Source organism: Sphingobacterium sp. UBA5670 (assembly GCF_002420705.1).
Classification (GTDB): Bacteria; Bacteroidota; Bacteroidia; order Sphingobacteriales; family Sphingobacteriaceae; genus Sphingobacterium.
Genome location: NZ_DIIM01000016.1, coordinates 48,740 through 158,437, shown reverse-complemented (window position 1 = coordinate 158,437; position 109,698 = coordinate 48,740). Strand labels below are relative to the sequence as shown.

Genomic DNA, 109,698 nt, shown 5'->3' with positions numbered 1-109,698 from the left:
AGGCTTTTTTTATTCCTTTATGATAATATCAATTAAATATCAATTTTAGCATAACGTGCATTTTTCTCAATAAATTCACGACGTGGAGCAACTTCGTCTCCCATTAGCATAGAGAAAATACGGTCACATTCTGCAGCGTTTTCGATCGTTACTTGTCTTAATGTACGCGTTTCAGGATTCATGGTTGTATCCCATAACTGTTCTGCGTTCATTTCTCCAAGTCCTTTGTAACGTTGTACGTGCACACTGTCCTCTTTACCGGATCCTTTCAAACGCTGAATAGCATTGATACGTTGGTCTTCATTCCAAGCATACTCATGTTCTTTTCCTTTTTTCACCAGGTATAGCGGGGGTGTAGCAATATATACATATCCTCTTTCAATCAATTCTTTCATATATCTGAAATAGAATGTCAAGATCAATGTTGTAATGTGGGAACCATCCACATCGGCATCGGTCATGATGATGATACGGTGATAGCGCAATTTCTCAAGATTCAATGCTTTAGCATCTTCGGCCGTACCTACACTCACCCCCAAAGCTGTAAACATGTTTTTGATCTCTTCATTTTCGTAGATCTTATGTTCCATCGCTTTCTCAACGTTAAGGATCTTACCACGTAAAGGCATGATCGCCTGATGCTTTCTATCACGACCAGACTTAGCAGTACCACCCGCAGAATCTCCCTCGACAAAATAGATTTCACATTTTGTAGGATCATTATCTTGACAATCGGCCAATTTACCTGGAAGTCCGGAACCGCCCATGACGGTTTTACGCTGCACCAAATCACGGGCTTTACGTGCAGCAGCACGCGCCTGAGCTGCGATTACAACCTTTTGAACGATAGATTTTGCTTCGCGAGGATTCTCTTCCAGATAAACGCCCAAGATCTCGCCTACGGCAACATCCACTGCACCCATTACCTCAGAGTTTCCTAATTTTGTTTTCGTTTGACCTTCAAACTGAGGTTCTGCGACTTTTACCGAAATAACAGCAGTCAATCCCTCACGGAAGTCATCACCCGTAATTTCTACTTTTAAGTTTTTAAGCAAACCTGACTTATCCGCATAAGCTTTCAATGTACGGGTCAAACCACGACGGAAACCCGCCACATGTGAACCACCTTCAATCGTATTGATGTTGTTCACATACGAATGAACATTTTCTGAATAAGTATCGTTATATTGTAAAGCCAGTTCGACAGGAATACCCTGTTTTACACCTTCAACATAAATAGGCTCAGGAATCAACGACTGACGGTTACCATCTAAAAATTTCACAAACTCTTTAAGACCACCTTCAGAATAGAACGTTTCTTTCTTTTCAGAGCCATCTTCATTGGTTTCGCGCTCATCATTCAAAGTCAAGCTCACACCTTTATTTAAAAACGCAAGCTCACGAAGACGATTTGCTAAGGTATCGTAATTATAGACAGTAGTCTGCGTAAAAATCGTTGCATCCGGATGGAATGTTACAATAGTACCAGTCTTATCCGAAACACCAACTTCTTTCACATCATACAAGGGCTTACCAATCTGGTACTCTTGTTGAAATATCTTTCCATCGCGATGAACTTCAGCTTTCAAAAGGGTAGACAAGGCGTTCACACAGGAAACCCCAACACCATGCAGACCGCCAGAAACCTTATAGGTATCTTTATCAAATTTACCCCCGGCATGCAATACAGTCATTACAAGTTCCAAGGCTGATTTATTTTCCTTTTTGTTGATTCCTGTAGGAATACCCCGACCGTTATCGCGGACAGAAATCGAATTATCTTTATGGATAGTAACAAAGATATCGGTACAATATCCTGCTACAGCTTCATCGATTGAATTGTCAACTACCTCGTATACCAAGTGGTGTAATCCTTTTACACCGGTGTCACCGATATACATGGATGGACGCTTACGAACCGCCTCTAAACCCTCTAATACCTGAATATTATCGGCCGAATAGGTGGATGCATTTTTATTTTCTTCGCTCATTGAAAACCTCTTAAATGTAATATTCAAAAATACGAAATTTTGGCCGATTTATCAAGTCCGTGAACAAGTATTGAACCGATATTCTGAATTGACAACTGGTCCTGTAATTTTACTTTTTTATTACTAAAAACTAGAATTTCGATTTTTTTATGTTAGGTTTGTTTTCAGTAATAATTTGCAAATAACAAAAAAATGAACACTATATTTTCAATTGTATCGAAAGTTTCCTTTGGCCTTTTATTGGTTGGAACAATTGCATCATGTAACCAAGGTGCGAAAACATCAAGCGAACCTGCTAAAAATGATTCCAATGCAGTAAGCAAAGAGAGTCAGGGAAGTAGCAAAGATAAAATCGTCTATTTAAACTCGGATTCACTATCAGAAAAATACCAATATTTTAAGGATATTAAATCAAAGCTTGAAAACAAGGTTAAAAAAGCACAAGCAGATCTGCAATCAAAAAGCACGGCTTTCCAACGTGAAGTTGCCGAATATCAAAAAAATGCAGCCACTATGTCTGCTGCAGATAGACAAGCTACTGAACAGAAGCTAGCACGTAAACAAGATGAGCTTGCGCGTTTAGACCAGACAGCTTCTTCCTCAATTGCAAAAGATGAGTCCGAAGAATTCAACAATGTTTATAATAAAATTACTGAATTCCTGAAAAAACATGCCGCAGAAAATGGTTACAAGTTGGTATTGACTTATTCAAAAACCAACCCTACCGTATTATATGCTGATCCTTCTTTGGAAATTACCAACGAGGTAATCAAACAACTAAATGAAGAATATAAAACTTCAAACAAATAGAAGATCATAAAAATTCAGAAAAGCCATCAACGGAGTTGATGGCTTTTTTTATTTTCTTTCTTATCTTGTCCTTGGAAAAATTAGATTTATGGTCAGAACGATTGTTGAAAAAGAAATCGCAAACTACGAATGGATAGATATCTCTGAACCGACCTCAGAAGATTTCACCTTCATCAAAGAGCGCTACAATTTAAATGAAGCTTCTATCAAGGACTCCAAAGAACCTGAGCATCTACCTAAAATCGAAGAATTTGAGAACTATACATTCGTTATCCTTCGTGTCATGTCAGACAATTTCAAAGAAAATTCAGATAGCATCGGCGAGATTACTGACCGCTTGACCATCTTCTATGGAAACGATTTTGTCATTACAGTGCACAAACGTAGAATCGAATTCTTAGAAAAGCTTAAGAACATTGAATTCACATCCATCAAAACAAAAAATAGCCGTAAACTAGCTGTATTTATCACGACAGCGGCAGTATTCACCTTCAGTCAAACCTTGGAACAACTTTCAACACGGATCGATGCATACGAGGAATTGATATTTCTGAAACGGATGAAGCAGCAGCCAGTATTGAAAAACCTCTATTTTATCAAAAGACAGATTGATGTTGCACGAAAGGTGATCTTTCTCTACAGAGAGGTTGTCGAGCATTTTCATTCATCGTCGAAAAAGGATGTATACACACGGGATTTAAAAGATCTTCAGGTCCGTACATCGACCTTATACGAAAACTTATCAGAGAATGTAGCGCAACTGCTCAATGTATACTTTAATATTTCGTCTAATCACACGAATGAGATCATGCGCATCCTCACAATTTTCTCGGTATTTTTTATGCCAATCACTTTTGTTGCGGGAATTTATGGCATGAACTTTAAGAATATGCCCGAACTCGAATGGTATTATGGATATCCGGTTGCCATGGGGATCATGGTAGCGATATCCCTGGCCATTTATTTGTGGTTCAAAAGAAAAGGTTGGCTATAATAAGCCAACCTTTTTCTTTGCTGTGGTAACCACAAAATCCTTGAGATAGAATGGCTCGAAATAAGCAACATCCTCAAACTGTTTTTTCTGAAATTTATCAAATGCCAGCTGCGACAAAAAGGCAGCGGAAACCTGAAAGCTCCTCAGGATATCCACACGATCTGTTGAGCTAAACAAATCTTCAAATTTATCGGCTCCCGAACCAAATAGATGAACACGGTTATAGCTTGACAACAATTCATTGAAATAATCCACATCGATTATTTCTGCTGAGGTTGCTTTCACTAGGGCAGCATTATGGTCATAAACAGCCGTATATACCTCCATACGACGGGCGTCAAGCATGGGTAAATAAGCTTCCTGCTCATTTAAACCAAACTGCTCTTTATACCCTAAAAATAACGCTTCCAACGTGTTGATAGCAATCAAAGGTATATCCAACGCATAACAAAGACCTTTAGCCGTCGACACCCCTATACGTAAACCTGTATAAGAGCCCGGCCCCATACTCACCGCCACCGCACTTAAATCCTGCATCGCCCGATTTGTCTGTTTAAGGATTTCCGCAATCAAAATGGTCAATTTAGCGGCATGGGCATTGGGTTCATCGAAATCGATAACCGCTAGCGTTTCACCATTTTCACTTAGGGCAACCGAGCAAATCGTGGTTGAAGTATCAATTTGTAAAATTAAATTATTCATCGTCATTATTGAAATCATGGCACAGGATCATGTCCATGCCCACCCCAGGGGTTGCAGCGTGCAATTCGTTTTAAAGCCATCCAGCCACCTTTAAAAGGTCCATATTTCAGAATAGCCTCCCTCCCATATTGAGAACAGGTCGGCGTGTATCTACAATTAGCACCCAAAAATGGTGAAATGAAAACTTGGTAAAACCGAATAATAGCCAAGAAAATAAAACTAAACAGGGGTTGAATCCCCTTTTTCCAAATAAGCTTCAGCACATTCATCCTGCAATTTTTTCAGCATTTTATTCATTGCGGCATTAAACACATCATACGTTAAGATCTGCTTACCTACATATTGAATAGCCAAATACAAAGTTACATTATGTTTCAACAAAAATGGAATCAAATCATTCGATTTTTGCGTACGGTAACTCTCGCGCATCATTCGCTTAATTGAATTGCGGTCAACTGCTCTTTTAAACCTACGTTTGGATACGGAAATGATAGACTGACTGGCGGGAATATCGTCAGCTATATGGTTGTTCTCGAAAATAAAAACAACTCTAAACGGATACAAAACAAAAGAAGAACCGCTTTTAAAGAGCGCATCAATACGCCTTTTCGCACATAACCGTTCTTCTTTTGTAAATGTATTTTTCATACGATGACTTTATCTTATTAGAAAAAGTTCTTATAAGCGGCCACCGATCCTTGTCAAAGATTAACCTTTGTGACGGTATTCGTCAGACACTGTAAGACGTTTTCTACCTTTAGCTCTACGTGAAGCTAATACTCTTCTACCGTTTGCAGAGCTCATACGCTCTCTAAAACCGTGTTTGTTTCTTCTTTTTCTTTGCGATGGCTGAAATGTTCTTTTCATGACGCTATTATGCTAATTTGTTCTTACTTCAATTAATACAAAACTCCCCAAGAGGAATGCAAAAGTAAAGTTTATTTTAGACAAAAACAAACAATATTACGAACATTTAAAGTTAATGTGAAACGAGCAAGCTAATTTATTCAGCTACAGCTTTAAAAAACAATTTTCTATTGACTACAAAATAAAAAACAGAGCAGTTTGGCTACTCTGTTTTTTATAAATGAAGGATATACTTTACACTATTTATTTTTCAGAATATCTCTGATTTCAGTCAACAGCGTTTCTTCTTTTGTTGGTGCCGGAGGTGCTGCCGGAGCTGCTTCCTCCTTACGTTTTAATGAATTTAAAGCTTTGATAACACAAAAAATACAGAATGCCACAATTAGAAATTGGATAACTACATTGATAAAGTTACCATAATTAATAGATACCTCAGCCTGCTTTGCTGCTTCATCGGCTGCTTTCAAGATTAATTTTTTGGATGAAAAATCAACTCCACCTGTTAAATAACCAATAGGAGGCATGATAATATCGTCCACCAAAGAGGTAACAATTTTACCAAAAGCACCACCGATAACAACACCGACAGCCAGATCTACCACGCTGCCGCGCATTGCAAACTCTTTAAACTCTTTTAAAAATCCCATATTTAAATTTTTTAGTCCATAAATTATGACAAAACTAGTAATTGTCACATAAATCTAATTAAAATATGCTAATTTTTTATCGTTAAACTCATATTGTCCTATATTTTTTAGTTTATGTCCTAGTTATAAAAAACTCGTGCAGCCTGCAGTCAGCTAATTTTTATTAACTTAATTTCTTATATTTGCGCGTTAACTAGTAAAATATCAAGATATATTGTATATTGTTAGTACTTTATTTCATACGGTAATTAAAGCCCAGCATCAGATAGCATATCTATGAAAAAGATTCTTATAGCAGACGACCACGGCATTGTACGACTAGGAGCCTCCGTTATTATTAAAGAAACTCTTCAAAAAGCAGAAATATTCCAAGCTGAAACCTTCGACGAGGTTCTTGAAAAAATAAAGGTAGAGGATTTCGACCTATTATTATTGGACATTAACATGCCGGGAGGAAATAATATACGCGTTGTTGAGGAAATCCTCCAAATTCGACCAAGCATCAAAATTTTGATTTTCTCGTCTTACGACGAGTCCCTCTATGCTTTACGTTATATCGAAGCCGGAGCAGTTGGCTATCTAAACAAAACAACAGCAATGGCTGAACTTTCCAATGCTATTTTGGCTATTCAGGATAGAGGAAAGTATATGTCCAGCAACGTACAGGATCTATATATTCAGAAATTGACGCAGAGCAAGTCTGAACTGACGAAACTGAACCCCTTGGCACGTTTGTCAAATAGAGAGGTGGATGTTGCGAAGCAATTGATAAAGGGACTTGGCATTATTGAAGTATCTAGCTTATTGGAATTAAGTCCTTCAACAGTGAGTACCTATAAAAGTAGAATCTTCGAAAAGCTCAATGTTTCTAATATTCCTGAACTGATCGAACTTTTCAGAATACACTCCAACAATTAACAATTTTGTTGGAGTGTTTTTTTTATACGATTAACTTAAGTCAGCCATCGTAACGACTGGAATATCTTTTACATTCAAGTCTTTTAAAGGTTGAGATTTCTTATAAGAGTAGCCCACTTCTGCTTCTAGATCCCATAGCATTGGTGCTAAAAAGTTGAGGCAGGTAGTAAAGCCTTGAACCGTTGCAGAAAAATCGCCTGTATCTTTCGAATTCTTAGCTTCATTTTCAATTTCAAAAGGCCCGCTGAAACCACGTTCTTGCAATAAGTCAACAAAGCCTCGCCAATCCATACTGTCAGATCCACCAAAACCCGGCAACATGGCTTCGTAATGATGTCTATCCCAGTCGTGGCCTGGTATACTTACATTGGCTTTTTCAGCCAATTGGGCATCAACATGCTGCATTGGATACATCCCGCCCCAATCAATACGTGCAGCAGTCTGTAGATTACGCGTAGTCTTCACATGTATACGTTGTAGTCGTGCAATATCCGTATTGCGGATTACCTCAATAGGATTTGTATTTTGCCAGACATCATGTGAAGGATCATAGATTTCGCCATGAGCTTTGCTTGGTATCATCGCATACATTAATTTACGAGCAGCTAGCACGGCAGGAAGATTGTTATACGTAGAGCTATAACGTGATGAACGCCAGCCTTCCATTGGGCAGTTCTCGTAAAGGATAGTTACACCTAAACTCTCTGCATAATTCACGATAGGGGCAAATACACGTTTGTATTCTTCAAGGTTTTTCTGAAATCCATCAATTTGATTGCCCAATTCATGGTTGTACCCCACAAATGTCCCTACCTTAACGTTATTTGCATCACCACCAAGCAAATGTGCTATACGGATCAGTTTTAATAAATGATTTTGATTCTTTACGCGTTGTTCGGGATCTCCACCAATCATATTTTCAAAAGCACCAAGCGAAAGTTTTAAGTCAGCCTGATTGAATAGCTCAATTATTTCGGTTGCTTTTGCAGGAGTAAAATCATCATAATCCAAATGTGTTGCGGTGTGATCTTCACGGGTACCATCTTTTCTAAAGACACAGAGGTCTATACCACCGGCTCCAATTCTCTTGGTTGTCTGAATCAACTCTGGTAAGGATAATTTATCAAATGCAGAACTCATCACCCATACAGGGTTATTTAATTTTGTAGTCATAGCTTATATAGTTGTCTTATATCGGTATTTAAAGATACTAAAAAAGCCATCCGATCGGATGGCTTTTTGTTATTTTATAGCGAATCTACTAATCTACATTATCATGTAGAAAAGAATTGTTCGGTCTGATTTCAGTATTTCCATCTTCAAAAGAAAGTGTAAAACGCGATACCTGAGACTGCGAAGAATGTGGTGTATCTTCCAATGACATTTGTTTTCTCTTATAAGCGGGCTCATTCTCTAACTCATGTAGACCATTAGAAGATTTTAGTTTCATACTCAATTCCTTAAGACGTAAGATGCGTTCTTTAGTACGGACCAGCTGATCTTCAAATGAAACCTGTTCTTCTTCCACCTGAGGAACCTCTACCTGTTCATTTGTTGTACTTGACGAAAAGGTAGGTTTCTCTTCATATGCCGATGCAGAAGGAGCTGTGTAAGAATCAAAAACTGTTGGCATCTGGAATTGAAACACTGATGGTGAAGTTTTCAATTGAAAATCACTATCTCCAAATGAAGTTTCTTCTTCATAACCACCATCAAAACCTAAATCATGACGTATCACTTGAGGTTCCTCAACAGCTACTTGTTGTTGTACCGCATTTCTTGGTGAAGTGAACAAGTCAGATTGCAAATTATTTGGAGTTGAAGTATTTGTAGAAGGTGCTGGTGTATCCACACGTTGAACCGGAGTTACGAAACTATTCGTAGCTGGAACTTCTCTAGGTGCTACCTGAGAAACAGGTTTGATAAAAGAATTAGCCGGTTCAGCGGTTAAGGGCATAGACACCTTTGTATTTTCACGTTCTTTATCACGTTCTTCAGATGTTTGAAAACCAGTGGCAATAATTGTTACTGACAATTCGTCTTCAAAGTTCTCATCAATACAGTTACCCCAGATTAAATCAGCTGACAAACCAGCTTTTTCCTGAATGTAATCCGTAATGATCGCAACCTCATCCATAGTTACTTCTTTCGTTCCAGAAGTAATGTTCAATAAAATATAGCGAGCACCTTCAATCTCATTGTCTTTCAGCAATGGCGAAGCTAAGGCACCTTCCACTGCACGTAATGCACGATCTTCACCTTCGGCAACAGCATTCCCCATGATGGCCACACCACTATCATTCATAACCGTGCGAACATCTTTAAAATCGACGTTTACATAACCAGGGATAGTTATAATTTCGGCGATACCTTTTGCCGCGGTAGTCAATATATCATCTGCTTTTGCAAAAGCCGCAGTCATCGTCAAATTACCAAAGATCTCACGAAGGCGGTCGTTTGAAATCACAAGATAAGAATCTACATATTTACGTAACTCAGATAAACCTTCTTCCGCCTGTGAACGACGGCGTTTACCTTCAAACGTAAAGGGCGTAGTTACAATCGCAACAGTTAAAATTCCCAATTCTTTGGCAGCTTTCGCCAATACCGGGCTAGCACCAGTACCAGTACCACCGCCCATACCAGCTGTAATAAACAACATCTTAGTATTGGTACCCAACATACGTTTAATATCTTCAATACTTTCGATAGCTGAATTTTCACCTACATCAGGATCTGCTCCTGCTCCCATACCTTCGGTCAGACTTATCCCCAATTGAACTTTATTTGGGATCGGGCTCAATTCCAATGCCTGCGCATCAGTATTACACACGATAAAATCTACCCCACTAATTCCTTGTTTATACATGTGGTTTACGGCATTGCCGCCACCACCACCAACCCCAATAACCTTGATTATTGAAGATTGTTCTTTTAACATTTCAAACTGTATTGACATAACTTATCCCTATTTAACTTACAATGAAGATGATATCAAAACGAATCAAACCCACCATATGTAATGTAATAATAATATAATTTCAACAAAAGTTTTCCACATTTGTGAAATTGTGGAAAACTTCAACTATTGTGGAAAACTTACTTCTTATCTAAAAAACTTGCATCATCGATTTCATTACCGTCTTTAATAAAACGCTTGAACCATGACAACAATCCTTGCTCTTTCTGTTGTTGTTCGGAAACCTCTTTTGTCGTTACCGTAGTTGCATGCACTTTTTTAGATGGGGCGTGCATTTCTCTACGGCTATCCTCCTCTTCCTCATGGGATTGAATTCCTTTAATCAACAAACCAATACTTGTTGCGTACAATGGACTTTTCAATTCTTCAAATAACGGCTTTGGTAAAACCTCATTCTTAGAAAGGTATTCGTTCGGAAATCCGATACGACAATCAATTCCAGTAATATATTCAACAAGTTGTACCAGATGTTTCAATTGAGCGCCACCGCCGGTAATAACAATACCACCGATCAGTTTATTTTCATATCCAGAAGATTTGATTTCATAATACACATGCTCAATAATTTCTTCCATTCTAGCTTGAATAATATAAGCTAAGTTTTTAACGGAAATTTCTTTTGGCTCGCGACCTTTTAATCCTGGCACACAAATCACCTCATTTTCTTTGTTTTCATCAGCTAACGCTGATCCAAAGCGAGTTTTCAACAATTCGGCCTGGGAACGCAAAACAGAACAGCCTTGACGGATATCTTCTGTTACGATATTACCGCCTAAAGGAATCACAGCCGTGTGACGAATAATCCCTTCATGGAAGATGGCAACATCAGTGGTTCCACCACCGATATCGACTAATACAACACCAGCATTTTTTTCGTCTTCATCCAATACAGCTTCGGAAGACGCTAAAGGTTCGAGAATCAATTCAGCAACTTCCAAATTGGAATTATCAATACATTTTTTGATGTTCTTAATATCTGTTACACGTCCCGATATAATGTGGAAATTTGCTTCAATACGACGCCCTGCCATACCGATTGGTTCGCGAATACCCGGTTCGTTATCTACCGTAAATTCCTGTGGTAAAACATGTATAATTTCTTCTCCTGGAGGCAGTACCAGTTTATACATATCCGAAATCAATCGTTCGATATCGCGTCGAATGATTTCATCATCACCATCAGTTTTGGTAAATATTCCACGGTGTTGAATACTTTTGATGTGTTGGCCAGCAATTCCCACATTCACCACTTTAATATCCACATTGGACTGTGCTTCGGCTATCTCAACAGCCTCTAAAATACTTCCCACAGTTTTCTGGATATTAGCAACTACTCCACGGCTTACACCGGCAGAGTCAGCTTTCCCCACACCTAATAATTCAATTTTGTTTCCTGAGCTACGTCTCCCAACCGTAACACAAATTTTGGTAGTACCAATATCGAGTCCCACGATAATTGGGTTTTCTCTTTCAATTTCTGCTGCCTTTGAGTTCATAATTTCCTGTATTGTTGCTGTATTACTATAATGTATTATTTGCTACTTTTTTTGTTTGATCATCCGAAAAACTCCAGTTTCCACGTTTTTCGCAGATGATCTGACCTCCATATTTCACGTTGACAACACCATAAGCATTTATACCTACCTTTGGCATGATCTGCGTATAAAAGGTCTTTAATAATTCAAATTTTTGTTCCAATGAATCTGCAGATCCAACAATCAATTGCTGTGTCCCTATACGAGGCACAAGTTCAATATCCTTATCCGAATTCACATATATCTGCACCACCTGATTACTCCATAATTCGTCGTTTTTGATAAACTCCACAACCTTCACCAAATCCTTAACTAAAGGTGTTGATATGGTATCCAGTGCTTCATTATATCCTTCCGCGATGTTACCTGTAGCGACCATAATGTGAGGTATATACTTCAATGTTGTCGGTATTTTCAATCCTTTGGGATCCACATAAAATTCCTTTCCATTTTTGTTGATGACCCGCATGACAGCCTCGCGCTGACTAATGTTAATTCTGATCGTACCATCCATATCTGCATGTATACTGGCATCCGCAACATAGGGTAATTTACGCAAGGTCTTTTCAACCTTCTGAAAGGGGATTCCATTGACTTTCTTCCCCACGAAACTACCATAGTTTTGTTCTATTAACTTAGAGATATCGCCTTGATCAATAAAGGCTTCTGTACCTTCTATGACAATCTTAATATCTTTACAAAGCTGCTGCTCATCACGTTTTCCCACAATAGTCATAATCACGACGACAACAATTACACCGATAAAAAATAGTGTAAAGTAGAGGACACGATTCCATTGTATGTTACGTAATTTTTTAAGCATGCTCTAAAATTGCCTGTAACGGTTTAACCAATTTATCAATATCACCTGCCCCAACTGTTACGATCAGCTCTGGCTTATCATTGCGTGCAAATTCCAAGACCTCTTCTGGTGTCACAATCTGCTTTTCCGCTGCTGTAATTTTATCCAATAACCAACTCGAATTTATCCCTTCAATTGGAAGCTCCCGAGCCGGATAGATTTCCATTAACAGCAGATTGTCTGCCATGGACAACACCTCTGCAAAACCGTCTACAAAATCCCGCGTACGCGTGAATAAGTGCGGTTGAAAGACCACATTTAACTTTTTCGTAGGATACAATTTCCGCATGGAAGTCAAAAACGCGCGCAGCTCTTCTGGATGGTGTGCATAGTCATCAATATACACCGCTCCAGGCCGACGGACAATATATTCAAACCTTCTTTTCACGCCTTTAAATGTCGTCAATGCTTTCTTGATAGCTTCGTCTGCAATCCCAAGTAAGCGTGCTACCGCAATCGCTGCTACCGCGTTTTCAACATTGTGGATACCAGGAATCCCCAGATGGATATCTTCTATCCGTCCATTGGTATCTTGGTAATCAAAAAAGAACTCTCCATCACGTACATGCACATTGGAAGCATATGCATCAGCGATTTCATGGCCCGAATAACTGATTTGCCCCTTAAACTCGAGGCCTTTTTTTATAATACGTGTACCTCCTTCAACAACTTTATCCAAGAACAATTGGAACGATTCAAGCAAATGGCTCCGATCGCCATAAATGTCCAGATGATCAGCATCAGAAGAAGTTACTATTGCTATATTGGGGTGAAGCGTCAAAAATGAACGATCAAATTCATCTGCCTCAACCACAACTGTATTATTATTACCATAAAGCACATTAGTACCATAGTTAGAGCTGATTCCACCCAAAAAGGCCGAGCAGTCATAACCCGAATCTTTCAATACATGTGCCACCATTGTAGAAGTTGTCGTTTTACCGTGTGTACCGGCAACCGCCACTGTAAATCTACTCTCACTAATGATCCCTAAAACTTGAGATCTCTTATAAAGTATGTGTCCCTGAGATTCAAAAAAAGCTTTAATCTTTGAATCTTTAGGAATTGCCGGAGTAAAAATGACTAATGTCTCGGCTGTAGGAGCATGGAAAATAGCATCAATCGTATTGACATCATCTTGATATGAAATAGCAATACCTTCATTGACTAAGGTTTTAGTCAATTCAGTTTCTGTACGATCATATCCATTCACTTCACAGCCCAAATGCTTAAAATAGCGCGCAAGACCGCTCATGCCTATTCCCCCTATTCCGATCAAGTAAACTTGTTTTATTGCATCTAGATTCATACGCTTCGTCTATTTTTTATTTACCAATTTATATACCTCTTCAGCAATCTGCACATCAGCATTCAACCTACCGAGTTTTTTAATGTTTTCACTTAATTGCGCGACATGATTGGCTTCATTTAATAAATTTAAAGCAGCAGGTATCAAGTCCTTTTTTGCCTCACTGTCTTTAACCAGGAGTGCAGCTTCTTTATTGACCAATGCCATCGCATTCTTTGTCTGATGATCTTCAGCAACGTTGGGTGAAGGCACAAGAATTACTGGTTTCCCAACAACACACAGCTCAGAAATCGTCCCTGCTCCCGCCCTACTAATAATTAAATCAGCAGCGGCGTATGCATAATCCATATGCTGCAAAAAGGCCATCATCTTCACATTTTCCGGAAGTTTCCCTGCCAGCTCCTCCCTTAACTTTTCAACATAGAAACTACCGCATTGCCAAATCACCTGCACTCCTTCGTTCTTTAGATCATTCAAGTAAGCAACCACGCTTTCATTTAATGTTTTAGCTCCAAGACTACCTCCGAGTACCAAAATTGTTTTTTTGTGTGGATCCAACTCAAAGAAGGCCAATGCCTCATCTCTTTTGCCCCCTATCGCAATAGACTCGCGTCTTATCGGATTCCCAGTGAGCAATACTTTCTCAGCAGGAAAAAACTGCTCCATCCCCTCATAAGCGACACAGATCTTGGCAGCTTTTGCGCCAACCTTTTTATTGGTCACCCCTGCATATGAATTTTGTTCCTGCACGACTGTTGGTATCCCCAATTTATTGGCCATCATCAACAATGGACCGGAAGCAAAACCTCCCACGCCCACAGCTACATCAGGTCTAAAATCTTTAATTACGCTTTTTGCCTTATTCAAACTTTTCATAAGCTTAAACGGCAAAAAGATATTTTTCCACAGCTGTTTACGATTGATTCCTTGTATATCAAGTCCCACAATCTTATATCCCGCAGCCGGCACTTTATCCATTTCCATCCGGCCATTGGCACCAACAAATAGAATTTCATTTGCAGGATCCATTGCCTTCAACGCATTGGCAATCGAAATTGCCGGAAAGATATGTCCTCCGGTCCCACCACCACTGATAATTACGCGAATTGCCATGCTTAATTTATTATTATGCCGGAATAGATCCTATCACCACTTTTTTGGGTTTAGGCTTTTCATCTAATTCCTCTTTACCTTTTAATTCTTCTATATTTCTACTCACGCTCAGGATAATTCCCAAGGCGACACTCGTAAATAAAATCGAGGTTCCTCCCATACTTACCAAAGGCAACGGAACCCCCGTAACTGGACCTAAGCCTACAGCAACAGCCATATTTGCTAATGCCTGAATCGTTAAACTAAATCCCAGACCCGCAGCCAAAAAAGTACCAAAAGCTTTGGGACTCATCGTGACAATACGTATACATCGATACATAAAGGCCAGATACAGAAATAACAGAATTACCCCACCGACTGTTCCATACTCCTCGATGATGATCGCATAAATAAAATCGGAATAGGGATGCGGCAACACGTTACGCTGCACACTGTTTCCCGGTCCTTTTCCAAAAAGTCCTCCGGTCGCTATGGCAATTTTCGCATTATTTGCCTGATAGTTTTTATCATCCTGGAAGGACACGGTTTTATCTACTTTTTCAGTATGAAAAAAAGATTTTACCCGACTGATATAGGTCGCCCTACGTGGACCGAAGAAAATAACCATCATTAGCAGCACTCCACCGCCACAACAAACAATGGCAATCTGCTTAAAACTGATCCGACCGATCAAGAGCAATAAAACACTCACACCAAACAGCATCAATGCTGTAGATAGATTGGCCAAGGCAATCAGGATAAATACACCACATACCGACCCCATAATGGGTAGGAACGATTTTTTCACATCTTTAATCTCTTCCTGTTTCCGGGATAACATCCGCGCAAGAAAGACGATAAGTGACAACTTGGCTAAATCTGACGTTTGAAAGGTCAAACCTATACCTGGGATAGTCAACCAACGACTAGCCTCATTCACTTTACTACCAAATAAGAGAGTAAACAACAACAAAGGGATTGTAATACCCATCATTATTTTAGATATGCCCGCATAATACCGATAATCCAGCTTATGGGAAAGATACATCAGGATAAACCCTATGGCAATAATAGAAAAGTGCTTTAACAGATACATTTCAGTCCCTTTCCCCTCTTTATAAGCCAACGTACCTACCGAACTGTATACAGCCAAAAGCGACCATCCCGATAAGATAATCACAATGATCCATATCCATCGATCACCCTTCAATTTAGACATTATATTCTGTAGCATATCCTTCCTCCTCTTATTGGGTTACACCATTTATAATTCCATGACTGCAGCTTTAAATTTGTCGCCACGATCTTCATAGTTCTTGAACCAATCAAAACTAGCACATGCTGGCGATAGCAATACCGTATCCCCTTTTTGCGCCAAATGCGAAGACAATACTACGGCATCTTGCATGGAGGTACTGTTGACAATAATCTCCACATCTTGTTCAAATGCTTTATGAATTGCAGCTGTATCTTTTCCCAAACAAACGATAGCACGCACTTTGTCTTTGACCAAATCAGCGAGCATACTGTAATCATTTCCCTTATCTACACCACCTAATAACAATACAATTGGCGTAGAGAAACTTTCCAAAGCATACCATACCGAATTTACATTCGTTGCCTTTGAATCGTTAATGTAATTTACACCGCCGATACAGGCTACATGTTCAAGGCGATGTGGAATATTCACATACGAACCCATGCTCTCTTTCATCACTTGATTTCTCAATTCCTGCACTTTCGCAATTAACCCAGAAGCCATGCTATTATAAATATTATGCTTCCCCTGCAATGACAATTCCTCAGCTCTCATAGTGAATGTATCGTTATTTGGTGTATTAATAATTATTGTTTTATTGGCATTTAAATAAGCGCCCAATTCAACAAGTTGTTCCTGTGTAAAAGGCAAATAGGTCCCTTTACTATGATGTCTTTCCAATCCTTTAATTGTTTCTGGATCGTCGAGGCAGTATATAAAATAATCGTTCTCCGTTTGATTCTGAATCATCCTGAATTTTGAATCCACATAATTTTCCATTTTATGGTCATAGCGATCCAAATGATCAGGCGTAATATTCAATATAACAGCAACATCTGCTCTAAAATGGTACATATCATCCAGCATAAAGCTTGATATTTCCAAGACATAGCAGTCAAACTGTTCTTTAGCTACCTGAAGCGCAAAGCTCTTTCCGATATTGCCTGCCAGTCCGACATTTAAGCCTCCGTGTTTGAGCATCTCGTAGGTCAGCATGGTTGTCGTAGACTTCCCGTTTGACCCTGTGATACAGATTAATTTTGCATCTGTATACTGCGCTGCAAATTCAATTTCCGCAATCACAGGTATATTTTTTGCTTTCAGAGCGACCACCAAAGGCACCGTCTCTGGAATACCGGGACTTTTCACAACCAGCGCCGCATTCAAGATGCGCCCCTCATCATGTTGACCTTCCTCAAAAGGTATTCCTTCTGCTTTCAACCGCTCCTTATAATGATCCGCTATAAGCCCTTTATCTGATACAAATACATCGAATCCCTTTTCTTTCCCAAGGATCGCCGTTCCAACGCCACTTTCGCCTGCGCCTAAAATGACCAAACTTCCAGATTGAGGATAATATGTTGTTGCGATATTTGACATCATTATCTAATTTTCAATGTTACAATAGTAAGAATAGCCAATATGATTCCTACAATGACAAAACGTGTTACAATCTTCGCTTCGTGATAGCCCTTCTTCTGAAAGTGGTGATGTAATGGCGACATCAGGAAGATTCTTCTACCCTCACCGTATTTCTTTTTTGTGTATTTGAAATACGACACCTGAAGAATAACCGAAAGGTTCTCCAAAAGAAATACCCCACATAAAATCGGAATCAGCAATTCTTTCCGGATCAGGATAGCAAAAGCAGCAATAATACCACCGATCGCCAAACTTCCTGTGTCACCCATAAAAACCTGAGCCGGGTACGTATTATACCACAAGAATCCAACACACGCCCCAACAAATGCGCCGGCGAAAATCACGAGTTCTCCGGAATTGGGGATATACATAATATTGAGGTAATCTGAAAAGATTACGTTACCCGACACGTACGCTAAAATGGCTAAAGTAATACCAATGATAGCGGATGTACTCGTGGCTAAACCATCAATACCATCTGTAATATTTGCGCCGTTTGAAACTGCCGTAACGATAAAAATAACGACAACTAAGAAGACGACGAAAGTCAGATAATCGCTCTGTAGTCCGAATATTTTAAACACCTTAGCATAATCAAACTCGTTATTTTTATAAAACGGAATATTTGTCTTAGATGATTTCACGTTTTCAGCATAGGTCTTCTCACCTGTACCTTCATTGATAACCACTTCAACAGGCTTGGTAGACGTCGGTTTATCTACTCCTTTTCGAACAACGATATCAGGATGAAAATACATTGTACAAGCAATGATTGCTCCCAATCCAACTTGCCCAACAACTTTAAACTTACCTGCTAAACCTTCTTTATTATGTCTAAAAACCTTAATGTAATCGTCCAAAAATCCAATTGCACCCATCCACAGCGTTGTCACAATCATGATAATCACATAGATATTCGTCAATTTGGCGAACAATAACGTCGGAATAAGGATACCAGCAATAATGATAATTCCACCCATTGTCGGTGTACCAGCTTTCTTCTTTTCTCCCTCAAGCCCCAAATCACGAATTGTCTCTCCGACTTGCTTATTGTGCAAGAATTGAATCAATTTTCCCCCAAAAACCGTGGTAATAATCAATGAAGCAATTACAGCCATAGATGTCCGGAAGGAGATGTATTGAAATAAGCCTCCCCCTGGTATATGAATGTATTCACTGAGCCACGTAAAAAGATGGTATAACATATTTCTATTTTTCGTTAAATGTATTCTCTAAAACTACTTTGTCATCAAAATGATGTTTCACACCATTTATATCCTGATACTTTTCATGTCCTTTTCCTGCCACAAGGATAATATCACCTGGACTGGCCAATTGATAGGCCACCCGTATGGCTTCCTTCCGATCAGCTATGGAAAGCGTCTTTACCTTTTGATCCATTGCCACACCAGCTTCAATATCTTTAATAATCTGATAGGGATCTTCTGTACGTGGATTGTCGGAGGTAATCAAAAAACGATCGCTATAACGCAAGGCAGCTTCAGCCATTTCAGGCCGTTTGGTCTTATCCCGATCGCCTCCACATCCCAATACAGTAATGATTTTTTGTTCTGGACGTCTCAATGAACTAATGGTCTTCAACACATTTTCCACGGCATCAGGCGTATGGGCATAATCTACGATTCCAAAAACACCCGAAGCCGACTTCATCGTTTCAAATCTTCCTTCAGCACCCTTTAGTGTGCTTAGTGCAGTCAACACTTTTACCGTTTCCTGCTCAAGCAATATCGCCGCAGCATAAACCGCCAAAAGGTTATAGGCATTGAAGTCACCGATTAATTTCACCCACACCTCTTGTCCGTCAACACTCATCAGCATGCCATCGAAATGACTTTCGATAACCTTTGCTTTAAAATCTGCACCAGAACGCAAGCCATAGCTTTTCCGATGTGACACTGTATTTTGGAGCATGACCTGACCATTTCTATCGTCAGCATTCGTCAAAGCAAAAGCATTCGCATCCAAATCATCAAAAAACTTCTTTTTCGCTTTGATATAGTTATCAAAGGTTTTATGAAAATCAAGGTGATCATGTGTAATATTCGTGAATATCGCCCCCGCAAATAACAGTCCCGCGATACGCTCCTGAACCACAGCATGTGAACTAACCTCCATAAAAGCATAGTCACAACCATCATCAACCATATCCCGCAACAATTTATTCAATTGAATAGGGTCTGGCGTTGTATGAGTAGCCGGTATAATCTTCGTTCCAATCTGGTTCTGTACTGTAGATAATAAACCTACATGGTAGCCCAATTCGGTAAACAATTGAAACAACAAGGTAGCTACTGTCGTTTTACCATTTGTGCCGGTCACGCCTACAAGTTTCAGCTGCTCAGCAGGATTTCCGTAGAAATTAGCAGCAGCCACACCCAAAGCATAAGCAGAATCAGCCACTAAAATATAGACCACAGAATCCAGTGTTTCTTCTGGCAGTTCCTCCACTATAACTGCTCTAGCTCCAGAAGTAATTGCTTTATCGACAAACAAGTGACCATCTGTTTGAACACCCCGCACTGCGATAAACAAACTTCCCAACTCCACTTTTCTGGAATCAAAGCACAAAGAGTGCACATCAACCTCTTCAAGGTTCCCTACAACCTGCTGTACAGGGATAGCATGCAATACTTTTTTTAAATCCATCATTACTTAAGTTCTAAATTTATCGCCGTTCCAAAAGCCAGTTTCTGTCCTGCAGCTAACGACTGTATTCCCACTCTTCCTTTTCCTGTCACATGTGCTTTAAATCCTGCATTCTCCACAACATATAAAGCATCCATCAATCCCATTCCGACAACATTCGGAACAATTCCTTCTTTATATTTTAAATCCATGAACGGTACGCCTCTTGTAGAGGTATCCACCTCTCCCCGTGCAATTGTATCCCAATTCACTGTATTAATTCCCAACCTGTCGTATACTTTTTTACTAGCTTCCTTCGACCCTTGTAAAGTCAATGGCATTCTTCCACCCACATTGACCGCCTTAAACGTCTTTTTCCCTTCCATCTCCATATCGTTGGCATAAACCATATCGGCAAGCTCTTTAAATACAGGTCCAGCCACTGATCCCCCATAATATCCGTTTCTCGGATTACGAATCACCACAATAATGGAATATTTTGGATCTTCAGCTGGAAAATACCCCGCGAATGAAGATTGATATCGTCTAGCACCGTACCCTCTCGAGCCATCAGCCATCTGTGCAGTACCTGTTTTACCACCAGAGCTATACAACGGACTGGCAACACTTCTACCTGTTCCTTCAGTCATAACACCTTCCATCATTCCCCGCACCTCTGCTAAAGCATGATCCGAGGCGATCTTTTCGTTAATCACTTTCGCTTGAAACGTTTGAATTGTATTTCCTAAATGCCGAATTTCTTTAACAAATAGTGGCGCTATCAATTTACCGTTATTGGCGACAGCATTATAAAATGTCAACGTTTGCAATGGCGTTATTTTCATTTCATAACCATAAGCCATCTGCACAAGCGACAATCCACTCCAGCTCTTGCTTTTCGATGATTTTACCAAGGGTACACCTTCCCCTGGAATCTGCAGTCCCAAAGTCTTACCAAAACCGAAAGAATGCAGTTTCGATGTAAACTGGTCTGGATTATCTTTATATGCTTGGTAAACAAACTTAGTAACCCCCACATTCGATGATTCCTCAAAAGCCCGTTTAGCCGAAATTATCGACTTCTTAGGTGCATGTGAATCACGAATAGTATGCTTGTAAATTGGCCAATTACCATTACCAATATTTACGGTTGTACTCGAGTCTATTTTTTTATCATCAATCAAGGCTAAATAAGAAGCCAACTTAAATGTTGAACCCGGGTCTGCACTTTGCGCAATTGCAAGATTGAACTTTTCACGATAGACACCATCTTTATCTCGCATAAAATTGGCCACCGCACGCACTTCGCCTGTTTTCACCTCCATCATCACAACACAGCCCTCGTCCGCATTACTCGTAATCATCTGCTTCTCCAAAGCCCTTTGCGCCATATCCTGCATATTCACATCAATGGTAGAGATAATGTCAGACCCATCAACTGGAGCAACCTCGATATCTTTGTTAACAGGAATCCAAACTCCACCAGCAATCCGTTGCATCAACCTCTTCCCGCTTTTTCCATCGATATATTCACCATACGCACCCTCCAGTCCAACATGAATATTCTCTTTCACATTTTTATAACCAATGGTTCTCGCAGCGAGATTAACAAAAGGTAAAATACGCTTATTCTGCCGATCTGTAATCAAACAACTCGGATAACGTTCCTTGTTGACACGGGCAGATTTAAGTAAAGGAAATTGCTTGATCCTTTTTAAATCCTGATGCGACACATTGCGTTTCAGCAACAAGTAACGCTGTTTTTTATTCCGTGCCTGTTTTAATAATGTCAAATATTGCCGAGACGATTTATCCTTGAAAAAATCAGCAAGTTTAATAGCCAAAGAGTCAACTTTCAAATTGAAATACTCTTCACCTTCCTCCGGAATCGCCATTGCATCAAAACGAAGCTCATATTCAGGGACCGAAGTAGCCAATAAACTCCCGTCATTTGAATAGATATTACCACGGGCAGCTTCCACCTCCCGTTCCTGAATAGAAAGGCTATCTGCCAAAGCTTTCCAATGCTGCCCATCGACATATTGCAATTTGGTCATTTTTCCAAATACCAAAAACGCAAGCAGTACAATAAGCCCGAAAGCAAAGTAGACGCGAACAAGAATCGTATTTCTGATACTCATAACTCTTCCTATTTATCTTCTTTATTCTCTATAACTTCGACTTTGATCGGCGGTTCCACACGCTCTTTCAACCCCAAAGAATCCACACGTTTTGCAATTTCTGTCTGCGTAGACATCTTCATCAGTTCGGCAGAAAGAGACTTATGATCCCAACCTAATTCCTTCACCTCTTTACTTACTTTATCGATACTCCGAATAGTTCGCTCTGCAAAATGACGATTGGAAATATACAACAACATCAAAAAGGCAATGAAAGCTCCAAAAGGCAAGTACTGCAATATTTTATTTAACGAAAGGTCTCCAACGGTAAAAAGCGTTTTAATAAACGCTTCTGTTTGTTCCGCCTTTTCCTCGACAGTTTCTTGTAGTTCCTCCTGAACTTCTTCACTCAGCTCTTTCTGTCTTATTGTATTTCTGCTCATCCTCTCGCTCCATTTTTAAGACAAATCCAACTTTTCAGCAATACGCAGTTTCGCACTGCGTGATCTATTATTTACCGACAATTCCTGCGCAGATGCCGTAATCGCTTTACGGCTCAACACATGAAATGGCTTAATTTCATTTCCAAAAAAATCCTTCTCAACCTCACCTTTAAACTTACCTTTGGCCATAAAATTTTTGACCAAACGGTCCTCCAAAGAGTGGTAAGACATAACAGCCAATCGACCTTCAGCACCTAACACGTCAACTGTCTGCAATAAAAATTCCTGTAAGGCTTCCAACTCACGGTTCACTTCTATACGAAGCGCCTGAAATACCTGCGCATGATATTTATGCTCTTTACTTTTCGGTACCATACGCTGAATCACCTCCTTCAATTCAGCAACAGTTTGGATTGGCTGCGCCAAACGCGCCGTAACAATAGTTTTTGCAAGCGATTTCGCATTCATGATTTCACCATACATACCAAAAATACGATGAAGATCTTCCTCCGAATAGGTCGCCAAAAGCGATTTCGCATCCAAATCGCCGACCTGATCCATACGCATATCCAGATCTGCATCAAAACGAATGGAAAACCCGCGATCTGCTGCATCAAATTGATGCGAAGAAACACCTAGATCCGCCAAAATACCATCTACAGAACGCACACCTTCCAAACGAAGGCTATTTTTTAAAAATCTAAAGTTTTGATGGATCAATGTAAAACGAGGATCATCAATTGCATTTTCCAATGCATCCGGATCTTGATCAAAAGCAAACAGCTTGCCCTTCGGCCCTAATCTCTTCAGAATCTCCCGAGAATGACCACCACCACCAAAAGTCACATCCACGTAGATGCCATCCGGCTTTATAGCCAAAGCATCCATGCATTCTTGTAACATTACCGGAACATGATATACATTCTCCATACGCTTATATTCCAAAATTAATATCTCCCATTACCTCTGCCGCCAAAGATGATATATCTTCCACACCACCATCACCCATCAAATCCTCATAACCTTCTTTTGACCAAACCTCAATTTTATTAAATTGACACGCCAACACCAACTCTGTGTTTATACCTGCGAATTCCAACAAACTTTTCGGCAATAAAACACGACCCGCAGCATCCAATGTCAATTCTGTAGCGCCACGTGTAAAAGCACGGACAAACGCACGAACTTTAGGGTCGAATTGATTCAATTTCGCCAGCTTAGCCGTCATCAAATCCCACTCCTCCCGCGGATAAAACACGAGATGTTTCTCAAAACCGCGATTCACCACAAGACCATCCCGCTCTACATGAGGCATTTGCCTCTTGAGCGCAGCTGGCAACACCATCCTTCCTTTGGCGTCTAACTTGCATTCGAATTCTCCGATCAACTGAGTCATGTCGTCAATTATCCTATTCTAATTTAAATGTAAAAGTATACACTTTCTCCCACTTTCCCCCACTTTATCACATAAAAAAGTTTTCCACATCGAAAAATAGCTACAACAAACAGAAGTCGACTTAAGAAGAAACATGTATAAAACCTTATTTACAAGCAGTTAAACAGCTATCTCCTACTAAAAATAAGATCTAGAATAGACGCTAATTTTTCAGGCTTTTTTTCCAAAAACCGGAAATGAATTGTAAAAATTTCCTCTTTAGAAATTTAATTTTACGCAATTCCTCCTAAAGAGGGAGCAAAGTGGGAGATCTCAAAATCAGAAGCAAAACATGTGGAAGAAAGTGGGAGGAGGTTGCTCAAATAAGCTTAACAGAATTCGTTATTGTCGAGTAAAACCAATAATTTTGCGTAAAATATAATTTTAATAACAATATGCACAGAACACACACTTGTGGAGAATTAACACTAGCTGACTTAGGGAAAACGGTTACCCTAAGTGGATGGGTTCAGAAATCGCGCGATTTGGGCGGTATGACTTTCATCGATGTTAGAGACCGATATGGTATCACACAATTAACGTTCAATGCAGATGATGATGCTTCCTTGCGCGCAAGTGCCCGTGAGCTCGGAAGAGAATATGTCATCAAGGTAACCGGAGAAGTTATCGAACGTTCCAATAAAAATGCTAAAATCTCTACAGGAGATATTGAAATCAAGGTTTCAAATCTTGAAATATTAAATGCCGCTAAATTACCTCCTTTTACAATAGAAGATGAAACAGATGGCGGTGATGACATCAGAATGAAGTTCAGATACCTAGATTTGCGTCGTAATCCCGTACGTGAAAATCTTATTTTACGTCATAAGACCTCACAAGAGGTACGCCGTTATCTTGACTCCCAAAACTTCCTGGAAGTAGAAACCCCATACCTGATTAAATCAACTCCAGAGGGAGCACGCGACTTTGTCGTACCTTCCCGTATGAATCCTGGAGAATTTTATGCGTTACCTCAATCCCCACAGACCTTCAAACAATTATTGATGGTTTCAGGATTTGATCGCTATTTTCAAATTGTCAAATGTTTTCGTGATGAAGATTTGCGTGCAGACCGCCAACCAGAATTCACGCAAATAGACTGTGAAATGTCTTTTGTAGAACAGGAAGATGTATTAAATATCTTTGAAGGACTTGCAAAACATATCTTCAAAACAATCAAAGGTATCGACTTAGGCAATGTTCCGCGTATGACTTACGCAGACGCGATGCGCCTTTACGGATCAGACAAACCGGATATCCGTTTCGGAATGCAGTTTGTTGAACTAAACGAGGTTGCCAAAGGAAAAGGTTTCCCTGTATTTGATGCAGCAGAGTTAGTGGTTGGTATCAATGCGGAAAATTGTGCGCATTATACCAGAAAACAACTGGATGCATTGACAGATTTTATCAAACGTCCACAGATTGGTGCAACGGGCTTGGTATATGCGCGTGTGAATGAAGACGGTTCAGTCAAGTCGTCCGTTGATAAATTTTTCACGCCAGAACAACTGTCGGCAATTGCAGAAGCGTTCCACGCGAAACCTGGCGACTTATTGTTAATTATGGCTGGTGGAACAGACAAAGTTCGCAAACAACTTAATGAACTACGTCTAGAAGTAGCAGCACAACTTGGTTTCCGCAACAAAGAAACCTTTGCTCCATTATGGGTCGTTGATTTCCCACTATTGGAATGGGACGAAGAAAGTGGCCGTTTCCACGCCATGCACCACCCATTCACTTCACCAAAACCGGAAGATATTCCACTTTTAGATACCAATCCCGGAGAAGTAAGAGCAAATGCCTATGACTTTGTTTTAAACGGTGTAGAAGTCGGTGGTGGATCAATCCGTATCCATGACAGAGAGCTTCAATCGCTCATGTTCAAACATTTAGGATTCAGTCCTGAAGAAGCAAAAAAACAATTTGGATTCCTTATGGAGGCCTTTACCTTCGGTGCTCCTCCACATGGTGGATTGGCCTTTGGTTTTGATCGACTAGTATCCTTATTGGCAGGTTTAGATTCCATCCGCGACGTGATTGCCTTCCCAAAAAACAACTCGGGAAGAGATGTTATGATTGACGCACCGTCAACCATCCACCAAGAGCAGCTGGACGAGCTAAGCTTAAATATTGCGATAAAAGCATAAATTATTTAACTCGATTTTCGAGAAACAATTTATTAACAGTATATTTAAAAGTTGGTAATTTTTACCAACTTTTTTTGTGAAAAATTAGCAGATTAGATGGCAGAGAGTACCGCTAATACGTTTATTAAGGAAAGTGCGCAAAAAGCATTTGACACCAAACACCGCGATATTATCAATTACAATATCGACAAATACAGCATGGCTTTCGAAAAAGGCAAGAGCAAATTTGCGGACCTTGAAAATAGCAAGATAAAAGCGAACCTGATCAAATGGAAGGTCATGGAAAATCTCGATCGTTATTTGTTGCAATTTGAAGCAAACTTCACGGCTCGAGGCGGAAAAGTAATCTGGGCCAACGATGCTACGGAAGCCTTGGACGAAATCTATTCGATCATTGCACGTAAAAAAGCAAAATCTGTCGTAAAGTCAAAATCGATGGCGACAGAAGAGATCGAGCTTAATCATTTTCTGGCCTCCAAAAATATTGAAGCCATAGAAACTGATCTTGGCGAGTATATCATTCAGCTACTGGACCAAAAACCCTATCATTTTGTTACGCCGGCCATGCATCTGAGCCTGGAAGATATTGCCAAGCTTTTTCACGAGAAATTTGACACACCGCTAGATGCATCTGCGGAACAACTTACAATGAAGGCCCGAGAATTACTTCGAGATCGTTACCTATCGGCAGAAATTGGGATTACAGGAGCCAATTTCTTAATTGCAGAAACTGGAAGTATAGCAATTACCGAAAATGAAGGAAACGCCCGATTGACATCGACCTTCCCCAAAACACATATCGCCGTCGTTGGAATAGAAAAAATCATTCCCAGCGTACAAGATTTGGAAGTCTTTTGGCCACTCCTATCCACACATGGAACGGGTCAAAATCTAACGGTATACAATACGCTACTCACTGGGCCAAAACAACCTTATGAATCGGATGGTCCCGAAGAAATGTATGTTATACTGCTTGACAATGGCCGCAGCAAACTCTTAGCGCAAAAGGAACAACGCCAGGGCTTATATTGCATCCGCTGTGGTGCTTGTCTAAATGTATGTCCAATCTACCAGAATATCGGTGGACATACCTATGAAACGACTTATCAGGGTCCAATTGGATCGCTCATATCGCCACATTTAAATGGCATGAAAGAATTCAAACACCTAAGCTACGCTTCCACACTCTGTGGAAAATGTACAGAGGTCTGTCCTGTCGGTATTGACATTCAACGCATGCTTCTCGTCAACAGAAAAGATTCTGTTGATCAAGGCTTAGCAGCAAAAACAGAACAAAAAGTCTGGCAATGGTTTACCTATGGTATCATGCGTAGAAAACTGATCGATTTCTTCGGCGGGAAATTTAAAAATTTCTTTCTCAAAAAACTCTTTCAGAAAACCTGGGGAGATCAACGGGAACTACCCAAATTGGCCGACAAATCCTTCTCCAAACAATGGAAAGAACATCAAAAAAATAAAGAATAACAAAAAAGTGGCATTAGACGATCAAGCTAATGCCACTTTTTTTGTTAGCTTCGATCCCAAACCTCATTACAAATGACTTCCGAAAACACAAAAACTTATCTTCCTTGGATTGATTTCTTGCGCATTCTCGCCTGCTTCATGGTACTCATATCCCATAGCTGCGACGCCTTTGTCGGAACATTTGACAACAGCAGCACCTTTCATCAAGGTGTATTCTGGGGAAGCATCGTCCGCGCCTGTGTGCCCTTATTTGCGATGATGTCAGGTATACTCCTTTTTCCCGTTAAAACCGATCTGGCCACCTTTTATAGAAAGAGAATTGGAAGAATAATTGTCCCACTTATCTTTTGGTCAATTGTATTGCCAATCGCTTTTTTTGTATACCTGAATTTCATTAAGAGTAGCCCCAGTGCGTTGATCGATATGACTAATTTTACGATGCAAGCAACAATTACAAAAATTTATACCGCAATATTTAATTTTAACTACGATACTACCCCCCTATGGTATATGTATATGTTAATTGGTCTATACCTCATCATACCTATCATCGGCAGCTGGTTGAATCAGGCAACAAAAAAAGACATTCAATATTTTCTTGCATTCTGGATAGTCACACTTCTCATTCCATACATCAAAATGATTGCTCCAACATTGGGATATACGGGAAATTATGAACAGATGGGGATCTGGGGAGTCTGTAACTGGAATGAATTTGGCACCTTCTATTATTTTTCAGGTTTCCTTGGCTACATTGTATTAGCTTATTATCTGGTCAACTATCCATTTCAATGGTCTATCACCAAGACCATAGCGATTGCCTTACCTTTATTTATTGTTGGATTTTTAGCCACATTTTTTGGCTTCTTGGCGACTCAAAAATACTATCCCGGAAATTATGCCAACCTCGAGGTGATCTGGTATTTCTGTAATATCAACGTCGCGCTGATGACCATAGCCATTTTCCTTGTTGTACAAAAACTAAAGATACCTGAATCTACATGGATAAAACGTATCTCTTCAGCCACCTTCGGCATCTATTTATCGCATTTTATTATTGTTCAGGCGCTGACGGATACCTTCTTAAACATTCCTAATCTTCCAGCAACATTGAAAATCCTCTCCATAGCGGTACTTGGCTTTAGTCTTAGCTATCTGATCACTAAACTAATGGATAGTAATTCAATAACAAGAAGGTTTATCAAATAAGCGCATCCTGATGGGAATACCGAAGCATTTTGCAATCGTGTAACCTTTGAGCTAGACAAAACACATCGAACAAATGATGAGCTTAGGTATTAAGCATGAGCTTACATAATAAGAAAGAGGGAACCAACGGTTCCCTCCTCTACTAACACTCACCAATATTTAATATGAAAACTATCCTTGTTTAATTTTTATGATGCTTTTACGTCGGCATCATTTGTTTTAGTTACTTCACCTTTTTTAAAGTCTTTTCTTTTTAGCTGTCTGTCTTTTTTCCAATGTTCTTTGTGCATTTTACGATTTTCAGCGTAGGAATCCTTTAACGTTTTTTGTTGCTCTGGAGTTAACATTCCCATCATTTTTTCATGTTCTGCCACACGTTGTTTTTTCATTTTTGCGCGATGTTCTTTATGCTCAGCAGCTAATTTCTGATGGTCTTTTGCTTGCTTCAAATTAAAGGCATAGATATCTTTACGCTGTTTATCTGTAAATTTCAACTTTTGATCCATGCGATCAGTTTTCATCTTAGCAACTTCCTCTGGAGTTTTATTTTTAAAACCATCATGCATTCTTCCGCCTTTGTGTTTATGCATAGAAGTTTGCATTTCTTTCATTTCTGGTTTAACATCTTTTTTTTCTTGAGCGAAACCGGCTAACATCAATCCAGATAACGCCAAACTTAACATCAACTTTTTCATTTCTTTATTTTTTATAAAACCAACAATCATTCTTTTAATAAGTACTCTTTTTCAACTTATTTATTAGTAAGAGTCGCCTCAGCTATCGAAAGTTTAATTGATGATCTGTTAAATAAAGTTAAGAAGCATTTATTGTGAAACAGCACTTAAACGGATCGGTAGAGTATACGCTACACGTACTTTAAGTCCATTTTGCACTCCTGGTTTCCATTTTTTCGCTTTCTTCAATAAGTTTATAGCAGCATCTCCCGTACCAAATTTCATATCACGTTTAACCGCAATGTCTGTTAGTGTTCCATCTTTTTCAACGACAAAAGAAACCTCTATAACACCCGATACTCCCTGATCCAAAGCCTGTTGTGGAAAGTTATAGTTCTCAGCAATCCATTTCATAAAGGCAGGGAGTCCGCCTACAGGTGTTGGCATAATTTCTACAGATGTAAATGGATTGTTTGAATTATCATCAGTTCCACCTCCGGATATAGATCCCACCCCTTTGCCCGTAATATCACCATCTCTTTTTGAAGAACCAAATTCACCGCGCGCAATATATGTACCTGATGGACTTGCTTTTAATGTGATCCTTGAGGTCATTGTATTGGGATTTTTCAATTCATCCTGGCTCACAAGTTCTTCCGTAACTTGATTTGCTTTGGCCACTTTTATATCAGGCATTCTCACCAGATCAAATTTGGATACATCTTGCGCAACCTGCTGCGGGGCTTTCTCTTTCATCATGACAGGTTCTTCAGGAACCTCCTCTTTCTCCTCTACCTTCTTTTGAATTTCTTCCAATACCTCAGGTCCCAGATCGCGGACGGTATATGTCACAACAGGAACAGTTTTCCTAAAATATTTATTATACCCATAGGAACCTACGATCAGTAAAACTGCAAAAGAAACAACAATTCCCAAACCTATATTTGTTGCTTTATTAGACAGATTGCGCAACTCATAGGCGCCATACATTTTGTTGCGACCAGCAAAAATAACATCCAGCCATTCTTTGCGGTAGATATTCAATTTAGAGTTCATCATAACATTAAAGTTTAAATCTTTTCATTATGATGCGCGAAAGCCTTATATTTCACAAAAAATTTAAAGATGCTTATGAAATCACTTTTTTCAGCTATTTTTCTACTTACATTATACGCTTGCGGAAACAATCAAACTCAATCCAAAACTGCAATTAAGAATGAAAATAAGGAAAAGACAATTTCGCCATATTTTGGTTTTCTAAACCAACAAAAGGATTCACTGATTGCACTTCCCATGGATCAAGCAATGGAAGGTCCTGAGAAATACAATTACGTCATTGTGGAGAATCAAATCAGTCCGCTTGAGTTTGTACAGAATAAAACAGATAACAAAGAGAATAACGGCAGACAGACGGCGCAGAACTTTGCGAATAGTGAAGGTTCGTTATTTAAAATTAGTGAAGCAATTAAATCCGGCGAATTTGGCATGCTTGTCAACAAGGCTTTTTTAGACCAGTACAAAATTGAGAAGTTTACAAAAGTTCAAAAAGAAACCTCACCCGAAATTAAGGAGCAACTTGAAAAAAAGTACAACAGGAAGATTAACAAAAGTACCACTGTGGCAGTCCTCGACGATCAATCCGAGTTTAATCTTACCGTGTTTGAAAACCAGCAAGATTCTGCCTTAGCTGTATTTTCTTACGCGAAGGATGAACAATTGATCAATTTGGATTTTCCGGCTTTATATGATGATATCAGTACCTGGCGTGTTGATGACGGTGGCCAATTTGAAAATGAAGCTTTTCAGATATTAACTGTATTGCGTTCTGAGCAAGGGATTAGTTTTATCAGTATCTTTTGGGGAGCTGAAGGCTATGAACTGAATTTCTACCAGCCAAATAAAAACGTATTTACCTCGGCAGCACAAGCCTATGGATATAGTTCCCCTTTATAAAATATAACTATTTTAAGTTTCCCTTGCACAATGAAATTGCCAAGGGAAACTTAAAATGCCTACTTAACTAAATATGCATTCTAGCCATAGGAGCAACATCTTGGCCTACAAAATCTTTCTTTAAAAATTTATGATAACCGGCGATAGCAATCATTGCAGCATTATCGGTGCAATATTCAAATTTAGGAATGAAAACCCGCCAGTTGTATTTCTCCCCCATCTCAATTAAGCTTTGTCTCAAGCCCGAATTGGCCGAAACTCCACCCGCTATCGCAATATCTTTTACACCTGTTTCCTTCGCCGCCTTTTTTAATTTATTCAGCAAGATCGAAACAATACGGGATTGTACACTTGCACATAGATCGGCCATATTTTCAGTCAAAAAATCCGGATTCTGCTTCAATTGATCTTGAACTAAATACAGTATCGCCGTTTTCAATCCTGAAAAACTAAAGTTAAGGCCTGGGATTTGAGGTTCAGGTAACTTATAAGCAGCCGCGTTACCTTCTTTTGAAAATTTATCGATAAGTGGTCCACCAGGATAAGGAAGATTTAAAATTTTAGCTGTTTTGTCAAAAGCCTCTCCCGCGGCGTCATCCAATGTCTCTCCTAAAAGTTCCATTTCAAAATAATCTTTAACCAATACAATCTGTGTGTGCCCACCAGAAACCGTAAGACATAAAAATGGAAAACTAGGCTTCGGATCGTCAATAAAATGCGCCAAAATATGCGCCTGCATGTGGTTTATATCAATTAAAGGGATATTCTGCGCAAGTGCAAATGATTTAGCGAAGGATGTTCCTACCAAAAGTGCACCTAATAATCCCGGTCCTCGCGTAAAACTCACTGCATCTATTTGATTTTTGCTTACTTTTGCTTGGCGAATGGCTTCTTCCACCGTTGGAATAATATTTTGTTGATGAGCACGTGAAGCGAGCTCGGGAATCACTCCACCATATTTTGCGTGGATTGCCTGAGTTGCAATAACATTTGAACGAATTTCACCGTTAATACAGATAGAAGCGGAGGTTTCATCACAAGAGGATTCAATTCCTAAAATAATAGCCATAGCTGGAGGTAATAAATTTTAATACAAAAGTATCAAAAAAATAATTAAAATAGTGTCAATAGTCCTGGGTAGTATATTCGTTATACTGCTTGCATTGACGTTATCTCTACAGTTGAAACCGGTACAAAACTATGTTGCTCAAAAAGTTGTCGACTATCTATCCAACGAACTAAACACGAAAATAAGCCTCAAAAGCATCTATTTCAAACCCTTTAGATCAATTGTCGTAGAAGATTTTCAGCTTTACAGCCCACAGGGAAAAGAAATATTAAAATCAGGAAAACTAGAAGCCAATGTCAATCTATCTCAGTTCTTTGAGCTGAACAAAATTGTGATCAACAAACTAACAATCGAAGATACCGAAGCCTCCTTTGAACAATTTCAAGACAGCTCAAACATTTCATTCTTGATTCGTTATTTTAACCCACCTAAGAAAGAAAAAAAGAAAAGTTCAAAAAAAATCATTTTTGATATAAAGGAACTTGTTATCAAAAATAATGCGTTCAATTACGTTAATCATAAACGCAAGCATTACAATAAAGTGGTCGATTTTGGGGATTTGGGGATATCAAAACTTAATGCCCATTTTGATAAAATAAAAATTGACTCTAATCAAATTTCAGCAGATATCAAGACATTCAACCTGCATGAAAAAAAAGGTTTGGTGATCAAAGGTCTACTTGCCCGCACAACGATAAGCAATACAGGTATCGAACTTAGTGAACTTATGCTGGCCACCAATCATTCTACATTCAAAAATTACATTAAACTAAGCTACAAAAGCTTTGATGACTTTTCAGACTTCATCAATAAAGTCCATGTCAAACTCCGTGCACGGGATTCACGCATTCACTCCGAAGATATTGCTTTCTTCTCCTCACCTATGCATCAGGTCAAATTCGATGTCAGTATAAAGAGAGCAAATTTGGAGGGCACGGTATCTTCGATAAACGCATCACAGGTCGATTTAACTATTGGAAAGGAAACAAGTTTAGCGGGTGATTTGCAGATTATCGGTCTACCGGATATTGATAAAACTAAATTTATTGTTCCCGAGGTAGAAATTTCATCCGAGCACAAAGATTTAAATGCGGTTATTAGCGGCCTTGGAAATCTAAAGAATTTTAAACTCCCTGAAATTATTCAGGTCTTTGACAAATTTTCATTCAAGGGTAGCCTAAATGGCCTATACAATAAATTTAAAACAAAGGGAGTTTTCACGACTGCGATCGGTAATGTTGAGGCTGATGCCTTATTGGATATCCAGAAGGAAATAAAATATGCGGGCAATTTTCAATCTAAAAAGTTCGATGTAGGTAAGATAACAAAATTAAAAGATCTGGGAGCAACAGGCTTCAATTTACAGGTTGACGGAACAGGTACCGATCCTAAGAAAATGAGCTTAAAGATAAAAGGAGATCTTAGTAATTTTAATTTCAAGAATTACAGCTATCAACATATACAAATTGAAGGAAATACGGATAAACAGTTAATTCTTGCTTCAGGGCAAATATATGATCCAAATTTAAAACTACAGTTTACCACAGATATCGATTGGTCTGTCAAGCCCAACTATCATCTGGATGCAGATATCAAGCAAGCTAATCTAAAAAAGCTCAACTTCTTTCAGGGGGATTCCATCAACATTATTAACACAAAATTTCACACCAGTTTAATTGGGGACAACATCAATAATATTACCGGCGAATTTAAATCAGACAGCCTCAATTTCACTTCCTCTAAGGGACAATTTGTTATCCGAAACATTAATTTCCTAGCCGAAGGAGATGAAAATGCACGTTCCCTAAGCTTACAATCCGCTATCGGACATATTGATCTTAAAGGTAGGATAGATCTCAATACGATAGTTCCTTATTTTAAAGCGTTAGCTATGCGTTACGCTCCAGCGATAGGGTTTGAAAACAACAGCTTTAACCGTCAGGACTTTGATCTGAATGTTAATATAACTTCCTTCAAACCTATTGCCACATTCTTTAGAAAGGACATTGCTTTAGACAGTGGCGCAACTTTGAATGCAAAATTTGAAAGTGAAAAGCAAACAGCTAGCTTTAATTTTTACGCACCAGAATTCAAATACAATGGCATCAGACTGACTCACCTTATTGTCGATCAAAATGCCAATTTGAAGAATATGGAACTACAAACCTCCATAGACCGGATTAATTTTACTGACAGCACCTATATTAAAAATGTCAATATTTCAAACACTTTAGCAAACGACAGTTTACAATTCAATATCAAAATGTCGGAACTGGAGGCAAGTAACAGCCTGGATCTTAATGGCGTCATTCGCTTTGCCCATGCCCAACCTGCCTATATCAATTTCTATCCATCGAATATCTTAATCAATAAAGAACGATGGCTTGTCAATAATGATGCACAGTTGAAAATATCAAAAGGAAAATGGTACTTTGAAAAACTGACACTGAGTCACGATGAACAAAAAGTTCATATCGACGGGATCTTGTCCAACGAAGTCAGCGATCAGATCAATCTCAAATTTCAGGACTTTAATCTTACGTCCTTAAATGGGGTCACCAAGCCACATGGCATCAATCTATCCGGCAACTTAAACGGAAACATTGAAGTTAACTCAGTCTTTAAATCCCCTTTTATAGTTGCCAACATAAAAACTTCACCTATCCTATACAACAATATTCCAATCGGATCATTAGCGCTGGATGCTAATTATGACCCCGAAAATCAATTGGTCAAACTGGATAGCAAGATAGAGGAAGGCAATAAATTGATTCAATTGCAGGGCTCCTATAACCATCTGAGCGAAACCAATAAGCTTAATCTAAAAGCTAAACTCGCAAACACGGATGTATTCGTCTTCCAGCCATTTTTACGAAGCCTGGTATCCAATATTCAGGGCAAGGTCAATGCAGACCTCGATATCGAAGGCGATATCCTGAATCCTAAAATTACGGGTTCTGGAAAATTGGATAACGCTTCAATGGTCATCAATTACCTCAAAACACCCTACCGACTTTCTGACGAAATTGCTGTTACCAATAATCGAATCTTTCTAACAGGACTAAAAGTATACGATCCTAAAAACAATGTCGCGACCATTGATGGTGTTGTGGACCTCAATAAATTAAGTGATCCCGATATCGATGTGACTGCGGAAACCAAGAATTTCATGATATTGAATACCACGATAAAAGACAATAATGTATATTATGGAACTGCCTACGCCTCGGGAACCTTCCAATTCAAAGGATTAACTTCTGCCATGAACATTAATATCCGTGCTAAATCTGAAGAAAATACGGTTATCAATATCCCTTTCAATAGCGCCAGTACAATTTCAGACACTGACTTCATCTATTTTATCGAGAAAGACTCTACTAAAACAAAGAAAAACACGAAAAAACGGGATTTCAATGGCCTGACGATGAATATGGACCTCTTGATCAATCCAAATGCAGAAATAAATCTATTTTCCAGTATGGGCGAGTTATCGGGAAGGGGAAATAGTAATCTCAACATGCGCATATCTTCTTTAGGTGATTTTGAAATGTTTGGGGATTTTATCATCAACAGCGGAAAATTCAATTTCACAGCACAGGATTATATCAACAAAATTTTTGACCTCAAAGAAGGTGGAACAGTACGCTGGGCTGGAAATCCAACTGAAGCAAATATCAATATCAACGCCATCTACCAACAGCGAACAAGCTTGGCCCCTTTGTATAATGCAGCTGGGCGGGAAGAGAACCCAGAGCGTGTATTGGCGCAGGCCGACATGATTCTAAAAGGACAATTAGGTCAACCTGAGATTACATTCGATATCAACTTTCCACAGAACCCCGGAGTTAAAGATGAATTGCAAGGATACTTTTCGGATGCTAACAATGTGAATCAACAAGCGCTTAGCTTGATCGTAAGACGAAGTTTTACCCCTGGTACACAGACAGACTTCGGTAAAGAAGTAAATAATACCTTGTTATCTGCAGGAACTGAGATAGCTTTCAACCAGATCAACAACATCATCGCGCAGTCGCTCAACATCAACTTCTTTGATATTAATATCAAATCTTTAAACGACGCATCAGCCTCGCTTCGTTTGTTTAACGACAGACTTGTTTTGACTGGAGGTATTTCCGACCGAAGAAGTCAGGCCCTAACGGATTTAAATGTGTTTTCAGATCGGGTCTCAACGGATGCCGAGGCCATGTTTTATTTACGAAAGGATGGTCGCTTAGTCTTACGGGCTTCCAATCGACTCAATACCCGTAACTTTCTACTCAGCCCCAACGATGGCGAATATATCAGCGCTTTTGGATTACTCTATCGGCAGGAATTCAATACGTTCTCGGAGTTCTTAAAAAGATTATTCCCATTTGGTAAGAAAAGTATCCCTACTACCCCCACCGATACAAAGAAAATCAAGGCGAACTAATCCCTATATTCGATTCGCATTTTGTATGCGTTAGTAATAAAAGCTCACTCACTCCTCCTTTGCTATTTTTACAGCTCATAGACCAAGCTATATTCGATTTACGCCTAAACCAAGTAACAAAAGAACGGTAAGAATGAAGATTTAAGGTGCACTTATCAAAAACTTAAGGAGAAACCCCTCTTGAAATCATCAGCATCAACAGGAGCAAATGTGAACAAAAAGGTCTTTTCAGTAAGACAAAATACCATCGAAAAAAAAGTCCCTCCAAATAGATTGAAGGGACTCTCTTTTTATCCAAAAATAGCTTATGCTAATTTCTCGAATTCTTTGTATTCAATATCGCTAGCGTTCAATTTCACCAAACCTTTCAAGTGATCAAATACTTTTAAAGCTTTAGCTTCTTCGAACAAACGATTACCTTGTTCTCTGTCTTGTAACAATTGAATTGCAAATTGATTCAATTGCTCATCAGAAGGTTCTTCGTTAATGTTGTACATTTTGATTTGAGCGTAGATACGTTCTTTTGCTAAATTGATAACTTCATCATATTTAACTTCAAGACCATTTTCAGTAACAACGCGGTTTTCGATGATCGTCCATTTCAAGTTGTTCAAGAAATCAGCAAAACCTTCGTTCAATTCTTCTTCAGAAATACTTGGGTTAGTTGCTTTCAACCATCTTTTCAAGAATTCTTCCGGGAAAGATACATCAACCTTCTCCATACCAAAAGTATACATATCATTACGTAATCTTTGATCTGAATTTTGTTTGAATAAGTTCTCCACTTCTTCCTTCACTTTTTCTGTGAATTGAGCTTCTTCTGTTACTTCACCTTCTGTGAATAATTTATCGAAAAATTCTTGATTAAGATCAGCTTCCTCTAAACGGTTGATGTTCTTAACAGTCAATTCAAATTTAGTTACGTCTAACGCTGTCGCTTCTTCTTCAGTGATACCTAAGATACGTGCTAAATCTTCAGTTTTGAAAGCTTTCTTAACATCAATCTTAACAACATCATCCTTTTTAAGACCAACCAATGATTTTTTGATCTTTGCATCTTCTACGATATCTGTACGAATAGAAGTTGTTTTCTCAAGACCTTCTTCTTTATCTTGTTTCAACGTTGCGTACAATACATCACCCTCTTCAGATACTTCTGGATTAGTCATTTTTCCATAGCTACGACGCAAGTTTTTGATACGATCTGCTAATGTCTCTTCATCAGCTTTGATTTCGTAAGAAGTAAATTCTGTCTCAGCAGTAAAAGGTAATTCAAAAGCCGGTGCAAGACCAATTTCATATTTGAAGTTGAAATTGTCTTTAAAATCCCAGCTGTATTGTGCATCATCTTCCAAAGGAAGTGGTTGGCCCAAAACTTCTAATTTATTTTCAGCAATATAATTGGTGATTTTTTCATTCACTAATTTATTGATCTCATCAAATAAAATAGATTTACCATAAGTACGTCTGATATGCCCTACAGGAACTTGACCTGGACGGAAACCTGGCAATTTTGCTTTTTTAGCTTGCGCTTTAATCTCTTTGTCGACTTGAGGATTATAATCTTCAGGTGCTAATGCGACGTTAACTACCGCATTGATTGCATCTACATTCTCGTGTGAAATATTCATACTCTTTTTAGCTATATCGCATTCATAAAAAAATCCTCCCGAGGTTTTAAGTTCGGGAGGACATCAAGTGCGGAAGAAGGGACTCGAACCCCCACGCCTTGCGGCGCCAGATCCTAAGTCTGGTGCGGCTACCAATTACGCCACTTCCGCATTAGGATTTCTTTTGATGCCACAAAGATAGAAACCAAACCTATATCCTGCAAGTATTTTTTACTCTTTTTTTTACTTTTTTTCAATATTTTTTTTTGCTCTTGTATAATTCATTATTATTCATTTACTTTGAATATCAAAGTACTTTTATGGAACAGAAAGATTTATTTAGAGAACTTGGGCAGATCAGATCATTAATGGAGAAATCGTCCAAATTTGTTTCTATAAGCGGATTATCGGGTGTACTCATGGGCTGCTACGCTTTAGTAGGAACGCTATTGGGATACTATATTATACACCAACCCGAAAGTACCGCTCTACTATTGGGCCAAAATCTGAATAGGCCCCTACTGTTTTTAATGATTGCGCTCATGGTCCTCTTATCATCCCTAGTAACCGGCTGGCTAATGGCACGTAAAAAGGCGAGAAAAAATAAGCAGTCAATTTGGAACATTACCAGCAAATCTCTTTTATTTGCAGTTTCAATCCCCTTACTAACGGGTGGCATGATATCCTTGTTGTTTTTTGTCCAAGGCTACTACCAGCTGGTTGCTGCTATGCTGCTGATCTTTTATGGACTGGCACTGACTGCGGGTAGTATCTATACCTTTGCCGAAGCAAAAGGCCTGGGTATACTGGAAATCTGCCTGGGTTTGATTGCTCTATGTTTCCCGGACAACGGGTTATTATTATGGGGATTAGGATTTGGTGTGCTACACATCATTTATGGTTTTATCGTTTACAAAAAGTACGAATCGTGAAATTAGATCTTTCTTTATATGACAAGATATTTGAAAACAGAGTACGGCTCCAGATTATGAGTGTTCTCGCCGCAAATGAAGAATATGATTTCAATTCATTGAAAGAATTGTTGGATGTAACTGATGGCAATCTTGCTTCCAATCTAAAAACGCTGGAAAAGGAAGAATATATTATAGTCGAAAAAAGCTTTGTCGATCGCAAGCCGAACACTAGGTACAAGAGGACAACAAAAGGGCTAAAAGCATTTGAAAACCATCTTATTGCACTTGAAAATTTAATAAAACAGCAATACAAATAATTTTTTTACTCATTTACTTTGAAAATCAAAGTACTTTTAAAACACAATTAAATGAAAGAAATTAGACTGAGACTGATGCTGCACCTCTATAATTGGTCTTCCAAAGTGTATGCAGACATCTTTAAATGGAACAAAAAAGCATGGGGTATCTCCAAAATAGATTTTATGACCTACCCCATTGGAAGCATTGGCCACAACCTGGGACTTTTTTATGAAAGTAAAGGTTTTGATGTGATGCCAAAATTGGAAAACCATGATGTTTTTCATATCCTGACTGAAACAGGAACGGAGATACAGGATGAAATCGCTATGCAGTTTCTGTTGTTAGGCAATGGAAAGATCAGTCTCTATCTCATGGCCATGATTTTTATTGGTAGCATCTTATTTCCGGAACACATCGGCTATTACAAAAAGCATTTTCAGAAAGGCCGATCGCTTCAAAGTTTTCACCAGTTAGAATTTAAAGACATCTTGCATTGGCAGCTAACAGAGCTTCAAATTGCATTATACAGTAAAAATATTCAAATAAACTTAAACAGCTAAAATCATGGACAACAACAATTCATCACCAATAGAACAATCAACGCTATTTGAGAAAATCAGCAATTCTACTGTCTTAAAGCTATTTGTCATCTTCTTTCTTTCCCTGATATTACTCATTCCGCTTTCGCTAATAAGTGACTTAATCGCAGAACGGAAAAATAGGGAACAGGAAGTATCTACAGGAATTGCTTTAAACTGGGGGAAGGATCAGGTTATCTCCAGTCCTCTGCTAGCTATCCCCTATCGCGAGACTATCCCACTTTCTGCCGAAAAAGCGGAAAAATCTAACCTTAGAGAAGAGCTAAAATGGATATTTGTCTTACCCAAAACGTCCAATATCGCAACCGATATAATGCCACAACATCTTTCAAGAGGTATTTATAATTCCGTAGTTTACAACAGCAACATGACATTAGAAGGTTCCTTCGATCGAGTCTCACTCGAAAAACTTGAGATCCCCAAGGAGGATATTGACTGGAAAGGCAGCAAGCTTATTTTTGGCATTCAGGATTTTAAAGGCCTGGGTAAAAGGCCTTCATTGAATTGGGATGGAGAAGAGCTGACTTTCGGTCCAGACTTCAATAATCTCAAATTATTTAATCAAAATTTAGTCTGTACTGTCCCGCTGGATCCGCAGAAAACGAACAATATTTACAAAATAAAACTAAACCTCAAAGGGTCCAAATCATTGAACTTTCTTCCGCTTGGTGATCAGACAAATATCCAGGCTAGGGGCAACTGGGCTAACCCAAGCTTCAGCGGGGCATTTCTGCCCAGTAAAAGGAACACCGAAACATCAAATTTCTCAGCATCTTGGGAAATACCTTCTTTCAACCGAAAACTGTCGCAGCAATGGACAGGCGACGCCCGCCCCCTCTATCAATTTGATACCAACCTCGAAAACACCAGCGATAGCAATGAGCAGAAGACGGCCCAAAATTCCGGTTCAACCGTCACCACAGTAAATAGTCTGTTGGATAATACCGATATGATCACCATTAACTTCCTACCAGAAATCAACAACTATCAGAAAACGACAAGAGTTGCCAAATATGGTATTTTAGTTATCATCCTGACCTTTACTTCCCTCCTATTCACCGAGGTGATCAAGAAGAAACGGATCCATATCATTCAATATATCCTGATTGGAGCTGCAATGGTTCTTTTTTACACACTCCTGCTTGCATTATCCGAGCATATTGGGTTCAATCTAGCCTACCTGACAGCTTCCATAGCAACGGTGATGCTGATTGGCAGTTTTATTAAATCAATTACCAAAGATCAAAAATCTGCTGTCTTGCTAAGTTCCATTCTTGGTTTATTTTATTTATTTATCTATATCCTGATGCAACTTCGAGATTATTCACTTATCGCAGGAACAATTGGAATTTTCATCATCCTTGCAATTTTGATGCGCGTTTCAACAAAAATAAATTGGTATCAATTTGATAATAGCCATGCAGATCAATAGACAACATCTTAGAATTTATTGGGTATTGATTCAAATATTAATCAAAAAATAACGTTTTTTTTTCTTCTCGTCGCATTTACTGCCAAATTCTGTAACTTGCCAAAGATTTTTTTCAACGGAATAGCGATGCAACCGTCATCTTTATTCAAACACGCATGAATAAAGATGACAGCTTCATCGGCAATGAAAAAACAAACCGAGTGAAACGAGCTCATTTATACCGATGAGATAACACACGTGTAAATAAGTTAAACAGATGAAAAAACTTACAATACTTACATTAGCGATTATGGCATGCAACCTAAGCAATGCTCAAGAAATCAAGAGTGGAAAAAGCAATTTTAAATTAGTGACAGAATCCCCGCAGCCGATTAACCCAAGTACACTTTGGGATCTTGGTCGAGTCTCGGCGGAGGGGCTCTCTGCTGATGGCACAACATTGATATATGGCGTTTCTAATTATAATCTAGAAACCAATTCGAGTGAAAAAAATTTGTATACTGTTTCATTGACTAATGGAGCTAACCAACAGTTCACCGATCAAAAAGGTGGTGAGTCGGTCGTTCAGATCCAGCAGAATGACGATGTGATTTATCTGTTAAAGGGACAGTTATGGAAGAAAAATCTAGCAAAAGGTGAAACCGTCCAATTGACCAATAGCGATATCTCCTTAGAAAACGTCAAATTTTCTCCCGATGGAAAACAAATACTCTTCAGCCAATCCGTCCTCGTAAAAAAATATCACAGTACTGACAAATATCCCGAATTACCTAAATCAGACGCTTATATCTATGATAACTTAGACTACAGGCATTGGGATACCTTCAATGATGGGAAGTTTAATCACCCTTTTGTGGCAAGTTTCATCGACGGGAAAATGGGTGAACCGATCGATCTATTGAAAGACCAACCTTACTATAGCCCACAGGCTCCTTTTGGTGGTGCAGAAGATTTCGCTTGGTCTCCAGACAGCAAAGCGGTACTCTATGTCTGTAAAAAGAAATTCGGAACCGATTATGCGGTCAGTACCAATACTGATATTTATCGTTATGATCTGGCTACCAAAACAACATCCAATCTGACAGAGGGAATGAACGGATATGATACTGCACCAGCTTATTCTCCGGATGGTAAAAACCTCACTTGGCTCAGCATGAAGACCGATGGGTATGAATCGGACAAAAATGACATCATCTTATTTGACAAAAATAGTTCAATCCGTCTCAACCTAACAGCACATTGGGATGGTACTGTCAATAGCTTTATCTGGAGCAGTGACAATCGAAAAATTTACTTTACAGCAGCGGTCAAAGGTACCGTTCAACTATTTGAACTAGAAGTCCCGGCAAACACCAAATTGAAAAGTCTCCCTAAAATCCGTCAAATTTCGGAAGGCGACTTTGATATTACAGGCATTATTGGTCAGGTAAATGATAAATTGATCGTCAGTTCAACAAAATTTACCCGCGCAACCGAAATCTTTAGTTTTGACCTAAAAAGCAAATCTTTGACTCCGGTTACCCGCGTTAATGACGCAAAATACGCAGCTATCAGCGAAAATAAAATTGAGAAGCGTATCACAAAGGCATCTGATGGCGCAGATCTTTTCTCCTGGGTTATCTATCCACCAAATTTTGATCCCGCAAAGAAATATCCCACTATACTCTATTGCGAAGGCGGGCCTCAATCTGCCCTTACTCAGTTTTATTCTTTCCGCTGGAACCTACAATTAATTGCATCGCAAGGTTATATTGTGATCGCGCCAAATCGTAGAGGGATGCCTGGCTGGGGAGTAAAGTGGAATGAGGCTATTTCTCAAGACTGGGGCGGACAGCCAATCCGGGATTATTTAGCAGCGATTGACGATATCTCCAAAGAATCTTATGTGGACACAACCCGTCGCGCAGCGATTGGAGCAAGTTATGGCGGATACTCCGTTTACCAATTAGCAGGCGTGCACGAAAACCGTTTCAAAACGTTCATTGCACATAACGGTTTATTCGATATGAGAAGCTGGTATGGTACTACCGAAGAGCTCTTTTTTGCCAACCATGAACTGGGTGGTGCATACTGGGATAGCAATAATCAAAAATCCTATACAGACTTCAATCCGATTGAAAAGGCAAATAATTGGCATACCCCGATTTTAATCTTCCAAGGTGGAAAAGATTACCGCGTCCCAATAGGGCAAGGCCTTGCGGCATTCCAATTGGCTCAGCTTAAAAAGATTAAAAGCCGCCTTGTCTACCTCCCAGATGAGAATCACTGGGTTCTGTCTGGACAAAATGCGCAGGTCTGGCAAAGAGAATTCTTTACCTGGCTTAAAGAAACCTTATAAATTCTCCTGTAAAATTGGATTATAAAATTATCTACTTTCACTGTTGATAAAATCGTTTGTAAAGTTTTTAGATTTCCAAATAGAAACGCCACTCTTGAAGTGGCGTTTCTATTTATCCCATTGGCTGAACCTTTCATATTATATTAACTACTGACCAACATCAGCGCCTAAATTAATAGCGGTATTACAGGGGGTTAACAGGGGTATTACAGGGGGACATCAGGGGTATATCCCTGTTAACCCCTTGTAAACACCCTGTAAAAAGAGTCTTGTAACGGTTTTAATTTAAAAGATGATATATACTGGTAATAATGCAAACGGAAGCTATAGGCTACAGAAAGAAAGCCAGGCGTGGGGATTTGACAAAAGAAGCCTGCAGTTTGCAGGCTTCTTTTATAAATTATTGGATCTAAATTCTAAAATTTATTTTTCTCCCTTTTTTCCGAAGATAGAAAGCTTGATATATTTCCCAGGTTTCTCTTTGACGTCTTTCATCAGATTATCCATTTCCTTTGAAGCGTTATTAAGATTATTATATAAGGCTTCATCATTTAACAATAAGCCGATAGAACCTTTACCGCTATTGATTTTTCCAGTAATTTCCTGAAAGTCATTGACTGCAGCATTCACTTTGTTCATCGTTTTTTCAAAATCCAGTCGGGCGGCCTTATCTGTTACATTATTTAAATTGGACATAATCGCATTGATCTTCTCGCCATTTTGTGAAAAATTAGAAGTAATCGATTCCATATTGGCCATGATTCTATTTAATCTTCCTTTTTCATTTCCAACCAGACCTTCGACATCCTTGGTAATCCCCTCTACATTTTTTAATGACGTGGAGATACTATGGATACTCTTTTTAAAGTCATCCTGAAACTGTTTGTCCAATACATTGTTGACAACTGACAAGGTTGAATCCAGTTTAATGGTAATTGTTTCGATCCGTTTTTGAATAGGTTCAACCTTATCCATAATATTCGGCTGAACACCGGAAGCTAAAAAATCGCCATCCTTAGCCAGCTCCTTACTGCTGCCCATTTCAAAGACAATCGCTTTACTCCCCAATAAATCCGTACTTGAAATTCTTGCTATTGTATTTTTGGGTATATCATAATGGGAGTGTATCTTAAACTCGGTCTTAATTTTACCATCCGGCTGCAGAATCATTTTTGATACCCGCCCGATTTGATAGCCATTCACTAAAACAGGTTTGGATGGTGTTAGGCCATCTACAGTCTCATAAGTTGTATAAAAGGTATTATCGCTGCTAAAAACATCATTTCCTTTTAGAAAGCTATAACCAATAAATAATAAAACTATTGCAACTGTTGCTAATATGCCGACTTTTGTCTCGTTTGATATTTTCACAAATAATCTATTTAGTAATGATCATTAATATAACTTTAAAACAGCATAAAAGCAAATCTGTTTAACGTTCTACAGAATTTTTATAAATTTTCAGAGCGGAAACCAAATTATCAACGATCTCCTGCTGTCCTTCGTCGGACAATAAATAACTTTCTTCTTCTCGATTACTGATAAAACCAATTTCTGTCAGTACAGCAGGCATCCCCGCTTCCGCTAGTACAGCTAATCCTTTTTCCCAGAAACCCCGGCTGTATCGCCCTGCTTTTACATACTCCCCTTCGATCATCTGTGCCAGACGGATACTTTTTTCACGGAATCGGTTTTTCATCAAGGAGAAGATAATGGCGCTTTCGGGATCTTTTGGATCAAATCCCTGGTAATTTTCTTTATAATTTGACTCAAGTAACAAAGATGCATTTTCACGAACAGCGGCATCCTGCTGCCCCAAACGATGCGAACCGGAAACCAAGGTTTCGGTCCCATGCGCACTAGCACCACTTGAATTACAGTGTATCGAAATAAAAAGATCCGCTTTATTAGCATTTGCTAAACGGATACGCTTATAAAGCTCCACAAATTCATCGGTTGTTCGCGTATAGATGATTTTAATACCGGGAATATCTTTCTGAATTTGCTTTCCTAATTTTAAAGCGACATCCAGTGCTACATTTTTTTCCAAAGATCGTCTTCCCTGTGCTCCGGTATCTTTACCGCCGTGACCAGCGTCAATAACAATTGTTTTAATTTGGTAGTCAGGAGGCGCTGGTTGCCCATTGTTTAATTTGAAAGAATTCAACAAAAAAAATCCCAAAGTAGCAAACACGATGCTACACCATTTTCTAATTCTTAAATCTGATTTCATTGAATAATTATTTGCTCTACTATAAACGAATCAAAATGAGTCATTATTATTTCTTTAATAGATAACGATATTTAACATATTTTCTATTGCTTTTTTGACTAATTTTGTCTCTCGAAGTTTAACATTATTTCACAAAAATAACATTTGTCTTTAATTTTGAAGTCGTTAATCAACATTTTAACACTATTTATCATTCTTGCAATGAGCAATTCTAGCGTTGCTCAAAGCAATATTCCATTAAAACAGAACGGACTTCAAGGTAAGGATCCTATTTCGGCGACCAATAAATCGCAAGATACCAGTAAAACCAAAACTGCGGATACGGTCAAATCTGTTACAGACACCACCAAGAAAAAAGGAAGTGGCTTGCAGGCAGAAGTGAGTATCATTGCTGTCGACTCGCAGAAATCTGAAGTTGCAAAAAATATCAGTCACCTTTATCGCGGAGCAAAAGTAAAATATCAGGATTTTGAACTCTCTGCCGATTATATCCGTCTTGACCGAAACAAGAAAAAGATTTTTGCTTCGGGAATCTACGACAAAACGGGTAAGTATGTAGGCCGTCCTATCGTTATTATGGGAAATGGTGAGTCGCCTAAAACGGTCGATTCCCTCTACTATGATTACGAGAAACAGGAGGGAAATACCTATGGTATTATGACCGAGGTCGACGGTGGATACATTCAAGCCAATATCGTACGAAAGAATATCTACGACGAAATGTCAATTTACAAAGGGCTTTACAGTACTTGTAATCTCCCCTACCCGCATACCCACTTTGGTATCCATATCACCAAGGGGATTGTCACCAAAAACCAGATTATTTCGGGTCCGGCCTATCTTGTCGTGATGGGCGTACCTATGCCAGTAGCTTTTCCTTTTGCTTTCTTTCCAAAACCAGATAAAAGAGCATCCGGATTTCTTTTCCCTTCTTTCGGAGAAGACTATACACGTGGCTTCTCGATGCGGGATATAGGTTGGTATTTAGCCTTTAATGATTATTGGGACAGCGAGATCCGCGGTTCACTATATTCTAAAGGTTCATGGGAAGCTTCCATCAATACACGCTATACCGTCAATTATAAATTTAACGGTGGTTTTAATATCCGTTATGCCAATACAAAGACAGGTATAGAAGGGACATCCAATTATGGCTCCAACAAAGATTTCAATGTGACCTGGAACCATACCCAGCGACAGGAAGCCAATCCGGGGACTTCTTTCTCCGCTAGTGTTAATTTTGGTACGACCTCATTCTTCCAGAATACAGGTACAGGAAGTACACAAAACACTTATGAAAATCTTGCGCGTAACCGCATGGGATCGTCCATCAGTTACGGGAAAGTATTCGCTGATGGTAAAGTAAATCTAACCGCCAGTTTAACACACAATCAGGATATGGCAACAAGGAGTATACAGATGAGCTTACCAAATGTCAGCTTGAACGTATCTTCTTTCAATCCATTTGACAGCAAAGACCGTGTTGGTGAGCAAAAATGGTATCAACGCATCAATGTCGGTTATAGCTTCCAAGCACAGAACTCGGTAAGTACCATTGATACACTATTATTTAAACCTGGGGGATTTAAAAAATTCCAAAATGGTTTCCAGCACAATATTCCAATCAGTTTATCCCTTAACGCTTTTAAATATTTTCAGTTCAATACCAGTGTCAATTATACGGAGCGTTGGTACCTACAAAGCACCAGACAAAGCATCGATAACACAGCGGCAGGTTACAAACAACGCATTGATACCGTTCAAGGTTTCAACCGCGCTTACGATTACTCGGTATCAACAGGACTTTCGACTAAGGTTTATGGACATTACTATCCGAAAATCGGTAAGCTTCAGGAGCTCAGACACGTGGTTACGCCATCGATCAACCTAAACTATAGACCTGACTTTTCGGATCCTAAATATGGTTTCTATCAGCATTATAACGATCAATATGGAAACCAAAATGTATACTCGATCTTTAGTCAGGGTGTCTACGGATCTCCTTCTGCAGGAAAATCTGCAGGTATAGGTTTTTCCATCGACAATAATATCGAAGCAAAAGTCAAGAGTAAATCCGATACCACTGATGGTGGCTTAAAGAAAATCCCTATTCTTCAAGGTTTGACGTTCAGCGGAAATTACAACTTTGTTGCCGACTCCCTGAAGTTGTCCCCAATTACTTTCTCTGGCCGTACCGCTTTTTTCGACCAAAAGATGAATGTAAACTTCAACGGTACATTTGATCCCTATTCGGTGAATGAAAATGGGGTCCGAGTCAATCGTTATGCCATAAAGGATGGTAGCTTGGCCCGCCTGACAAACTTTGGTCTGTCCTTTGACTATAGTTTAAATCCTAAGGCTGCGAAATCACGCAATAACAATATCGATTCTTTAAGAAAAGAAATGTCTGGCGGGGGATTGACTCCAGAGCAGGCACAGGCTTTAGCGAGAATCAGCTCAGATCCGAATGCTTTTGTGGACTTTAATATTCCTTGGAACCTAGCAGCATCGTTTAGTTTCAACATGTCAAAGTTCTTTAATTCCAGTACACGGAGAATGGATAATCAAATTACGAGTACATTGAATTTACACGGTGATTTCAGTGTGACACCAAAATGGAAAGTAACCTTTCAATCGGGATATGATTTCAAACAGAAACAAGTTGTCATGACTTCCTTCAATATTTATAGAGATCTGCATTGCTGGGATATGTCATTCGGCTGGTTGCCCTTTGGCCAATATCGAAGCTATAATGTCACCATTCGTGCCAAGGCATCGATCTTACAAGATCTTAAGCTTACAAAAAGAGCAAGTTCAGGAGGCAGTTATTTTTAAAATAACTGCTTTTTTTGAAAATAATATAACCCTATTCGCCAGAAAAAACTTTCTCGCTTTCTCAGCTGCGATGCTTTCAATATCATGCAATATCATGAAGGTCGTATTTTATTCCCTAGCTTTTACCTTTTGCGGTAGCACACAACTTCCCATATCAAATGCATGTTAAACATTTTGTTGAGCCGTAATTTTACGTAAGTTTATATCCTGAATCGTCCAATACTAGGAATTTATGTTTACAGCTAATTGCGCTGAAACTTTAATAACTGCAAGGGACTAACATAATTATTTTTCAGATGAAAGCAGAGATTATTACCATAGGCGATGAGATCCTCATCGGTCAGATTATTGATACCAATTCGGGATGGATTGCTAAACAGCTTCTCCGGTTTGAAATCGATATCGTTCAGATGACATCGATCCCAGATACGGAAGAAGCTATTTTAACGACACTCAAGGATGCGTCTGCTCGTGCAGATCTTATTTTAATCACAGGAGGCCTAGGCCCAACGAAAGATGATGTAACAAAAAAAACGGCAGCAAAATATTTTGGTACCACATTGACCCGCGATGAAAACGTACTCCGTCATGTGACCAATATTTTTGAATCGCGCAATCTGAAGATGCTCGACATCAATCTTCAGCAGGCCGATGTCCTGGCAAATTGTGAAGTCTTATTTAACGATTATGGCACCGCCCCCGGCATGCTGGTCAACCAGGATCAAAAACAGTTTATTTTTATGCCCGGAGTGCCTTTTGAGATGAAATTCCTCATGGAAAAACATGTGCTACCCTTACTAGCTAAACAAGATCCGGACCTATTTATCTGTCACGAAACAATCTTGGTTGGTGGTATCGGAGAATCTTATCTAGCAGAAGAGATAAAAGATATCGAGGCAGAACTTCCCCCAAGCATAAAATTGGCCTATTTGCCAACATTGGCATTTATTCGCTTAAGACTCTCCGGAAAGAGCAGAAACAAATCCGACATTATGCTCCAGGTTGCCCTTTTTAAAACAAAACTTCTTCATCGTTTACGGCAATACGTCATTGCAGATTACGATACGAGTATCGAGCCCTTCTTGATTAAAGAGCTTAGCCGTAAAGGTGCTACATTGACGACTGCAGAAAGTTGTACTGGAGGTAATGTTGCCGCCTCAATAACCGCAGTAGCTGGAAGCAGCGCTGTATTTCTTGGCGGTACCGTCCCCTACTCCAATACGTTAAAACAACAATTGCTGCAGGTCAATGAAGAGACATTGATCCAATATGGGGCAGTGAGCGAACAAACAGCCGTGGAAATGGCTGCGGGTTCAAAGAAGATATTTTCTTCAGATTATGCCATTGCAACTACGGGAATAGCAGGTCCAGGAGGTGGAACAGCTGAAAAGCCGGTTGGAACGATTTGGGTAGCTGTAGCGGGAAAAAAAGAAGTGATTACCAAAAAGTTTAAATTTGATAACGACAGGCTGATTAACATCGAGCGTACTCGTATGAATGCTTTATTGCTTCTATGGAAGTTGCTGGTAAAAGAAAAAGAACAAGATACACAATAATGTAAAATAATATTTCTAAAAAAACGTTATTTAAGGAATAATATTTTAAATTGTTGAAAGTAAACCACAATTTAATTAACTTCGTTTTTCTATAACGAGATTGCTAAAAAATATGGCTTTATATAAACTCTTGCTCCCAAAAATGGGAGAAAGTGTATCCGAGGCAACAATCACAAAATGGTTAAAACAACCTGGTGACCTGATTGATGAAGATGACACCTTATTGGAAATCGCAACTGACAAAGTTGATTCAGAGGTACCTTCTCCTGTAAAAGGTATTTTAAAAGAGCAGCGCTATACCGTAGACCAAACCGTCCAAGTAGGAGAAGTTGTTGCAATTATAGAAATTGAAGGTCAAAATGAAGAACCTGTGATTCAACAGGAAGAAAATACAGCCCCTGAAGTGACCGTTGCCGAAGAGCATATAGATTTGAACATACCGGGTGTAGACCAGCTGCCCAACACAGCGGCTGAAACTGCATCCTCACCATACGAAAATGCACTACGTTTCTATTCTCCTTTGGTAAAGAATATCGCACGTCATGAAGGCTTATCGCAAGATGAACTTGACCGTATCCAAGGCACTGGTGCCGAGGGAAGAGTAACCAAAGAAGATATTTTAGCTTATGTAGCGCAAAGAGATTCATCGTCAATGCCTCACAAGTCAATTCAGGCAAGCACAGGCACAGAGGCTCCAAAAATAACTCCTGCTGCTCCGTCTCAGGTACACACCGTTGCCAATGGCAGTGATGAAATCATTGAAATGGACCGCATGCGCAGATTGATCGCAGATCATATGGTTAAAAGTGTCCAAACCTCTCCCCATGTATGTTCCTTTGTTGAGGCAGATGTAACCAACTTAGTTTTATGGCGCAATAAGGTTAAGGATGCCTATAAAAAACGCGAGGGAGAAAATATCACCTTCACCCCCTTGTTTATTGAAGCTATCAGCAAGGCGCTTAAAGATTTTCCATTGGTCAATATCTCCATCGACGGTTACAATATCATAAAGAAGAAAAATATTAATATTGGTATGGCGGCGGCATTGCCTAACGGCAATCTTATCGTCCCGGTAATCAAAAACGCGGATCAGCTAAGCTTGGTAGGATTAAGTAAAAGTGTCAACGACCTTGCACAGCGATCACGAGCCAACAAATTGAAACCCGACGATACACAAGATGGGACCTTTACATTCACCAATATTGGCGCTTTTGGCAATATTATGGGCACTCCGATCATTAACCAACCACAAGCGGCAATCTTGGCTGTAGGTACGATAACGAAAAAGCCGGCGGTGATAGAAACGGAGTATGGCGATATGATTGGTATTAGACATATGATGTATCTATCACTTTCTTACGACCACCGTGCAATTGATGGAGCACTTGGAGGTACTTTCTTAAAACGCGTAGCAGATTATCTCGAAAATTGGGATAGCAATCGCGTCATATAGATTGCCTTTCATGGCCAAACAGAACCTTCATGGCTTCGCGGATAAGGACAGCAATGAAAACGAACTGAAGATCTTTCTGGCCAGTAACATTAGACACTTTCAACAACAAAGGCTCTTAACAGAGCCTTTGTTGTTGTTTTGGGTATACTTTTGTTACTTAAACATACTTTGTTCGAACTGTATTTTCTTCTTCTTGATCACCAATTGGAACCGCAGATAAAGTAAAAGCGAAGAAGTCAACAAGCCTAATGTTAGCCCATACCAAATTCCTTTGATCCCCCAGTTGAACACGACTCCCATAAGATATCCACTTGGCAAACCAATAATCCAATAAGCGATAAATGTAATAATAGTTGGAATATTGACATCTCCCATCCCACGCAATACACCCAAACCGACCACTTGCGTACCGTCAAACAATTGAAACAGTCCCGCGATGATCAAGAGTTGCGAAGCAATAATCACCACAGCATGATCTGATGTAAAAATATAGGGCAAATAATTGTTCAGCAACGCGAACAAAGACGCCGTAATCAACATGAAGATTAGCACCAACTGATAAGAAGTTATCGCAAATCTTTCGAGACGGAAGAGATTTCTATTTCCATAACTGTTGCCCACCTTGATCGTTGCAGCAGCAGCTATACCGCTTGCCATCATATAGGTCATTGCGGCCAGCTGAATCGCAACTTGATGGGAAGCTTGTGCTGTAGCACTTATGGTACCTGCTAACAGTGATGCTCCGGCAAAGGCTCCAATTTCAAATACATATTGCATAGCCACTGGCGCCCCTATCCGCAATATTTTGAGCAATCGTTCCCGGTCAATCAGCGTCACTTTAAAATACTGGATATATCCCCTAAATTTCTGGGATCGCAATACATAAGTCATCATCACGGACATCATTAACACACGGTCGATCAGCGTACTGTATCCGACCCCTTTTACCCCCATGGGACTTATGCCAAACATCCCTTTAACAAAGACGATCGCCAATATAATATTCAGCACATTCCCCCAAATCGTCACGTTCATGGCTTGCTTTGTAAATCCCAGACCTTCTGCAAACTGCTTGAATGTGCTAAAGACCATCAGTGGCAACATCGATAAACTTAAAATAAGCAAATATGGTTTTGCCTCCTTTACCACAGCCGGATCTTGGTTGAGATGATCGATAGCCAACATAGAACCAAAGTAAACCAAACAGAACAACAATAGTCCGGCTATAATATTTAACCAAAAACTATTGGACAACAGAATGGCACATTCTTTCTTATTATCACGGCCATTCTCCTGCGCAATCAATGGCGTTATACCATAAGCTATTCCCAGTCCTACGACCATCACAATCATAAAAACAGCATGTACCAACGAAACTGCCGCCAATGGAATAGTTCCTGCAAAATGCCCAACAATCACACTATCTGCGGTATGCACCAATGTATGTCCCAATTGTGAGATCACTACCGGCCCTGCCAATACCATCGTACTTTTGTAATACGGCTTGAATGTTTTAAATTTTCCCAACATAATCGATTTCTCCAAAAAAATAGCCACAAAAATACAAAGATATTTCTGCCCTATCGTCATATTATAAAATATTTAGCAAAAATATAACAAATTACACTTGCCAAATAACCGCACTTTGTTAAGTAATTTTTATGTTTCAAATACCTTAAAATTATCTTAAATTTACTTTTGAGGCTAAGAACTATAGAAATATAAATGTAACTTAGCATCTAGTTAGTAATCAAAAGAAGAGGAAAAAGAGTATGTACAATCCAGTAATAGCATTTCTAAACATCGGAACACAGGAGATGATCCTAATTGTGTTTGCTATCTTGTTACTTTTTGGAGGCAAAAAACTTCCTGAATTGGCGAGAGGTTTAGGAAGAGGAATACGTGAATTTAAAGATGCGTCAGAAGGTATCAAACGTGAAATTTCAGATCAAATTAATAATTTCGAGAAAGACGTAGACGTTAAACCGGAAGTAAAAGAAGAAGCTGTTCCTAGTGATGTACGTTTAGCTGAAGAAAAAGCTCAAGCAGCACACGAAGAGGAAACAAAACCACAGGAGACAGCGGAAGGTTCTGAAACAGAACAGCCAAAGAAAAAATATGAGTTCTCAACACCAGCAGGTGTCGTTGAACATAATCCACACAAACAATTGGATTATGGAGAAGAACCATCTCACATCTCCTATGGGTATAACGATCATTTTGCCGAAACTAAAAACAACGAAGTAGAAGAAAAAAAAGTTCCTGAGCAGGACAACACCAATAAACCCGCTTAATTTTACTACTTTAGTTTATAATTAGATATACTTAGAGCTGTTGAATCACCATTCAACAGCTCTACTTTTTAAGATTAAACCACCAATGAGCTTATCAACACACGAAATTATTATTGCTAATGAGCTTTCTATTAGCGAAAAACAGGTTCGCACGACTATAGCATTATTAGATGAAGGCGCGACGGTTCCATTTATCTCACGTTACCGTAAGGAAATGACCGGCAGTCTGGACGAAGTTCAAATCACCAATATTAGAGATCGCTCCCAGCAGTTGCGGGATTTAGATAAACGTAAGGAAACTGTTCTGAAATCCATCAATGATCAAGGAAAATTAACGCAAGAGCTCGAGCAGCAGATACAGGGGGCCGAAACCATGGCCAGCCTGGAAGATATCTACTTGCCATACAAACCGAAGCGTAAAACCCGTGCCAGTGTCGCACGTGAAAAGGGTCTACAACCCTTGGCTGATCTGATTTTGGCACAAGAATCAGGAGATTTCCTTGCCCTTGCCGACAGTTTGGTCGATGAAGAAAAAGGTGTAAAAAATACAGAGGAAGCACTAGCGGGTGCCCGGGATATAATTGCCGAAGTCATAGCAGAAGATGCAGCTGTGAGAGCCAAGTCGAGAGCAATATTCCTGGAAAAAGGTTCATTTGTTTCAAGGGTAGTTCCCGGAAAAGAAGAAGCTGCAATAAAGTATAAAGATTATTACGAATGGTCGGAATCATTGAAAGATGCGCCTTCCCACCGAGTGCTAGCAATGCGCCGTGGAGAAAAAGAAGAATTGCTCTTTTTAGATATAGATATCAATGAAGAAGAAATTCTACCTCGTATTGAATCCATTTATATTAAGGGCGCCAATGCTGCCGCTGCTCAGGTAAAACTCGCTTTGACAGATAGCTACAAACGTCTGTTAAAACCTTCTATGGAAACGGAAATCCGTGTCCTGACACGTCAAAAAGCAGATGAAGAAGCCATCAAAGTTTTTGCCGACAATGTTCGCCAGTTGCTTTTAGCAGCTCCTCTGGGACAAAAAAGATTGCTCGCAATCGATCCTGGATTTCGTACGGGTTGTAAAACAGTTGTATTGGATGAACAAGGACAGCTCAAAGAAAATACAGCTATCTTTCCGCACAATGGCGCAAATGGATTAGCGGAAGCACAGAAAACGGTCCGGTATCTCGTATCAAAATATGATATTCAGGCGATAGCCATTGGAAACGGGACTGCTGGACGTGAAACCGAAGAATTTGTTAGAAAACTGGGGTTAAATAATGTTACCATCGTCATGGTCAATGAAAGTGGTGCCTCTATTTATTCCGCTTCAGAGACTGCACGGGAAGAATTTCCAGACTACGATATTACGGTCCGGGGAGCTGTTTCCATTGGTAGAAGATTAATGGACCCGTTAGCTGAACTCGTTAAAATTGATCCAAAATCGATCGGTGTTGGACAATATCAGCATGATGTGGATCAAAACAAACTTCAGACCTCTTTGGATGATACTGTCATCAGCTGTGTGAATGCTGTAGGTGTTGAACTGAATACAGCTTCCAAACAAATTTTAGCCTATGTATCTGGTTTAGGCCCTTCCCTAGCACAACAGATTATAAAGTATAGAAATGAGAATGGTCCATTCGCTTCCAGACGTGAACTAAAAAAAGTCCCTCGTCTTGGCGACAAGGCATTTGAACAGGCTGCGGGCTTTCTCCGTATCCGACATGCAGCCAATCCACTAGATTCATCCGCTGTGCATCCCGAGCGATATGCGTTAGTTGAACAAATGGCTAAAGATCTCGGAAAAAAAGTCGAAGACCTATTGACCGACGCGGACCTGAGAAAATCTATCCCCTTGAAAAATTATATTTCAGATGAAGTTGGACTACCGACGCTAAATGATATTTTGAATGAATTGGCGAAACCGGGATTAGACCCAAGGGAAAAATTTGAAGCTTTCTCCTTCACGGAGGGCGTCAATAGTATTGGTGATTTACGGGTCGGCATGAAGCTACCGGGCATAGTGACCAACATTACAAATTTTGGAGCCTTTGTTGATATTGGTGTACATCAAGATGGATTGGTACATTTAAGTCAGTTATCGAATCGCTTTATATCAGATCCCCATGAAATCGTCAAAGTTCAGCAACACGTCATGGTGACAGTAACAGAAGTTGATGAAAAACGTAGTCGTATCGCTCTGTCAATGAAAACAGATGAAAAATCTGCGCTACCCAAAAGCAGGAAAAATGATCCTAAAAGACAGGCGGAACCTGAAACTGATATGGCAAGCAAGCTGGCTGCATTAGCCAGTAAGTTCAAATAGTTTCTGGTTACTTCACGATAAAAACTTCCTGATTTCAAAGCTATTGTTGCTCATGAAATCAGGATTTTTTTTGACTATTAAACCGAACTTAACGAGATTATTGTTAACGTAATTATTTCGTATCTTTAGGGGAGAACAAGTTTTAATTTATCATGAGAAATTATATTCTAATCCTCTTCCTTTTTTTAGGAACGATTTTTTCCAAAGTTTATGCACAGCTCCCTGACGGCGCATATATGTATCATGATGGTTTATGTAAAAATTTGATTCTGATCAAAGGTCAATATATCTCATTTATATGTTTTGATGATAGCAATAAACGTTTTCACTACACCTGGGGCGGACCGATTGAAGGGCAAAATCAGACCGTCAATGTCTTGGTAGAATACAATTCACAGGATTCAACCGCTATTGGTAAAAACGTTCTTTTACCCTATCGGATCCAAAAAGACTCCCTTCAATTAAAAACAGCAGATACTTATCATTTATATGTCAAACAAAAAAGCCGACCTCAAGAGTTAGATGCCTTATGGAGAATAACAAGTCGTCAACAGGAGGGAAAAATGAATGATATACCCAAAACTAATCGCAAAACAATTAAAATACTAGTGGATGGATATTTTCAATGGATAGCGATCAATCCTGCACAAAAAGGATTCTACGGTACAGGTGGCGGATATTATCAATATGATAACAATCGATATATGGAAAAGATACAGTTTTTTTCAAGAGACAATAATCGTGTGGGACAAGTACTCAACTTTGAAGGTGCAATTGTGGATGGCGTATGGCACCATAAAGGAAAAAGTTCCAAAGGAGACGATATTTATGAAATCTGGAGTAAAGAAATAACAAAATAATATATGACAATCGAAGAATTTCAATCCATTGAAAGTCCACATCAACACTGGACAGCAGTACAAAAGTCACTCTGGTATGATCTAAAAGGAAATTGGAAAAGCGCACACGACCTAATTGATCAGCTGGAAGGAACTGCAGCAGCACATGTGCATGCCTATTTACACCGTAAAGAAGGAGATCAATGGAATGCTGAATACTGGTATCGCCGTGCCAAACAAAACGTATATAAGGGTAGTTTAGACGATGAGTGGAAAGATTTGTTCAAACGTTATGTCGAATAACATGGATAGTCCTGTTTTGTGATACGAACTGTTTGTTTTTTCATACAGAGCAAGTAACGCAGCAACCGATCACATCAAGAAGCTATATAAAATTAACTGAATACTACTCAAAAGCCTGTCATATTTATAAAATATTACCAATTAGGAGAGAAAACCAAAAGAAAATAATCTATTTTACGTAACAAACATATCACAAAGAAAAATATTATAAAACCAACAATTAGAATGGCACAGATATTGATTATAGTATACTATACTTGAGAAAGTATACTTTTCATAAATTTAGGTTAATAATTGGTTAGGTTAAACACTTGAAGTTCCCCGCTTCAAGTGTTTTTTTTATTAATGTCACTTGAAACCTGACAAAACCAGCTGTCCGTACTACTTCTTAATATTCTTCCTTCCCAACAACACGTTATATCAAAAGGGAAAATTAAAAAACAAATACATTGTATTACTATGTATTTTGTTATATATTTACGTATATGAATGGAGAATTTATTGATAAATGGGTCTCACAGTTAAAAAAAGGAAGTCTTTCTTTTGTTGTGCTCGGTATTTTGATCTCTGAACAGGAATACTACGGCTACGACCTTATCCAAGAAGTCAAGAGAAAAACAGCGATCGATATTGCTGAAGGAACTTTGTATCCGCTATTGATCCGCTTGAAAAATGAAGGATTAGTAGAATCAAACTGGGTACCACAGGCTACAGGAATTCCACGAAAATATTACAAAATAACAGCTGAAGGCCAAAGTACTTTTTTAGAAATGAAAAATTATTGGACCAGCCTAAATCAGCACTTAACCACCCTGACTCATGCATTATAACCAAATAAACTTTACAAATAAATATGCGGCTCAACTTTATCAGAGTTATATGTCCGCTGCAGCGGCTCTTGTCAAAAAATTACCGTTAGAACAACAACAAGATATTTTATGTGAAATCAATAGCCATATATTCGAAGCATTGCAATATCAGATTCCCGCTCAGTCAATACGTGATATCAAGCCAAATCAGCTCGAAGATATCTTAGATAAGCTCGGGTTACCGGAAACTTTTATTCAGGAAATGATTCATTCAACATCCATAGCATTGCCAATAAAATCTTTACCTAATTTCACAACCTTATTGCGCATACCCATCATATTCACACAGGGCGTGATCAACCTGATCTATTACGTAATCTATACGCTCATGCTTATCGCGATATTTCTAGTAGTTGCCAAATTTATTGATCCTCAGGGAGTCGGTTTGTTCTATTCGCCCAACAAGTTTTTCATATTCGGGAAACTTCTACTGCAGCACGAAGATCCTATACGTTATGAACAATTGGGCCATTATTTTATTCCCGCTTTTCTATTGATCATCACTCTACTATATTATTCATCAGCTTTGCTTTTAAAACTAAAAAAATCTATTCAGCATAAATTATGAAAAGAACCGCAACCATCTTATTCCTATTAGGAACATTATCCAGCCCCATTCTCAAAGCACAAGAATTTAACCTTAACCGTATAGATAGCCTCTTTTCTGTCATGGATAAAAATCATGCTTGGATGGGGAGTATTGCAATTGCCAAAGGAGACCACTTACTCTATCAAAAAGCGATCGGATATACAGATCTTGCTCAAAAAAAGAAAGCGACCATAAATACTCGTTATGGGATAGGCTCCATCTCCAAAACTTTCACCGCAGCGCTTGTACTGAAATCAATCGAGCTCAGAAAACTGAAGCTAGATGAGCCGATATCCACATTTTTTAAAGATATTCCAAACGCTGGGAAAATCACTGTCCAGCAATTGCTTAACCATAGCAGTGGAGTCCACAGCATTACTAACGACAAGGATTATTTGAGCTGGAATACTAAACCACAGACTGAGAAAGAACTTGTTGATCGCATTATAAAAGGAGGTGCTGAATTTACACCTGGCAGTAAACATGAATATAGTAATTCAAACTATATCCTGCTTACCTATATCTTAGAAAAAGTTTGGAAAAAGGACTATGCTTTTTTATTGAAAGAGTATATCTGTAAACCATTAAATTTAGAAGAGACAACCTTTGGCCGTCCTAAAAATAATAGTCAAGAGATCAGCGAATCGTATAAGTTCACCCAGGAATGGACGTTAGAACCACACACGGATAATTCTGTTCCCCTTGGAGCAGGCGCCCTTTGGTCAACTCCAACAGATTTGGTCAAATTTTTTAATGGTTTATTTAGCCTCAAAATAATCAATTCCGCGAGTTTGGAAGAGATGAAAAAAATAGATCAAGGTTATGGGAAGGGCCTGTTTCAATTGCCATTCTATGAACACCTAGGTTTTGGTCATACGGGCGGTATAGATGGTTTCTCTTCTGTTGCTGGTCATTTTGATGACAGCAGTTATAACGTCGCACTTATTAGTAATGCCAACAATTATAATAATAATGAAATATTAAAGTTCAGCCTTGGCGAGCTTTATAAAAAGCCTTTTCCACTGCCTGATCTTACGGAGGTACAATTAACAGAGGAAGAAATTTCAAGCATCGTTGGCGAATATAAAAGCGAACAGCCTCCTATTCAGATCAATATTACCAGGGAAGGTAGCAAGGTATTGGGGCAAGTTGTCGGTCAGCCCGCATTTCAACTGAAAGCGAAAGATAAAAACACGCTAGTCCAGCCACAATTTGGTGTAAAAATTGTTTTCGAGCGTGACGAAAACAAAATAACACTCTATCAGAATGGACACACCCTCATCTTGAAAAAATAAAGCGAAACGATCGGTAGATAGAGCGATAGCGATACAGGTGCTGTTGAAGTAGTGTCTTTTTTGCAAGCAAAAATAGACAGGCTTGTTGCGATTAGACTCAACACTAGCCAAAATTTAGTTTTTCTCATTTAGTTTTTGATTATTGGTTTATTTAAGTTTAAAGCGTTATTTGACAGCCTGTGGAGCAAGCTGCTTAAGAAACGGCACTTGAGCATTCTTTCACTCCTTCCTTTCGATTAAAACGGAAAGGAAGGAGTGGAAGAAAATGTATATTATATCGGCAACACAATGTGTCTGATTATTTAAAATTCACTGGCAAAAAGACAATTTTGCTATAATTTTCTTTTTCAAATAAAACACCGAGTTTATTTTTATTTAAAAGCACTAAATCGGAATAAGCGGCATAATCCCCTTTTACACCCTCAGGTGCTTTTGCAATGATCTGATTGAAATACCAGGTTTTACCCTGATCTTTACTTAACCGAACGGTTAGATTGTCTCTTCTATTGGTCGATGCAGCATTACAGACGGCTAATAGGTATCTTCCCTTCTTTTGCCAGGAAAGCACGGCACCCTGGTTGACTGGATCGGGCAAGTTTTTATCATAATATGTAGTATCCCAAGTAACACCACCGTCGTTTGAATAAGACACAATCCTTGATTTTACATTACCTTGCTGATTCCGGGAATTCATGTATAATCCTGTCCCCGATATTTGTGCGGCCATTGTTTCATTTGATCCTTCAAATTTTACACTCGCACCGATTTTGAATGTTTTTCCATGGTCGTCCGAATAATAAGAATGCGCAAAATAATCTTTGCCATCTGACTTCGGATTTCCTTCGGAGTGATTAGCTGGAATGTATATACGTCCTTTATATTTACCGGAATCAAATTGTAATGCATGTCCTGGTGTATTCGCATAAGTTCGCCAATCCTCCTGAAAGTTATACTGCGCATTTACCGAAGGCTGATTGGGGCGATGCGTCTCAAGCGTAATATTCTGTGGATTGGACCAGGTTTTTCCGCCGTCGGCCGAGCTAATGGACCAACATTCTCTCAAGCCATTGCCTTTGCGTACTTCGCCTTCGTGATTATTGCCCGTATTATAAAAAAGTAACAGGCGTCCTTTGGGATATGCCGGGTCTAGCAGATCAACTACGGGTGCTGGGTTGCCGACTTGCAAATTATCGTTGTCAACGGCAACATGCAGCGGACCCCATGTTTTCCCATTATCCTGACTTATTTTATAAACAATATCCACATTACCAAAATCTCCGGCATGATCTACCCTGCCTTCTGCAAAGGCGATTAGCTGTCCCGTTTTATCCTTTACAATAGCAGGGATGCGGTAGCTCTTATAGCCTTCTTCGCCTGAAACAAATACATTTACTTCCTGTGCCTGACAAATCCCTGCTAACAGCGCAAATGCTCCCATTATACATAGTCTCTTCATATCTATTTATGTTTATTGTTACTTATTTTAAAATTCATCCGCTCCATCAATGGAATGAAACATGCTACTTTTACTCCTTATCAATAGGGAGACAAGTAAACATCCATTTCAATGGATTTTGCCAGTCTTTCCCTTTTAATTTTCCAACAGGCAACTTGACCACAATTGTATTCCACCCTTTACGCAATTTAACTATGGCAGGACTTCGATAACTATACCCCTCATCAATCAATGGGATTTCCAGATCTCCCTTCTGACCCGCATGCTGCCAATCCGGAGGGAGCACTTCATGTTCATTGACCCAAAGTCTACTCATCCTGTCATCCCATGTCCCCAAATTTGGTGAATCACTGGCATACGAACGGGAAAGATCATTAAAACCGATCCAAAACTCCTTATTGCCGTGCACGTCACTCCAGATCTGACTCACAGCATACAGTGTGCTATTTTCAGCAGGATCGTCTATGGCCCCTTTTACGACATCAGACCACCAATGGCGTAATACGATTGTGCCACCATAAAACTCACCGATCTTTTTTAAAGAAGTAAAATTTCCTTTCGCTTCCTCCTTTAAACTCATACTTAGGTTACCTTTATTTTGCAGAGGTCCATACAATACCCATTTCTGTTTACTTTGCTGATAATAAGGAAAAATAAGATCTCTAAAATACAAATGCTTATGCTGGATCAGGCGCTCCTCAAATGCTGTAAATTCAGCGAGCCCTTCCCGATCCGTTTTGATATTGCTGCGCCATTCAAAATCTCCGCCACCGCACCAGCTACGTTCTGCAAAAGTCAACAAAGCAGGATAAACTGCATTCTGATGAAATATATCCTGTTCATGATTGACCGCACGATCAGGCCATGAACAGAGTGTTGCCCCCATTAACTTTTCATTTTCCGATGTCTGCCCCCCCAATTGCCTGTAAAATAACGTCGTCACAGCTTCCAAGGGATCCATATGGTTTATATACAAGTGCTTTGAATCAATTACCTCGACAGGAGAATCTTTCGTCATCGCTTGTGGTCCCCCCATCCAAAGCTGACGAATTGTCTGTGGTTGTAGGTTGCCACCGGGTTCCCAACCAATAGTCTTCATCCCCAAGCTTTCTGTCCATTTTGTCATAAACGGTAAAAACTGCGGATTGTGAATTTTTACTTCATCTCCTCCGATATGCAAATAAGGTAATCCTGGATAAGTGACAGCAAATTCCTTCACTAATTCCTTGAGAATGGCTAGACCACTATCGCTCTGCATATCAGTTTTAAAATACCGTCGAAAGGCAGCCGAGTGCCCCGGCATATCAATTTCGGGTAAGAGCTGAATATGTCTGTCCCGACAATATCGGATCAGCTCCCGCATCTCGTCAATCGTGTAATACTTTCCGCGCCACCGGTCCATGTTGGAAGAATCGGTCAGACCTGGGTAGTTCTTGCTGGCAAGTCGCCAGGCAATATCCTCCGTGAAATGGAAATGGAAAATATTAAGTTTATACCGTGCCATGATGTCGACTTGCTCTTTGAGTACATCCAGAGACTGAAAATTTCGTCCTACGTCAACCAGATATCCGCGCCAGCGAAAAGAAGGATAATCTGTAATGGAGCAATAGGGTAACTGCCCGTCCTGACCGCCCAGTTGCCGCAACGTTTGTAAGGCGTAGAAAATACCGGCACTCGCTCTGGCCTCAATGCGTATTCCCTGTTGATCCACAGCAATACGGTAAGCCTCTAAAGATGCAGATGGCAGATCCAATTGTTTATCACAAAAGATAGCGATATCACTATTCTTGAAACTCTCAAAATCAATCTTAGTTACATTCCAATCTTTTAGCAAGACACTTAGTGTCTGTCTATCAAAATCTGACACCTCGCCTTTGATATGAACACGAACAAGATGCTGAATAGCATAGTTCCCTGTTTTCCATTTCACAGAACGCGGCATAGGAAGCAGTGGCCTGATTGAATCCGGCAGACAACGTAAAGGACTGATAAAAAAAAGAATAATAATCAGCGTGGAGAGGAAGATATTTCGCGCAGCTTCTTGTCGTCTCATGATCTTTTACTTAATCGAGTTAAATTCCTTCAATATTTGCATACAATACCACTCTTGGCGAGGGAGGTGAAAAGGACCTTTAAATAAATTTCCCTTAGCCGTTTGCGCAATCTTTCCGTCACGATGGAGGTAACCATACCATTCACCATTGAGTTTATCGTGGAAATGGTCATAGGCATATTGATTGATCTGTTGATGCCAGCTTTTATATTTTTCATTGCCGGTCACCATATAAGCGAGCAATGTTGCTATAATTGTTTCATTTTGTGGCCACCAGAATTTCATATCTTGCCAGTATTCTTGTACAGGTTTTCCGTATACATCTCTAAAGTATAGCATACCACCATATTCTTTGTCCCAGCCACGTTCCCACATATAATCCAGCATACGGCAGCCTAGACCAATCAAATGCGGATCATGGTCTCGGTATCTAGCTTCATGGAGGATAAACCAAGCTCCTTCGATGGCATGCCCGGGATTGAGAGTACGACCGTCAATATGATCGACAATTTCACCATTAGGCCCTACTTGTTCCATCACACAACGGATATCATCTTTAACAAAGTCTCGTTCAATCTGTGCAATACAATCGCTGATAACGATATCACAGCGCGGATCGCCAATCGTTTCGCGAATCTGTTGCGCGGTATTGATCATGATCATCGGTACACCGATTCCCTTCATGGGTCTCATCGCTTCATACTTTGGTTCAATCAGCCTTTCTCCATTTGCATATGCGAGACAAATTCCAAAAAGATGACGAGCTTCATCTGCAATACCTTCATCTCCAATAGCTTTAGCATAAGCTGCAAAAGCGATGGTGGCAAATGTTTCCGAAAAGAAATAGCGGCGCATGCGAATAGGATTCCCCAGACGATCGACGTGAAAATACATTTTCCCATTTTCGTCAAAGCAATGTTTTTTCAAAAATTCATAACCTACCCGGGCCCCTTCTAACCATTCTTCTTTCTGTTCTACAGTTGTGTAAAGGGTGGACAGCAGCCAGCAAGCACGTCCCTGAATCCATACGGCTTTATCTGTATCAATTAAAGTACCATCGTGGTCACGCATGAATAGGTACCCACCACATTCATGGTCAATCGATCTTGGAAACCAAAATGGTACAGTATCTTTTAAAAGCTGATCACTATAAAAAACTTCCATCTCCTTCAAGTAATCAGTGTCTATTATTTTTGCAGTATCTTTTATGCTTATTTGTTTCATCTTTTCTAATTTTTATAGCAATTCATTTTGTGTTTATTTAATCGTCAAATCGAAAGTGGACACCGGTGTTCCGATTTCATTTTGAAGATTTGCCCTGCTAAAAGGTTCATAACCATACAGAATTCTCGTTACTTCGCCATTTGGCTTATTGATTTCGACAGTATTGTCAGAAAGGATATTTGCCCGTACATTAAAAATCCTTCCCTTATTGTCCACCAGCTGAAAGCCTTTCACAGTTGTATTCCCATTGGTTTTTAATTTTGTACAATGATCAAATGTCAATAGCAGCCGATCATCGTAAACCCGATATTGAATAGGGTTTGGATGATCCGCATTTAATACCGCCCCATACAGATGCTGACTTGCTAGATTTGCCAAACGCTGTCCTACCAAGATCTTTTCTCTGGGATGCACATCCAAAGAATCGCCCACATCGAGTGTCACTGCCATGTAGATACCTGAGATCTGTTTCTCCAGTAAACGTTGAGAGTTTCTAAAATTCCCCCAGGATGGTCTATCTAGACTTGTTAACTGAACAAAGAAGAAGGGCAGATCCTGATGAAAACTTTTGCGCCAGGAAGAAACCAATGTTTTGAAAAGACGCTCGTGAAGTTCAATATTATGCGCATTGCTTTCACCTTGATACCAGAGTATGCCTTTCAACCCTGTGCCCAACCACTTGCTGACCCCCGCTTCAAAATTATAGGCAGGCTGATAAGGATGGCGTTGATTTTTCAGGTTTGAATGGACCAAATTTTGACTGGCGCGCGCTCGGCAGAAATCCTGCAGGAAATCTGATTTTTGCCAGCTATGGATATACGAAGCCAGCAAATCATCGTTTTCCAGGGATTTCCGGTCGATCCAGGATTCCGTATTGGATCCTCCAACGGACAGATCGATAATACCGATAGGAATATGTTGTTCTTCGGTGAGTTTTTCCGCAAATGAATAGGCTACCGCTGAGAACTGTGCTGCTTCATCCGCTGTTGCTTGACTCCAGTTGCCATGGAAATACGTAAGGTCATTCACCTTTTTTAATGTAGTAGAATCCCAAGCCACGGCATCGGTTTCCACTAGATTTCCACTTTTAAAAAGCCGTAGATTCTTTCGCAAAGATGCATTTTTGATCAGCGACTCACTTTTTAAAGCACGAAGAAGCGGAAAAGCCATATTCGATTGGCCGGAAGCCAGGTAAACATCGCCAAAAAGAATATTTTTCAATTCGATGTTCTTTCCACCCGAGCTCACCTTTATTTCATAAGGTCCTCCTGCCCCCATTTTAGGAAGCTTTATCTCCCAAAAGCCATTCTGATTTACATGGGTTTTATAGCTCTTCCGATTAAATATAACTTTGATCTCGGCAGCTGCAGTCCCCTTACCATAGATACGATTTTCCCAGTTACGCTGAAGCACCATATTTGAACCAATCGTTTCGGCCAGCTGCAAATCCTGCTTACTTGGGGTCAATACATGAGCTATTTGTGCTGCAATCAATGCAGCTCCTTGCTTATTTGGATGTAAATAGTCGTCAAAAAGATCTATTCGAGCATGGAGCGGGTTATTGAGGTCGATCAGTCCGACCTGATTATTCTTTGCAATCTGAGGAATCAACATCTGAATCTGGTCATACCAATCTCGCGTACCAGATAGAAACCGGGAATGACCGCTAAAAATAGGAGTCAACCGACAGATGTAAATTTGTACGCTGGGATTAACAGATCGTATGGAATCAATCAGCGTCGCGAAATCTGATGCAAAGGAGTTCTTATAATTCGGCCAATTTCTCGGATCGGTATCATTGAGACCCAGATGTATAATGGCAACATCAGGTTTGAAATCCAATGCTTTCCGATATTCTTCCGTTTTATAATAAGGTCTATGCCCCTCACGTAAAAGCGTAGCCCCTGAATGGCCAAAATTCCTCACTTCAGACCGTTGGCCCAGCAATGCTTGAAGCTGGCTCGGATAAGAATCCTCCACAGGATTGCCAAGCCCATAACCAAAGGTTACTGAGTTACCTATGCAAGCTATTTTAATTCGCCCCTGTCCCAGGGAGACAGAGATCGAGATAATCAAACATAAAAGCAAAGCTCCTTTTTTTGAAATATAGATAGGCATCATGCGATTAAGGATTTCATATTCATGATCTATTAATTCAGGATATAGCTGCGATTACTTTTCCATTGTTTTCGGTTTAAGAAATAGGAGTTGCAACAACAGTGCTAGCAGTACCGCTGCCCCCAACAATGCAAAACCTAACCCAAAATGGCCTTCATCCTTAAATTTCCCCAACCATTGTGTGATCATAGCTCCAGCAAACACCCCCACCATATTCATAAAGCCATAAGCGGTTGCCCGCAAATTTTTGGGAACAACCTGACAAAGAATAGGCATATTGTTGGCATCAAATATGCCAAAACCAATTCCAAAACAGACTGCCGCTCCCACAACAGCAGGTAAGGTCTGGCCTAATCCCAAAAACAATAAAGCAGGTATGGTCAGTCCAAGGCCAATTGCGCTGGTATAAATACGTCCACGGATATGCTTCTGTGCCCAACGGTCACTCAGTATTCCGCCGGCTATAACCCCAATAAAAGATGAGATAGCGATTGTAATCGTAGATAATGGGCCTGCGTTGGCCATTGGGATATTCAGGCTGTCAGCGAACAAGGTTGGAAGCCAATTTTTGATGGCCCAGCCCGGTAAGCTTGGAGCCGCGAAATAAAACAATAGAATCCAGAATGCAACATTGGAAAATAACAGCAATAAGCTTTTGGAAAGAGGTAATTGGCTTTCCGAAGTGCTTTCTTCATCTGAAGACGTATGTTTTTTCTCCATCAATAAGATCGCGAGCAGCAATGCATAACATATTCCGACAATTCCAAACCAATGAAAAGCGGTATGCCATCCTTTTGATGCCGCCAATGTTGCTCCAAAGCCACCTAAGGCTTGACCTGTATAGAGCCCCGTCATATGTAGTCCAATAGCCAGCGATCGATTTTTTCCGGTATGGTAATCGGCGATCAAGGAAAGGGCAGTCGGGATATACAGTGCTTCACTAAATCCCATAATTGCCCGCAATACCAATAGTGTTGAATAATCATGCGCCATCCCCATACCATAAGTAACTGCTGACCACACAAATAGACTACCCACGATCAGCCATTTTCTATTGCTTCTATCAGCGACAATACCAGCGATGGGACTCATAATGCCATATATGTAGAGAAAAACAGCCATCAATACACCAAAAGTTTCGGCACTTTGCAATTGCGGAATATCGACCTCCATCGCATCACGCATGGTCGACAGCATCTGCCGATCCATATAATTCAACAGGGCTACCCCCCAAAGAAGGGCTACAACGAGCCATGGGTAAAAAGATTTATGTCGTAAAGAAGCGATCATTTCAAGCTTTATCAGGTTTATATGAGTTTTATATCTTATTTTTTCAATCCTATTTCTTTGAAAATGTTGCTACTAAAATCTCAGGAGTACGAACGCCAGCCTTAATTTCACCACTGGGCAAAATGATCATGTCATCCCAGACCACAGCTGCTGTAGTAACCGGACCATTCGATGGCAGATCCGCCATCCGGTTCCATTTTTTCAGTTTCAAATCATAACGCCATATTGCTCTACCGAAACCGGGATGATTGATTTGCAATCTGTTTTTAGCATCAATGAGTTTCTGCCTCTTCGAGGGATTCGCTTCCTTTTTAGCGTCAAAGATCAGCGCTTCTACCTGATGGAAGGTATTGCCCCGATCAGCACTCAATAACCATATCCCTTGGTCTGGTAATACACAGGCAGTTCCTGCTGCCGCGAAAAAAGGAATGTCAGTCCGTTTGGACCAAGTACTTCCATTATCGGTTGAGCACCATAGTTCATGGTATAATGTTGAAGGGCTCTCTGGATGAGCCTTTCTTCCGCCAAGCAGATAAAGGCCATTCTGACTATCAGACAACAATTGCAAATGGGAGACCGCATAGGGTAATTTTCCCACACAGCCCCATCCTTTTTCAAGATGTGCTAAATCTAATTGAAACACTTGGTCCGATACCGCATCTTGCATTTCACCTCCAGCAACTAGGAGTTTATTCCCATGAACTACCGCTCCCATATTGGCAAGTGGAACTGGGAGATTCGGATAGTCGGACACTGTAATTTTCTTGGTTGAGCTATCATATTTAATCAATCTACAGGCAGCTGTTTTACCATCAGGAGTCTCTCCTCCTATAACCAGCAATCCATCGGGTAAGCTCAGGCTAGCAGCATATGCAACCGCCACAGAAAGACTATCCTGCGCTGCTAAGCGTAGTCCCGCTCCCTCTTTTCTATAAATAAATACTTCTTTTTGGATCTCTTTCGTTCCGCCTTCCCAGGGTGGTAAATGTGGGAAATTCGCTCCACCGGCAATCAGGAGACAATCACCCGTGACACCAGCTATTGGTCCTGCCAGACCAATATGCTTCTTTCCATCTTGCATAGCTGGCAATGTAATGCCTTTATGCCATTCCAATCGACCAACCTGTGCATGAACAGCACCTGTAAACAGTATTCCCACAATAATTCCCATCCAATGTTGTTTTGTCATATCTATTTATTCTTGAACATACGGTCTATTCTGTAATCTTCATCCTGTCATAGGAACATACGATGTTTATACCGAGATGGAGATCCATATCACTGTGCACAAAACGTCTGAAAACCAAGTTTGTTCACATCGTTCTTAAAGAGCTCAAATTGCTCTGTCGACATATTTTTCACAGGTAGCCTAAATTCACCGCAATCTAGACCAATCAATTTCATATAAGCTTTTCCTACTGAGATACCACCATATTTCCCAAGCAATGTGATCATATCGATGGATTGCTGCTGCAAAACGTTTGCCTTTTCAACATCCCCTTTGTCATAAGCATCGATAAGCTCAAGGTATAAAGGTGCGGCATAGTTATAGGTACTTCCAACAGCACCTTTGTTGCCCAACACTAAGGCAGACAACATATTCTCATCCCTTCCCCATAACATGTCGTACTTGCGATCTGCATAATTCATACAGCTTAGAAAATCCATAAAATCTTCATGCGTATATTTGATTCCTTTAAAATTGGGTATCACTCCATCAATCTTCTTCAACAAGTCGATCATCTGGAAATTCCCGCCGGTCAATACTGGGATATGATAATAGTAGAAAGCCGTATTCGGTGCCGCACGTGCAATTTCGACACAACATTTTGCCAGCTGATCTACGTTGGCGGGTTTAAAATAAGATGGTGACGTAAATGACAAGACATCTACCCCTTCATGCTCAGCCAGCCTAGCCAATTGTTGACATTCTTTGATATTCGTCCCGCCCAGAAGCATCATGAGTGTAAATGCATCATCCTCTTTTGTTAATCTAGCCCAAGCTGTCATCACCGCAACTTTTTCCTCAAAAGTCAACGATACACCTTCTCCGGTAGAGCCACAGATAAAGGCACCCGTTACACGGTTGCGCTTTAACATCGCATAGTATTGCGGAATCAGCTCAAGATTCAATTCTCCGTTTTCATCGAAAGGAGTAAATGGCGCTGCAATTAATCCTGAGATTTTTTGGTTTAGCATATGATATTTATAATTAATATGATCTTATTTTTAAAGAGTAACTAAAACGAAGCGTAACCTTTTGTTTGCACAAGCAGACGGTTATTGGTCAGCGCGTCTCTATTAATTGGCCATAAAAGGCGAAATGATTCTACTACTGGTAATGAAGTATACTTATAAACAAAGCTATCACCCATTCTTCTCAAATCATACCAATATTTCCCTTCACCAATAAATTCCAATTTGCGTTCTTTTAAAATTGCCGCCATAGGATCGCTATCTATTTTCTGATTTGGAAAGCCAAGAATACCTTCGTTATAGTTACTGCCAAAAGCCCTCGCCCTAACCAAATTTATTTCCTCTTTGGGACTTTCCCCAAGTATCACTTTAGCTTCGGCTAGCAGCAAAAGTAAATCTGCATAGCGATAAACCGGAAAATCATTCGTAAACGCTCTAGAGCCTGCATTTTGTTCACCTTGATATTTTTTCAAGAAACAGCCGGCCATATTAAATTTTCCTGTAGCATCTTTTGAATAGGCTGCTTGAATGGATGTATTCTTACGTTGATCCAAATCGTTGTAATCTCGATACGAACGGATACGTGTCGGTGCGCGTAATATTCCGCCATAATTTTCAGCGGTTACGGTGAATTTTCTGTTGGAAAGCGAATCATAATAATTGGCGATAAGCCCCGATTGCGGAACAAAATCGGATATAAAACCTAAGGTCGCTTCATTTAATTGATGACGCGCCACAAAAATCATTTCACTGTTACCACGATTGGTTGAAGAAAACAGGTTGGAAAAATCTGATTGCAGTGACAGTGTGAGATTTGATTTTATTTCTGATAACGCATTTTTAGCTGTTAGTGCAGCATCTTTCCCCCCGCTTCTATGTGCATTCCAAAGATTCACTTCTGCTTTAAGCATTAATGTCGCCGCTTTCGACCAATACGATTTAGTATTCTTCACGGAATAATCCGTTCCAAAAGACGTCAAAGAGCTTTCTAGATCTGAAGCAACAAGCCCTAAAACATCCGAAGCTGGCGAGGCCGCTTTGGCAAGGTTGGTAATATCAATATTTCCAACAGGTTCTGTTTGCAAAACAACATCTCCCCAAGAGCGATACAACTGAAAATAGTAGAAGGCACGCATTCCATAAGCAATTCCTAAATAGTAACCCTTATTTTGTGCTGTTACAATGTCAGTCGTATTGAGTTTGCTGATCAGCAAATTTATTTGATTGATATTCTCGTAAAAAGCACCGAAATTGCTCACTCCCGGATTATCGAGATCCAAATTATGATTCCACATTCTTTCCAGCCCCTGCGGAGCCTCACCTGTAAAAGATGACGTCGTTCCGGGATCATTACCAAAGACCTCACCCTGATATTCCCCTAGAAGCACAAACGCCCGCTCATGGTTCCGAAATCTTGCGTGCAGACCACTAACAAAAGAGTCAAACTGATCGGCTGTCTTCCAATAATTTCCGTCACTAATTGTACTTACCGGATTTAATTCCAGATTTTTATTGCAGGAACTTAATAGGCTTAATCCCATTACCGCTGCCAAGCTCAAGGTTTTTATATTGATTTTCATCGTTTTCAATTGTTAAGATTAAAAGGATAGCTGAACACCTAGAACATAAGATCTCGGTGTGGGATAAGTGCCTAAATATATACCTGTAACCAAATTATTCACGTCTACCGGTGGCTCAGGCGATGGCCCCGAGAATTTTGTGATGTAAAAAAGATTAGATCCGGTAAAATAAATCCGTGCATGCGAAAATACCCGCGATTTTTCGAGCAATGATTTGGGCATGTCATACGAAAGAGTCAGCTCACGTAGGGCCAAATAATCGCCTTTTTCATAAAATCTCGAATTGTTGCTATTCAACACTGCATTGGCATTGTTTCCACGCGTATAATTCTGTTTGGATCCACCTACCTGATCTGCAAAATAGACCTTAGGAATATCAGTTATGGTATTGGTGGGTGACCACGCCTGCTTCTGCAAGTCAATATAATTGAAGGTACCCTGATAATTACCTAATGTTCGTGCGACCAAATCATTGTATATCTTGTGTCCCAGCGCAAACTCCCAATTTGAAAAAAGACTCAGGTTCTTATAGCTTAAATTCGTTGTAAAACCGCCTGTCCATTTGGGGTTGATATTACCAATATAAACTTGATCACGCGAATCGATCATATCATTACCATCGACATCGAGCCAATTGACATCTCCGGGCGTAATTCTTCCATTTTTTCCTACAGGAAGATTTGGCCCGGTAATGCCGGCAATATTATCCGTACGATTTCCTGCAACAGCCATTACTTCAGCATCATCTTTAAATATTGACACCTGTTTGAAAGCATATATATCGCCCAATGATTGGCCTTCTTGATACCCCCCGACCCATTTGATCTGTCCGGAAACCGGATCAAATACTTGCAATCCACCTTGACGATTGTTTTCATTACCATTATTCGGTAACTCCAATATCTTATTTTTCACAAACGCGGCATTGGCTCCGATATTCAAATTAATACCATCAGGATTGCTAAGTACGCGCGTTTGAAGACCAAACTCTAACCCTTTGTTTTGTAGGGTTCCTAAATTGGTATTTATGGATGAGAAACCGATATAACTAGGCAAAGTCAGATCTGTTAAAAGATTTTTGGTTTTTCTATTATAGTAATCAAATAGCAAGGTCACGCGGTCATGCCATAATCCCAGATCCAAACCTATACCAGTCGTTTTGCTCGTTTCCCAAACCAAATTTCCATTGACAGGTTGTGTATTGAGATAACCAGCAGTTCCATTATAGTTCGTTTGCAAGGAATAAGTTCCCTGGACTTCATATCTTCCTAATCCGTTTATATTTCCATTTTCTCCATAACTCAGTCTAGGCTTCAAAGTTGAAATATACTCCGCTAATTTGGTATTCTTAAAAAATACTTCTTGATGAACATTCCAGCCTGCAGAAAGACCTGGAAAAAAGCCCCAACGATGACCATCTGCCAAACTCGATACACCATCCAAACGGTACACAGCATTTAACAGATATTTTCCATCATAATCGTAAGCCAAACGTCCCATGGAAGAAATAATTCGATATTCAGATTTTGAGGATGTATTATTCCCCGCTACGAAAACAGTCGATGCATTAACGGTTGGTATATCGTCTGTAGGCGCATTTTTTCCGTACACCTGCATATAGTCTGTTTTCGTGTTAAAATATTCCGCTCCCAGCATAGCGTTCAGATTATGCTTCTCTCCGAATGTTTTGGTATAATTTAAAATACCGTTGAATTGTGTCTGAAAATCACGTCCTATATTACGGTAAGCATCACGTGAGGTACTCCCTATAGTTTCGGGGTTAGAAAACACATTGGCATAGGTCTGGGTGGATTTTTGAAAAAATTCATTCAATACCTCTTTCATATAGGCATTTCCAGAGACTTTGAAATATAGACCAGGAATAATATCCCATTTTAGGGAACCATTTACCACTATGCGATTCGTTTCATTATTTCTCTCCATACGGCTCAACCAATATAATGGATTCCCATCATTGATGCCGTTGCCTGGATTGGGTCTCGTCTTCGCCTCATCAACCCAGGGATTAAATGTTGGCCAAATAGCCAAATTCCGATATAATGCACTTACTTCAGATCCGCCAACCCCATATTGAGAAGCAGTTGACAAATTGACCGAAGTTACTACCTCCAGATTCGGTTTCAGTTTATATGAACCATTTAGATCGGCAGTATATCGTTTATAATTCGAACCCACGATGATTCCATTCTCATTATACGCATCAAATGCAGCGAAATATTTTCCTCGGTCATTACCGCCGGATACATTCACATAATGATCCTTCGTATACGTATTTCGAAATAGGATATCCTCAACTTCACCCGAATGATCTTTATAAATTATCTGTCCTCCATAAGGGTCGTCAACCAGCTGCCAGCCTTTCGCTAGCAATGGTTCTAAATCTGATGTATATCTACGAATGTCAAAGGAAGATAAATTAGCATTGTCAGTCAACAATCCCAATCCCCTGGAGCCATTAGCTGTCTCTATTGTTTTCCCAGCATTTAAGTACCCCAAACGCGTATAGTAGATATAATCCCCGGCATTCATGTAACGATACCCTTCTCTACGTTGATTAAATCCAGCCGTAAATTTATAGGAAATGTTTGATACACCTGATTTACCTGTTTTGGTTGTAATTAAAACTACGCCATTATTTGCACGAGCTCCATAGATTGCCGTTACAGATGCGTCTTTTAGAAGTTCTATGGATTCTATATTATCTGAACTCACATCATTCATTTCGCGAATGACGCCGTCTATGACCACCAGTGGAGGGCTCGAACTTTTAATTGATGCACCACCGCGTAATTTTAACATCGGGGCTGCACCAGGCGTACCCGATTTGTTTACGACCTGTAATCCAGGTACGGTTCCCTGTAATGCTGTAGCAACATTAGAACGGGGTGTATTTTGTAAAACAGTTTTGTCCACTTTTGCGATAGAACCGGTTACACTTCTCCTGTTTTGTGTTCCATAACCTACCACAACAACCTCATCCATTTGTTCAACCTTGGATTCAAGCTTAATATCCAATTGATTTAATTGCCCAACTTTTACCTCGTATGGTCTATACCCCGTAGACGTGATCACTAAAATAGTATTGGGATTGGTACTGATCGAGAACGTTCCATCAGTACTTGACTGCAGAGATTGATTGGATCCTTTGACCTTTATAGTCACATTTCCAAGCAGTTCCCCTGTTTTTGCATCGGTAATTTTCCCCCGTACCGCATGGTCCTGCGCCTGAGCCAAGAGCAAATTGCCCGTTAATATAGACAAGGTAAGCAGGGTTCGTAATTTTAGGTTTGAATACATATTGGTTTGTATTAAGTATTACATATATACAAATATATAAATTACAAAATGTAAAAAACAAATTTAGATCAAATTATGTATAACATATTAATGACTTTTATTAATTATCTTTGTCTTAACGCGCCCAATGCGCTGTATGGAATATATATATGGAACCGAATTCTTCGCTAATAGAACATCTCAATACAATTGATACGTCTTCACTGGTAGATCGTGCAGAAAAAGAAATCATCAATCTTTTTGTCAATCAAGGCTTAAAAGTTGGTGATGCTTTACCCAAGGAAATTGAATTGGCTGAAACCCTTGGCGTAAGCCGTACAGTTGTTCGAGAAGCGATGCTGCGGTTGCGTATGGTCGGATTGATCGAATCCAAAAAACATCGTGGGGCAGTTTTGACAAGTCCTGATCTCATAAAGCCGCTACGCAAATCACTTTTTCCAACCATCATGGAAAATAAGACCCTACAGGATCTTTTTGAGATGCGCATGGTGCTGGAAGTTGGTATGGCCGATATCCTCTTTGAACATATACAAGAAAAAGATATTGAGGAGCTGGAAGCGATTGTTGCAAAGGAACCGATACAAGCAGATAATACAATTTTTGATATTGAAACTGAAATTGCCTTTCACGGTAAACTTTATGAAATCACGGGTAATACGATCCTTAAAGATTTCCAGAACATGTTGTTGCCTGTTTTTCAATATGTACATAGCAGCGGTCTGCTGACCAGCCCCAGCCCGTCAAAAAGCTTCATCTCACACCGGGGATTAGTCGACATATTGAAAGTGGGCAATGCTGAAGTATTCCGAAATGCGATGCGCAAACATCTTGATAATCATTACCAGCGGCTCTTTTTGTATAAAAAGTCTGTTAGGTAAAAAGCAGCATAGACACATAAAAAAGCCCAATATGCTATTGGGCTTTTTCTTTTAACCGTCTGATTCTAGATGTCTTTATCCCAGATTGAGCCAGGGGTATTTTTTTCGCCTTCCGAATACAGTCCCACTATTAATCCCTTGAAATGAATATAATCAGATTATAAAAGTCATTCAATAGCATAAATATTTTATGTAATACATAATAATCCTTATCTTAGTCGATCATTATAGCCTTTTAAACTTTGCCGGATCAAATAGCGTATAGTTAAAAACAAGGCATACTATTCAATTTAAACCGACAACATAATGAAACTAAGAATCTTTCTATTTTCCCTATTAACACCACTACTCTATAAACATACTTGCGCACAAAAAAGGCCCAATATTGTCATTATTATTTCCGATGATCATGCTTATCAAACAATTGGGGCCTATGGTTCTCCCTACGGAAAAACTCCTCAGATAGATCGCATCGCAGCTCAGGGTGCTCTATTCAAAAATGCCTTTGTCAACAATTCCATCTGCGGGCCATCACGAGCCACCCTTTTGACGGGTAAGTACAGCCATAAAAATGGATTCAAAGACAATGAAACCTCTGAATTCGACTTTAATCAGGATATTTTTGTAAAACAGCTACAAAAGGTAGGCTACAATACCGCGTGGGTCGGCAAAATTCACTTGGGAGACAAACTGCAAGGATTTAATTACTATGATATTCTAGTTGGACAAGGAACCTATTTTAATCCGGACTTTATCAGCAAACAAGGTCGCAGGCGTGCAGAGGGATATGTTTCTGATATCGTAACCGAAAAGGCCATCGATTGGCTCGATACAGTAGATACCAATAAACCTTTTTGTCTAGTCATCGGCCACAAGGCTACGCACCGTACGTGGATGCCAGATCCAAAGGATTTCGGCACCTACGACACCGTAAACTTCGCCTTGCCTGCTACTTTCTACGACAACTACCAAAGTAGACCAGCTGCCGCATTACAGGAAATGTCCATCGACAGGGACATGGAAATGGGCTACGATCTCAAAATGTTCAATTCCCTGGAAGACATGGTGGCCGACGGTAACTTCAAGCGGATGAACCAAGCTCAAAAAGATAGCTACGTCGCTTATTATCGTCCCATTTATGAACGACTAAAGCAGGGCAACTTAACCGGAAAGCAACTCGCCGAGTGGAAATTCAAACGATACATGATTGATTATCTCAACACTGCCCAATCAATGGACCGAAATATCGGGAAGGTATTGGATTACTTAGATCAAAAATCCCTCACAGAAAATACGATTGTAATCTATCTTTCAGATCAGGGCTTTTATATGGGTGAACATGGCTGGTTCGACAAGCGCTGGATGTATGAGGAATCCTTTCGCACGCCAATGCTCATGCAGTACCCAACTTTATTACGTGCAAACTCCAGCATTGATGCTAAAATTGTCAATGCCGATATCGCTCCCACTTTATTGGAGTTAGCTTCTATCAAAAAACCGAAAGATATGCAGGGAGAATCCTTTGTTCATGTGCTGAAAAATAACAAAGAAGAGCATAGAGAAAATCTTTTCTATCATTATTTTGAGAATGGTGAACATGCGGTGAGTCCCCATTTTGGTGTTCGCGACGACCGTTACAAATTGATCCGTTATTATAAACGTATCGAAAACTGGGAACTCTTTGATCTTCAAAAAGACCCCAACGAGCTCCACAACGTATACAATGACCCTAGCTACCAAGCCGTTGTCAAATCCATGAAAAAGAAACTTGTCAAGCAAATGCGCCAATTTGACGACATAGAAGCAGAAGCAATTTACAAAATCAACATCGACCATTAATATCCTGAGGGTATCCGATCTATTGGATGCCCTCTCAAACTTCTTTTCCTCCTTCGATCTATTCTGCCAAGGGCAATGAATTCATTGTAATATGATTATCATTCGGAGAAATACGCTTAAAAAATTCAATAAATAAAATTCAATAAATAAAATTCGCAATCGATTGTCTGAATCAGAATACGCAAAATTATTGGGGCAGTCAAGGCAATAGAACATATTTTGGGAATTCACTTACACTGAAACAATACTTTATGCTGGGTTATATTCATAAATTTAATATTGTAAAAACAAAGAAGTAGCTAATTTAAGATCCGAACCGTGTCTACAAGATATATTCTCGGGGATTAAATCAATACCTTTTCCTTTGCAAAGAGGTAATTTGAGCGCTGGTTTAAACCTTGTTATATATCCTTTAGATCTCTTTGACAACATTTATGCGTTAACGTTGCTATCTGCCTGTTCTTTCGTTGCTATTTGTTTACTATAAGACCGAATAATAAGTAACGAAACAGCAAAGGATAGGCAAGGAAACAGCAGAGAAATAGCAAACCAATACGCCGGCAATACAAACGGAGGTTGCAATAACAAGCAAGAAAATGACCTTTACAATCTTTCAATACTTGCTATCTTATTTTTCATATCTTCCAGTTCAGTACGTGATACCTTTTGCTTTTCAGAATAACTATTGGAATGTTGCTCGCGCAATTTACGTAGGCCTTTTCGGCTATCCGCTTCATAATCGTTAATCTCAAAGGTCACAGAATCTGTTGTCAAATTGGCTATACGATAAAGTGTACGCATCGTCTTTCCATCTTTTGCATAGGAAAGTTCATACACATCGCCAACTTTTGGATCTTTCAGGTATTTTTCTTTCTTTTTTGCACCAGAAATCCCAGCTATAACAATAGCAGCTACTAAAAGTCCAATCAGCATTAATCCCGCAAAATAACCTATAGGTGTTTTACGGACAGTTCCTGGAGACAAGGATTGAAGTGTCTGGGGATTGATTTCAGATTGGTAACTCAACTTTTTGCAATGATTGCAAATCGTAATAATCTGCGCGGAATAGGGAAATATGGGTATCCAAAAAATATGAAAGTACTTAATCTGTCTATAAGCAAGGAGAGACTGAGCAGTGCCACAATAATCACAGTTGCCAGCTGCCGATTGCGATTTGTTGGTTAATACCTTGGTTCGTGTGCCAAAAATAATCATAGTATAATGCGTTTTAATTCTGTATAATCGGAATACAAGAATGCTGCCCATTCCAAGCAGAATATACAAGGATTTACAATTCGTAGGCCGGCGTTTACGATTCGTACCTACTAATCAATATACTGATAGGCAACATATTGCAAAGTCCAAATGGAAACGTTCCGCAAAAAAGTACTTCCATTTTTCCTCATTACCGCATTAGCTCGTCTATATTTAATCATTCTGACTCAAAAATTACAAAAAACAAAAAAACAAAGTATAGTTATCAGGTAGATTTTATATATTTGCATTAACATTTTTTAACACATGATACAGCATACACACTATACCCTTGAAAAACGAATGCCCTAAGGGGATGTTTTACAAGTAAATTCAAATATCTCCTACAACAAATATCAATCAACGAATTCATCTATTTATATTAATATGGCAAAAAACAACATAAACTTTGTCGTTATGGCCGCGCTTTGCTTAAGTTCTAGCGCACTATACGCTCAAACCACTATAAAAGGAAAAGTAGTCGACAACAACAATAATCCAATTCAAGGGGCTACCGTTACCGAAACGACCAGTAAAAAACAAGTACAAACGGACGCTAACGGGTTATTTGATCTCCCTTCAACAGGGACTTCACGTAGTATTCAGGTTCAATACATAGGCTTCGATTCCAAAACTGTTCAAACCAACCCAACTGGGCTGACTACAATCCAACTTTTACCTTCAACAGCCTTATTGGATGAAGTTGTGGTCACTGCATTGAATATTTCGAAAGAAAAGAAGACGTTGGGATATTCTATTCAGGAACTAAAGGGAAAAGATCTTTCCGAAGCTAAAGAAAGTAATCTCGTAAACTCCTTAGCTGGAAAAGTTGCCGGTGTTCAGGTAACAAATAGTCAAGGAAATATGGGTTCTTCGAGAATTATTATCCGTGGAGAAACCTCCATTGCCGGAAACAATCAACCTTTATTTGTGATTGACGGAACTCCCGTGGATAACTCTCAGTTGGGGACCAGCGGCAACCGTGATTATGCCAATGCAATCTCCGATATCAATAGTGAAGATATTGAATCGATCAGTGTGCTCAAAGGGCCCAATGCGGCCGCATTATATGGTTCAAGGGCCGCTGCCGGTGTGATTTTGATTACGACAAAATCTGGAAAAAAACGTAAAGGATTGGGGATAAACATCAATTCAAATAATACGATTGAACGAATTGCGGTTCTGCCCGATTATCAAAATGTATTTGGACAAGGTGCCGATGGAAAATTCAGCTATGTCGATGGTAAAGGTGGCGGTATCAATGATGGTGTGGATGAAAGCTGGGGGCCAAAAATGGATGGCAGACTCATCCCACAATTCTATTCAAATGGTGAAGCAGTACCTTTCTTGCCACATCCAGATAATGTACGGAGTTTCTTCGGAACTGGCAGAACATTAAACAATGGAATATCAATTGCCGATGCTACAGATAAGATTGACTATCGTTTTTCCTATAACAATAGTAATCAAACAGGAGTTATCCCAAATTCTTCCATTGAAAAAAACAATTTCAACATCAACACCCGTTATAAAATTACGGAAGATCTAACACTTACGGCAAATGCAAATTATGTACGTACAAATTCAGGTAATTTACCAGGTGTAGGAGGTTTCCGCTCGAACGGCTATATGCTCCAATTTACTTGGTTTGGCAGACAGGTCGATGTTTCCCGTCTAAAAAATTATCGGGATGAAAATGGTAATCTAGTCAATTGGAATAACAGCTATTATAGCAATCCATACTTCATCGCAGAAGAAAACACGGTACAGCAACAACGCGACCGAATTTTTGGAAATGTTGGTTTAAATTATAAAATCAATGAGTTTTTGACAGCAAACTTCCGTACTGGTAATGATTATTACACCGATAGGCGAAAAATAAGGATTGCCTATGGCACCAATGGTACACCCTACGGTTCCTATGAAGAAGATGCTTACACAGTAAATGAAAATAACACAGAATTTACATTAAATTACAATAGACCACTTTCAACAGACTTTACATTAGATATATTGGCGGGAAGCAATATACGTAGCCAATCGCGGCAACGCAACAACCAAAAGGCTCCCCGTTTAGCTGTTCCTGAAGTATATACATTAGCAAACTCTAGAGATGCCTTGATTTCAACAGGTGAATACAGCCCATTGAAAGCTTACAGTATTTTTTCATCGGCACAATTAGGTTACAAAAATTATGCTTTTTTGAATCTAACAGCTCGAAACGACTGGTCTTCTACTTTGCCTGTTGACAATCTTTCGTATTTCTATCCATCGGCAAACGCAAGTATCGTACTGACAGATGCGTTCCCTATTCAAAGGGATATATTGTCTTTCTGGAAATTACGGGGAGGTTGGTCCAAAGTAGGTAAAGACACCGATCCGTTTAACCTAATTGATTCTTACCTTTTTAGCGCGCCTTATGGAAATAGCCCACAGCTATCTGTCAATGACATCAAGAAAAATCCAGACTTAAAACCCGAAACGACTACCTCAACTGAACTAGGTACCGAACTGGCTTTTCTAAAAAACAGAGTGCGTTTAGACTTGAGTGTATATGACATCAATAGTATCAACCAGATACTAAGTGTAGATGTGAGTCCTTCTACAGGCTATAAAAAACAGCTTGTCAATGCCGGAAAGATCAACAATAAAGGGCTTGAAATTCAACTTGGCGTTACTCCGCTAAAAAAAGAGGATTTTCAATGGGACATCAATGTCAACTTTGCAACAAATAAAAGTAAAGTTGTAGAATTAGACGACGCCGGATTATTACAAAGTTATACGATCGGATCATCAGGAACCGTGCAAGTCTTGGCCGCAGTCGGAAAACCTTATGGAACTCTTTACGGAACTGGCTTCTTACGAAATGAAGCGGGTCGCCTTATCGTGAACGCCGACGGGACACCTGCCACTGACCCAGTGAATCACTATTTTGGCAAATTTACACCAGACTGGTTGGGCGGTATTACAAATCAATTCCGTTACAAAAACTTTGATTTAAGCTTTTTGATCGATATCAAGCATGGAGGAAAACTATACTCAGGTACAAATGCGACCGGTACAGGCACTGGCGTGTTGGCCTCTACTCTCCCAGGAAGAGATGCTGAACATGGTGGATTGAACTATACGATTAACGGAACTACATATGATGATGGTATTATCGTAGATGGCGTAAATGCAGACGGTTCAGAAAATACGAAAGTTGTATCGGCACAACAATATTATAAGACGCTATATAGAACCAATGAAGCAAATGTATTCGATGCGTCTTATGTTAAATTGCGCGAGGTAAAACTAGGTTACCAATTGCCAAATCACTGGATTTCCAAAATAGGCTTTCAAGGAGCTTCATTCTCTTTAGTAGGTCGAAACCTGTGGATTATCCATAAAAACGCACCCAATATTGATCCAGAGACAGCCTTTAATACGGGCAATGCACAAGGCTTGGAAAGCTTGCAATTACCTACAACAAGAAGCTTTGGGTTCAATTTAAACCTAAAGTTTTAGGAAGATAAGTGTAAACACCGTTGGCATCAGATAATTGATAAACAAATAACGATTCAAAAATGAAAATAAACAGCAAACATATAGCAGGACTTTTTCTCTTACTGGGCCTAACTACGTCCTGTAAAGATGAGTTAGCAAAAGTAAACCAAAATCAGAATGAAGCAGAAACTCCTCAACCCGCCTATCTGCTAACTAGTACGATTAAGACGACAACTGATAGCTACTGGGGCATAAGTAATAACCTTGCTTCTAGCCTCCTGTTTGTCCAGCATTGGGCTAGGATACAGTACACGGACCCTGACCGTTACATTTTTACAAACAATGATTTTAACGAAGGCTGGTCTACCTGGTATTCGAAAAGCATTAGCCAATTGAAAATAATTCAAAAACTGGCAACAAACACGGACAACAACAATTATAAAGGTGTAGCAATTGTTTTACAATCTTGGGTATTTTCCTTACTTACGGATGCCTACGGTGAAATTCCCTATACAGAAGCGGGAAATATCGACCTATACTTAACACCCCATTACGATACACAGGAAAAAGTATACACTGGTTTATTGAACGATCTCAAAAATGCTCAAACTTTATTAAGTACGAGTGGAAAAAACATTGAAGGAGACATCATCTATAATGGTAACATTGCGCAATGGAAACGTTTTACCAATGCCTTACGTCTACGCATAGCCTTACGAATTGCAGATCGATTACCAAATCTTTCCAAAACAACACTACAGGAGATCGCTGCAGAAGGAAGCGGATATTTTACCTCAAATACTGATAATGCATTACTCGTTTATCGCGATGCACCTTATCGTAATCCTGTCAGTGCCTCTTTCGAAGCAAGAGAAGACTATAGAGTCAGTAAAACAATAATAGACAAACTACGTTCATTAAACGATCCCCGATTGGGCATTTATGCGGATACGACCACTACCTCTACGCCAGAAAAATATATTGGGGTACCAAATGGTTTAACAGCGAGTGATGCAAGTAATTTAGGTTTCGCACGTACCTCAAGACCCGGTATTTATTTTAGAGACCCACATGCTCCAGCAGTAATCTTAAGTTATTCGGAAACACTTTTTGGTCTGTCTGAGGCTGTAAGCCGAGGATTTATTACAGGCGACGCTGAAAACTATTACCAGCAGGCAATCCGCGCCTCTTTGGAGCAATATAATATCAGTAATGAACTAATTGTTAACTACCTCAATCAAGCATCTATCAAATTCGACTCCAAAGTATACAAAAAATCGATTGGAGAACAAAAATGGATCGCCTTATATGGACAGGGGCTTGAAGCCTTTGCTGAATGGCGTCGATTAGATTACCCACAATTAACAGCTGCCAAAGCAGGAGCTTTAAGCGGAAAAATTCCGTTGCGTTTTTTATATCCCGGCACAGAACAATCACTTAACGGAGCAAGTTATCAAGAAGCTATCGCACGTCAGGGCAGCAATACATTGTTAACCAAACTGTGGTTTGATGTAGAGTAAAACACCGATAAAAATTATATCAAAGAGCGGAAGAAGTTTGTTTTTCCGCTTTTTTGTTCTATAGATTTCTTATCTTAGTAGGGCACTCTAAAGAATAACATGTCATGGATGATCAAACATTAGACAGAATAGACCAACTCAGCGAAGAAGGAAACATACATTGCGATGAAGGCAACTATCAGGAAGCAATCCGGGTGTGGACCGAAGCATTGGATCTAGTCCCTAGTCCACAAAATGTTCACGCTGAAAGTCTTTGGCTTGAAGCCTCTATAGGAGATGCCTTTTTCTTACTGGACGATTTTGGCAATGCCCTCTCCCATTTTGAAAAGGCAAAACACAATATTATCGAGAATGCATACGAAAACCCTTTTATCATGCTGCGCTTGGGGCAATGTTACCTCGAAGACAATAATAGTGAGCTTGCCCAGGAATATCTTCTCCGTGCTTATATGATGGAAGGAAGAGACATTTTCGAAGATGAATCACCTAAATATCTAACATTTATAGGTAATAATGTCGATTTGGATTGATACTCATCCGTCAAAGCGAATCGATGACTTCGCCTACTTCCATGGGGAGATCGGACTCAAGAATTGAGGCTCCTTCTGCAAATACAGCCTTATATTTTTCAGCGCGTTCTGCTTTTGTATTCAATTTATCGTAAGTAGGTGCAGCCGAAATCATACACATCACGCCCTTACTGTTGAAAAATTGATACATCGCCTGATTGGCATTCTTAAGTTCTGGGCCGATATACACGATCATACGGTCATACGGTAATCCAGAAGCTTTAAATTTTTCTAAAGCAGCCTGATCTTTAATATGCATAGACATATACTGCTCAGGGTTCTGCTTCAAATAATAGCTCGCCTGCTCAACATTATGTACCGTAACCCACACCCAACTGTAAGCATGATACTTTTTCAGTATTGCTGCGGTAGCTGTCAGCGGTAGGTCTTTCTTGTCAAGGTTCAGAATAGTTTTACCTTTTGCCCATTGAATGACTTCATCAAGTGTGTTAATACCATATCGGGTAATATTTCCTGCCTGATCCTTTAATTTCAGCTTGCGCAATTCATCCCAAGTATAGTCCGATACTTTTCCTTTTCCATTTGTGGTTCGATCCAATGTCGCATCATGCATCAAGATAGCAACACTATCCTTGGTGTAACGCGGATCAATTTCAAAAATAGCTGGTGTCTTTTGCAATACGGACTCAAATCCCGCAATCGAATTTTCAGGAAGTCCTGCCTCAATTGTCCCCCGATGGCCGCTTACTATCTTTTTATCTACAGAATACCTAAAATAATCGCGCATCGCCTGCGGAGATTCAAACTGTAGCGAGTGGATTTTTTGCCCAAAGACTACAGAGCAGGAGCATACAAAAAGGAATAAAAATGTTCTTTTCATTAATTTATCATTAGAGACAAGTTGATCAGCCGAAACTATCAAACAGGACTAAATTAACTATTCAAGATCAATAAATCTTTAACAGGCCGTTCAATTAATGTAAACAGCCAATCCATTGAATCACGCTCCCCCATCGGAAAAAAGCGCCTAATCTAATTTTATAGCAGCCAGCAATTAAATAATGTACCAAATCAGTCTGAGAATCATAGAATAACAACTAAAAAAAAATCAAAAAAAAATAGGAGATAGATGTTAAGACAAATATAAAATAACCTATATTTGCGCATTAATTTATATTTGATCTAAATAAATTACCATGAAAAACAGAACACGCTATACGATGTTCAGCAGTGGAATACTTTTGCTTTTAAGCGCACAACTTCATGCGCAAGAACTATCCCTAATCGTAAAAGACAGAGACAACAAACCTTTAAGTCAAGCCAATATCAAAATTGACGGTAAAAGTGCTGGCTATTCCAATCAATTGGGACAATTTACTTTTGCCAAAAAACCTTCAAACAATCCGGTTCAATTGCGTGTTTCTTACACCGGTTTTTCAACGGTTGAAAAAATGGTTAATTTAGATACGGTTCAACGGCCTTTATTATTTCAGCTAAGTTCCACTCAGGTGTTAGACGAAATTATTGTGACTGCTGGGCGTAAACCAGAGAGTATCTCAACCGTTCCCTCTTCTGTTTCTATCTTAACAACAAAGGAAATCGAAGCACAGAGTCAAATTAGTACCAACCTTTCTACCATTTTGGGTAATACGATTCCTGGTCTGGGAACCTCGACCAATAAAGCGACCAATTCCGGACAGACACTGCGAGGAAGGTCCGTATTGGTTTTGATCGATGGGATTCCACAATCTACACCTTTGATGAATGGACAACGCGACCTGCGGACCATTGATCCGAGTGTTATTGAGCGGGTTGAAGTTATCAAAGGTGCCACATCAATATATGGCAATGGATCTGCTGGTGGTATTATTAATTACATTACGCGCAATCCATCAAAAGACGCGGCTCCTATCCAAGGAATCACAAGTTTGCGAACAACATTCAACCCTGTCCATAGTGCAGGCACGATGGGATACCGTGTAGGACAGACATTTTACGGGCAAAAAAACAGATGGAATTACACCGTCAGCGGTTCGGCTGATTACGTTGGTCTACAGCGTGATGGCGACGGCACACCTCTTGGTCAGACAGACGGGCTTTCCAATACCTATCAGTACAATGCCTTCTTAAAAGCAGGTTACCGTATCGACAGCAGTTCAAATATAACCGCAGTTTACAATTTCTATAGAAGCAACCAGCATAACAGATACATCAGCCAAACAGGTGTATATGGACAGACTCCAACGATCGGCGTTAAAGGCGAAGATCCGGGCAAACCTGCAGGAACTCCCTACAACCACAATGCCATGCTGACCTATACTAAAAGTAATCTATTCGCCTCGACATCTTTAACTGCTTCTGCATACTACAATACATTTCGATCCATGAATCGTTATGTCGAGAAAGCTTCAGCATGGTATGGCCCGGGACAAACACAAATCAATTCGGAGAAAAAAGGCCTACGCGTTAACCTAAATACCCCTTTTCAGGTATTGGGTTCCAACGCAGACATTACCTATGGTATAGATTTGTTAAATGATGTTACCGACCAGAATTTAACCGACGGAAGGGTCTATATTCCTTATATGAACATGCTAAATGTTGCCCCCTACGCCCAGGTAAAAATTGATTTTCTAGAAAATTTAATCTTTAAAGGCGGTGTTAGATACGAAAACGCAACCGTCAAAATCAAAGATTTCAACACCATTGCCACAGGCCCCAATAACGAAGGAAGCATCGCCGTAAAAGGTGGTAAGATTCCTTACAGAGGAGCAACCTTCAATGCAGGCTTGCGTTACAATAAATACGCAATCTTTAATCCATTTGTTAGTTTCTCACAGGGTTTTGCAATCAATGAACTCGGCCGTATCGTTAGAAGGGCAACCGACAATGATTTAGACAGCTTAAAAACTGATCCTATTATTACCAATAACTATGAAATAGGATTTTCCAGCAATTATAGCATTTTTCAACTTTCCGCATCTTATTACTATAGTACATCCAAAATGGGCGTTGAGCTCGTCGATATTGGGGGTTACCTGATGCCACAACGTCTTCCGGAAGATGTGTATGGATATGAAATAGCCTTGAGCGCTACTATTTCCCCACAATTAACCATCGGTGGTACCTATGCTTATGTGGAAGGTAAATCCAAAAAAGAAGACGGTACGAAATCCTACCTAAATGGTTCACGTATTTCACCAGACAAAGCGACAGGATACATCTATTACACACCGATCAAACCACTGACGTTCCAGCTTTTCTGGGTGCATACCGGATCGCGGGACCGTTTTCTTCCTAACGACAAAGGCTTATACAAAAACAGCGAAGGCCCCGTTAAAACGGTTGATCTGTTTAACTTAAATGGCAACTACCAGGTAAACAAGCAATGGTCGATCGGTATGGGAATAGAGAACTTATTTAATAAAAACTACTACCCTGTAGTCAGTCAATACCGTGCCTTGAATGAAGAATATGTAAAAGGACAAGGTATGCTGGCTTCATTTAATATCAATTACAAATTTTAACATGCTAAAATCTGTCATCCTTTGGTTGCATAAATGGCTGGGTATAATTACCGGTCTCGTGGTCTTCATCCTAAGCCTGACAGGCTGCATATACACCTTTCAGGATGAACTCAAACTCTGGGCTTATCCTGAAAAGTATTTTATAGCCGAAACCAGCCACTCAGTAGTTCCGCTACCATTAAGTACACTTATTTCCAATGCCCAGAAAAGCCTCGAAAAGGGACAAAAGATTACACGTGTAGACCTCTACCCTACTCAAGGCCGTACCTGGGTATTCCGCGCCATAAAAACAGATGAAAAAGCTTTTGGTCACTGGAATTATTACCGTTACTACAAACGGGTATTTATCAACCCCTATACTGGGCAGGTACAACAGATAGAAAACTCAAAAACAGAATTCTTTCAGCTGGCACTTCAGCTTCACCTAAATCTCCTTTTGGGTAAAAAGTATGGTCACCCGATTGTCGCCTGGTCCACGGCAATTTTCGCGCTGATCTTACTAAGCGGAATCGTGCTTTGGTGGCCTAAGAAATGGAAGGGAAAGAATCTCAAAAGAAGTTTTTGGTTAGACACTAAAGTTAAATGGAAGCGACTGAATCATGACCTTCACAACGTCATCGGCTTTTACAGTTTATTGATCGGATTGATTTTTGCCGTAACAGGGCTTGCTTTTGCCTTTCCAGGTTTCAAAAAGACATATATCGCTACATTCAATTTATTGCAGCCTCTGCCCGGGGACGCCACAATCGTCTCGCCGATACCATTGCCTGCTGTAGAAAAAAAGTTTCAAGACAACGCGCTTCGATATGCTTTGACAAACTACCCAGATGCTGAAATGATGTCCATCCGACTGAAAAAAGAAACCGAAACAGAAATGGACATCCAGGTGCGGCATGATGAAAAACGAAGCGGTACATTTGACTGGCTTTATTTTGACAGAAAAGACAATAGCCTACGAGAAATCAAGTCTAGCGAAAAGCTACATTATGGTGATAAATTGGGCGCCCTTAACTATGATATTCATACAGGCGGTATCGCCGGCATGGGGACAAAAATAATCGCTTTTATCGTCAGTCTTTTTTGTGCATCGCTGCCCATCACAGGTTATGTGATCTGGCTAAACAAAAGCAAAAAGAAAAAGAAAAGGTTATCAACATAATGTGGATAAGTACTGTTAATAACCTAACTTTTCTTTTAAACAGGTTTTCAACAGCGTTATTAACATAATGTGGAAAAGTCAATGTTAGCCAGACATTCTTATACTGACCACATGCGAGAATAACCAGTAAACAGGCAGGAGAAACACATAATCCTATAAAAAGAGAATCCGATACACATAAGTACACCGGATCTCTTCAATAACAAACCAACAATCAATATACTAAAGATTCGGGTTCCGAACCGTTTCTTCATAAGGAATGGAAAATAGATAGTATGGACTATTTGCCACGAAATCAGAACCATTAGGAAATTTAATGACACGATGCCCCTGACCATTTACCAGCTTAGGTTTACCATCAGCGCCAACAATCTCCACTTGAATTGGTTTACCTTCTCCGTCAACATATGATTTCCGTACCACCTTTCCTTGCGTCCTCAGGATATCTGATAAAGCAAATCCTTCACCCCAAAGCTCCTTACGTCGTTCAATCAAGATCGCAGCAATTAATTGATCTGTATCATTTCCCGAAAACAGCTTTGCATTCCTAGCTGTACGCAGCTTATTCAAGGCTGCTACTGCTTTATCGTTTTCACCGGCTCTTGCATAACCTTCAGCCGCAATCAAAACCATTTCCGAAGCGCGCATGTACACAATGTCACCGATCAAATTTGATTTAAATTTAAACTTCTTATACCGTAGAAATCCTTCCCGACCCGGCAGATTATCCCATTCAAATAAGGCATAACGGACATCGCCGGTATCGAATAGATCTTTAAAATAGGGATCAGCCATAAAGCTATAGTAATAAGAACCTGCCGATGACACATCTAGATAATGAAATGCATAACTTGCGACGTTCTGCTCATTCGTTTGTTGATGTCCCCAAATCCACTCTTTATTTCCAAGATCATTGAAACCAGCCTGATAATCCGAAGCATTCATTAAGTCATAGTTTTTCACTGCTTTTTCAGCATATTCGGCGGCCAATGCCCACTCACCCACCTGCAGATAAGTTCGGGCAAGCAAACCATACACAACCTCTGCATTGATCTCATATTTATCACTTCTGCCTGCAGAAACCAACAAGCCTTCACTATCTTTTAGATCTTTCAAAATCAATTCATACACTTCTGCCTGGGTTGATCTCGATTTTCCTTCAGTCGACAATGTGCTTGGTTCGGTATAAATCGGTACCGATTTCGCATTTTTATCCTTTAGAAAGCTAAACTGGTAAAACGTTGCCAGATTTAAATAGGAAAAGGCGCGCAAAGCTTTTGCTTTTCCCTTTAATACATTCTTGGCTTCAGCAGATCCTTCAGCACCATCTACCTTCGCAATGACATTGTTCATGTTATCGATCACCTTATACAGCATAATCCAAAAAGAATTGACACGATTAGATCGATTATTTGTTAATTCCGTGAAGGCATAAGCATCGCGATAGCCATATTTAGTTGTCACCGCCACATCACTACCCATCGCATCACTTGTACGCATTACTGCCGTATAGCCGGGATTAGCGTAAGTAAAGTAGGTATCATTTAAGTACTTCCAGGTACCGTTGATCACAGTAGCAACATTGTCGGTATTTTTAAACACTTCACCTTCCGGTACGGAGGTCGTCGGACCCAACTCAAGCGCATCTTTACATGATGCGTTTACCAGGGAAAGCGCCAATACAATATATATAATTTTTAATTTCATGATTTTCCTTTAAATTCTCAGATTAACAATACACCCTTAAAAAACAAGCTGAATACCACCAGATATTGTTCGCATTGCCGGATAACGGAAATAGGTCGCTCCATTTACCGTCTGCTCTGGATCCATCCCCTGATGCCCATAAAATGTCAATAAGTTTTCGGCAGTTGCAAAGACGCGAAGTTTTTCTACCCCAATGCGTTTCAATAAATCTGATGGCAGTCTATAGCCCAAACTCACATTTTTAAGCCTGGCATATGTACCACTATAAAGAAAACGCGTAGAGGCTGAAGTCCAATTCAGATTGTCGGTAGTCAACTTAGGTACATCCGCTTGCGTATTTTCAGGCGTCCAGCGCTCGAGGATCTCCTTGGACCAGGCACGTCCCGGATTATTGCCGCTATGCATAAGCTGAATGTAATCGTTATCCAATATCTTTCCACCCAAACTAAAACTCAACAGAGCAGACAAATCAAAATTTTTGTAGGTGAAACTATTTTGAATCCCACCGACAAGATCCGGCAGTGAGGTGCCTGCAATAAAATTACCGGCCTTACTGTATTCTGATGTTTTTTCTCCGGTTTTATTGCCATCCTTATCTGCGGTATACCACTGTGGTAAACCATTTTCAGGATTTACACCCGCCCATTCCGGCAAATAGAAATCATAGATGCTTCCACCCACCCGCAGCAATTTATTACCGGTGATGATGGATTTATTATCTTTGGGCAATGCTGTAATCTTGTTTTTATAATGCGAAAGATTGACATCCAGATTCCATTTAAAATTGTCATTCTGAACAGGTACTGTACGAATATCGACATCAATACCTGTATTTTTCAACGCGCCAATATTAGCATCGTAGCCTGTATAACCAGTCGAATAAGCCATTGGCATTGTAAATAGCAAATCCTTGCTTCTGCGGTTAAAATACTCTACACTTAACGACACCCGATTCTCAAAGGCGGATACATCAACCCCAACATTCAAGTTCAGATTCGACTCCCATTTTAGGTCAGGAGTAGCCAACCTACCGGTATAGGTACCGCCCTTACCCAAGCTGTTGGCAATGGTGTAAAGTCCTTTATAAGCATAGTAGGTTCCCAGATTATCATTTCCCTGCCCACCATAACTTGCTCTTACAGTCAGCTGATTCAACGTTGTGTTATCCTTCAAAAACTCTTCTTGTTTCAGCTTCCAGGAGCCACCTACAGACCAGAATGTCCCCCATCGTTTATCCGGAGAAAAACGGGATGATCCATCGGTCCGTAGCGAAGTCGAAAAATAATACTTGTTATCATAGTTATACTCCGCTCTTCCCAAAAAACTCAACAATCTATAATCAACACTAGATCCTGTAAAATTATTGAGCTGCGATGCAGCAGCCGGCTCATCAAAGTAAGGAAGTACAAACTGCTGTCGGCTACCATTTATATTACTGCTGTTAAAATCATAGTATTCCTGTCCGGCCAGCACATTGAGGGAATGTAAACCAAACTGCCTTTCGTAAGTCAGTAAGTTATTCCAGGTCTGTGCAACAGTACGTACATTTGAGCGATATACATAACCTCCGGTGTTCACACCATCGCCCAACAATGGATTGGTATAATCGTGTGTATTCCCATTGAGATAATCTAGACTATACGTCGACTTAAATTTCAAATTTTTGGAAAACAACACTTCAAGATACGTTCGGGCGGATAGATTTTCCCGACGGATATCATTTCTATCCAAAGGAAGAGATGCAGCTAGATTATTACGTGGAGTCGCACCACTGGGACGATATTCTCCAAAATCGTAAATTTTATTTCCCGCTCCATCAAGGACATATGAGCCATCCGCATTCCGCTCATAGTACGGATAAAATGAAGGGACTAATCTTGTGAAATTGATGATGTTAGCCGTATTACTATCTTCAGACTGCGGATATTTTTGCTGGGTACTGCTACCGCCAATATTTAGTCCGACATTTAACCAGGATTTGACTTTGCTATCAATATTCGCACGCAGATTATATCGTTTAAAACCTGATTCAATAGCAATTCCTTGGTCATTGAGATAACCTCCTGAAATGTAATATGTACTTTTTGCACTACCGCCACTAAATCCAAGATCCGCCTGCGTACGTACTCCTGTACGCTGTAGGACATCCGTCCATGGATCATTCCAAAGCGTTTTCGCTCCGGCTACCAATTTACCATCTACTCCGACCGGCTGTGGGTATTGACTTCCGTAAGGGTTGATATTTAAATCTGTCAAAACTGTTTTACTTGCATTTGAAGCAGCTTGCTCCGCTGTCAATCCATTCGACAAGTTTTTATTCCTGAGGGCTTCCCAATAAAGCTGGAAATATTCATCTGTAGACACTTGATCATAGTCACGGACCGCCCGTGTTGAATACCCCTGTGTAAAATTGAGATTAATCTTGGTATTGTCCGAGGTCACGCCCGACTTCGTCGTAATAATAATCACTCCATTTGCTCCTCTGGAACCATAAAGTGCACTAGATGCCGCATCTTTTAAGACAGATATAGACTGGATATCATTCGGATTGATGGAGTTTATATCACCAGCGTAAGGACTTCCATCCAATACGATCAAAGGTGCACTAGATGCGTTAATCGACCCAATGCCTCTAATGCGGATGGCGGCCTCTGTCCCCGGCTGTCCGGAAGAGGCAACGGACTGCAAGCCCGGAACCTGACCTTCCAATGCTTTGGTAATATTTGATACTTGTCTATTTTCAATCGCTTTGCTGCTTACTGTACTTACCGAGCCCGTAATACTCGTACGCTTAGCAGTACCATAAGCAACCACAACGACCTCTTCCAAATCTGTACTTGATGGTTTTAACAATAAAGTCAGGTTTGTGCCGCTAGGTTTTACCCGCTGAGATTCATACCCCACAAAGGAAAATTCCAACGGAGGTAGTGCATCACCAGTCACATTAAGTGTAAATTCACCTGTTGCATTCGTTAGGGTCCCTTGATTTTGGCCGGAAATCCGGACATTTACACCAGGAAGTGCCTGTCGGGTATTGGCATCAACAACTTTCCCCTGTATAGCCCGCTGCTGAGCATAGAGCCGGTTCATATTGACACCAGACAATGCTATCGCAGCAATAGGAATGTATTTAAATTTTGCGTACATATAAAGGATGCTTTAATAAATAAGTTAAGTGTGATTAAATACAAAAAGCGTGATAACCTTTTGCTTAAATAAAAACTACATATTCAATAGATTTTATTTGAACGCAAATATATAACAAAATCTATTGAATTACTAGATTTTGTTAAAAAAACAGAAAAACACTATTAGAAAGCTATTTAATTTAAGAAAATCTTAGAAAAGAATTATTTAGTTAGCTAACTTACTATTATTGATCAAGCCATCTTTGAAAATTTGGGGAGCGTTCTTCGCTGACAATGACGACAATACCTTCGGGGGTCGCTGGTATTAATTCTAACTTGATCCGATTTCTGCTAATCTTTAACATGGACTGGATCGCATCGATCCGAACGAGAAATTTTCGATTGATCTGGAAAAAGACCATTGGGTCTACCTGTGTGACCAGATGGGTGATGGTATCTTCAATAATATAAGCGATGCCGGAATCTTTTTCGACCGCGTACAATTCTTTGTCTTCGGCCATAAAATAAGCAATATCAGCAATGGCAAGCGATTTTAAAAAATTGCCATATTTCACTAGAAAACGCTGTTTAAGCCGCGGTTCGACTTTGGGCAGTAGCGGCTCGATACGATTCATTACCTGGGCCAGCTCATCGCTGTCAAATGGTTTTAACAAATAGGCATAACCCTTGTTTTGATAAGCCTCCAAGGCATATTGTTCGTAAGCGGTTGTAAAAATAAGTGGAACATCGATAGTCACCTGCTTGAAAACCTCAAAGCTCAGTCCATCCATGAGGTGGATATCCATGAAAATCAGGTCAAAATGCTGCTTATTGATCGCTACCACAGCCTCCTGAATCTCTTTTGCATTGGAAAAAGTCAATACAGTTTCGCCGTATAGCGTTGTCAGCATTTCCTTTAAACCTACAAAAGCCCAATCTTCGTCTTCTACTATCAGTATTTTCCATCCCATGGGTTGAATGTAATAAAAAATCCATTTCCTTAAAAAGAAAATGGATTAATATATATAGGATTTAAAAAAAATCGATTATTTCAACAGATCGGGATTATTGTTGATAGCTTCCTGTGGATAGCGTATCACATAACGAGGATCATTCTGCTGCAGGGTTACCGTTCTACCGAAGCTACTATGGGTGATCGTCGGTCTTGTCGTCCGTTTTAGATCATACCAACGTAGTCCCTCCAACGCCAGTTCACGCTTGCGCTCCAGCATAACCGCATCGAGCAATTGCTCCTTTGATAAACTTGCGTCAGCTTTAGTTTCTTTGGCATATGCATCTGCGGTGAATCTATTTTTCTTTAACGCGGACAGATATTTCAATGCTTCAGCTGTATTTCCCAGACGAACATAACATTCCGCCATTGTCAAATAAAGATCAGCATTTCTAAAACTCACGTTAAAGCGATTTTCACCGCCTTTGAGAGATACATAATCACCACCACTTTTTTGGAAGTAACGGCCTTTTCTTAAATCGCCTGCAGAATAACTGTCTAACAAGATCGGTGAAATAAAGGAACTTGTACGCACTCCAGGAACAGATACTTTTTCCAAAGCCATAATCATTTCCGCTGATTCAAAATCATTCGGAAGTAGGCTTCCAGCAACATTTAAATCAACCAATTTGTCATTTATAACCAAAGCTTTTTTAGCGGCATCAATCGCTTCCTGCCAATCACCGCGGTATAAATGAACGCGTGAGGCCATTGCAAAAGCAGCGCGTTTGCTAAAGCGATAGTTAACACCTTTTGCCTGATCATCCACAGTCAGTAACGCTGTCCCTTTTTCCATGTCAGTCAGGATCTGCGTATAAGACTCTCCAATGGTCGCGGGAACAAAACGTTGTTCCAGGTCAATCTTTGTGGATAAAGGAACGCCCCGAAGCCCTGTATTGCTCGCTGAATAGACCTCACTGTAAAGATTTAACAACTCAAAATGAGCATAAGCACGCATTAGGTAAGCTTCACCTTTAATCTGATCTACCGTGGCATTACTTCCTAATTTTTCATCAATGGTACTGATGACCTGATTGGTATAAAAAATACTGTTGTAAAATGCCAAATAGGGATAAGCAATTGTTGTCGGATCAGGATTTTGATCGTTCCAAAGATAGATATCTTTGGTTCTAGCAGCATCGGTCGAACTTTCATCCAACAATAGTTCATCTGTACGCAAGGACAAATAGGACTTATGTGCTGGAAACCCTAGATAACTGCTTGTAATCAGTCCTCTAAAATCACTTTCCGAGCTGGGGATAACGGTCCCTACCGGTTGTATATCTAAATATTTATTGCAGGAAGCCAATGCACTAGCGGCCATGATCACTCCAAAATAAATTATCTTTTTCATTTATGAATCAATTAAAAGAATTAAAAACTTGCAGAAAGACCAAAAGCAAAAGATTTGCTAATTGGCTGCGCATAATAATCACCATAAGTTTCAGGATCAAAATACCCATCGTAATTTGTTCCAAAAACAAACAGATTACGTCCTTCTACATTCACACGTAAATTGCTTGTACCAATCTTTTTACTTAGTGCAGCCGGTAAAGTGTAACCTAAACGAATGCTGTTGATACGGACATAGCTCATTTTCTTTGCCCATATATCATATTGTTTAAACGAATTAATTGGGTCGTTACTTTCCATCCAAGCATAAGCCATCCAGCGTTCGTTTAATTCAGAACTTATACTTCCCAATGCCGGCAAAGCAGCTTTACCCTGCAGAGCCATCAACAGATCCTTTGTATAATTCTGTCCACGATCTACTTTGGCAGGATTGTAAGTTGGCGTACGGCTCGCCCAGCGTTCTAAATTAAATACCGCAGAGATAGCCAAATCGAATTGTCCATAACGGAAACGATTGGTCATCCCTCCAATGAATTTAGGATCTTTACTACCAGCATATTTAAACTTAGAACGATAAGTTGCCGCCGACATATCCGTCTGAGAAGTATATCCTGGCAAGAAATCTGCCCAAGGGTCATAAAGACCATAAAACTCTTCCATACTCGCAACAGAACCATCTTGATTTCTAAACTGCATTACACCATCTTTATCCAAACCAGCAGTTTCCAATACATATAAACCATTAATTGGTCGACCAGCCTGAGATTCTGGGGCGTAAGCAGTTGGATTGTTGATCACTTTCAATAATTTATTATTGTTGTGCGCAATATTGAAGTCCGTTGACCAAGAAAATTTATCTGTCTGAATCTGACGGCTTGAAATCGTCAACTCAATACCTTGATTACGTGCTGAGGCCCAATTAACCTGAACATTCTGAAAACCATTTTCCAAAGGCAACGCACTATATGCGATAAGATCCGTGCTTTTTCTGTTATAATAGTCGACTGTAATATTTAATCGATTTTTCCATAAGCCCAAATCAATTCCGGCATTATAAGATTGTGTCCGTTCCCAACGTAGTTTATCATTTGCAGGCATGTCAACGACCACAGATCCTTCCGTGTTACCCGGAAGAAGCGTGGTATTACCATATTTACCGACGATAAAAGGATAGGTATTGCGGTCTACATTTCCTTGAATACCGTAGGAAGCACGGACACGAAGATCAGATAAGGCTGTTTTTCCTTTGATAAATTCTTCTTCTAGCATATTCCACGATCCAGAAATAGACCAAATCGGTAAAAAACGATATTGCGGATCTACCCCAAACATATTCGATCCATCATAACGAATGCTACCATACACATTATACTTACGATCCAGTGTATATGTTGCGTTACCATAAAATGACGCATATGAGTTCTCGATAAATGCTTTTTTATATTGCACAAACCTAGAATCATTTTGATAGGTACTATTTGGAAAAATAATCGTCTGGGTAGTCAATGTCGCTGGATTATAACCAAAACCCTTCGTAGTCACCATTGTATTTTTGCTTCTTCGCAACTCCGTCCCTCCCATTACTTCCAATTCGTGGCGATCATTCCACGTTTTATTGTACTTTAAGTAAGTTTTCCAATTGTATTGAAAAATACTATTATTGGTATTTTCCACCGTCCCGCCTACAGGTAAGAAATATTTATTTGTCTTACTGGCAGCGTCATAATAGCGCGTACCGGCACGTAATTTACGTGTATTATAGCTTTCCTGATCCGCAAATTTCTCCGATCCGTTCTCGTCAAATTGCAAGCCGAATTCGGTTCGTAATGATAGTTGCGGCAGGATGGTGTACTCCAAATAACTAATCGCCTTAAGTCCTTTATTCGTAAATGTATATTTGGTATTTTCTCGTTCTTCAACCGCATTAAAAGGAATATAAGTATCGCCCTCAAACCCTTCAATATCGGGATCATAATTATATTTACCAGACTGATCATAAACCGACAAGTAAGGATTAACTGAACGCACATAATAACTTGGGTTCGTAAAAGCATCCCGATCCTGAATTGGATTTTGTCGATTTGAAACCGTCCCCATTAGATTAATACCTGCTTTAAATCGATCATTAATATTAAAATCGTTATTTAACGTTAATGTATAACGGCGTAAATCCACTCCTTTTGTAGCACCTTTTTCATCATACAAACCACTTGACAAATAATAGCGATGCCCGTCATTACCGCCTGAAATAGATGCCGAATACTGTTGGTTCAACGCTTGACGATAAAGTTCTTTCCCCCAATCTGTTTGTTGTGAACGCAATTGATTGATTGACTGCTGCACTTCCGGCGACAAAGCCGCTAAACCACCGGAACGATAAGCATCCAATGCGTCTGCTTTGTTTAGTATCCGCATAATCGCACCTTTGTTCGTACGATAATTTAGATCCGAGCGGTTTGCCATCAATAACTCAAAGTCAACCTTCTCGTTAGCATTCATCAGATTAAGGTTGTTGTAATCTGGGCGTTCGGTCACAAAGGTATTTGCTGACACCTGCAGTTTTGCAGGCCCAGATTTTCCTCTTTTTGTGGTAATCACAATTACACCATTTGCAGCCCGTGCGCCATAGATTGAAGTAGCTGCAGCATCTTTTAAAACGGTAATATCCGCGATATCGTCAGGATTGATTCCCGCAATTGGCAGATTTGTCAAGCTATTGAGATTATCCTTATCAATTCGATTGGGCATTTCAGTGCCTTCGATAGGCAAGCCATCAATGACCCATAAAGGATCCTGTGTACCATTCAACGATACCGTACCACGGATACGGATCTGAGGAGCACTATTTGGTCCGCCGCTAAAATTACTCAGCTGCAAACCTGCAACCTGACCAGCCAACATTTCGTCTATCGATGAAACTCCTGTTTGTTTGATATCAGCGACATTGATTTTATTGTATGCCGTCGTATTCTTCCGTTTTTTGATATCCGTATAACCTGTTACGATCACCTCATCCAAAGATTCACCACTTGGCTGAAGCAAGATTGTCTTATGATCCTGAAATACCGGTACCTGAATACGCTGATACCCGACATAGCTAATCGTTACATATTTTAAATTATGAGGAACTTTTAAGCGAAATTCTCCAGCCGCATCGGTCAATGAACCCAATGCCGACTGCTGCACCTGATTAGGTACACCGATATCTTCTGCTACTGCCGAACTTTCAACGACAACCGTCGCCCCCACGACAGGTTTTAACGTGACCGCATCCAGAACCTTTCCTTTCAGTTCTCTGGATTCCTGCGCATGCGCAACGTGCACACACATGAAGGTCAACGGTATTAAAAACTTATTCATTTTGGTAGATGTTAATATATTAGTTTAATTCTAAGGTATTTGCAATACGTAATAAAAGATCCATATAATGCGATTTGGTAGTCGCGTCACCAGTCCGTTCCTTTTGTTTCAACAACTGGTAAATCTCATATAATTCAGCTCGTTTATAGGTTAGCATATCGGAAGTGCGTATCATACCAGTGACATGTACGTTCCGCAGTCCTGCTTTTGAAGAGGATGCATGTTGTGGATGTAAACATAGGTCAGGTTGTGTCGCTTCAACCAGTTGTTCAACGCCTGCCAGTTTCTTCGCATTTAATTTCTCCATCGATTTGTTGGTAGAGACCATCAGAACATCCACATAGTTTTGTTGCAGCATCCGTGTTTTAAGATCCAACGATTGTCCACTGATGGTTTTAGCAAAGACTGTCTGACGTACAGAAGTTAGAAACTCCGGTGCACTCCATGCTTTCTTACTTCCGAAAAGATTTTCCATCTCAACCATACGCAGCAAACGTTCATCATTGACCAGTTTATACAACATAGCGTATTGAAATTCACGTTGTAAGTTATAAGGCGCATACTCAAATGGCCCTATCGGAGAATCTTTCAATGGAAATGTCTTTGCCATCAGCTCTGGAACGAACAACCACTCGGGCATGTAAAAGACATTCTTCTTGAGGTACTCCAAAGCGCGCACTTGTTTTTCTTTAGGCACCGGGCTATAAGCATCTTTTTGATCACCTAAAACAGCATTTTCCAGATAAATACCGCCGATATTATTTAAGACGTGATCAGCATAGGCATACCATTGTCCGACCACACCCATATACAGCTTACCCGCGCGATAATAATCATCGCCGACATTGGTTGTCCAATTGATGATATTAGGCATCATGCGACGCAGGTTCAGCATACCATATTCACCAGCTTTCATGGCGTCATCACCAAGATCTTCCGACTGTGCCCGCGGATCAACAATATTTTTAGAATCTTGCTGTTCACCATAATGATAAATAGGATCATGTACATGGCTATCAATTTCCTTTCTCAGCAAAGGGATTTCATCCCAAGGTTGTGTTTTGCCGTACCAGCGGTAGGCCCAGCCAATGGCATACTTGTCGTAAGCACCGATCACGGGAGTAATTTGCTCTACGCCGTCCTCAGGCTGTGCGACATAATTGAAACGGGCGTAATCCATGATGGAAGGAGCAGTCCCCCCCATTTTGGCGGTAAAACTTTTGCTGCGCAACGAATCAACAGGGAAACTTGCCGAAGAGCCCATATTGTGCATCAATCCGAGCGTGTGTCCGATTTCATGGGAAGAAACAAAACGAATGGCATGTGCCATTTTCTCATCGGAAAAAACATTAGCACGTACTGATGTATCGACGATACCGGTCTGTATGCGCATCCAGCTGTTCAGAATAGTCATGACGTTGTGCCACCAGATTACATCAGCTTCTAATATCTCTCCCGAGCGCGGGTCTACAACAGATGGCCCCATGGCATTAGCCTGAGCAGAGGCGGCATACACAATAGAAGAAACATTAGCATCATCGGGATCAAATTTGACACTATCGGGCTGCTGTTTTGCAAGAATTGCATTCTTGAAACCGGCGGCTTCAAATGCGACCTGCCAATCATGTACGCCATCAATAATGGCCTGACGCCATTGTTTTGGTGTCGCCGGATCCAAATAAAAGACAATCGGTTTCTTTGGTTCTACCAGCTCCCCTTTCAGATAGCGCGCTTTATCTTCATCACGCGGTTCCAAACGCCAGCGATTGACCAAGTTTTTCTTATCCAGTTCTTGCTGTTTATCATTGAAATACCAACGCGGTGAAGTAAAGAAACCAACTCTTGGATCTGCAAACCGTGCGACCATAGGCGTCTCAGGCAGTTCGTAGAGATTACTTGTAATTTCCAAAGAAACCGGTACAGATTCATTACCCTCGGTTACTTTGGTAGAAAATACAGATTTCACCACAATATTATTCGCATAGGATTTGATATCCTCAACCGTAGAGATACTGGTTTTAGGTGAAGTTCCCAAACCCAAAGAAGTAAATACATCTGTAAAGCTCTTCTCAGAACCATCAAATACCTTATTGACTTTGATCACAACAGCACTTGAATCTTTTGAATAACTTTCAATTTTAAAAGATTCAATATAAGAAGGGCGGTAATTATCGTGTACTGAAGCGGCTATGGCGTCACCTTTAGGAACTTCGACCTGAGGCTTAATTTCCGAAACCCACACCTCTTTCTTCTCCTTGCGGAGTGTAAACCGGATGACCTTATTTTCATAATTCATTCCTTTGTTTACCCCAGCCTCATTTAAAGCCAATGGAACGGAAGACAACTTCTGTATCAGCAGAATATCCTGCCCCATTTTTTTCAATGGAATTTCAAAATAGTAATTATTTTCCTTGTGGATCACCCCAAACATACCACTGTCAACGCGAGCATCTTTCAACAATTTGTCGTATGCGGCTGTCGAATCTTTCTTGGCAGTAGAATCTTTGGCAGAAGTAACCGTTTCTTTTTTTCTCAGGCCTACAGTTTGCAAGATTGAACAAGATTGCATGAAACCGGCGGAAAATAAAAGACCTATGGCTAGCTTAGTATAAGTGTTTTTCATCAAATAAATATTTTGAGCCCTCATTTTCAAAGGTATAAAGGGGCTCGTTGCACTCCCTGTGTTTTTCAAAAGTGATGACGGATCATCGACCTATTATCTAGTATTATCTGTAAGCTAATTTTAACTTACTCCAACATGATTAGAAGTAATTTTGTCTATTCCAAGCAGGTCAATCCCAAGGCATTTATACTTAAAACGCATGCTATTTGATCGGATAGGATTAGGCTAATCACGAACTAAAATTCCTAGATTAGGAGCCAAATTTGTTAAAAATATTATATACAAAAGTATGCAAAGGGATGAACGCGCATTTTAGAGGTATGAACGCGTACTATAAAAACATGAACACGTAAACCCAGCACCTTTTATTCTTTATTTTCAAGCTTATGAGAGTGGTAAGGATACAGAAAAATAACCCGCTTCTATCCCATATCGAAAACCAGACATCGCATAGTAACTATAGATAGATGCCAAATAATTAAGCCCATACCCCTCGCCTTCAAGCTCTGCCCCCTGTCTGGGCTGCCAGTTATTGCGGATCTCCAGGACGTTTCCTTCAGCAAGGAAGAGAACCTCAATCGTAAGTGGATTTTCGGTCGAAATGCGGGTATGCTTAATTGCGTTTTCGACGAGCATCTGCAGACCCAAGCGCGGGATCTTCTGCGCGAATAATGTTGCTGGAATATCGATCTTCATATCACTTAATGCCGTTCCAAACCGCACCTGCTGCAAAAAGAAATAAGCTTTAGCCAGTTCCAGTTCCTCCCCCAATGACGACCATTCGTTCTCATCTGTACGAAGCATCTTCCGATAGACCTTTGTCATCTTGCCAATAAAAGACTTCGCAAGATCGTCATCCTTTCCGATCAGGTATTGGAGTGATCCAAAGGTATTGAATAGAAAATGTGGATTGATCTGCTGCCGCAGCTGAACCAGCCGCATTTGTGTATACTCATTTTCCTGTTTCAAGGACTGCATTTTCAATTGCTGGATCTTACGCCTTTCCATGGCATTAAAGTAGATCAACACCATGGCCACCAACATCAAACCTACGCCAAGCAAAATACTATAGGTCAACAGCTCCTGAATTTCTTCCTCAATACTCAACAACAAGACGTATACCCTGATTTCACCGCCCACAAACAAAATATTGCTGGGGTAGGCATTGACCATGACATCCAATTCAAGATAATCGGACTTGACAATTCGCCCCTGTTTAGTAATTTCAGCATCTTTTCGCTTCCCCCACTTGCGATTGTCCGGCGAATACACACATATCCCCTTATCATCATAAAGTTCAAAATAGGCTCTTCTTCCAAAATTGAGCCGCGCGAAATAGGCGTTTAACTTTTCAATATCAATATAGATATGGTACAGTCGATGCTGTACCGTACGGGTCTGCAGCAAGGTCAGCATCCGGCTGCCTAGCTGATCCGATTGCCCCACAGGTACAATGACTAGCAGCGAATCGCTATTTTTGCTCGGATCAAAAGCAAACTGATCCAGTATTTTTTTTTCTGAAAGGTAGATATCCTGCTGCAGCAATTCCAGCTGCTTTTTTACCAGCAACATATTCTCATCTGCAAAATCCATCAGGATCCGTTTATTAAGACGATCGACCTTATGATGGATAACACCGAGCAAACCTCCCCCTATCAGCAACAACAAAAACAAACAGGCAATGAGGATAATACTATTTTTCTGTTCGGCATTTTTAAATCTAAATTTCACGCCGCAAAAATACATGAAATTTTCTAAAGCGTATGCGAACCGCTTCATAAGAAAGGCTTTAGCTCAGCTCGTTGTCAATAAAACACGACATATTCCAAGAGCTAATCAAAATAAATGGGGCATTTAACCGAGATTAATAATAATTTTCTGATTTTTGTAACCACAAAAAGTTACAAAGTGTCAAAAGCAACATTCATAAAGGTTGTGAAACGAATCTCTATCGTTTTTGCAAGTATCATAACATTGGTCGTTATCAGCATATTATCTATTCCCTATATATTCGAAAATGAAGTAAACAGCAAGGTTAAATCACTCGTAAACGAACATATTACGGGCGAGTTAAATTATGCCAAAGTAAGATTGACCTTCTTTGATCAGTTTCCCTTGCTTACCGCATCGATGGATGATGTTTTGCTAAAAGGAGCCGAGCCTTTCAAAAACGACACCCTGCTCGCTGCAAAACAAGTCAGTTTTGGCATCGACCTGATAAGCTTGCTCAAATCCAAAATTGTGATCGACAAATTTATCGTTAATAGCGGAAAGGTCAACATCTTAGTCGATTCGTTGGGAAATGCCAATTATTCTATTTATAAATCAAACCCATCGGATTCTACTAAAAAACAGGATAATGCAGAAAGCAGCGCTCTGGCTTTTCAATTAATTAAGCTTGAAAAAACAAATCTTCATTATGAAGATCGTTCCATTCCCCTTCAGATCGAAGCAAAAGATCTGGAATATGAAGGTAAAGGAGATCTGATGTCAAATATTTTTGATTTAAATACACGTGCGAAAATAGCATCCTTTTCATTTTCCTTTGACAATGAATTATATGTAGACAAAAAGTCGATCGATGCCAATTTACTGACACGGATCAATACCAACACATTATCCTTCGTCTTCGAACGAAATGATATTAAAATAAATCAATTACCGGTTCGTTTCCGTGGGCTGCTGTCTTTTATTTCCCATGGCTATCACCTAGATTTCAAATTAAAATCACAGGAAAGCACTTTGGCCGAATTGCTTTCATTAGTCCCAAACAGCTATGCTTCTTGGATCAAGGATCTCTCGGTGAAAGGAACATCTGAGGTTTTCGTCAATTTAGAGGGAGATTATATAGTCGATAACAACAAAATGCCTGATCTTTCCCTGGGGCTTATGGTCAACAATGGCTATCTCGCCTTTAAACAATCGGCCAATCCATTAACTGACTGGAATGCAAAATTACGGATAGACCTGCCGGCATTAAATCCCGATTCCCTACATATTGACCTCAAACAGTTTGATTTTAAAGTTGCATCAGGTTATTTCAATGCACAGGGCAATATTGCAGGACTACATCCTGTAACGGTACATGCCAACATAAGAAGTGACCTTGACCTGGATAAACTCCACGCCTCATTGCAGTTTCCAGATTTCTCTTTTGGTGGAAAATGGAATCTTGATGCCAAAATCGACGGCACCTATGCCAAAGCTATCCGTAAAGTAGGACTTCAAAAACGCGAGCAGGAATATATTGCATCCATCCCTACTTTTGATATCAAAAATACACTGATAGATGGAAAATTCAAATTGGCCAACCTGCCACAGGGGCTTGAAAAAATTGCTTATCAGCTTGAAGCTAAAGATCCCGATGGCCAGTTAAAAAGTGCATCCATATCAATACACGATATTTCGGTGCAGGCACTCAACAATTATATAAAAGGTTTTATTTCGATAACAGATTTTAATAAAATCGCAGTTCATTCAGATCTAAAGGCATTGGTTAATTTAGCGGATATCAAGAATTTCTATCCAATTAAACAAGTCGAATTAGCTGGACTGGTTGACATCAACTTAATGGCAAAAGGATACGTGGATCTCAAACGCAATATTTTTCCCGAGACCAATACGTCCATCACGATGAAAAATGGGTTAATCAAATCAAATGACTATCCTATCCCGATGGAAAACATTCAGGTCGAAGCTTTTGTCAATAGCGAAAAAGGCTCGCTTAAGGACCTCAATGTCAAAATCCTACCAGTATCATTTACATTTGCAGGCGAACCTTTTTTCTTAAATGCAGACCTCAAGAACTTCAATAACATCAAATACAGCATACAATCCAAGGGTAAGCTCAATCTCGGCCCTATTTATAAACTCTTTGCATTGGATGGCACCAACGTTGACGGTTTTATCTATACAGATTTCAGTTTAAAAGGCTTACAGAGCGATGCCACCAATGGTCATTATGCCCGGCTCCAAAATAGTGGCCGGCTAAGTATTGGAAATATCCAAGTTCAGTCCGACATGCTGCCACAGCCTATTGCAATTAAAAGCGGAAATTTCAGCTTTAATCAGGAGAAAATGAATTTTGATAAATTCTTGGTTGGCTATGCTAAAAATGATATTTCCATCAAGGGATATCTCAACAATATTATTAATTACGCAACAAGCAGTCTAGCACCATTAAAAGGTCAATTTACACTCAGCAGCAGGAAAATCAATGTGGATGATTTTATGGTTTTTGCTTCTCCGGCCGCGTCGACAACTGCAAGCTCTTCGGAAAGTGGTGTAGTTCTTCTACCTAAAAATTTGGACATTCAGGTATTAGGTCTTGTCAACACGATATTGTACAATAAAATGAATATCAGAGACTTTAAAGGCGACTTACAGGTAAAAGATGGTAAGATGATCCTGAACAAGACCAACTTTGAACTAGCGGGACTAAAAGTGGGTATGAGCGGAAATTATCGTCCTATAAATCCACGTAGGGCAAGCTTTGATTATGCTGTAAAAGCCGACAGCTTTGATATTCAACGCGCCTACAAAGAGATACCCATGTTTAGAGAAATGGTCAGCTCTGCAAAAAATGCGTATGGCCTCGTTTCGCTGGATTACAAATTGGGCGGTCTATTGAATGGCAATATGCAACCCGTAATGCCTTCAATCGTCGGTGAGGGATCCCTGACACTAAATCAGATTAAGTTCAGAGGCTTCAAACTACTTAATGGGATCAGTCAATCTACTTCCAAGGAAAAATTGAAAGATGGCGAAGTGAAAAAAGTTGTTATTAAATCCCAAATCAAAAATAATGTGATGACCATCGAACGTACGAAAATGAAAATGATGGGTTTCAGACCCCGGTTTGAAGGTCAGGTTACCTTAGACGGACGGATGAACTTGGGTTTCCGACTAGGTCTCCCTCCTTTTGGAATATTTGGAATACCGATGCGTATCACGGGTACAGCCGATAACTTTCACCTAAAGATGGGAAAATACAAAGAAGAAGACCTCGATATGGAAATGGATGACGAGGACAGCAAAGTATATAAAGAATCTCAAAAAGTGCAAGAAACGCAGACAAAGTAAAGCGGTAATTATTTTCAATAATTTCATCTAACACAATAGCGCTTAGTTAAAAACGTTGTTTAAGATTACAGAAAGAATGATTATCTTAAACAACGTTTTTAATTATTGGGAGCTATGAGATATACACTAATTATACCCATTGCGGTTCTATCGATCTGCAGCTGGTCCAGTTTCAACACCGTTAACGACCAGAAAAACCCGTTATATGGCAAGGTATTCCGTGAGATCAATGAGATCGCTGAATTAAAGTCCTATACCTACGCGACCGGTGCGGTCATCGAAACCGACAAAAATACAAAAGGTGATTATCGCTTTGCTGCCGGCTATTTTACAAATTCCAAAAACGGTGTTTGTATCTTGGAGGAATTATTGCCGGATGACAGCAAAGGCAAAGTCAAATATAAGATTTTGGATACCATCAATATCCAAAGACTGAAGCCCAACGAGCAGCTCAGCCTATGCAACTGCAAACAGGGTGATAAGCCAAACAGCGAAATTATAGCCATTAGCCGGGTCGATGAAAGCAAAGAATATTTTGACAAAATTGTCAAAGCATGGCGAATGGATACTAAAAGCCAAAAGATTGTTCCTTTAAAAGACACAAAAGGTATCAGCTGTCTCAATGAGGGCTACGGAATATAGAAGCAGCAAAATATATTAAATTAATCCGTCGGCTTTCAACTTATCAAACACATGCAAAACGCCAACTACCTGGATGGATTCTTCCAGGTATTCCTGGTGTGAAAAATAACAAACTGCACCGATCTCATTACTGGGTTCGATCTGTTCTGTTAATGGATATAGAAAACAATCCTGCTCCATAATGACTTCAGGCACCAGCCCATATGCCGGGGCCGTGACATGACAGTAATACGAGATTTTCTCCGGATCCAGAGCGATATTTAACTCCTCCAAAATCTCCCGCCGAAGGGATTGCAAAGCCTCCTCTCCAGCATCAATCTTTCCGCCCGGCAGATACCACGCCTTTCTATTGTTGCTATATGCTAATAATAATTTATCCCCGTTAATACTCACTAAACCCGCTGTAGGCAAAGATTTTGCTGTTGTCATGAATTGTTTATAAGCTATACTGATTAAACACTATTGTTGTGAAATTACTTCTTTTGCGACATTTATCAAAGCGCAAAAGCTAATCTGGGGAATTCTTCATTAAAAATTTGCAGAAAATCAATATTGAGCGGACAATCAATCAATCAATCAAT

Annotated in this window: 78 protein-coding genes and 1 tRNA gene; 32 read left to right on the top strand and 47 right to left on the bottom strand. The window is 39.8% G+C overall.

Annotated elements, in window-relative coordinates:
- Window positions 1-32: 32 nt before the first annotated feature.
- Window positions 33-1,991, bottom strand: a complete 1,959-nt coding sequence (gyrB, locus tag B3C94_RS13565; protein WP_046673982.1) for a DNA topoisomerase (ATP-hydrolyzing) subunit B — start codon at window positions 1,989-1,991, stop codon at window positions 33-35.
- Window positions 1,992-2,183: 192 nt separating this feature from the next.
- Between gyrB and B3C94_RS13560 the strand changes: the two genes are divergently transcribed.
- Window positions 2,184-2,801, top strand: coding sequence for an OmpH family outer membrane protein (locus tag B3C94_RS13560; RefSeq protein WP_293904504.1), 618 nt, complete (start codon window positions 2,184-2,186; stop codon window positions 2,799-2,801).
- Between the two features lie 88 nt (window positions 2,802-2,889).
- Window positions 2,890-3,795, top strand: coding sequence for a CorA family divalent cation transporter (locus B3C94_RS13555; protein ID WP_293904502.1), 906 nt, complete (start codon window positions 2,890-2,892; stop codon window positions 3,793-3,795).
- On the opposite strand, the gene tsaB is transcribed toward B3C94_RS13555, so the two are convergent.
- From tsaB to mscL, 5 genes are all read right to left on the bottom strand, one after another.
- Complete coding sequence (gene tsaB / locus B3C94_RS13550; RefSeq protein WP_293904500.1) at window positions 3,790-4,497, bottom strand: tRNA (adenosine(37)-N6)-threonylcarbamoyltransferase complex dimerization subunit type 1 TsaB; 708 nt, start codon at window positions 4,495-4,497, stop codon at window positions 3,790-3,792. The two genes, B3C94_RS13555 and tsaB, sit on opposite strands and share 6 nt — an antisense overlap.
- Before the next feature lie 14 nt (window positions 4,498-4,511).
- On the bottom strand, window positions 4,512-4,766 hold the full coding sequence (gene yidD, locus B3C94_RS13545; RefSeq protein WP_293904498.1) for a membrane protein insertion efficiency factor YidD: 255 nt from the start codon (window positions 4,764-4,766) through the stop codon (window positions 4,512-4,514).
- Entirely contained in the window at window positions 4,717-5,145 is a 429-nt protein-coding gene (locus B3C94_RS13540; protein ID WP_293904496.1) for a ribonuclease P protein component, read from the bottom strand. Before B3C94_RS13540 ends, yidD begins: the two co-directional genes overlap by 50 nt.
- A 60-nt stretch (window positions 5,146-5,205) precedes the next feature.
- Window positions 5,206-5,364, bottom strand: a complete 159-nt coding sequence (gene rpmH, locus B3C94_RS13535; RefSeq protein ID WP_075991291.1) for a 50S ribosomal protein L34 — start codon at window positions 5,362-5,364, stop codon at window positions 5,206-5,208.
- Between the two features lie 239 nt (window positions 5,365-5,603).
- Window positions 5,604-6,011 (bottom strand): large-conductance mechanosensitive channel protein MscL, encoded by a 408-nt coding sequence (gene mscL, locus B3C94_RS13530; protein ID WP_293904494.1) that lies wholly within the window; start codon window positions 6,009-6,011, stop codon window positions 5,604-5,606.
- A gap of 276 nt (window positions 6,012-6,287) precedes the next feature.
- On the opposite strand from mscL, the gene B3C94_RS13525 reads away from it, so the two are divergent.
- Window positions 6,288-6,929: a response regulator transcription factor gene (locus B3C94_RS13525; protein ID WP_120335355.1), complete on the top strand. Its 642-nt coding sequence runs from the start codon at window positions 6,288-6,290 to the stop codon at window positions 6,927-6,929.
- Between the two features lie 30 nt (window positions 6,930-6,959).
- On the opposite strand, the gene B3C94_RS13520 is transcribed toward B3C94_RS13525, so the two are convergent.
- The 14 genes from B3C94_RS13520 to mraZ form a co-directional block, all read right to left on the bottom strand.
- Window positions 6,960-8,102 (bottom strand): sugar phosphate isomerase/epimerase family protein, encoded by a 1,143-nt coding sequence (locus B3C94_RS13520; protein WP_293904491.1) that lies wholly within the window; start codon window positions 8,100-8,102, stop codon window positions 6,960-6,962.
- Between the two features lie 88 nt (window positions 8,103-8,190).
- Entirely contained in the window at window positions 8,191-9,888 is a 1,698-nt protein-coding gene (gene ftsZ / locus B3C94_RS13515; protein WP_293904489.1) for a cell division protein FtsZ, read from the bottom strand.
- A gap of 140 nt (window positions 9,889-10,028) precedes the next feature.
- Window positions 10,029-11,405 (bottom strand): cell division protein FtsA, encoded by a 1,377-nt coding sequence (ftsA, locus tag B3C94_RS13510; RefSeq protein ID WP_293904487.1) that lies wholly within the window; start codon window positions 11,403-11,405, stop codon window positions 10,029-10,031.
- 25 nt (window positions 11,406-11,430) lie between these two features.
- The gene (locus B3C94_RS13505) at window positions 11,431-12,267 is read right to left on the bottom strand and encodes a cell division protein FtsQ/DivIB (protein ID WP_293904485.1); all 837 of its coding nucleotides are present in this window, start codon (window positions 12,265-12,267) and stop codon (window positions 11,431-11,433) included.
- The gene (gene murC / locus B3C94_RS13500) at window positions 12,260-13,615 is read right to left on the bottom strand and encodes a UDP-N-acetylmuramate--L-alanine ligase (protein WP_293904483.1); all 1,356 of its coding nucleotides are present in this window, start codon (window positions 13,613-13,615) and stop codon (window positions 12,260-12,262) included. The genes B3C94_RS13505 and murC overlap by 8 nt, the downstream gene beginning before the upstream one ends.
- Before the next feature lie 9 nt (window positions 13,616-13,624).
- Complete coding sequence (gene murG, locus B3C94_RS13495; RefSeq protein WP_293904481.1) at window positions 13,625-14,728, bottom strand: undecaprenyldiphospho-muramoylpentapeptide beta-N-acetylglucosaminyltransferase; 1,104 nt, start codon at window positions 14,726-14,728, stop codon at window positions 13,625-13,627.
- A gap of 13 nt (window positions 14,729-14,741) precedes the next feature.
- Window positions 14,742-15,941: an FtsW/RodA/SpoVE family cell cycle protein gene (locus tag B3C94_RS13490; protein WP_293904479.1), complete on the bottom strand. Its 1,200-nt coding sequence runs from the start codon at window positions 15,939-15,941 to the stop codon at window positions 14,742-14,744.
- 30 nt (window positions 15,942-15,971) lie between these two features.
- Window positions 15,972-17,345 carry a UDP-N-acetylmuramoyl-L-alanine--D-glutamate ligase gene (gene murD, locus B3C94_RS13485; protein ID WP_293904806.1) on the bottom strand — a complete coding sequence of 458 codons (1,374 nt, stop codon included), beginning with the start codon at window positions 17,343-17,345 and terminating at the stop codon, window positions 15,972-15,974.
- A gap of 2 nt (window positions 17,346-17,347) precedes the next feature.
- Window positions 17,348-18,592: a phospho-N-acetylmuramoyl-pentapeptide-transferase gene (mraY, locus tag B3C94_RS13480; RefSeq protein ID WP_293904477.1), complete on the bottom strand. Its 1,245-nt coding sequence runs from the start codon at window positions 18,590-18,592 to the stop codon at window positions 17,348-17,350.
- Window positions 18,593-18,596: 4 nt separating this feature from the next.
- Entirely contained in the window at window positions 18,597-20,057 is a 1,461-nt protein-coding gene (locus B3C94_RS13475) for a UDP-N-acetylmuramoyl-L-alanyl-D-glutamate--2,6-diaminopimelate ligase (protein ID WP_293904475.1), read from the bottom strand.
- On the bottom strand, window positions 20,057-22,174 hold the full coding sequence (locus tag B3C94_RS13470; protein WP_293904473.1) for a penicillin-binding protein: 2,118 nt from the start codon (window positions 22,172-22,174) through the stop codon (window positions 20,057-20,059). The genes B3C94_RS13475 and B3C94_RS13470 overlap by 1 nt, the downstream gene beginning before the upstream one ends.
- A gap of 8 nt (window positions 22,175-22,182) precedes the next feature.
- Window positions 22,183-22,596, bottom strand: coding sequence for an FtsL-like putative cell division protein (locus tag B3C94_RS13465; protein WP_075991280.1), 414 nt, complete (start codon window positions 22,594-22,596; stop codon window positions 22,183-22,185).
- A 15-nt stretch (window positions 22,597-22,611) separates the two neighbouring features.
- Window positions 22,612-23,526, bottom strand: coding sequence for a 16S rRNA (cytosine(1402)-N(4))-methyltransferase RsmH (rsmH, locus tag B3C94_RS13460; RefSeq protein ID WP_293904470.1), 915 nt, complete (start codon window positions 23,524-23,526; stop codon window positions 22,612-22,614).
- Window positions 23,527-23,530: 4 nt separating this feature from the next.
- Window positions 23,531-23,992 carry a division/cell wall cluster transcriptional repressor MraZ gene (gene mraZ, locus B3C94_RS13455; RefSeq protein WP_293904468.1) on the bottom strand — a complete coding sequence of 154 codons (462 nt, stop codon included), beginning with the start codon at window positions 23,990-23,992 and terminating at the stop codon, window positions 23,531-23,533.
- Window positions 23,993-24,426: 434 nt separating this feature from the next.
- Here mraZ and aspS point away from each other — a divergent pair, with 434 nt between their 5' ends.
- From aspS to B3C94_RS13440, 3 genes are all read left to right on the top strand, one after another.
- Window positions 24,427-26,178: an aspartate--tRNA ligase gene (gene aspS, locus B3C94_RS13450; protein WP_293904466.1), complete on the top strand. Its 1,752-nt coding sequence runs from the start codon at window positions 24,427-24,429 to the stop codon at window positions 26,176-26,178.
- A 96-nt stretch (window positions 26,179-26,274) separates the two neighbouring features.
- Window positions 26,275-27,663, top strand: coding sequence for a LutB/LldF family L-lactate oxidation iron-sulfur protein (locus tag B3C94_RS13445; RefSeq protein ID WP_293904464.1), 1,389 nt, complete (start codon window positions 26,275-26,277; stop codon window positions 27,661-27,663).
- Window positions 27,664-27,735: 72 nt separating this feature from the next.
- Window positions 27,736-28,872 (top strand): acyltransferase, encoded by a 1,137-nt coding sequence (locus B3C94_RS13440; RefSeq protein ID WP_293904462.1) that lies wholly within the window; start codon window positions 27,736-27,738, stop codon window positions 28,870-28,872.
- Window positions 28,873-29,060: 188 nt separating this feature from the next.
- Here the strand turns inward: B3C94_RS13440 and B3C94_RS13435 are convergent, their stop codons facing one another.
- Window positions 29,061-29,597: a hypothetical protein gene (locus B3C94_RS13435; protein ID WP_293904460.1), complete on the bottom strand. Its 537-nt coding sequence runs from the start codon at window positions 29,595-29,597 to the stop codon at window positions 29,061-29,063.
- Between the two features lie 99 nt (window positions 29,598-29,696).
- A complete protein-coding gene (locus B3C94_RS13430; RefSeq protein ID WP_293904458.1) occupies window positions 29,697-30,605 on the bottom strand; it encodes an energy transducer TonB in 909 nt (302 codons plus the stop codon).
- 72 nt (window positions 30,606-30,677) lie between these two features.
- Between B3C94_RS13430 and B3C94_RS13425 the strand changes: the two genes are divergently transcribed.
- Window positions 30,678-31,499 carry a hypothetical protein gene (locus B3C94_RS13425; protein WP_293904456.1) on the top strand — a complete coding sequence of 274 codons (822 nt, stop codon included), beginning with the start codon at window positions 30,678-30,680 and terminating at the stop codon, window positions 31,497-31,499.
- 67 nt (window positions 31,500-31,566) lie between these two features.
- Here B3C94_RS13425 and tsaD read toward each other — a convergent pair whose 3' ends face one another.
- A complete protein-coding gene (gene tsaD, locus B3C94_RS13420) occupies window positions 31,567-32,568 on the bottom strand; it encodes a tRNA (adenosine(37)-N6)-threonylcarbamoyltransferase complex transferase subunit TsaD (protein WP_293904454.1) in 1,002 nt (333 codons plus the stop codon).
- A gap of 52 nt (window positions 32,569-32,620) precedes the next feature.
- On the opposite strand from tsaD, the gene B3C94_RS13415 reads away from it, so the two are divergent.
- Window positions 32,621-37,000: a translocation/assembly module TamB domain-containing protein gene (locus B3C94_RS13415; RefSeq protein ID WP_293904452.1), complete on the top strand. Its 4,380-nt coding sequence runs from the start codon at window positions 32,621-32,623 to the stop codon at window positions 36,998-37,000.
- 305 nt (window positions 37,001-37,305) lie between these two features.
- Here the strand turns inward: B3C94_RS13415 and B3C94_RS13410 are convergent, their stop codons facing one another.
- Together B3C94_RS13410 and B3C94_RS13405 are read right to left on the bottom strand one after the other, a co-directional pair.
- Window positions 37,306-38,631: a trigger factor gene (locus B3C94_RS13410; protein WP_293904450.1), complete on the bottom strand. Its 1,326-nt coding sequence runs from the start codon at window positions 38,629-38,631 to the stop codon at window positions 37,306-37,308.
- Between the two features lie 68 nt (window positions 38,632-38,699).
- Window positions 38,700-38,781 (bottom strand) — tRNA-Leu (locus tag B3C94_RS13405).
- 149 nt (window positions 38,782-38,930) lie between these two features.
- Between B3C94_RS13405 and B3C94_RS13400 the strand changes: the two genes are divergently transcribed.
- The 5 genes from B3C94_RS13400 to B3C94_RS13380 all read left to right on the top strand — a co-directional run bounded on the left by B3C94_RS13400 (window position 38,931) and on the right by B3C94_RS13380 (window position 44,193).
- Window positions 38,931-39,542 (top strand): hypothetical protein, encoded by a 612-nt coding sequence (locus B3C94_RS13400; RefSeq protein WP_293904448.1) that lies wholly within the window; start codon window positions 38,931-38,933, stop codon window positions 39,540-39,542.
- Window positions 39,539-39,841: a winged helix-turn-helix domain-containing protein gene (locus B3C94_RS13395; protein ID WP_075991269.1), complete on the top strand. Its 303-nt coding sequence runs from the start codon at window positions 39,539-39,541 to the stop codon at window positions 39,839-39,841. The genes B3C94_RS13400 and B3C94_RS13395 overlap by 4 nt, the downstream gene beginning before the upstream one ends.
- Before the next feature lie 51 nt (window positions 39,842-39,892).
- Window positions 39,893-40,384 carry a Coq4 family protein gene (locus B3C94_RS13390; protein ID WP_293904445.1) on the top strand — a complete coding sequence of 164 codons (492 nt, stop codon included), beginning with the start codon at window positions 39,893-39,895 and terminating at the stop codon, window positions 40,382-40,384.
- Window positions 40,385-40,388: 4 nt separating this feature from the next.
- Complete coding sequence (creD, locus tag B3C94_RS13385; protein WP_293904443.1) at window positions 40,389-41,855, top strand: cell envelope integrity protein CreD; 1,467 nt, start codon at window positions 40,389-40,391, stop codon at window positions 41,853-41,855.
- A gap of 256 nt (window positions 41,856-42,111) precedes the next feature.
- The gene (locus B3C94_RS13380) at window positions 42,112-44,193 is read left to right on the top strand and encodes a S9 family peptidase (protein WP_293904441.1); all 2,082 of its coding nucleotides are present in this window, start codon (window positions 42,112-42,114) and stop codon (window positions 44,191-44,193) included.
- A 423-nt stretch (window positions 44,194-44,616) separates the two neighbouring features.
- Here B3C94_RS13380 and B3C94_RS13375 read toward each other — a convergent pair whose 3' ends face one another.
- Window positions 44,617-45,564 carry an MlaD family protein gene (locus tag B3C94_RS13375; RefSeq protein ID WP_293904439.1) on the bottom strand — a complete coding sequence of 316 codons (948 nt, stop codon included), beginning with the start codon at window positions 45,562-45,564 and terminating at the stop codon, window positions 44,617-44,619.
- Window positions 45,565-45,625: 61 nt separating this feature from the next.
- On the bottom strand, window positions 45,626-46,426 hold the full coding sequence (locus B3C94_RS13370; RefSeq protein WP_293904437.1) for an N-acetylmuramoyl-L-alanine amidase family protein: 801 nt from the start codon (window positions 46,424-46,426) through the stop codon (window positions 45,626-45,628).
- A gap of 201 nt (window positions 46,427-46,627) precedes the next feature.
- Between B3C94_RS13370 and B3C94_RS13365 the strand changes: the two genes are divergently transcribed.
- The 3 genes from B3C94_RS13365 to B3C94_RS13355 all read left to right on the top strand — a co-directional run bounded on the left by B3C94_RS13365 (window position 46,628) and on the right by B3C94_RS13355 (window position 52,270).
- A complete protein-coding gene (locus B3C94_RS13365) occupies window positions 46,628-49,261 on the top strand; it encodes a putative LPS assembly protein LptD (RefSeq protein ID WP_293904435.1) in 2,634 nt (877 codons plus the stop codon).
- A gap of 296 nt (window positions 49,262-49,557) precedes the next feature.
- The gene (locus B3C94_RS13360; protein ID WP_293904433.1) at window positions 49,558-50,817 is read left to right on the top strand and encodes a competence/damage-inducible protein A; all 1,260 of its coding nucleotides are present in this window, start codon (window positions 49,558-49,560) and stop codon (window positions 50,815-50,817) included.
- Window positions 50,818-50,929: 112 nt separating this feature from the next.
- The gene (locus tag B3C94_RS13355; protein ID WP_293904431.1) at window positions 50,930-52,270 is read left to right on the top strand and encodes a dihydrolipoamide acetyltransferase family protein; all 1,341 of its coding nucleotides are present in this window, start codon (window positions 50,930-50,932) and stop codon (window positions 52,268-52,270) included.
- Window positions 52,271-52,423: 153 nt separating this feature from the next.
- Here B3C94_RS13355 and B3C94_RS13350 read toward each other — a convergent pair whose 3' ends face one another.
- Entirely contained in the window at window positions 52,424-53,800 is a 1,377-nt protein-coding gene (locus B3C94_RS13350) for an MATE family efflux transporter (RefSeq protein WP_293904429.1), read from the bottom strand.
- Between the two features lie 242 nt (window positions 53,801-54,042).
- Here B3C94_RS13350 and B3C94_RS13345 point away from each other — a divergent pair, with 242 nt between their 5' ends.
- The 7 genes from B3C94_RS13345 (at window position 54,043) to B3C94_RS13315 (ending at window position 60,782) form a co-directional block, all read left to right on the top strand.
- Window positions 54,043-54,564 (top strand): Sec-independent protein translocase subunit TatA/TatB, encoded by a 522-nt coding sequence (locus B3C94_RS13345; RefSeq protein ID WP_293904427.1) that lies wholly within the window; start codon window positions 54,043-54,045, stop codon window positions 54,562-54,564.
- A gap of 85 nt (window positions 54,565-54,649) precedes the next feature.
- The gene (locus B3C94_RS13340) at window positions 54,650-56,887 is read left to right on the top strand and encodes a Tex family protein (protein WP_293904425.1); all 2,238 of its coding nucleotides are present in this window, start codon (window positions 54,650-54,652) and stop codon (window positions 56,885-56,887) included.
- A 152-nt stretch (window positions 56,888-57,039) separates the two neighbouring features.
- The gene (locus B3C94_RS13335) at window positions 57,040-57,747 is read left to right on the top strand and encodes a hypothetical protein (protein WP_293904423.1); all 708 of its coding nucleotides are present in this window, start codon (window positions 57,040-57,042) and stop codon (window positions 57,745-57,747) included.
- Between the two features lie 3 nt (window positions 57,748-57,750).
- A complete protein-coding gene (locus B3C94_RS13330; RefSeq protein ID WP_293904421.1) occupies window positions 57,751-58,029 on the top strand; it encodes a hypothetical protein in 279 nt (92 codons plus the stop codon).
- Between the two features lie 485 nt (window positions 58,030-58,514).
- Window positions 58,515-58,859 carry a PadR family transcriptional regulator gene (locus B3C94_RS13325; RefSeq protein ID WP_293904419.1) on the top strand — a complete coding sequence of 115 codons (345 nt, stop codon included), beginning with the start codon at window positions 58,515-58,517 and terminating at the stop codon, window positions 58,857-58,859.
- The gene (locus B3C94_RS13320; RefSeq protein ID WP_293904417.1) at window positions 58,849-59,466 is read left to right on the top strand and encodes a hypothetical protein; all 618 of its coding nucleotides are present in this window, start codon (window positions 58,849-58,851) and stop codon (window positions 59,464-59,466) included. The genes B3C94_RS13325 and B3C94_RS13320 overlap by 11 nt, the downstream gene beginning before the upstream one ends.
- Window positions 59,463-60,782, top strand: coding sequence for a serine hydrolase domain-containing protein (locus B3C94_RS13315; RefSeq protein ID WP_293904415.1), 1,320 nt, complete (start codon window positions 59,463-59,465; stop codon window positions 60,780-60,782). The genes B3C94_RS13320 and B3C94_RS13315 overlap by 4 nt, the downstream gene beginning before the upstream one ends.
- Window positions 60,783-61,080: 298 nt before the next feature.
- On the opposite strand, the gene B3C94_RS13310 is transcribed toward B3C94_RS13315, so the two are convergent.
- From B3C94_RS13310 to B3C94_RS13270, 9 genes are all read right to left on the bottom strand, one after another.
- On the bottom strand, window positions 61,081-62,238 hold the full coding sequence (locus B3C94_RS13310) for a sialidase family protein (protein WP_293904413.1): 1,158 nt from the start codon (window positions 62,236-62,238) through the stop codon (window positions 61,081-61,083).
- Between the two features lie 70 nt (window positions 62,239-62,308).
- Entirely contained in the window at window positions 62,309-64,291 is a 1,983-nt protein-coding gene (locus B3C94_RS13305) for a beta-N-acetylhexosaminidase (RefSeq protein ID WP_293904411.1), read from the bottom strand.
- A 6-nt stretch (window positions 64,292-64,297) separates the two neighbouring features.
- The gene (locus B3C94_RS13300) at window positions 64,298-65,515 is read right to left on the bottom strand and encodes an AGE family epimerase/isomerase (protein WP_293904409.1); all 1,218 of its coding nucleotides are present in this window, start codon (window positions 65,513-65,515) and stop codon (window positions 64,298-64,300) included.
- Window positions 65,516-65,548: 33 nt separating this feature from the next.
- Window positions 65,549-67,636, bottom strand: coding sequence for a GDSL-type esterase/lipase family protein (locus B3C94_RS13295; RefSeq protein ID WP_293904407.1), 2,088 nt, complete (start codon window positions 67,634-67,636; stop codon window positions 65,549-65,551).
- Window positions 67,637-67,687: 51 nt separating this feature from the next.
- Entirely contained in the window at window positions 67,688-68,923 is a 1,236-nt protein-coding gene (locus B3C94_RS13290) for an MFS transporter (protein ID WP_293904405.1), read from the bottom strand.
- A gap of 49 nt (window positions 68,924-68,972) precedes the next feature.
- The gene (locus tag B3C94_RS13285) at window positions 68,973-70,112 is read right to left on the bottom strand and encodes a hypothetical protein (protein ID WP_293904403.1); all 1,140 of its coding nucleotides are present in this window, start codon (window positions 70,110-70,112) and stop codon (window positions 68,973-68,975) included.
- Between the two features lie 89 nt (window positions 70,113-70,201).
- Window positions 70,202-71,122 (bottom strand): dihydrodipicolinate synthase family protein, encoded by a 921-nt coding sequence (locus B3C94_RS13280; RefSeq protein ID WP_293904401.1) that lies wholly within the window; start codon window positions 71,120-71,122, stop codon window positions 70,202-70,204.
- 41 nt (window positions 71,123-71,163) lie between these two features.
- On the bottom strand, window positions 71,164-72,699 hold the full coding sequence (nanU, locus tag B3C94_RS13275; protein WP_293904399.1) for a SusD family outer membrane lipoprotein NanU: 1,536 nt from the start codon (window positions 72,697-72,699) through the stop codon (window positions 71,164-71,166).
- A gap of 18 nt (window positions 72,700-72,717) precedes the next feature.
- On the bottom strand, window positions 72,718-76,017 hold the full coding sequence (locus B3C94_RS13270) for a SusC/RagA family TonB-linked outer membrane protein (protein ID WP_293904397.1): 3,300 nt from the start codon (window positions 76,015-76,017) through the stop codon (window positions 72,718-72,720).
- Window positions 76,018-76,166: 149 nt separating this feature from the next.
- On the opposite strand from B3C94_RS13270, the gene B3C94_RS13265 reads away from it, so the two are divergent.
- Window positions 76,167-76,895 (top strand): FadR/GntR family transcriptional regulator, encoded by a 729-nt coding sequence (locus B3C94_RS13265; RefSeq protein WP_293904395.1) that lies wholly within the window; start codon window positions 76,167-76,169, stop codon window positions 76,893-76,895.
- A 306-nt stretch (window positions 76,896-77,201) separates the two neighbouring features.
- Entirely contained in the window at window positions 77,202-78,734 is a 1,533-nt protein-coding gene (locus tag B3C94_RS13260; protein WP_293904393.1) for a sulfatase family protein, read from the top strand.
- A 603-nt stretch (window positions 78,735-79,337) separates the two neighbouring features.
- On the opposite strand, the gene B3C94_RS13255 is transcribed toward B3C94_RS13260, so the two are convergent.
- On the bottom strand, window positions 79,338-79,949 hold the full coding sequence (locus B3C94_RS13255; RefSeq protein ID WP_293904391.1) for a zinc-ribbon domain-containing protein: 612 nt from the start codon (window positions 79,947-79,949) through the stop codon (window positions 79,338-79,340).
- Window positions 79,950-80,375: 426 nt separating this feature from the next.
- Between B3C94_RS13255 and B3C94_RS13250 the strand changes: the two genes are divergently transcribed.
- The 3 genes from B3C94_RS13250 (at window position 80,376) to B3C94_RS13240 (ending at window position 85,524) form a co-directional block, all read left to right on the top strand.
- A complete protein-coding gene (locus B3C94_RS13250; protein WP_293904389.1) occupies window positions 80,376-83,495 on the top strand; it encodes a SusC/RagA family TonB-linked outer membrane protein in 3,120 nt (1,039 codons plus the stop codon).
- Between the two features lie 59 nt (window positions 83,496-83,554).
- The gene (locus tag B3C94_RS13245; protein ID WP_293904387.1) at window positions 83,555-84,994 is read left to right on the top strand and encodes a SusD/RagB family nutrient-binding outer membrane lipoprotein; all 1,440 of its coding nucleotides are present in this window, start codon (window positions 83,555-83,557) and stop codon (window positions 84,992-84,994) included.
- 104 nt (window positions 84,995-85,098) lie between these two features.
- Entirely contained in the window at window positions 85,099-85,524 is a 426-nt protein-coding gene (locus tag B3C94_RS13240; RefSeq protein WP_293904385.1) for a tetratricopeptide repeat protein, read from the top strand.
- A gap of 10 nt (window positions 85,525-85,534) precedes the next feature.
- Here the strand turns inward: B3C94_RS13240 and B3C94_RS13235 are convergent, their stop codons facing one another.
- Window positions 85,535-86,404, bottom strand: a complete 870-nt coding sequence (locus B3C94_RS13235; protein ID WP_293904383.1) for a glycerophosphodiester phosphodiesterase family protein — start codon at window positions 86,402-86,404, stop codon at window positions 85,535-85,537.
- Between the two features lie 316 nt (window positions 86,405-86,720).
- Here B3C94_RS13235 and B3C94_RS13230 point away from each other — a divergent pair, with 316 nt between their 5' ends.
- Both B3C94_RS13230 and B3C94_RS13225 read left to right on the top strand, forming a co-directional pair.
- Complete coding sequence (locus tag B3C94_RS13230) at window positions 86,721-89,051, top strand: TonB-dependent receptor (protein ID WP_293904381.1); 2,331 nt, start codon at window positions 86,721-86,723, stop codon at window positions 89,049-89,051.
- Between the two features lies 1 nt (window position 89,052).
- Window positions 89,053-90,210: a PepSY-associated TM helix domain-containing protein gene (locus B3C94_RS13225; RefSeq protein WP_293904379.1), complete on the top strand. Its 1,158-nt coding sequence runs from the start codon at window positions 89,053-89,055 to the stop codon at window positions 90,208-90,210.
- A 222-nt stretch (window positions 90,211-90,432) separates the two neighbouring features.
- Here the strand turns inward: B3C94_RS13225 and B3C94_RS13220 are convergent, their stop codons facing one another.
- From B3C94_RS13220 to B3C94_RS13190, 7 genes are all read right to left on the bottom strand, one after another.
- Window positions 90,433-91,917: a RagB/SusD family nutrient uptake outer membrane protein gene (locus tag B3C94_RS13220; RefSeq protein ID WP_293904377.1), complete on the bottom strand. Its 1,485-nt coding sequence runs from the start codon at window positions 91,915-91,917 to the stop codon at window positions 90,433-90,435.
- Between the two features lie 36 nt (window positions 91,918-91,953).
- The gene (locus tag B3C94_RS13215; protein WP_293904375.1) at window positions 91,954-95,064 is read right to left on the bottom strand and encodes a SusC/RagA family TonB-linked outer membrane protein; all 3,111 of its coding nucleotides are present in this window, start codon (window positions 95,062-95,064) and stop codon (window positions 91,954-91,956) included.
- A gap of 226 nt (window positions 95,065-95,290) precedes the next feature.
- Entirely contained in the window at window positions 95,291-96,016 is a 726-nt protein-coding gene (locus tag B3C94_RS13210; protein WP_293904373.1) for a LytR/AlgR family response regulator transcription factor, read from the bottom strand.
- Between the two features lie 75 nt (window positions 96,017-96,091).
- Window positions 96,092-97,411, bottom strand: coding sequence for a RagB/SusD family nutrient uptake outer membrane protein (locus tag B3C94_RS13205; protein WP_293904371.1), 1,320 nt, complete (start codon window positions 97,409-97,411; stop codon window positions 96,092-96,094).
- A gap of 20 nt (window positions 97,412-97,431) precedes the next feature.
- Window positions 97,432-100,770, bottom strand: a complete 3,339-nt coding sequence (locus B3C94_RS13200) for a SusC/RagA family TonB-linked outer membrane protein (RefSeq protein ID WP_293904369.1) — start codon at window positions 100,768-100,770, stop codon at window positions 97,432-97,434.
- A gap of 19 nt (window positions 100,771-100,789) precedes the next feature.
- Window positions 100,790-103,393 (bottom strand): zinc-dependent metalloprotease, encoded by a 2,604-nt coding sequence (locus B3C94_RS13195; RefSeq protein WP_293904367.1) that lies wholly within the window; start codon window positions 103,391-103,393, stop codon window positions 100,790-100,792.
- Between the two features lie 384 nt (window positions 103,394-103,777).
- Window positions 103,778-105,172, bottom strand: coding sequence for a sensor histidine kinase (locus B3C94_RS13190; RefSeq protein WP_293904365.1), 1,395 nt, complete (start codon window positions 105,170-105,172; stop codon window positions 103,778-103,780).
- A gap of 129 nt (window positions 105,173-105,301) precedes the next feature.
- Between B3C94_RS13190 and B3C94_RS13185 the strand changes: the two genes are divergently transcribed.
- Both B3C94_RS13185 and B3C94_RS13180 read left to right on the top strand, forming a co-directional pair.
- On the top strand, window positions 105,302-108,475 hold the full coding sequence (locus B3C94_RS13185) for an AsmA-like C-terminal region-containing protein (RefSeq protein ID WP_293904363.1): 3,174 nt from the start codon (window positions 105,302-105,304) through the stop codon (window positions 108,473-108,475).
- A gap of 114 nt (window positions 108,476-108,589) precedes the next feature.
- Window positions 108,590-109,117 (top strand): hypothetical protein, encoded by a 528-nt coding sequence (locus tag B3C94_RS13180; RefSeq protein ID WP_293904361.1) that lies wholly within the window; start codon window positions 108,590-108,592, stop codon window positions 109,115-109,117.
- A gap of 15 nt (window positions 109,118-109,132) precedes the next feature.
- On the opposite strand, the gene B3C94_RS13175 is transcribed toward B3C94_RS13180, so the two are convergent.
- Window positions 109,133-109,546 (bottom strand): NUDIX hydrolase, encoded by a 414-nt coding sequence (locus B3C94_RS13175; RefSeq protein ID WP_293904359.1) that lies wholly within the window; start codon window positions 109,544-109,546, stop codon window positions 109,133-109,135.
- Window positions 109,547-109,698 lie beyond the last annotated feature (152 nt).

Bases quoted from the DNA above. Each gene is read 5' to 3' on its own strand.
- gyrB (WP_046673982.1), bottom strand. From the start codon at position 1,991: ATGAGCGAAGAAAATAAAAATGCATCCACCTATTCGGCCGATAATATT.
- B3C94_RS13560 (WP_293904504.1), top strand. From the start codon at position 2,184: ATGAACACTATATTTTCAATTGTATCGAAAGTTTCCTTTGGCCTTTTA.
- B3C94_RS13555 (WP_293904502.1), top strand. From the start codon at position 2,890: ATGGTCAGAACGATTGTTGAAAAAGAAATCGCAAACTACGAATGGATA.
- tsaB (WP_293904500.1), bottom strand. From the start codon at position 4,497: ATGAATAATTTAATTTTACAAATTGATACTTCAACCACGATTTGCTCG.
- yidD (WP_293904498.1), bottom strand. From the start codon at position 4,766: ATGAATGTGCTGAAGCTTATTTGGAAAAAGGGGATTCAACCCCTGTTT.
- B3C94_RS13540 (WP_293904496.1), bottom strand. From the start codon at position 5,145: ATGAAAAATACATTTACAAAAGAAGAACGGTTATGTGCGAAAAGGCGT.
- rpmH (WP_075991291.1), bottom strand. From the start codon at position 5,364: ATGAAAAGAACATTTCAGCCATCGCAAAGAAAAAGAAGAAACAAACAC.
- mscL (WP_293904494.1), bottom strand. From the start codon at position 6,011: ATGGGATTTTTAAAAGAGTTTAAAGAGTTTGCAATGCGCGGCAGCGTG.
- B3C94_RS13525 (WP_120335355.1), top strand. From the start codon at position 6,288: ATGAAAAAGATTCTTATAGCAGACGACCACGGCATTGTACGACTAGGA.
- B3C94_RS13520 (WP_293904491.1), bottom strand. From the start codon at position 8,102: ATGACTACAAAATTAAATAACCCTGTATGGGTGATGAGTTCTGCATTT.
- ftsZ (WP_293904489.1), bottom strand. From the start codon at position 9,888: ATGTCAATACAGTTTGAAATGTTAAAAGAACAATCTTCAATAATCAAG.
- ftsA (WP_293904487.1), bottom strand. From the start codon at position 11,405: ATGAACTCAAAGGCAGCAGAAATTGAAAGAGAAAACCCAATTATCGTG.
- B3C94_RS13505 (WP_293904485.1), bottom strand. From the start codon at position 12,267: ATGCTTAAAAAATTACGTAACATACAATGGAATCGTGTCCTCTACTTT.
- murC (WP_293904483.1), bottom strand. From the start codon at position 13,615: ATGAATCTAGATGCAATAAAACAAGTTTACTTGATCGGAATAGGGGGA.
- murG (WP_293904481.1), bottom strand. From the start codon at position 14,728: ATGGCAATTCGCGTAATTATCAGTGGTGGTGGGACCGGAGGACATATC.
- B3C94_RS13490 (WP_293904479.1), bottom strand. From the start codon at position 15,941: ATGCTACAGAATATAATGTCTAAATTGAAGGGTGATCGATGGATATGG.
- murD (WP_293904806.1), bottom strand. From the start codon at position 17,345: ATGTCAAATATCGCAACAACATATTATCCTCAATCTGGAAGTTTGGTC.
- mraY (WP_293904477.1), bottom strand. From the start codon at position 18,592: ATGTTATACCATCTTTTTACGTGGCTCAGTGAATACATTCATATACCA.
- B3C94_RS13475 (WP_293904475.1), bottom strand. From the start codon at position 20,057: ATGATGGATTTAAAAAAAGTATTGCATGCTATCCCTGTACAGCAGGTT.
- B3C94_RS13470 (WP_293904473.1), bottom strand. From the start codon at position 22,174: ATGAGTATCAGAAATACGATTCTTGTTCGCGTCTACTTTGCTTTCGGG.
- B3C94_RS13465 (WP_075991280.1), bottom strand. From the start codon at position 22,596: ATGAGCAGAAATACAATAAGACAGAAAGAGCTGAGTGAAGAAGTTCAG.
- rsmH (WP_293904470.1), bottom strand. From the start codon at position 23,526: ATGGAGAATGTATATCATGTTCCGGTAATGTTACAAGAATGCATGGAT.
- mraZ (WP_293904468.1), bottom strand. From the start codon at position 23,992: ATGACTCAGTTGATCGGAGAATTCGAATGCAAGTTAGACGCCAAAGGA.
- aspS (WP_293904466.1), top strand. From the start codon at position 24,427: ATGCACAGAACACACACTTGTGGAGAATTAACACTAGCTGACTTAGGG.
- B3C94_RS13445 (WP_293904464.1), top strand. From the start codon at position 26,275: ATGGCAGAGAGTACCGCTAATACGTTTATTAAGGAAAGTGCGCAAAAA.
- B3C94_RS13440 (WP_293904462.1), top strand. From the start codon at position 27,736: ATGACTTCCGAAAACACAAAAACTTATCTTCCTTGGATTGATTTCTTG.
- B3C94_RS13435 (WP_293904460.1), bottom strand. From the start codon at position 29,597: ATGATTGTTGGTTTTATAAAAAATAAAGAAATGAAAAAGTTGATGTTA.
- B3C94_RS13430 (WP_293904458.1), bottom strand. From the start codon at position 30,605: ATGATGAACTCTAAATTGAATATCTACCGCAAAGAATGGCTGGATGTT.
- B3C94_RS13425 (WP_293904456.1), top strand. From the start codon at position 30,678: ATGAAATCACTTTTTTCAGCTATTTTTCTACTTACATTATACGCTTGC.
- tsaD (WP_293904454.1), bottom strand. From the start codon at position 32,568: ATGGCTATTATTTTAGGAATTGAATCCTCTTGTGATGAAACCTCCGCT.
- B3C94_RS13410 (WP_293904450.1), bottom strand. From the start codon at position 38,631: ATGAATATTTCACACGAGAATGTAGATGCAATCAATGCGGTAGTTAAC.
- B3C94_RS13400 (WP_293904448.1), top strand. From the start codon at position 38,931: ATGGAACAGAAAGATTTATTTAGAGAACTTGGGCAGATCAGATCATTA.
- B3C94_RS13390 (WP_293904445.1), top strand. From the start codon at position 39,893: ATGAAAGAAATTAGACTGAGACTGATGCTGCACCTCTATAATTGGTCT.
- creD (WP_293904443.1), top strand. From the start codon at position 40,389: ATGGACAACAACAATTCATCACCAATAGAACAATCAACGCTATTTGAG.
- B3C94_RS13380 (WP_293904441.1), top strand. From the start codon at position 42,112: ATGAAAAAACTTACAATACTTACATTAGCGATTATGGCATGCAACCTA.
- B3C94_RS13370 (WP_293904437.1), bottom strand. From the start codon at position 46,426: ATGAAATCAGATTTAAGAATTAGAAAATGGTGTAGCATCGTGTTTGCT.
- B3C94_RS13365 (WP_293904435.1), top strand. From the start codon at position 46,628: ATGAGCAATTCTAGCGTTGCTCAAAGCAATATTCCATTAAAACAGAAC.
- B3C94_RS13360 (WP_293904433.1), top strand. From the start codon at position 49,558: ATGAAAGCAGAGATTATTACCATAGGCGATGAGATCCTCATCGGTCAG.
- B3C94_RS13355 (WP_293904431.1), top strand. From the start codon at position 50,930: ATGGCTTTATATAAACTCTTGCTCCCAAAAATGGGAGAAAGTGTATCC.
- B3C94_RS13350 (WP_293904429.1), bottom strand. From the start codon at position 53,800: ATGTTGGGAAAATTTAAAACATTCAAGCCGTATTACAAAAGTACGATG.
- B3C94_RS13345 (WP_293904427.1), top strand. From the start codon at position 54,043: ATGTACAATCCAGTAATAGCATTTCTAAACATCGGAACACAGGAGATG.
- B3C94_RS13340 (WP_293904425.1), top strand. From the start codon at position 54,650: ATGAGCTTATCAACACACGAAATTATTATTGCTAATGAGCTTTCTATT.
- B3C94_RS13335 (WP_293904423.1), top strand. From the start codon at position 57,040: ATGAGAAATTATATTCTAATCCTCTTCCTTTTTTTAGGAACGATTTTT.
- B3C94_RS13330 (WP_293904421.1), top strand. From the start codon at position 57,751: ATGACAATCGAAGAATTTCAATCCATTGAAAGTCCACATCAACACTGG.
- B3C94_RS13325 (WP_293904419.1), top strand. From the start codon at position 58,515: ATGAATGGAGAATTTATTGATAAATGGGTCTCACAGTTAAAAAAAGGA.
- B3C94_RS13320 (WP_293904417.1), top strand. From the start codon at position 58,849: ATGCATTATAACCAAATAAACTTTACAAATAAATATGCGGCTCAACTT.
- B3C94_RS13315 (WP_293904415.1), top strand. From the start codon at position 59,463: ATGAAAAGAACCGCAACCATCTTATTCCTATTAGGAACATTATCCAGC.
- B3C94_RS13310 (WP_293904413.1), bottom strand. From the start codon at position 62,238: ATGAAGAGACTATGTATAATGGGAGCATTTGCGCTGTTAGCAGGGATT.
- B3C94_RS13305 (WP_293904411.1), bottom strand. From the start codon at position 64,291: ATGAGACGACAAGAAGCTGCGCGAAATATCTTCCTCTCCACGCTGATT.
- B3C94_RS13300 (WP_293904409.1), bottom strand. From the start codon at position 65,515: ATGAAACAAATAAGCATAAAAGATACTGCAAAAATAATAGACACTGAT.
- B3C94_RS13295 (WP_293904407.1), bottom strand. From the start codon at position 67,636: ATGATGCCTATCTATATTTCAAAAAAAGGAGCTTTGCTTTTATGTTTG.
- B3C94_RS13290 (WP_293904405.1), bottom strand. From the start codon at position 68,923: ATGATCGCTTCTTTACGACATAAATCTTTTTACCCATGGCTCGTTGTA.
- B3C94_RS13285 (WP_293904403.1), bottom strand. From the start codon at position 70,112: ATGACAAAACAACATTGGATGGGAATTATTGTGGGAATACTGTTTACA.
- B3C94_RS13280 (WP_293904401.1), bottom strand. From the start codon at position 71,122: ATGCTAAACCAAAAAATCTCAGGATTAATTGCAGCGCCATTTACTCCT.
- nanU (WP_293904399.1), bottom strand. From the start codon at position 72,699: ATGAAAATCAATATAAAAACCTTGAGCTTGGCAGCGGTAATGGGATTA.
- B3C94_RS13270 (WP_293904397.1), bottom strand. From the start codon at position 76,017: ATGTATTCAAACCTAAAATTACGAACCCTGCTTACCTTGTCTATATTA.
- B3C94_RS13265 (WP_293904395.1), top strand. From the start codon at position 76,167: ATGGAACCGAATTCTTCGCTAATAGAACATCTCAATACAATTGATACG.
- B3C94_RS13260 (WP_293904393.1), top strand. From the start codon at position 77,202: ATGAAACTAAGAATCTTTCTATTTTCCCTATTAACACCACTACTCTAT.
- B3C94_RS13255 (WP_293904391.1), bottom strand. From the start codon at position 79,949: ATGATTATTTTTGGCACACGAACCAAGGTATTAACCAACAAATCGCAA.
- B3C94_RS13250 (WP_293904389.1), top strand. From the start codon at position 80,376: ATGGCAAAAAACAACATAAACTTTGTCGTTATGGCCGCGCTTTGCTTA.
- B3C94_RS13245 (WP_293904387.1), top strand. From the start codon at position 83,555: ATGAAAATAAACAGCAAACATATAGCAGGACTTTTTCTCTTACTGGGC.
- B3C94_RS13240 (WP_293904385.1), top strand. From the start codon at position 85,099: ATGGATGATCAAACATTAGACAGAATAGACCAACTCAGCGAAGAAGGA.
- B3C94_RS13235 (WP_293904383.1), bottom strand. From the start codon at position 86,404: ATGAAAAGAACATTTTTATTCCTTTTTGTATGCTCCTGCTCTGTAGTC.
- B3C94_RS13230 (WP_293904381.1), top strand. From the start codon at position 86,721: ATGAAAAACAGAACACGCTATACGATGTTCAGCAGTGGAATACTTTTG.
- B3C94_RS13225 (WP_293904379.1), top strand. From the start codon at position 89,053: ATGCTAAAATCTGTCATCCTTTGGTTGCATAAATGGCTGGGTATAATT.
- B3C94_RS13220 (WP_293904377.1), bottom strand. From the start codon at position 91,917: ATGAAATTAAAAATTATATATATTGTATTGGCGCTTTCCCTGGTAAAC.
- B3C94_RS13215 (WP_293904375.1), bottom strand. From the start codon at position 95,064: ATGTACGCAAAATTTAAATACATTCCTATTGCTGCGATAGCATTGTCT.
- B3C94_RS13210 (WP_293904373.1), bottom strand. From the start codon at position 96,016: ATGGGATGGAAAATACTGATAGTAGAAGACGAAGATTGGGCTTTTGTA.
- B3C94_RS13205 (WP_293904371.1), bottom strand. From the start codon at position 97,411: ATGAAAAAGATAATTTATTTTGGAGTGATCATGGCCGCTAGTGCATTG.
- B3C94_RS13200 (WP_293904369.1), bottom strand. From the start codon at position 100,770: ATGAATAAGTTTTTAATACCGTTGACCTTCATGTGTGTGCACGTTGCG.
- B3C94_RS13195 (WP_293904367.1), bottom strand. From the start codon at position 103,393: ATGAAAAACACTTATACTAAGCTAGCCATAGGTCTTTTATTTTCCGCC.
- B3C94_RS13190 (WP_293904365.1), bottom strand. From the start codon at position 105,172: ATGAAGCGGTTCGCATACGCTTTAGAAAATTTCATGTATTTTTGCGGC.
- B3C94_RS13180 (WP_293904361.1), top strand. From the start codon at position 108,590: ATGAGATATACACTAATTATACCCATTGCGGTTCTATCGATCTGCAGC.
- B3C94_RS13175 (WP_293904359.1), bottom strand. From the start codon at position 109,546: ATGACAACAGCAAAATCTTTGCCTACAGCGGGTTTAGTGAGTATTAAC.